General features: G+C 73.6%; 92 protein-coding genes and 1 riboswitch (2 of these 93 running past the window's edge). Of the genes, 52 read left to right on the forward strand and 40 right to left on the reverse strand.

Annotated features, from left to right (window positions below; all coding sequences use genetic code 11):
• A protein-coding gene (locus ACSMX9_RS00420) for an aldehyde dehydrogenase family protein (protein WP_445398926.1) crosses the window boundary here: on the forward strand, window positions 1-503 show its 3' portion. Its footprint begins 886 nt before the window's first position; only the last 503 of its 1,389 coding nucleotides appear in the window; its start codon lies off the left edge, out of view; the stop codon is at window positions 501-503.
• Window positions 504-590: 87 nt separating this feature from the next.
• Here ACSMX9_RS00420 and ACSMX9_RS00425 read toward each other — a convergent pair whose 3' ends face one another.
• Window positions 591-1,619 carry a methyltransferase gene (locus tag ACSMX9_RS00425; RefSeq protein ID WP_445398928.1) on the reverse strand — a complete coding sequence of 343 codons (1,029 nt, stop codon included), beginning with the start codon at window positions 1,617-1,619 and terminating at the stop codon, window positions 591-593.
• Window positions 1,620-1,715: 96 nt separating this feature from the next.
• Window positions 1,716-3,296 (reverse strand): aspartate aminotransferase family protein, encoded by a 1,581-nt coding sequence (locus tag ACSMX9_RS00430; protein ID WP_445398930.1) that lies wholly within the window; start codon window positions 3,294-3,296, stop codon window positions 1,716-1,718.
• A gap of 335 nt (window positions 3,297-3,631) precedes the next feature.
• Here ACSMX9_RS00430 and ACSMX9_RS00435 point away from each other — a divergent pair, with 335 nt between their 5' ends.
• Window positions 3,632-5,179: an FAD-binding oxidoreductase gene (locus ACSMX9_RS00435; protein ID WP_445398932.1), complete on the forward strand. Its 1,548-nt coding sequence runs from the start codon at window positions 3,632-3,634 to the stop codon at window positions 5,177-5,179.
• Window positions 5,180-5,340: 161 nt separating this feature from the next.
• Window positions 5,341-6,399 (forward strand): methyltransferase, encoded by a 1,059-nt coding sequence (locus ACSMX9_RS00440; protein WP_445398934.1) that lies wholly within the window; start codon window positions 5,341-5,343, stop codon window positions 6,397-6,399.
• Between the two features lie 68 nt (window positions 6,400-6,467).
• On the opposite strand, the gene ACSMX9_RS00445 is transcribed toward ACSMX9_RS00440, so the two are convergent.
• The 4 genes from ACSMX9_RS00445 to ACSMX9_RS00460 form a co-directional block, all read right to left on the reverse strand.
• A complete protein-coding gene (locus tag ACSMX9_RS00445; protein ID WP_366115974.1) occupies window positions 6,468-6,959 on the reverse strand; it encodes a helix-turn-helix transcriptional regulator in 492 nt (163 codons plus the stop codon).
• 916 nt (window positions 6,960-7,875) lie between these two features.
• Window positions 7,876-8,649 carry an ABC transporter ATP-binding protein gene (locus ACSMX9_RS00450; RefSeq protein ID WP_445398936.1) on the reverse strand — a complete coding sequence of 258 codons (774 nt, stop codon included), beginning with the start codon at window positions 8,647-8,649 and terminating at the stop codon, window positions 7,876-7,878.
• Between the two features lie 23 nt (window positions 8,650-8,672).
• Window positions 8,673-9,776 (reverse strand): FecCD family ABC transporter permease, encoded by a 1,104-nt coding sequence (locus tag ACSMX9_RS00455; protein ID WP_445398938.1) that lies wholly within the window; start codon window positions 9,774-9,776, stop codon window positions 8,673-8,675.
• An 8-nt stretch (window positions 9,777-9,784) separates the two neighbouring features.
• Complete coding sequence (locus tag ACSMX9_RS00460) at window positions 9,785-10,831, reverse strand: ABC transporter substrate-binding protein (protein ID WP_445398940.1); 1,047 nt, start codon at window positions 10,829-10,831, stop codon at window positions 9,785-9,787.
• A 153-nt stretch (window positions 10,832-10,984) separates the two neighbouring features.
• Here ACSMX9_RS00460 and ACSMX9_RS00465 point away from each other — a divergent pair, with 153 nt between their 5' ends.
• Complete coding sequence (locus ACSMX9_RS00465) at window positions 10,985-12,694, forward strand: ABC transporter ATP-binding protein (RefSeq protein WP_445398942.1); 1,710 nt, start codon at window positions 10,985-10,987, stop codon at window positions 12,692-12,694.
• The gene (locus ACSMX9_RS00470; RefSeq protein ID WP_445398944.1) at window positions 12,691-14,433 is read left to right on the forward strand and encodes an ABC transporter ATP-binding protein; all 1,743 of its coding nucleotides are present in this window, start codon (window positions 12,691-12,693) and stop codon (window positions 14,431-14,433) included. The genes ACSMX9_RS00465 and ACSMX9_RS00470 overlap by 4 nt, the downstream gene beginning before the upstream one ends.
• Before the next feature lie 49 nt (window positions 14,434-14,482).
• Here ACSMX9_RS00470 and ACSMX9_RS00475 read toward each other — a convergent pair whose 3' ends face one another.
• Window positions 14,483-15,109 (reverse strand): TetR/AcrR family transcriptional regulator, encoded by a 627-nt coding sequence (locus ACSMX9_RS00475; protein WP_445398946.1) that lies wholly within the window; start codon window positions 15,107-15,109, stop codon window positions 14,483-14,485.
• Window positions 15,110-15,480: 371 nt separating this feature from the next.
• A riboswitch (cobalamin riboswitch) is annotated at window positions 15,481-15,689 on the forward strand.
• A 226-nt stretch (window positions 15,690-15,915) separates the two neighbouring features.
• Here ACSMX9_RS00475 and ACSMX9_RS00480 point away from each other — a divergent pair.
• The 8 genes from ACSMX9_RS00480 to ACSMX9_RS00515 all read left to right on the forward strand — a co-directional run bounded on the left by ACSMX9_RS00480 (window position 15,916) and on the right by ACSMX9_RS00515 (window position 24,827).
• Window positions 15,916-16,797: a GHMP family kinase ATP-binding protein gene (locus tag ACSMX9_RS00480; RefSeq protein WP_445398948.1), complete on the forward strand. Its 882-nt coding sequence runs from the start codon at window positions 15,916-15,918 to the stop codon at window positions 16,795-16,797.
• Window positions 16,794-17,816: a cysteine synthase family protein gene (locus tag ACSMX9_RS00485; protein WP_445398950.1), complete on the forward strand. Its 1,023-nt coding sequence runs from the start codon at window positions 16,794-16,796 to the stop codon at window positions 17,814-17,816. The genes ACSMX9_RS00480 and ACSMX9_RS00485 overlap by 4 nt, the downstream gene beginning before the upstream one ends.
• Window positions 17,813-19,057: an ATP-grasp domain-containing protein gene (locus tag ACSMX9_RS00490; RefSeq protein WP_445398952.1), complete on the forward strand. Its 1,245-nt coding sequence runs from the start codon at window positions 17,813-17,815 to the stop codon at window positions 19,055-19,057. The genes ACSMX9_RS00485 and ACSMX9_RS00490 overlap by 4 nt, the downstream gene beginning before the upstream one ends.
• A complete protein-coding gene (locus ACSMX9_RS00495; protein WP_445398954.1) occupies window positions 19,050-20,318 on the forward strand; it encodes an MFS transporter in 1,269 nt (422 codons plus the stop codon). Before ACSMX9_RS00490 ends, ACSMX9_RS00495 begins: the two co-directional genes overlap by 8 nt.
• Entirely contained in the window at window positions 20,287-21,036 is a 750-nt protein-coding gene (locus tag ACSMX9_RS00500) for a class I SAM-dependent methyltransferase (protein ID WP_366115984.1), read from the forward strand. Before ACSMX9_RS00495 ends, ACSMX9_RS00500 begins: the two co-directional genes overlap by 32 nt.
• Window positions 21,033-22,031, forward strand: coding sequence for an ABC transporter substrate-binding protein (locus tag ACSMX9_RS00505; RefSeq protein ID WP_445398956.1), 999 nt, complete (start codon window positions 21,033-21,035; stop codon window positions 22,029-22,031). The genes ACSMX9_RS00500 and ACSMX9_RS00505 overlap by 4 nt, the downstream gene beginning before the upstream one ends.
• A gap of 301 nt (window positions 22,032-22,332) precedes the next feature.
• Window positions 22,333-23,103: a thioesterase II family protein gene (locus ACSMX9_RS00510; protein WP_445398958.1), complete on the forward strand. Its 771-nt coding sequence runs from the start codon at window positions 22,333-22,335 to the stop codon at window positions 23,101-23,103.
• Between the two features lie 506 nt (window positions 23,104-23,609).
• Entirely contained in the window at window positions 23,610-24,827 is a 1,218-nt protein-coding gene (locus ACSMX9_RS00515) for a glycosyltransferase (RefSeq protein ID WP_445398960.1), read from the forward strand.
• Between the two features lie 84 nt (window positions 24,828-24,911).
• Here ACSMX9_RS00515 and ACSMX9_RS00520 read toward each other — a convergent pair whose 3' ends face one another.
• Window positions 24,912-26,117 carry a S8 family peptidase gene (locus tag ACSMX9_RS00520; protein ID WP_445398962.1) on the reverse strand — a complete coding sequence of 402 codons (1,206 nt, stop codon included), beginning with the start codon at window positions 26,115-26,117 and terminating at the stop codon, window positions 24,912-24,914.
• 120 nt (window positions 26,118-26,237) lie between these two features.
• Window positions 26,238-26,864 (reverse strand): TetR/AcrR family transcriptional regulator, encoded by a 627-nt coding sequence (locus ACSMX9_RS00525; RefSeq protein ID WP_445398964.1) that lies wholly within the window; start codon window positions 26,862-26,864, stop codon window positions 26,238-26,240.
• Between the two features lie 96 nt (window positions 26,865-26,960).
• On the opposite strand from ACSMX9_RS00525, the gene ACSMX9_RS00530 reads away from it, so the two are divergent.
• Together ACSMX9_RS00530 and ACSMX9_RS00535 are read left to right on the forward strand one after the other, a co-directional pair.
• Window positions 26,961-28,001, forward strand: a complete 1,041-nt coding sequence (locus ACSMX9_RS00530) for a saccharopine dehydrogenase NADP-binding domain-containing protein (protein ID WP_445398966.1) — start codon at window positions 26,961-26,963, stop codon at window positions 27,999-28,001.
• Window positions 27,998-28,831 carry a class I SAM-dependent methyltransferase gene (locus ACSMX9_RS00535; RefSeq protein WP_445398968.1) on the forward strand — a complete coding sequence of 278 codons (834 nt, stop codon included), beginning with the start codon at window positions 27,998-28,000 and terminating at the stop codon, window positions 28,829-28,831. The genes ACSMX9_RS00530 and ACSMX9_RS00535 overlap by 4 nt, the downstream gene beginning before the upstream one ends.
• A gap of 49 nt (window positions 28,832-28,880) precedes the next feature.
• Here ACSMX9_RS00535 and ACSMX9_RS00540 read toward each other — a convergent pair whose 3' ends face one another.
• Window positions 28,881-30,791 (reverse strand): ABC transporter ATP-binding protein, encoded by a 1,911-nt coding sequence (locus tag ACSMX9_RS00540; protein ID WP_445398970.1) that lies wholly within the window; start codon window positions 30,789-30,791, stop codon window positions 28,881-28,883.
• Window positions 30,792-30,938: 147 nt separating this feature from the next.
• Between ACSMX9_RS00540 and ACSMX9_RS00545 the strand changes: the two genes are divergently transcribed.
• Window positions 30,939-31,958: a Gfo/Idh/MocA family protein gene (locus ACSMX9_RS00545; protein ID WP_445398972.1), complete on the forward strand. Its 1,020-nt coding sequence runs from the start codon at window positions 30,939-30,941 to the stop codon at window positions 31,956-31,958.
• 165 nt (window positions 31,959-32,123) lie between these two features.
• On the opposite strand, the gene ACSMX9_RS00550 is transcribed toward ACSMX9_RS00545, so the two are convergent.
• Window positions 32,124-33,056: a hypothetical protein gene (locus ACSMX9_RS00550; RefSeq protein ID WP_445398974.1), complete on the reverse strand. Its 933-nt coding sequence runs from the start codon at window positions 33,054-33,056 to the stop codon at window positions 32,124-32,126.
• A gap of 421 nt (window positions 33,057-33,477) precedes the next feature.
• Between ACSMX9_RS00550 and ACSMX9_RS00555 the strand changes: the two genes are divergently transcribed.
• Window positions 33,478-34,083 carry a GNAT family N-acetyltransferase gene (locus tag ACSMX9_RS00555; protein WP_445398976.1) on the forward strand — a complete coding sequence of 202 codons (606 nt, stop codon included), beginning with the start codon at window positions 33,478-33,480 and terminating at the stop codon, window positions 34,081-34,083.
• Window positions 34,084-34,194: 111 nt separating this feature from the next.
• Here ACSMX9_RS00555 and ACSMX9_RS00560 read toward each other — a convergent pair whose 3' ends face one another.
• A complete protein-coding gene (locus ACSMX9_RS00560; RefSeq protein ID WP_445398978.1) occupies window positions 34,195-35,445 on the reverse strand; it encodes an MFS transporter in 1,251 nt (416 codons plus the stop codon).
• 97 nt (window positions 35,446-35,542) lie between these two features.
• Between ACSMX9_RS00560 and ACSMX9_RS00565 the strand changes: the two genes are divergently transcribed.
• The 18 genes from ACSMX9_RS00565 to ACSMX9_RS00650 all read left to right on the forward strand — a co-directional run bounded on the left by ACSMX9_RS00565 (window position 35,543) and on the right by ACSMX9_RS00650 (window position 58,672).
• The gene (locus ACSMX9_RS00565; RefSeq protein ID WP_445398980.1) at window positions 35,543-36,466 is read left to right on the forward strand and encodes a LysR family transcriptional regulator; all 924 of its coding nucleotides are present in this window, start codon (window positions 35,543-35,545) and stop codon (window positions 36,464-36,466) included.
• Between the two features lie 714 nt (window positions 36,467-37,180).
• Window positions 37,181-39,037 (forward strand): asparagine synthase (glutamine-hydrolyzing), encoded by a 1,857-nt coding sequence (gene asnB, locus ACSMX9_RS00570; protein WP_445398982.1) that lies wholly within the window; start codon window positions 37,181-37,183, stop codon window positions 39,035-39,037.
• A 69-nt stretch (window positions 39,038-39,106) separates the two neighbouring features.
• Entirely contained in the window at window positions 39,107-40,477 is a 1,371-nt protein-coding gene (locus ACSMX9_RS00575; RefSeq protein ID WP_445398984.1) for an aspartate aminotransferase family protein, read from the forward strand.
• A 3-nt stretch (window positions 40,478-40,480) separates the two neighbouring features.
• Window positions 40,481-41,461 (forward strand): ABC transporter permease, encoded by a 981-nt coding sequence (locus ACSMX9_RS00580; RefSeq protein ID WP_445398986.1) that lies wholly within the window; start codon window positions 40,481-40,483, stop codon window positions 41,459-41,461.
• Entirely contained in the window at window positions 41,458-42,294 is an 837-nt protein-coding gene (locus tag ACSMX9_RS00585) for an ABC transporter permease (RefSeq protein WP_445398988.1), read from the forward strand. Before ACSMX9_RS00580 ends, ACSMX9_RS00585 begins: the two co-directional genes overlap by 4 nt.
• Window positions 42,291-44,027, forward strand: a complete 1,737-nt coding sequence (locus tag ACSMX9_RS00590) for a dipeptide ABC transporter ATP-binding protein (protein WP_445398990.1) — start codon at window positions 42,291-42,293, stop codon at window positions 44,025-44,027. Before ACSMX9_RS00585 ends, ACSMX9_RS00590 begins: the two co-directional genes overlap by 4 nt.
• On the forward strand, window positions 44,024-45,634 hold the full coding sequence (locus tag ACSMX9_RS00595) for an ABC transporter substrate-binding protein (protein WP_445398992.1): 1,611 nt from the start codon (window positions 44,024-44,026) through the stop codon (window positions 45,632-45,634). The genes ACSMX9_RS00590 and ACSMX9_RS00595 overlap by 4 nt, the downstream gene beginning before the upstream one ends.
• A gap of 69 nt (window positions 45,635-45,703) precedes the next feature.
• Window positions 45,704-47,071, forward strand: a complete 1,368-nt coding sequence (locus ACSMX9_RS00600; protein WP_445398994.1) for an LLM class flavin-dependent oxidoreductase — start codon at window positions 45,704-45,706, stop codon at window positions 47,069-47,071.
• A gap of 111 nt (window positions 47,072-47,182) precedes the next feature.
• Complete coding sequence (locus ACSMX9_RS00605; protein WP_445398996.1) at window positions 47,183-47,890, forward strand: hypothetical protein; 708 nt, start codon at window positions 47,183-47,185, stop codon at window positions 47,888-47,890.
• A 5-nt stretch (window positions 47,891-47,895) separates the two neighbouring features.
• Window positions 47,896-49,074, forward strand: coding sequence for a 3-deoxy-7-phosphoheptulonate synthase (locus ACSMX9_RS00610; protein ID WP_445398998.1), 1,179 nt, complete (start codon window positions 47,896-47,898; stop codon window positions 49,072-49,074).
• A 29-nt stretch (window positions 49,075-49,103) separates the two neighbouring features.
• Window positions 49,104-50,180, forward strand: a complete 1,077-nt coding sequence (locus ACSMX9_RS00615; protein ID WP_445399000.1) for an AMP-binding protein — start codon at window positions 49,104-49,106, stop codon at window positions 50,178-50,180.
• Window positions 50,180-51,577, forward strand: a complete 1,398-nt coding sequence (locus tag ACSMX9_RS00620; RefSeq protein WP_445399002.1) for an aldehyde dehydrogenase family protein — start codon at window positions 50,180-50,182, stop codon at window positions 51,575-51,577. Before ACSMX9_RS00615 ends, ACSMX9_RS00620 begins: the two co-directional genes overlap by 1 nt.
• A gap of 338 nt (window positions 51,578-51,915) precedes the next feature.
• Window positions 51,916-53,187 (forward strand): right-handed parallel beta-helix repeat-containing protein, encoded by a 1,272-nt coding sequence (locus tag ACSMX9_RS00625; protein ID WP_445399004.1) that lies wholly within the window; start codon window positions 51,916-51,918, stop codon window positions 53,185-53,187.
• A 143-nt stretch (window positions 53,188-53,330) separates the two neighbouring features.
• Window positions 53,331-54,359 carry a 3-oxoacyl-ACP synthase III family protein gene (locus tag ACSMX9_RS00630; RefSeq protein WP_445399006.1) on the forward strand — a complete coding sequence of 343 codons (1,029 nt, stop codon included), beginning with the start codon at window positions 53,331-53,333 and terminating at the stop codon, window positions 54,357-54,359.
• Window positions 54,356-55,096, forward strand: a complete 741-nt coding sequence (locus ACSMX9_RS00635; RefSeq protein ID WP_445399008.1) for a glycosyltransferase family 2 protein — start codon at window positions 54,356-54,358, stop codon at window positions 55,094-55,096. The genes ACSMX9_RS00630 and ACSMX9_RS00635 overlap by 4 nt, the downstream gene beginning before the upstream one ends.
• Window positions 55,096-56,565 carry a class I adenylate-forming enzyme family protein gene (locus tag ACSMX9_RS00640; protein ID WP_445399010.1) on the forward strand — a complete coding sequence of 490 codons (1,470 nt, stop codon included), beginning with the start codon at window positions 55,096-55,098 and terminating at the stop codon, window positions 56,563-56,565. Before ACSMX9_RS00635 ends, ACSMX9_RS00640 begins: the two co-directional genes overlap by 1 nt.
• Before the next feature lie 56 nt (window positions 56,566-56,621).
• The gene (locus ACSMX9_RS00645) at window positions 56,622-57,758 is read left to right on the forward strand and encodes a cytochrome P450 (protein ID WP_445399012.1); all 1,137 of its coding nucleotides are present in this window, start codon (window positions 56,622-56,624) and stop codon (window positions 57,756-57,758) included.
• Window positions 57,755-58,672 carry an NAD-dependent epimerase/dehydratase family protein gene (locus ACSMX9_RS00650; RefSeq protein WP_445399014.1) on the forward strand — a complete coding sequence of 306 codons (918 nt, stop codon included), beginning with the start codon at window positions 57,755-57,757 and terminating at the stop codon, window positions 58,670-58,672. Before ACSMX9_RS00645 ends, ACSMX9_RS00650 begins: the two co-directional genes overlap by 4 nt.
• On the opposite strand, the gene ACSMX9_RS00655 is transcribed toward ACSMX9_RS00650, so the two are convergent.
• The gene (locus ACSMX9_RS00655; protein ID WP_445399016.1) at window positions 58,645-61,404 is read right to left on the reverse strand and encodes a cation-translocating P-type ATPase; all 2,760 of its coding nucleotides are present in this window, start codon (window positions 61,402-61,404) and stop codon (window positions 58,645-58,647) included. The genes ACSMX9_RS00650 and ACSMX9_RS00655 overlap by 28 nt on opposite strands.
• A 4-nt stretch (window positions 61,405-61,408) precedes the next feature.
• Entirely contained in the window at window positions 61,409-62,353 is a 945-nt protein-coding gene (locus ACSMX9_RS00660; RefSeq protein WP_445399019.1) for a polyphosphate kinase 2 family protein, read from the reverse strand.
• Window positions 62,354-62,991: 638 nt separating this feature from the next.
• On the opposite strand from ACSMX9_RS00660, the gene ACSMX9_RS00665 reads away from it, so the two are divergent.
• Both ACSMX9_RS00665 and ACSMX9_RS00670 read left to right on the forward strand, forming a co-directional pair.
• A complete protein-coding gene (locus tag ACSMX9_RS00665) occupies window positions 62,992-64,869 on the forward strand; it encodes an ABC transporter ATP-binding protein (RefSeq protein WP_445399021.1) in 1,878 nt (625 codons plus the stop codon).
• Window positions 64,869-66,725, forward strand: a complete 1,857-nt coding sequence (locus tag ACSMX9_RS00670) for an ABC transporter ATP-binding protein (protein WP_445399023.1) — start codon at window positions 64,869-64,871, stop codon at window positions 66,723-66,725. The genes ACSMX9_RS00665 and ACSMX9_RS00670 overlap by 1 nt, the downstream gene beginning before the upstream one ends.
• Before the next feature lies 1 nt (window position 66,726).
• Here the strand turns inward: ACSMX9_RS00670 and ACSMX9_RS00675 are convergent, their stop codons facing one another.
• From ACSMX9_RS00675 to ACSMX9_RS00685, 3 genes are all read right to left on the reverse strand, one after another.
• Window positions 66,727-67,101 (reverse strand): peptidase inhibitor family I36 protein, encoded by a 375-nt coding sequence (locus ACSMX9_RS00675; protein WP_351249646.1) that lies wholly within the window; start codon window positions 67,099-67,101, stop codon window positions 66,727-66,729.
• Window positions 67,102-67,295: 194 nt separating this feature from the next.
• A complete protein-coding gene (locus tag ACSMX9_RS00680) occupies window positions 67,296-68,303 on the reverse strand; it encodes a hypothetical protein (protein ID WP_445399025.1) in 1,008 nt (335 codons plus the stop codon).
• A 198-nt stretch (window positions 68,304-68,501) separates the two neighbouring features.
• Window positions 68,502-68,936 (reverse strand): MmpS family transport accessory protein, encoded by a 435-nt coding sequence (locus ACSMX9_RS00685; protein ID WP_351249650.1) that lies wholly within the window; start codon window positions 68,934-68,936, stop codon window positions 68,502-68,504.
• 297 nt (window positions 68,937-69,233) lie between these two features.
• On the opposite strand from ACSMX9_RS00685, the gene ACSMX9_RS00690 reads away from it, so the two are divergent.
• Window positions 69,234-70,268: a methyltransferase gene (locus ACSMX9_RS00690; protein ID WP_445399027.1), complete on the forward strand. Its 1,035-nt coding sequence runs from the start codon at window positions 69,234-69,236 to the stop codon at window positions 70,266-70,268.
• Window positions 70,269-70,327: 59 nt separating this feature from the next.
• On the opposite strand, the gene ACSMX9_RS00695 is transcribed toward ACSMX9_RS00690, so the two are convergent.
• On the reverse strand, window positions 70,328-70,810 hold the full coding sequence (locus ACSMX9_RS00695) for a hypothetical protein (protein WP_445399029.1): 483 nt from the start codon (window positions 70,808-70,810) through the stop codon (window positions 70,328-70,330).
• 132 nt (window positions 70,811-70,942) lie between these two features.
• Window positions 70,943-71,566, reverse strand: coding sequence for a copper resistance CopC family protein (locus ACSMX9_RS00700; protein ID WP_445399031.1), 624 nt, complete (start codon window positions 71,564-71,566; stop codon window positions 70,943-70,945).
• A gap of 383 nt (window positions 71,567-71,949) precedes the next feature.
• Between ACSMX9_RS00700 and ACSMX9_RS00705 the strand changes: the two genes are divergently transcribed.
• The gene (locus tag ACSMX9_RS00705; protein WP_445399033.1) at window positions 71,950-72,564 is read left to right on the forward strand and encodes a LuxR C-terminal-related transcriptional regulator; all 615 of its coding nucleotides are present in this window, start codon (window positions 71,950-71,952) and stop codon (window positions 72,562-72,564) included.
• 15 nt (window positions 72,565-72,579) lie between these two features.
• Here the strand turns inward: ACSMX9_RS00705 and ACSMX9_RS00710 are convergent, their stop codons facing one another.
• The 11 genes from ACSMX9_RS00710 to ACSMX9_RS00760 form a co-directional block, all read right to left on the reverse strand.
• Window positions 72,580-74,352, reverse strand: coding sequence for an ATP-binding cassette domain-containing protein (locus tag ACSMX9_RS00710; protein ID WP_445399034.1), 1,773 nt, complete (start codon window positions 74,350-74,352; stop codon window positions 72,580-72,582).
• Entirely contained in the window at window positions 74,349-76,091 is a 1,743-nt protein-coding gene (locus tag ACSMX9_RS00715; protein ID WP_445399036.1) for an ABC transporter transmembrane domain-containing protein, read from the reverse strand. The genes ACSMX9_RS00710 and ACSMX9_RS00715 overlap by 4 nt, the downstream gene beginning before the upstream one ends.
• A 192-nt stretch (window positions 76,092-76,283) precedes the next feature.
• On the reverse strand, window positions 76,284-76,412 hold the full coding sequence (locus tag ACSMX9_RS00720; protein ID WP_351249616.1) for a SapB/AmfS family lanthipeptide: 129 nt from the start codon (window positions 76,410-76,412) through the stop codon (window positions 76,284-76,286).
• Between the two features lie 31 nt (window positions 76,413-76,443).
• Window positions 76,444-79,059, reverse strand: coding sequence for a class III lanthionine synthetase LanKC (gene lanKC / locus ACSMX9_RS00725; RefSeq protein ID WP_445399038.1), 2,616 nt, complete (start codon window positions 79,057-79,059; stop codon window positions 76,444-76,446).
• Between the two features lie 166 nt (window positions 79,060-79,225).
• Window positions 79,226-79,771: a hypothetical protein gene (locus ACSMX9_RS00730; protein WP_445399040.1), complete on the reverse strand. Its 546-nt coding sequence runs from the start codon at window positions 79,769-79,771 to the stop codon at window positions 79,226-79,228.
• Between the two features lie 41 nt (window positions 79,772-79,812).
• Window positions 79,813-80,055 (reverse strand): hypothetical protein, encoded by a 243-nt coding sequence (locus ACSMX9_RS00735; RefSeq protein WP_445399042.1) that lies wholly within the window; start codon window positions 80,053-80,055, stop codon window positions 79,813-79,815.
• A gap of 115 nt (window positions 80,056-80,170) precedes the next feature.
• Window positions 80,171-80,803 (reverse strand): isochorismatase family protein, encoded by a 633-nt coding sequence (locus tag ACSMX9_RS00740; RefSeq protein ID WP_445399044.1) that lies wholly within the window; start codon window positions 80,801-80,803, stop codon window positions 80,171-80,173.
• Window positions 80,804-80,936: 133 nt separating this feature from the next.
• Complete coding sequence (locus ACSMX9_RS00745; protein ID WP_445399046.1) at window positions 80,937-82,196, reverse strand: isochorismate synthase; 1,260 nt, start codon at window positions 82,194-82,196, stop codon at window positions 80,937-80,939.
• Between the two features lie 64 nt (window positions 82,197-82,260).
• Entirely contained in the window at window positions 82,261-83,085 is an 825-nt protein-coding gene (locus ACSMX9_RS00750; protein WP_445399048.1) for a 2,3-dihydro-2,3-dihydroxybenzoate dehydrogenase, read from the reverse strand.
• 179 nt (window positions 83,086-83,264) lie between these two features.
• The gene (locus ACSMX9_RS00755; RefSeq protein ID WP_445399050.1) at window positions 83,265-84,674 is read right to left on the reverse strand and encodes a condensation domain-containing protein; all 1,410 of its coding nucleotides are present in this window, start codon (window positions 84,672-84,674) and stop codon (window positions 83,265-83,267) included.
• A gap of 76 nt (window positions 84,675-84,750) precedes the next feature.
• Window positions 84,751-85,119 (reverse strand): SAM-dependent methyltransferase, encoded by a 369-nt coding sequence (locus ACSMX9_RS00760; protein ID WP_445399052.1) that lies wholly within the window; start codon window positions 85,117-85,119, stop codon window positions 84,751-84,753.
• On the opposite strand from ACSMX9_RS00760, the gene ACSMX9_RS00765 reads away from it, so the two are divergent.
• A complete protein-coding gene (locus ACSMX9_RS00765; protein WP_445399054.1) occupies window positions 85,099-85,542 on the forward strand; it encodes a hypothetical protein in 444 nt (147 codons plus the stop codon). The two genes, ACSMX9_RS00760 and ACSMX9_RS00765, sit on opposite strands and share 21 nt — an antisense overlap.
• Window positions 85,543-85,627: 85 nt before the next feature.
• Here ACSMX9_RS00765 and ACSMX9_RS00770 read toward each other — a convergent pair whose 3' ends face one another.
• Genes ACSMX9_RS00770 through ACSMX9_RS00785 form a run of 4 tightly spaced genes read right to left on the reverse strand, consistent with a single transcriptional unit; the run spans window position 85,628 to window position 90,331 of the window.
• Window positions 85,628-86,704, reverse strand: coding sequence for an ABC transporter permease (locus tag ACSMX9_RS00770; RefSeq protein WP_445399056.1), 1,077 nt, complete (start codon window positions 86,702-86,704; stop codon window positions 85,628-85,630).
• Entirely contained in the window at window positions 86,701-87,678 is a 978-nt protein-coding gene (locus ACSMX9_RS00775; protein WP_445399058.1) for an ABC transporter permease, read from the reverse strand. Before ACSMX9_RS00775 ends, ACSMX9_RS00770 begins: the two co-directional genes overlap by 4 nt.
• Window positions 87,675-89,216 (reverse strand): sugar ABC transporter ATP-binding protein, encoded by a 1,542-nt coding sequence (locus ACSMX9_RS00780; protein ID WP_445399060.1) that lies wholly within the window; start codon window positions 89,214-89,216, stop codon window positions 87,675-87,677. The genes ACSMX9_RS00775 and ACSMX9_RS00780 overlap by 4 nt, the downstream gene beginning before the upstream one ends.
• Window positions 89,216-90,331, reverse strand: a complete 1,116-nt coding sequence (locus ACSMX9_RS00785; RefSeq protein ID WP_445399062.1) for a sugar ABC transporter substrate-binding protein — start codon at window positions 90,329-90,331, stop codon at window positions 89,216-89,218. The genes ACSMX9_RS00780 and ACSMX9_RS00785 overlap by 1 nt, the downstream gene beginning before the upstream one ends.
• 155 nt (window positions 90,332-90,486) lie before the next feature.
• On the opposite strand from ACSMX9_RS00785, the gene ACSMX9_RS00790 reads away from it, so the two are divergent.
• Window positions 90,487-91,065 carry a VOC family protein gene (locus ACSMX9_RS00790; protein WP_445399064.1) on the forward strand — a complete coding sequence of 193 codons (579 nt, stop codon included), beginning with the start codon at window positions 90,487-90,489 and terminating at the stop codon, window positions 91,063-91,065.
• A 106-nt stretch (window positions 91,066-91,171) separates the two neighbouring features.
• On the opposite strand, the gene ACSMX9_RS00795 is transcribed toward ACSMX9_RS00790, so the two are convergent.
• A complete protein-coding gene (locus ACSMX9_RS00795) occupies window positions 91,172-92,464 on the reverse strand; it encodes a dihydrolipoamide acetyltransferase family protein (RefSeq protein ID WP_445399066.1) in 1,293 nt (430 codons plus the stop codon).
• Entirely contained in the window at window positions 92,464-94,611 is a 2,148-nt protein-coding gene (locus ACSMX9_RS00800) for an alpha-ketoacid dehydrogenase subunit alpha/beta (protein WP_445399068.1), read from the reverse strand. Before ACSMX9_RS00800 ends, ACSMX9_RS00795 begins: the two co-directional genes overlap by 1 nt.
• A gap of 305 nt (window positions 94,612-94,916) precedes the next feature.
• On the opposite strand from ACSMX9_RS00800, the gene ACSMX9_RS00805 reads away from it, so the two are divergent.
• Both ACSMX9_RS00805 and ACSMX9_RS00810 read left to right on the forward strand, forming a co-directional pair.
• On the forward strand, window positions 94,917-95,441 hold the full coding sequence (locus ACSMX9_RS00805) for a VOC family protein (protein ID WP_445399070.1): 525 nt from the start codon (window positions 94,917-94,919) through the stop codon (window positions 95,439-95,441).
• A gap of 13 nt (window positions 95,442-95,454) precedes the next feature.
• A complete protein-coding gene (locus tag ACSMX9_RS00810) occupies window positions 95,455-96,195 on the forward strand; it encodes a GntR family transcriptional regulator (protein WP_445399072.1) in 741 nt (246 codons plus the stop codon).
• Between the two features lie 283 nt (window positions 96,196-96,478).
• Here ACSMX9_RS00810 and ACSMX9_RS00815 read toward each other — a convergent pair whose 3' ends face one another.
• Entirely contained in the window at window positions 96,479-97,336 is an 858-nt protein-coding gene (locus tag ACSMX9_RS00815) for a (2Fe-2S)-binding protein (RefSeq protein ID WP_445399074.1), read from the reverse strand.
• A 208-nt stretch (window positions 97,337-97,544) separates the two neighbouring features.
• Between ACSMX9_RS00815 and ACSMX9_RS00820 the strand changes: the two genes are divergently transcribed.
• The 9 genes from ACSMX9_RS00820 (at window position 97,545) to ACSMX9_RS00860 (ending at window position 110,789) form a co-directional block, all read left to right on the forward strand.
• Entirely contained in the window at window positions 97,545-98,738 is a 1,194-nt protein-coding gene (locus ACSMX9_RS00820; protein ID WP_445402852.1) for an ATP-grasp domain-containing protein, read from the forward strand.
• Window positions 98,738-100,492: an IucA/IucC family protein gene (locus tag ACSMX9_RS00825; protein ID WP_445402853.1), complete on the forward strand. Its 1,755-nt coding sequence runs from the start codon at window positions 98,738-98,740 to the stop codon at window positions 100,490-100,492. The genes ACSMX9_RS00820 and ACSMX9_RS00825 overlap by 1 nt, the downstream gene beginning before the upstream one ends.
• Window positions 100,493-100,499: 7 nt before the next feature.
• Entirely contained in the window at window positions 100,500-102,275 is a 1,776-nt protein-coding gene (locus tag ACSMX9_RS00830) for an IucA/IucC family protein (protein ID WP_445399076.1), read from the forward strand.
• The gene (locus tag ACSMX9_RS00835) at window positions 102,272-103,501 is read left to right on the forward strand and encodes a type III PLP-dependent enzyme (RefSeq protein WP_445399077.1); all 1,230 of its coding nucleotides are present in this window, start codon (window positions 102,272-102,274) and stop codon (window positions 103,499-103,501) included. Before ACSMX9_RS00830 ends, ACSMX9_RS00835 begins: the two co-directional genes overlap by 4 nt.
• Window positions 103,502-103,596: 95 nt before the next feature.
• Complete coding sequence (locus ACSMX9_RS00840; RefSeq protein WP_445399079.1) at window positions 103,597-104,361, forward strand: HAD family hydrolase; 765 nt, start codon at window positions 103,597-103,599, stop codon at window positions 104,359-104,361.
• Complete coding sequence (locus ACSMX9_RS00845) at window positions 104,358-106,724, forward strand: glycoside hydrolase family 65 protein (RefSeq protein WP_445399082.1); 2,367 nt, start codon at window positions 104,358-104,360, stop codon at window positions 106,722-106,724. The genes ACSMX9_RS00840 and ACSMX9_RS00845 overlap by 4 nt, the downstream gene beginning before the upstream one ends.
• Window positions 106,725-106,917: 193 nt before the next feature.
• Complete coding sequence (locus ACSMX9_RS00850; protein ID WP_445399084.1) at window positions 106,918-108,108, forward strand: Cmx/CmrA family chloramphenicol efflux MFS transporter; 1,191 nt, start codon at window positions 106,918-106,920, stop codon at window positions 108,106-108,108.
• Between the two features lie 264 nt (window positions 108,109-108,372).
• Window positions 108,373-109,770 (forward strand): hemolysin family protein, encoded by a 1,398-nt coding sequence (locus ACSMX9_RS00855; protein ID WP_445399086.1) that lies wholly within the window; start codon window positions 108,373-108,375, stop codon window positions 109,768-109,770.
• A complete protein-coding gene (locus ACSMX9_RS00860; protein ID WP_445399088.1) occupies window positions 109,767-110,789 on the forward strand; it encodes a hemolysin family protein in 1,023 nt (340 codons plus the stop codon). Before ACSMX9_RS00855 ends, ACSMX9_RS00860 begins: the two co-directional genes overlap by 4 nt.
• 733 nt (window positions 110,790-111,522) lie before the next feature.
• Here the strand turns inward: ACSMX9_RS00860 and ACSMX9_RS00865 are convergent.
• From ACSMX9_RS00865 to ACSMX9_RS00875, 3 genes are all read right to left on the reverse strand, one after another.
• Entirely contained in the window at window positions 111,523-113,349 is a 1,827-nt protein-coding gene (locus tag ACSMX9_RS00865) for a glycoside hydrolase family 3 protein (protein WP_445399090.1), read from the reverse strand.
• A gap of 505 nt (window positions 113,350-113,854) precedes the next feature.
• Complete coding sequence (locus tag ACSMX9_RS00870; protein WP_445399093.1) at window positions 113,855-114,844, reverse strand: MASE1 domain-containing protein; 990 nt, start codon at window positions 114,842-114,844, stop codon at window positions 113,855-113,857.
• 221 nt (window positions 114,845-115,065) lie between these two features.
• Window positions 115,066-115,343, reverse strand: partial view of a PP2C family protein-serine/threonine phosphatase gene (locus tag ACSMX9_RS00875; RefSeq protein WP_445399095.1) — the end only. 574 nt of this gene lie beyond the right edge of the window; the window shows 278 of its 852 coding nt (coding positions 575-852); the start codon falls outside the window, past its right edge — the gene reads right to left on this strand; it ends in the stop codon at window positions 115,066-115,068.

Consider the following 115,343-nt stretch of genomic DNA (forward strand, 5'->3'; position numbering starts at 1 on the left):
CCGTCGCCGCGGCGATCGCCGAGCGGCTGGCCGTACTGCCCTCGCTCCCCCCGGGCGACGAGGCCGCCCGGTTGCCGGTCCGCCGCAGCGCCGTCGCGCACGCGGTGGACCAGCAGTTGCGGGCCCGGGCCGGCACCGCACGGCCGGTGCTGGGTGCGGACGGGATCGTCGAGGAACTCGGCGACGGTTCGGCGGTGCTGCGCCCGGCGGTGTTCCTGCTGGACCGTGCGGACGCTCCGCAGGCCCGCGTCGAGATGGGGTTCCCCTGTGTGTGGGTGGCGCCGTGGCGGCGCTCCGGCGACTGGTTGGCCCCCTTGCGCCACACCCTGTCGTTGACCGCCTTCACCGACGACGCGGAACTCATCGGTGCGCTGGTGGCCGAGCCGACCATCGACAAGGTGCACATCGGCGACCGCCCGACCACCTGGACCCGCCCCGGGCTCCCGCACCAGGGCTACCTCGGCGAGTTCCTGATGCGGACCAAGGCGGTCGTCGTCGACTGATCGCCCGCCGTCCCGCCCGGACGGACGGTGGCCGTGTTCCCGAGGGCCTCCCCGGGAGCACGGCCACCGTCCGTCCGGTTCCGGCTCCTACGGTGCGACGGCCTCGATCATGTGCAGGGAGGAGTCCACCGGCCGCACCCGCCGAACGGTCAGCCCGGCCCGCTCGACGATCTCCAACAGCCCCGCCCGGGTGTGCTTCTGGCCGCCGATGACCAGGAGCATCCGCAGGTCCATCGCCGAGGCGAGGGCCCGTCCCTCCCCGTCGCCGTCGACGAAGTCGTCCACGATGACCATCCGGGCCCCCGGCGGAGCCGATGCCACCGCGTTGCGCAGGATCCGCACCGAGGCGTCCGCGTCCACCCCCAGAATGTTCTTGAACAGGTAGACGTCGGCCCGGACGGAGACCTCCCGGAGGCAGTCGCCGGGGACCAGGTGCACCCGGTCGGCCAGCTCACCGCCCGGACGGAGCCGGGCGTCCGCGTCGGCCACCACCCCGGGCAGGTCCAGCAGGTACCCGAGCGCTCGGGGGTGACGCTCCAGGAGGGTGCGCAGAACCAGCCCCTGGCCGCCGCCGACGTCGGCGATCGTGTCGGTGCCGGCGAGGGGGATCATGTCGGCGAGGGTCATCGCGGACAGTCTGGCCTGCTGGGTCATGGCCCGGTCGAACACCCCGGCCGACTCCGGCCACTGCGTGTGCAGTTGCTCGTAGAACCGCCGCCCGTACGCGTCGCTGAACACCTCGCTCCCGGTGCGCACCGACTCGTCGAGCCGGCCCCAGAGCGACCACAGCCACGGCTCGGTGCACCACAGCACCAGGTGCTTCAGGCTGTTCGGGGAGTCCTCCCGCAGGGCGCGGGAGGACTCGGTGTGGACGAAGGAGCCCTTGCCGTCCTCGGCGAACACCCCGTGGGAGGTGAGCGCCCGCAGGAGCCGCCGCAGGGCCGTCGGGTGCGCGCCGACCGCCGACGCGAGGTCCTCGGCCGTCGCCGGCGCCTCGCCGAGGGCCTCGGGCAGGCCCAGGGTCACGGCCGCGCGCACGGCGGCCGCGCGGGCGGCGCCCAGCGCGTGCTCCAACAGTCCCCCCACCGGGGAACCGGTCGTTCCGGCACTGCTCATCGGAAGACACCTCTCTGTCCGTGCGGCCGTGGTGGGCGACCACCGGTTCGGGACCGGGCGCGCCGACCGTTCGATGGGTTCCGTTCCCCCGCGTCCTCAGCGGACGAGGCGGTGTCCCTCCTGGTGCCGGAGGATCGCGCAGACGTCGCGCAGGGCCGCTCCCGTCCGGGCGATGTCCTCGTCCGTCAGATGGACGGACGGTTCGAACCGCACCGAGTTCCCCGCGGGTCCGACCGGGAGCACCCGGATGCGGTGCTCGCGCAGGACGTAGCCCGCGATGACGTACCCGAGCGTGCCGGCCCGCGCCGGCTCCCCGATGGGGTCCGAGGACGCCTGTGACTGGTCGGTGAACTCCAGTCCGAGCATCAGGCCGATGCCCTCGACGGCGTCCACCACGTCCGGGAACTCCGCGCGGACGGATTCGAGGACCTCCCGCAGCCTGTCCCCCCGCTCGGCGGCCCTCGCGTACGCCCGGCCGCCCTCGGCCTCCAGCATGTCCAGCACCTTCCGGGCCAGGGCGCCGGAGAACCCGTCCTTGGCGAAGGTGGAACTGTGGATCACTTCGAACTCCGGGCGGAACCGGTCCCGGTGGAAGAGCGCCACCGAGTTCTTGGCGATGCCGCCGCCGAGGCTCTTGGCCAGTGTGTAGTAGTCGCCCCGCAGCCCCATGTGCGAACTGGCGAAGAAGGCGCCCGTCCGACCCATGCCGCTGTGGATCTCGTCCACGACCAAGGGGCATCCGACCTCGTCGCACACGGCCCTGATCGCGCGTGCGGACGCTTCGGTGAGGGGGCGCATGCCGTTGGCCCCCTGCACCGGCTCCACGAAGAAGGCGCCGATCACCGGGTAGTCCCGCGCCACCGCGTTCACCACGCCGTCGTCCAGCACGACGTCCCACAGGCTTTCGCGCACGCCCTCGACGGCGGCCTTCATGGCCTCCGGCCGGTCCGGGGGCAGGAAGACGGTCGACGGACCCAACGAAGCGAAGGGAACCCGCCACACGGGGTTCCGGGTGAGTTGCACACTGGCGACGAGCTTTCCGTGGAAGGCGTGCTCCAGGGCCAGGTAGACGGGACCCCTGGCGAGCAGGGCGGCATTGCGGCGCTCGACCTCCGCGATCAGTGCCTCCCCGGGGTCGAGGCCGTCGCCCGACTGCTCCGGACGCACCTGCGGGTCCTCGCCCACGGTCGCCCGGCCCTCGCGCAACGCCTGCCGCGCCGCCTCGATGTGGGCGTCGACCTCCTGGACGAGCTTCGCCACCCGGGCCTGACGCTCCAGTTCCGCGTGCTTCATGCAGATCTCGATGGCCTCGGCACCGCTGTTGGCGAAGATCGCCGCGTACCCCGGTCCGGTGTCCGGGACCTCCCGGCGCAGAATCGCGTTCAGCATCGCGGCGAGGTCCTGGGCGTGGGACTGCCGGGACAGTTGGGCGAACACCGGAATTTGCCGGTCCAGGACGCTCTTCGCATGCTCCACGATCTCCGGGTCGTGGTGACCGAATATCAGTGCCCCGAAGCCGCACACATGGTCGAGGACGGCGACCTCCTGCCCGTCCCCGTCCGTGAAGTACAGGGTGTTGCCTTCCGCCCGGGTGTATTCGATTCCGAGTCCCATTCCGTCGAGCCAGTCGTTCAGTACCCGGTCCGCAAAGACCTGCTCGTCCAACGGACGGCTCATGACTTCGCCCCTTTCGCGATCGCCGAAGCCCCGCGTCGAACACGCCAGCGTTCTTCCGTCGTGCGGGATGACGGACCCTACAGTCGCAACTCACTCAACGACAACGGCTTAGATCCACGGGTTTAGCCGGCCTCAAACCTTCGTCGATGTTTCATGCCCTCAATACCGTTCCACGGGTAGGCTGGTCCGACGATCAGGCCCGAAAGCAGGGATGGTCACCACTCCCGTGCGACGCCTCCAGTCGACCACATCATTTCCCTGAGGATATTGAAGAATGGACACCGAAAACGGGTCCGCTAGCCCTCCGGAGCAGATTGCAGACATGGCGGACAACCATGAGAAGTGACAGCCGTGACGAAAAGGCGGCCAGCATCCTCCGTGCCCTTCCCGACCCCGTCACGGTCCGGCCCGACGACATCCGCTACGAAAACCTGTGCCGCGCCTACAACTACCGCTTCGTCGCCAGGCCGGACTACTTCCAACTGGCGCACTCCCCGCAGCAGGTGGAATCCGCCGTCCGCGCCGCGGTGGCGGCGGGGAAGCGGATCGTCGCCCGCTCCCGCGGACACTGCGGCGAGGACTTCGTCGCCTCGCCCGACGTGGAGGTGGTCCTGGACCTCTCCCCCATGTCCCGCGTCGGATTCGACCCGGAGCGGGGTGCCTTCGTCGTCGAGGCCGGCGCCTCCGTGGGGCGGATGGTCCGCGAGCTCTTCCACGGCTGGGGGGTCACCGTCCCGTGCGGCTTCTGCATGGGCGTGGGCGCGGGCGGACACATCAGCGGCGGCGGCTACGGGCCCATGTCCCGGCGGATGGGGCTCAGCGTCGACCACCTGGACGCGGTCGAGGTGGTGGTCGTGGACGGGAACGGCACGGTGTCGACGGTCGTGGCGAGCCGTGCGGAGAACGACCCGAACCGGGACCTGTGGTGGGCGCACACCGGTGGCGGCGGCGGGAACTTCGGGGTGATCACCCGGTACTGGATGCGCTCACCGGGCGCCTCCGGCACCGACCCCGCCGGGTTGCTGCCCCGCCCGCCCGGCGCACTGCACATCGCCGAGGCGAGCTGGTCGTGGGAGGACCTGGCCGAGGCGGACTTCGTCCGGTTGACCGGCAACTTCCTGGACTGGCAGGCGCGGAACAGCGCACCCGACTCCCCCGATGTCGACCTGTACGCCACCCTCAACTGCCTGCACCGCTCGGCGGGGAACGTCGGCCTCCAGGCGCACCTGCCCGAGGACGCCCCGCACGCCTCTGCCCGCATGGACGCCTTCCTCCACGCGCTCCGGAGCGGAGTGCGCGCCGCTCCCGCGGTCTCCCGGCAGTCCCTGCCGTGGCTGGCGGCGACCCAGTACCTGGCGGTCCCCGACACCGGGCCCTCGGCGATCGCCCTCCGCTGCAAGGTCAAGTCGGCGGACCTGTGCGCCCCGCACACCCCGGAGCAACTGGCCACCGCCCACCGGCACCTCACCCGGGACGACTACCGGGGCGGCTACGCGTCGCTGGAGTACATCGCCTACGGAGGCGAGGTGAACGCCGTGCCCACCGGTGCGACCGCCGTTGCGAGGGGCGCCCTGACGAAGTCGTTCTACATGGTGACCTGGAAGGACCCGGCCGACGACGAGAGGCAAGTGCGGTGGATCCGTGAGTTCTACCGCGACATGCACGCGTCGACGGGCGGGGTGCCGGTACCGAACGACGTCACCACGGGTGCCTACATCAACTACGCGGACGTCGATCTGGCCGATCCCGAGTGGAACTCCTCCGAGGTCCCGTGGCACGCCCTGTACTACGGCGCGAACTACCCGAAGTTGCAGGAAGTGAAGGCGAAGTGGGATCCGTTGAACGTGTTCCACCACGCCTTGTCCGTCGTCGCCGAACCATGACCGGACCGGGGCGGGACGCGGCACCTCCCGCCACCCGGCCGCCCCCGGCACCGGGCACCCCCCGGGTCGTCGACGCGCCGGTGGGCACGGTCTCCGGGCCGACCGGGCGTCCCCGTCGACGCACTCCCCCCGTATCCCGACTTGGAAGGACGGACGCACACATGACCGTCGAGGCAGATGCGCGGCGCACCGTGATCACGGCGATCTTCGGGACGCTGGCGACCCAGGCCGTCGGCGCCGCGGCACGGCTGGAGCTGGCGGACCTCATCGGTGACACCGAGGCCGACACCGCCGATCTGGCCACGGCCTGCGGCCTGCCGGCGCACCAGCTGAACAGGCTGTTGCGCACCCTGGCCTCGCTCGGCCTCTGCGCCGAACCCAGGCCGGGCGTCTTCCGGCTCACCGCTGCCGGAGCGCTGCTGCGCCGTGACGATCCGGCGTCGCTGCTCGCCTTCGCCGAGCTGTTGACGCACGAGGTCTTCCAACGCAACTGGCTGAACGTCGAGAAGTCGCTGCGCTCCGGACGGGCCTCGTTCGACGAGGAGTACGGCAAGCCGGTGTACGACTACATGTCGGAACGGCCGGAGCTCGCCGCCCTGTTCCACGCGGCGATGAGCAAGCGCCACCTGCCCGCGGAGATGGCCTCGGCGATCTCCGCGGCCTACGACCTGGGCCGCTTCGACACGATCGTCGACGTCGGGGGCGGGGACGGCACGCTGCTCGCCGCGTGGTTGCACCGGCATCCGCATCTGACGGGCACGGTGTTCGAGACGGAGGCGGGGGCGGCTCGGGCCCGGGAGACCATCGCCGCCGCCGCGTTGGAGGGGCGCTGCCGGGCGGTCGCGGGAGACTTCTTCGTCGAGGTGCCGAAGGGCGCGGACCTGTACTTCATCAAGAACGTGGTGCTCAACTGGGACGACGAGCGCGCCTGGACGATCCTGCGCCGGGTGCGGGACGCCGTGCCCGCACACGGCAGGCTGCTCATCGCCGAGCCCGTCCTGCCGGACACGGCCGACGTGGACACGCTCAACCACGCGGCCATGGAGAACCCCTACCTGACCGACCTGCACATGCTGGTGACGATCGGCGGACGCCAGCGCACCCGGGCGGAGTACGTCGCGCTCTGCGCCCGGGCGGGGCTGCGCGTCACCGAGGTCGTCCCGTTGGCGCAGGAGATCAACGCCTCGCTCATCGAGGCCGTGCCCGACGGCAGGCTCTGACCCCGGGCGGCCAAGGGCCCCGGGAGGCCGGGGCCCTTGCCGCTGCCCGGTCCTTCGCCGGGGGACGGTCAGGAGGGCGTGCCCTCCCGGCGCTGGTCCGGCACCAGCCCCTGCCGCATCGCGATGACCACGGCTTCCGTACGGTCCGCGACACCGAGCTTGTGGTAGACCATGTGCAGGTGCGCCTTCACCGTCTGCTCGGTGATGTGCAGCGAACGGCCGATCCGGCGGTTCGACAGCCCCTGGGCCAGCAGGCTCAGCACCTCCTTCTGACGCCGGGTCAGGGGCAGGGGCTTGTGCCCGGTGCTCGAACAGTCCTCCGCCGCGGGGGCCACCCGGCCGGACTCGCCCGGGGGCTCCACCGGTGCTCTGGGCGCGCCGGCGACGGACGGCTGGTTCGGAGCGTCCCGCGGGACCCGGTCCCGATGACGCGGGGCGATGAGGTTCTTCCGGGCACGGCGGGCGATGTCACCGAGTTCCTGGAGGAGCGTCAGGACTTCGTCGATCTGGGTGATGGCCGCCTGGGCATCGTCCTCGCCCGGGCGTTCCGTCAAGGGCATGACGTTCGCACGATCAATCACCGAGTGATTCGCCTTTCGTTTGGTGGGGGTTCCTGACGAGCACTTCGGATGTTCGGGGGTCACTCCGCCATGCCGGTTCCGGTCAGGAATCCGACGGTGATCCGAAGGTCGGTACGGCGCGCTCTCGAAAGACGAGTCCGGGACCCTGGTACGACGGTCACCGCGGACGCGAGGGAGGGAAGACGTGGTTCTGGTGCTTTCGCCGACCGAGCCAGCACGAAGGACGGTCGCCTCACGCGCCCTTGCCACGTCCCGTCACCTCCGTCACCGATGCGGAAAGACGGCGTGGAATGCACATGTGCATGGGGTTTTCTCGGCGGTAGCCAGGGGGCATGCTGAGATCAGGGTTCCCTCGGTGGTGGTCTGTTCCCGCGAGAGAATCACCTCCGGTGAACCACTTCGCTGCCTTCTGCATGTGTGCATCAAAAAAATTTCCGATGCATATGCGGTTCTCCTTTCTCGGACGAGCTCATGACGACGACGACTTCGGGCGACCCGTGGGGACGTGCGGGGACGAGCCACTCGCACGTTCCACGTCTTCGCCGGGCCGGGCTGCCGCGACCAGCGGTACGGCGGGGCCCGTCCGACCGCCCGGCCGCCGGCTGGTTCCCGGCTCCGGGCGTGCAGCACGACCCCCGGGGCGATGCCGCGACCTGCCGGCCGCTTCGCGTGGCAACGCCGTTCCGCCCCGTCCCGGACGAGCAGCACGCGATGTCCCCGTCCGTCACCCGGGCCGTCGCGTCCAGCTTTCCTGCACCTGTTCGCGATGCATAGCCTTGCCCTATCAAAAGGCATGTAAACATTGAATCTTGCTACCATTTGATGAGCGGGCCCCGCTCCGGCCGGAGCGGGCGGGTGAGCTCCCCACGGGAGGGGCCCACCCGCCTTCCGGCGGCTACCTCCCGCGACCGAGCGCGGAGACCGGGGCGACGTGCCGGGGCGAGAACGCGAGGAGCAGGCCGCCCGTGGTCGGATGGGTGAGGTGGGTGCAGGTGACGCCGAAGACCGTGCGGACGAGCTCGGGACTCAGCACCTCCGCCGGTGGACCGCCCGCGACGATCCGCCCGCGGTGCAGGACGTACAGCCGGTCGCAGTAGGTGGCCGCGAGGTTCAGGTCGTGCAGGACGCACAGCGTGGCGCGCCCCAGATCGCGGACGAGTTCGAGCAGTTCCAGGCCGGCGTGCACATCGAGGTGGTTGGTCGGCTCGTCGAGCAGGAGCAGCGGGCTCTCCTGGGCGAGCGCCCGGGCCACCAGGACCCGCTGCCGTTCCCCGCCGGACAGGGTCGACAGTCGCCGGGTGCGGTGGTCCGTCAGCCGGACGCGTTCGAGCGCACGTCCGATCGTGTCGCCGTCGCGGCCGGACGTCGCCTCGAAGGCGCGGAGCCAGGGTCCGCGCCCCATGGCCACCACCTCCTCGACGGTGAAGTCGAAGTCGGGGTTGTTGTCCTGGGCGACGAGGGCGGCGCGGCGCGCGATCTCCCGCTGGCTGAGCGTCCGCACGTCGTCACCGGCCAGTGCGACGCTGCCGGCGAAGGGATCGATCGCCCGGTAGATGGTCCGCAGCAGTGAGGTCTTGCCGCTGCCGTTGGGGCCCACCAGGCCGACGCGCTCGCCGTCGTCCACCGTGAGGTCGCAGTCTGCGACGATCGGGACGGGGCCCAGTCGCACGCTCACATCGTGCAACGAGAGTCTCATGAAGCCTCCGAGCGTCGCAGCAGCCACAGGAAGACCGGTGCGCCGAGTAGTGCGGTGACGATGCCGATGGGGAGTTCCTCGGGACGGACGACGACCCGGCACAGCACGTCGACGGCGACGAGGTAGATCGCACCGACGAGCATGGCGATCGGGAGCAGCCGCCGGTGGTCGGGGCCGATGACCAGGCGCACCAGGTGCGGAACGATGAGGCCGACGAATCCGATGCCACCGGACACCGCGACGAGCACCCCGGTCAGGAGCGAGGCCACGACCAGGAGTTGGATGCGGGTGCGGTGCACGGCGACGCCGAGCGAGAGCGCCGCGTCGTCCCCCGCGGCCAGTGCGTTGAGGGAACGGGTCTGCACCGTCAGGTACAGGCCGGCGGCGAGCACGGCCACCGCGGGCAGCAGCAGGTTCGACCAGGAGGACTCGGAGAGCGAGCCCAGCAGCCAGAACAGCACCGAGTGCGCCGCGTCCGCGTTCCCGCTGCGGAAGATGACGAAGCTGGTGGCGCCGCTGAACAGGTAGGAGAGCGTCACCCCGGCGAGCACCAGACGGTTCGGGACGACCCGACCGGCGCGACGGGAGAGGGCGAGGACCGCGGTCGTGGCCATGAGCGCGCCGACGAAGGCCGCGGCCGAGGTCGACAGTCCGGCCACCGCGACCGATCCGAACGCGATGGTCATGGAGGCCAACAGGCCGGCACCGGCCGAGACGCCGAGCACGTAGGGATCGGCGAGCGGGTTGCGCACGGTCGCCTGGAGCGTGACGCCGACGGCCGCCAGGCCGGCGCCGACGACCACCGCCAGCAGGACGCGCGGGAGCCTCAGGTTCCACACGATCTGTTCGTCCATGGCGCTGGCCGTGGACTCGACGCCGACGAGGTGTTCGCCGATGACCATGATCACGGTCTTGAACGGCACGCCGACCGACCCGACCGCCACGGCCGCGCAGACCGTGACGAGGAGCAGCACGAGCAGCACCGGGGCGACGACGCCCAGGGAGGCGCGCCAGCCCTCGCGGCTCAGGTCCTTGCGGGAACCGTCGCGGGGGCGGGCTCCGTCGTCGGCGACCGCCGCGGTGGAGGGTTGCTTGGACATGGCGGTCCTCACTCGGCGGCGAAGGCGCTCGGGTGCAGGAAGCGCGCGGTCTCCGCGACGCCCTCCACCGGCCGGGTGCTGCCGCGCGCCCCCGACTTGGCCGCGTCCATCACGAGGACACGCCCTTCCTTCACGGCGTCGACCGTGGGGAAGGTCTTCTTCAGGAACTCGATCGACTCCTTGTGACCGGCCTCGGAGGCCGCGAAGTTGTCGACGATGATGGCGTGGGGGTTTCGCGCGACGATCTGTTCCGCGCTGATGGGGGCGAACTGCCCCGGAAGTTCGGCGAAGAGGTTCTTCCCGCCGGCCCGTTCGATGACGTCGTTGGAGAGCCCGCCGGAGGTGACGTAGAGCTGGCCGGCGACCCTCGATATCTTCGCCACGCTGCGCTTGGGCTGATCCGCCACGCGACGTCGCACGTCGTCGAGTTCCTCGCGCTTCTGGTCGGCCACCTTCTTCGCCCGGTCCTCCACGTCGAAGATCCGGCCGAGCTGCCGCAGGTCGCCGTCGAGCGCCTCCAGCCCGCTGGCGTCCGCGGCGAGGTCCTTGGCGCAACCGCCGCCCACCACGTAGGTGGCGATGCCCAGTCGCTTCAACTCCGCGACGGTGGGGCTGCCCTGCTTGCCGGAGACCTTCTCGACCTGGTCGGTGATCAGGAGGTCGAGCTTGGCCGCCATCATGGCCTCGGTGCTCGGGTTGCGGGCCCCGAGGCTGGGCAGGTCGGCCAGTCGGCCCCTCAACTCCGGTGCGGGAGCGGACTCGCCGCGCGTCTTGGCGACGATCCGCTTGCCGACCCCGAGGTCGAACAAGGTGTCGGCGATGGCGTCGGTGGTGATGGCCACGCGCCGCGGGGCGCGGTCGAGTTCGAGTCTCTCCCCGCAGGACTCGAAGGCGATCCGGCTTGGTTCGCCCTTCCCGCCCCCCGTGTCCTCGCTGCCTCCGCATCCGACGGCCGTGAGCGCGAGGATGGCGCCGAGTGCGACGGCCCGGAACCGTAGCGGAGCGAAGTGCGGTGCACGGCTGCGGGACGTGCGGTCGAAGTGCGGCTGGAGCATGAAGCGGTTTTCCCTTCACGGAATGGCACGAACAAGCCACTGAGGGTGATGTGCACATTATTGAATGAGCCTCAGTCGCCATGTTAGGTTACCCTAATGAAACCATCAACATCGTCGTCGCAGACACCAGGATTGGCAGGTCCGGGCGCACTCATGCGCCTCTTCGCCCCCATCCGCACCCACCTCGTCGTCTGCGCGGTCCTGTCCTCCCTGAGCGCGGCGGCGGGCATCCTGCCCTACATCGCCGTCGCCGAGATCGCCCGTCTGATGCTGGACGACCCCGGGGGTTCGCGGACGGCCATCTGGACCTGGGTCGGCATCGGTGCGGCCGGGGCCAGCCTGTGGTTGATCCTGTTCGTGCAGTCCGCCCGGGTCGGTCACTACGCGGACGCGAAGATCCTGCACGACGTACGGGTGCGGATCGTGCGCCACCTCGGCACCCTGCCGCTGGGCTGGTTCCGTGCCTCCGGCTCGGGCAAGGTCAAGCGGGCGATGACCGGTGACCTGGAGGAGATGCACGAGGTCATCGCGCACGCCCTGGGCCAACTGACCGGAGCGGTCACGGTGATGGCGGTCGCCACGGGCTACCTGCTCTCCGTGGACGTCACCATGGCCCTGGTCGTGTTGGGCGTCCTGGGCCTGATGGGGCTCTTCTACCGCATCTCGATGCGGTCCATGACGACCCACATGAACCGCCTGATCGCCGCCGACGCGCGGATCAGCGCCGCCAGCGTCGAGTACGCCGACGGCATCCAGGTCGTCAAGACCTTCGGCACCGGGGGGCGCGTCATGCGCCGCTTCGACGACGCCGTGGACGAGCACACCAATGCCTTCGGGGCCTGGGTCGCCGAGGTGCGCTACAGCTCCGCGGCCTCCCGGCTGTTCGGGTCGGAGATGGCCATCCTCACCGCGGTCACGGCCGCCGGGCTGGTGCTCGTCGACCGGGGATCGCTCGGGGTCGCCGACCTCGTGGCGTTCCTGGTCGTCGCCATCGGACTGCCCAACTCGATCCTGCCGGCCGTGAGCGCCGCCCAGGGGGTGCGCAAGGGCCGGATGGGCGCCGCCAACATCGAGGAACTGTTGTCCCGTTCCTCGCTGCCCGAGCCCGAGCGCCCGCAGTCCCCGCAGGGCCACGGCGTGGAGTTCGACCGCGTCTCGTTCTCCTACGACGGGACGAAGAACGCGATCGAGGAGGTCACCGCCGTGTGTCCGCCCGGGCAGGTGACCGCCCTGGTGGGGCCGTCCGGCGCCGGGAAGACCACGCTCACGAGCCTCCTGCCGCGCTTCTACGACGTGTCGGACGGGGCCGTCCGGATCGGCGGCGTCGACGTGCGGTCCGTTCCGTCCGCCGAGTTGCTGGCGTCGATGTCGCTGGTGTTCCAGGACGTGGCGCTGTTGCGCGACAGCGTGGCGGAGAACATCCGCATCGGCCGACCGGACGCCAGCGACGAGGAGGTGCGGCGGGCGGCGGAGGCCGCGCACGTCCACGAGGTGATCGAGCGGCTGCCCCAGGGGTACGACACCCCGTTGGACGCGGGCGGCGGCGGTCTGTCCGGTGGGGAGCGCCAGCGGCTGACGATCGCCCGGGCCATCCTGTCCGGAGCGCCGATCGTGGTCCTGGACGAGGCGACGGCCGCCCTGGACGCCGACAGCGAGTCGGCGGTCCAGGAAGCGTTGGCCACCCTGGCGGTCGGCAAGACGGTGATCGTGATCGCGCACCGGCTGCACACCATCGCCGGCGCCGACCAGATCCTCGTCCTCGACGGCGGACGCCTGGTCGAGCAGGGCCGGCACGCCGAACTACTCGCCCGTGACGGGCTGTACGCCCGCATGTGGGCGGCACAAGAAGGAGTGCTCGCATGATCCGTCGGTTGTACCGGCTCTGGCCGCAGCCGCAGGTGCTGGCCCGGTTGTGGCTGCTCACGGCGGCGCAGGCGGTACTACAGGGTCTGATGCTCGGCCTGCTCGTGCCGATCCTGGACGCCGTGGTGCGCCCCGATCCCGATCTGGGGGCGGCCACCCCGTGGTTGGTGCTGGGCGGCGTCTGCGCGCTCGCGTACGCCGTGCTGAGCATCGTCGCCACCCCGGTGGGCTTCAAGGCGTCGGGGGTCCTCGCGGCCCAACTGCGGCGGCGGTTGATGCGTCATGTGAGCACCTTGACCCTGGGCTGGTTCACCGCCGAGCACAAGGCGCGACTGGCCCGCGGGGTGACCGCGGACGTGGGCAACGCCGCGCACCTGGCCGTGACCGTCGCGGGACCGGCGATCACCTCCACCCTGCTGCCCGCCACGATCGTGACCATCACCTTCTTCGTCGACTGGCGGATGGCCCTGCTGCTGTGCCTGATCGCGCTCGTCGCCTGGTGGGCGCTCCAGCGCGCCGCCCGGATCGCCGAGATCACCGAGATCGAGTTGGAGCAGGCGGCGACCGGGGTCGCCAGCCGGGCGATCGAGCTGGGCCAGGCCCAGCCGGTGCTGCGGGCGGCCGGCCACGCCGACGGCACGCCCCGCATGCGTGCCGCCCTGGAGGACCACCGCGAGACCTACCGGGACGGCATGCGTCGTGCGCGCCGCCCGTTCTTCGTATACACCGCCGTGATCATGGGCGGCTTCGTCGCGGTGCTCGCGCTGGCCGCCGGGCTGATGCTCGGCGAGCGCATCGGGGTCGCCGAGGCGATCGCGCTGCTGGTGCTCTCCGCCCGCTTCCTGGAGCCGCTCGGCAACCTCATCGACCTCATCGGGGCGCTGCGGGCGATGCGGAACCAGATCGCGCGCATCGAGGACCTGCTGGCCGCGCCCGCCCTTCCGGTGCCGGCCGAGCCGGTGCGGACCATCGAGCAGGCCGACATCGAGTTCTCGCACGTCGACTTCACCTACCCGGGCGGTGACGCCCCCGCGTTGCGGGACGTCTCCCTGCGCTGCGCGGCGGGCACCACCACCGCGCTGGTGGGGCCGTCCGGTTCCGGGAAGACGACGGTCACCCGGCTCATCGCCCGCTTCTTCGACGTCCAGGAGGGGCAGGTGCGCGTCGGCGGCGTGGACGTGCGCGCACTCGATCCGAGCACCCTGCTGGACGAGATCGCGATCGTCTTCCAGGACGTCTACCTGTTCGACGACACCATCGAGGACAACCTGCGCCTGGCGCACCCCGAAGCGACCTGGGACGAGCTCCGGGAGGCGGCCACCGCGGCACGGCTCGACGAGGTGATCGACCGGCTGCCCGACGGCTGGAACACCCGGGTGGGCGAGGGCGGAGCGCAGCTGTCGGGGGGCGAGCGCCAGCGTGTCGCGATCGCCCGGGCCATGCTCAAGCGGGCGCGGGTCGTGCTGGTCGACGAGGCCAGCTCGGCGCTCGACCCGGAGAACGAGGCGGCGATCACGCAGGCCATCGCGAACCTGGGCAACGACCCGGGTCGCACGGTGATCGTGATCGCGCACCGTCCCGCCACGCTGGCGGCGGCCGATCACGTGGTCTCGCTCGACGAGGGCCGGGTCACCGAGACCGGCACGCCCGAAGAGCTGCTCCGTACCGGCGGGGCGTTCGCGCGCCTCAGCCAGCAGTACGAGCGGGCACGGCACTGGCGGATCGCCAACGCGGTCTGATCCGAGCGCTGCCGGGGGTCGTCACACGGGCCGCCGGCAGCCCGCCCCGTCAGGGTTCGATGCGCAGGTAGCGATGGGTGAGGTCGGTGATGGCGGCGATGAGTTCCGCGGCGAGCCGGTCGATCTCCTCGGCCTCGTGGTGCAGCAGTGCGTGGGTGGCCCCGTACCAGGCGCCGTAGATCAGGATCGCGGCCATGGCGGGGTCCGGGGCGTCCGCGGGCGGGTCCGGGCGCTCGGTGATGAGCCGCCGGAAGGCTTCGACGTGCGCGTTCTCGGGGCTGGCCTGGACCGTCGCCTTGGCGTTGATGGGGGTGTGGCCGTAGAGCACGTCGTGCAGTTCGGCGTGTTCCAGATAGGCGTGGACCGCGTCGCTGAGCCAGGCGTCCACGCGTCCGGCCCAGTCGTCGGCGGGCAACTGCCGCACCACGGCGTCCTGCCGCTCGACCAGCCGGTCGATGAAGCGGGTCTGGAGGGCGAGCATGAGATCGCGCTTCGAGCCGAAGTGCAGGTAGAAGGTGCCGATCGCGACGCCCGCGCGCTCCGTGATCTCATCGATCCGCGCGGCGTCGATGCCGCGTTCGGCGAAGACCCGCTCGGCGGCGTCGAGGAGGTCGGCGCGCCGCTCCTCAGCGGGTTTGGTACGCGGGCGGCCCGGTGCTGATCGGCGCTGACTCATTCCAGGAAGTCTACGCGTTCGGGGTCGGTGGTGCCGCCCCCGAGGGGCCCCGGCAGACGGCCGGTCGACGGGATCGGCGCGCACGTCAGCACGGGCGCGGGCTCATCGACTGAGGTTCATTCACGAACGTTCACGGCCGTTCTCCGCGCGGCGCGCGCCGGACCGTCCCGCGTTCCCCTCCGCATCGGCGGCAGGCGGGTGGCGGGGGAACGTTTCACGACAACTTCCTTCGCCGCCGGCAGCGAGGGGACCGTTCGAAGATCGCTTACGGGGGCCTGCCTGCGGACGCACGGCGTTCGAAACCCCTCCTCGACGATCACAACAGGCCAACCCGCACCACGGCCCCCTGTCGTCGTTCGGAGTGCGCGTCCTACGCTGCCACCGCAGTCGGTTCGTGCCGCCTCAGGCGTCACGTCGCAAGAGGGAACCCGGTGCGAGTCCGGGACTGTCCCGCAGCGGTGAGTGGGAACGAAGGCCGTCATCGGCACTGGCGCCACCAGCGCCGGGAAGCGACGGCCGGTAGGGAGCCCCCGGGCTCGTGCCCACGAGTCCGAAGACCTGCCGCTGCGCGCGTACGGAACCGTGCGCGCTGTTCACGGCGGCTCCGGGGACTGGGCCCGCGGTGCGGGCGTCCGTCGCTCATCGACGGCACGCGCCCTCCCCCACCCCCGTCCGCACGACCGTACGACCGTACGACCCGATTGCCCCTGCATGACCAAGGAGGAACGGTCCGTGACGAGTGGTCAGAGCGATCCGTCCGCCCGAGACGCCGTCCGGACGGCCCGGCCCCGGGAGGCACACCGCTGATGCCCTCCGGCGACGAGCGGGCCGCCCGGACCTTCGCGGGCGTCTGCCACGGCACACTCGGCGAGTTGTACCAGGGCCCCTTGCGTCCGGCCGCCCAGCCGGACATCGCCCTCGTCTCGTTCCCGGTGGGCCGCCACTCCTGGGTGTACTTCTCCCCGGGGCGCACGCCCCCGGGGCCGTCTCCGCTGGGCGCCAAGGCGACGGCCGCCGTCGACCTCTTCCTCGACCACCACGGTCTGACCCTGCCGCCGGGTCGCTGGACCACGCACTCCGAACTGCCCGTGGGCGTCGGCATGGCGAGTTCCACGGCGGACGTCGTCGCCACCCTGCGCTGTCTGTTCCGGACCTTCTCCCTGCCCTACGACCCCGCCCTCGTCACCCGGGTGCTGTCCCGGATCGAGCGGGCCGACAGCGTCTTCCTCGACGAGTTCGCGCTGTACCTCAGCGCCCGGCACCGGGTGGTCCGACAACTCGGCACCGACATCGGCTTCCACACCGCCTACGCGGTGGAGCCCGGCGGGGTGGACACCGCGGCCGTCACCCCTGCGCTGTTGGAGCAGTACCGGCGGCGGGCACGGGAGTACGAGCGCTGCCTGACCGACCTGCTCAAGGGATTCGCCGCCGGCGACCCGGCGGCCGTGGCCCGCGCCGCGACCACCAGCGCCCTGCTCTCCCAGGAGGTCCTGCCGAAACGGACCTTCGAAGCCGCCCTGGCCCACCGCGAGGAGTTCGGGGCCGACGGGGTCTTCGTCGCCCACACCGGGTCCCTGGTCGGATTCCTGTTCACCCGCCCGATCGGCTTCTCGACCCGGGACGAACTCTCCGCCTTCTTCCACTCGCACGGCCACCAATGCGCCTTCGCCCAAGGAGGATACGGGTGATCCACCCCCATATCGCGGACGCCCTCAAGACCCCCGACCTCGTCCGGCTGTCCCCGGACACGGTCCTGATCCGCTTCGAGTCGATGAAGGTCTACTCGGCGCTGGCCGCCGTACGGCACCTGCTCGACCGGGGCGCCGTACGGCCCGGACAGACCCTGGTCGACAGTTCCAGCGGCATCTACGCCTACGCACTCGCCCTCGCCTGCCACCGCCACGGCCTGCGCTGCCACATCGTGGCCTCCACCACCGTCGACGAGACCACCCGGGCCCAACTGGAGGTCCTCGGGGCGAGCGTCGAACAGGTCGCCCCCTCGACGAGCCTCAAGCTGGACCAGGAGTTAAGGGTCCGCCGGGTGCGGGAGATCCTCGCCGAACGACCGGACGTCCACTGGATGCGCCAGTACCACGACGACATCCACTACCTGGGCTACCAGGAGGTCGCCGACCAGCTGGTCAAGGCGCTGCCCGAGGCGGCGCTGACCGTCGTCGGCGGGGTGGGTTCCGGGGCGTCCACCGGCGGGCTGGTGGAGCGGCTGCGGCAGCGCGACCCGTCCGTGCGGCTCGTGGGCGTCCAGCCCTTCGGCAGCGTCACCTTCGGCAGTCAGGACCACCACGACCCCGAGGCCATCATCGCCGGCATCGGCTCCTCCATCCCCTTCGACAACGTCCGCCACCACCTCTACGACGCCGTCCACTGGATGGACTTCACCCACGCCATGTCCGGCACGGTCGCCCTCCTGCGCGAACACGCGGTGTTCGCCGGGCTGTCCACCGGCGCGGCCTACCTCACCGCCACCCACGAGGCCCGTCGCCATCCCGACCGGGTCCACCTGGTGGTCGGCGCCGACACCGGGCACCGGTACGTCAGCCGGGTGCACGCCCGGCACGCCGAGGCCCTCGACCCGGCCGGGCTCTCGCCGGTCGAGGTGGACTCGCCGCAACAGATGTCCATGCCCTGGTCGACGATGGCGTGGGACCGCACGCCCGGCCCGGACGAACGGAAGGAGGACGCCGCGTGACGGTCGTCTGCCTGGAATCCCTCACCTTCGGACTGGGCCACCTGGTCCGTGCCGCGGACGCGCTCGACGAGCGGCTGGTGCTGCTGACCCGTGACCCCGCCTACTACGGGTACGAACTGGAGCGCCTGCCGCCCGGCGCGCTGGAGGTCGTGGAGCTCGACACCTTCGACGTCGCCGCGGTCACCGCGGAACTCGCGCGCACGCCCGAACTGCACGGGCTGATCGGCTCCACCGACACCTGGATGCTGGTGAGCGCCGAACTGACGGCCGCCTTCGGCCTGCCCGGGCTGGATCCGCAGGTGCTGCGGCTGACCCGGGACAAGGCGCGGGTCCGTTCCCTGCTCCACGGGGCGGGCCTCACCCGGGGGGACGCCACCGAGGGCGCCGACCCGGCCCAGTTGCGCAAGGGGGTCCTCGCGGACACCGGTCTGCCCGCGATCCTCAAGGACACCGCGGGCACCGGGAGCCGCAACGTCTGGTTGGCGCGCGACGAGGCCGAACTGGACGCGGCCTTGGCCGAGGCGGGGCAGCGCGAGTTGATGGGCCGCCTGTTCGCGGAGCCCTTCTTCCCCGGCCCGGTGTACAGCGCCGAGACGCTGACCTGGGCGGGCCGCACCCGGCTGCTCGGGGTGTCCAGCAGGCTGATGTCCCCGGAACCGCTCTTCCGCGAGGAGATCACCGCGTTCCCCGTCGCCTTTCCCGAACCGCAGCGGGCGGAGCTGGAACGCTGGTTGGACCGGGTGTTGGCGGCGGTCGGCTACACCGACCGGTTCGCGCACGTCGAGTTCGTGCTGACCGCCGACGGGCCCGAGGTGGTGGAGATCAATCCCCGGATCGGCGGCGCCCTGGTCGGGGAGGGGCTGTGCCGGGCGCTGGGCGTCAACGTCTACGAGGCGATGGTGGAGGCCGCCCTCGGACGCAGGCCCCGGCTCATGGACACCATGCCGCCGGGCGGACCGGCCGTCGCCTTCGTCCTCGGCTATCCGCAACGGCCCGGAGTGTTCGAGGGCGTCGCCGGCTTGGAGCGGTTGGCCGACCTGCCCGGTGCACCCGTCTGGTACCCGATCAAACGGGCGGGCGACCCGATCGAGCACCTCGACGACAGCCGCGGCTACGCGGGCATCGTCTACGCCGAGGCCGAGACGGCGGAACTGGCCACCCACCGCGCGGTGGCGGCGGCCAACACGGTCCGGGTCCTGACCCGGCCGTTCCCCGGGACCCCACGAGGCGCCGGTGGCTGACCCGCCCGGACGGGTACCCCTGCGCGCCGCCCTGGCGACCCTGACCGGGCCCTTGCGGTTCCTGCTGCTCAGTTCGTTCCTGATCCCGCTCGGCAGCTTCATGGTGCTGCCGTTCATGTCGGTGTTCCTGCACGAACGGCTCGGGATGGGCCTCGGGACGGTGGGCGTGGTCCTCGCCGTCGCCTCGCTGGTGCAGTTCTCCGGCGGGGTGCTCGGCGGGGCGCTCACCGAGCGGATCGGGCTGCGGCGCACCATGCTCTGGGCCCTGGCGATCCGCACGGCGGGCTTCCTCGGGCTGCTCCTGGCGCTGCGCTGGCCACCGCTCGCGGTCGGCGCGCTGGTCCTCACCTGTGCCGGGGCCGCGCTCTACCTCCCGGCCAACAAGGGCTACCTGGTGCACCGGGTGGACGAGGAGCGCAGGCCCGCCTTCCTGTCCGCCGGGAACGCCGCCCTCAACGCGGGCATGGCCCTCGGGCCGTTGATCGCGGGCCCGTTCGTGCTGTCCTCGCCGGGGCCGGTGTTCCTGGCCTCCACGGTGCTCTTCCTCGTGGTCGCCGCCGGGCACGTGCGGCTGCCCGCGGCCGGGGAGGAGGCGCCGCGGACGCCGGACCCGGACGCCCGGCTGCTGACCGGGGTGGCGGTCCTCCCGTTCGCGGCCAACGCCCTGGCGTTCTACCTGTACTTCCACTTCCAGCACTACCTGGCCGTCTATGCGGTGGAGCGCGCGTCGAGCACCTTCTACAGCCTGGTGCTCCTGGTCTGCTTCCTGCTGGTGATCGTCGTCCAGCCGGTGGCCTCCGGGGCGATCGCGCGGATGTCCTACCCGTGGGCCTTGGGCACGGGCTTCGCGGGACTGGCCGCGGGGCTCGCGGTGTTGGCGATCGGCACCCGCCCGGCGCTGCTGGCGGGCGGGGTGTTGATCACCCTCGGCGACATCGTGCTGTTCCTCAAGAACGACCTGGAGGCGCTGCGCCGCAGCCCGCGCTCCGATGCGGTCGTCTTCGGCCAGCAGCGGTTGGCGGCCGGGGTCGGCGCCGGGGTCAGCGCACTGGTCGGCGGCGTGCTCTACGACCTCACCGACCGGACCGGTGGCACGGGCTGGTTCTGGCTGGCCGCCGCCGCACAGTGCCTGCTGCTCCCGCCGCTCCTCCTCGTTCCGCTGTTCCGGCGCACCCGACGCGCAGGGCACCACCTCCACCACGACGACCCCGAAGGGACACCCCAACCCCATGGCGAACACGGGCGGATTCCAGGACGATGACTTCTGGATCGAGTTCTACGACTTCCTGTTCTCCCGGCAGCGGTTCGCCCAGGGCGAGGAGTTGCTGAGCTCCTCCCCCCTGCTCGACCTCCCCGAGCGGTCGCGGGTGCTCGACCTGTGCTGCGGACCGGGGGTCTTCACGGTGCCGTTGGCCCGGCGCGGGCACCAGGTCACCGGGGTGGACCGCAGCCCCGCCCTGCTGGAACGGGCCCGGGAGCGGTCGGCCCGGGAGGGGGTGGCCGCGCGGTACGTGCGGTCCGACGTGCTGGAGTACTCCGCCCCCGGCGAGTTCGACGTGGTCCTCAACCTGTTCACGTCCTTCGGGTACTTCGAGGACCCCGAGGACAACGCCCGGGTCCTGCGCACCATGCACGCCTCCCTGACGCCCGGCGGAACGCTCCTCCTCGACCTCGCGGGCAAGGAGCTCCTGGCGCGCAGGGTCACCCCGCCCAAGGTCGTCCGGCAGGGCGAGGACCTCATGGTCCAGACCGACACGGTGCTGGACGACTGGGCCCGGCTGCGCAGCGACTGGGTGCTGGTGCGCGGGGAGCGGGTGACCCGGGCGGCCCTGGTGTGGTTCGTCTACAGCGCCGTGGAACTGCGCGCGATGGTGGCGGAGGCCGGGTTCGAGGAGATCGAGGTCTTCGGCGGGTTCGACGCCCGCCCCTACGACGAGAACGCGGAGCGGTTGGTCCTGCGGGCCGTGCGCCCGCGGTGACCGCCGCTTCCGTCCGCTTCCGTCGGGCGTCCGCCCTGGTCCTGGCCTCGGCCCTGCTCGCCGGCTGCGGTACCGGGGCCCCGGGGCGGCCCGGCGGCCGGGACGCCCCGCCCGCAGCCGGCTTCCCGGTCACCCTGGACAACTGCGGGGTGCGCACCACCTACGAGCGGCCGCCCGAGCGGGTCGTCACCATCCACCAGCACCCCACCGAGGTGATGCTGGCGCTCGGGCTCGGGGACCGGCTGGTGGGGACCGCCTTCCCGGATTCGGCTCCGCTGCCCGGGCACGCACGGGAGTTCCGCGGACTGCCGGTCCTGTCGGAGCGGGAGCCCTCGTTCGAAACGGTGCTCGCCGCCGAACCGGACTTCGTGTACGGCGGATTCGACAGCGCGTTCGCCGCGCAGGAGGGCCGCTCCCGCGAGGCGTTCGCCGAGGCGGGCATCGACACCCGGCTGAACCTTGAGTACTGCGGGCGGGGCCGGACGTCGATGGCCGACGCCTATGCGGAGATCCGCGCCGTCGGCAGCGTGTTCGGCGTGCGGGAGCGGGCCGACCGGCTGGTCGCGGAACTGCGGCGACGGGTCGAGGACGCCCACCGGGCCGTGCGGGGCGCCCGGGCGGTGCCGGTGCTGGTGTACGACAGCGGGCAGAAGACGGTGTACACGGCGGGCGGCAGGAGCCTGGCGACCGATGTCATCGCCCTGGCCGGGGGACGCAACGTCTTCGCCGACCTGGACGAGGTCTTCGGCGACGTCTCCTGGGAGCAGGTCGCCGAGCGTCGCCCCGAAGCCATCGTGATCCATGACTACGAGGGTGGGGGCAGCCTGGAGCGGAAGAAGGAGTTCCTGCGTTCCCATCCGGCGCTCGCCGAGGTGCCCGCGGTCCGCGAGGAGCGGTTCGTGACGCTTCCGCTGGCCGCCACGCTGGTCGGGGTCCGGCCGCCGCACGCGGTGGCGGAACTCGCGCGGGGCCTGCACCCCGAACGCTTCCGCTGAGCGCCGGCTCCGACCGGTGGCCGAGCGCCGCCGTGCCTCCCGGCAACGTGACGGGGCGGCACGGCGGGCGCCGTCGGCCCGGTCGGGAGGCGGGGAGGGGGCCCACGCCGGTTCCGGACGCGCCGTCGCCGGGTTCGTCCCGTTCGGGCGCGCGGGGCCGGGGGTCCCGCGGCGTCAACGAGAGCGGGAGCTCCCCCGTTCCTCGCCGGAAGTCCGCATGAGGAGCCCCCGATGCCGGGGATGATCCCTGCGGTGAGAAGTGGACCCCACCCGTCACCGATGACCGTCCCGAGGAGACCCCGTGCACCTGCCCGGTACCGAGAGGGAGCGTTGGCTGCGCCGCTTCCGACCCCGACCCCACGCCCGTGTCCGGCTCGTCTGCTTCCCGCACGCGGGCGGCTCCGCGAGCTTCTACCATCCCGTCGCCACCGCCCACGCCTCCGCCGACGTCGTGATCCTCCAGTACCCGGGCCGCCAGGACCGCAGACACGAACCGCTGGTGCGCAGCGTCTCGGAGTACGTCGATCGCATCGCCCCGGTCCTGGAAGGCGAAGAGCCCCTGCCGACCGTCCACTTCGGGCACAGCATGGGCGCGGTACTCGCGTTCGAGACGGCCCTCGCGCTCGCCGGCACGCGGGCCGCGCCCCGGGCCATCGTCGCCTCCGGCCGACGCGCACCCGTCACCTTCCGCGACGAACGGACGCACCTCGGCGACGACCGGAGTCTGCTCGACGAGATGCGGCGGCTCAACGGCACGCAGGCGGACGTCCTGGACGACGAGGAGATCCTGCGCATGGCCCTGCCCGCGGTGCGCGGCGACTACCGGGTCATCGAAACCTACCGGCCCGCGGCGCACCGCGGAGTCGACTGTCCGATCACGGTGCTGGTGGGAGAGGACGACCCGAAGACCACCGTGGCGGAGGCCGATCGGTGGCGCGAGCACTCCACCGCGGAGTTCCGCATCCGCACGTTTCCCGGCGGGCACTTCTACCTGACCACGCAACAGGCCGAGGTGAACGCCGAGTTGGCAGCCGCCTTGGCCGCGGCAGCCCAGGGGCGCGCCACCCGGTAGCCCCCGGGGGCGCTGCCGTGTCCGAGGAACGTCAGCGTCCCCGCCGCACCCATCCGGCCGCACGGCGGTCCGGGGAGGGCCGGTGCGCGCGGAGGGTCTTCTTTGCGCCGAGGTGGAGGGCAGGTGATCGTCGGGCCGACCCGGCGCACGGTCGGAGTGCGGACCGCGAAGGTGCGCTCTCCGAGGTGGCCTCGACGTGTTTCCCGGACGCTCGACCCCGCGGACGGGTCATGATCAGAAGTGGCCAGCGGGCCGCTCTCGACGTTGACCCGCACGGGGCCCGCTCCTACGGTCGGTGCCGGTGGTGGTCACGGCGGCAGGTGGACCACACCGCCCGAGGAACCGGCGGGGCCGCCGACGCAGGCTCGCCGGCCACCGCCCGGCGGACGCACCGGGCGCCCGTCGCCCCGCTCCCCTCCCCCTCGTCGCGGCGCACGCGTCAGAGCCGCGCGCCGCCCGACCGGGAGGGCGAGATCCGACAACACCCCAGGAGAAAGGCCCTCTTCGTGCGCGTACTGGTCACCACCCTCGGTAGTCCGTCCCACGGTCGCGCCCAGCTTCCGCTGGTACGGGCCCTGGCCGCAGGCGGACACACGGTGCAGGTGGTCACGACGCCGATCATCGCCTCGGTGTTCGCCCGGGAGGACGTCCGGGTGGCCGCCCTCCTGCCGGACGTCATGCCCGGGTACCGCGAGGTGCCCCGGCTCCAGGCCCTCGCCGCGCGCGAGGACCTCGACGAGGAACAACGCGCCCAGCAGATGAAGCAGTTGATGGTCTCGGGCCTGTCCCGGTCGATGGCGCTCGATCTGCAACAGGTGCTGCTGCCGGTCGTCGAGGACTTCGCCCCCGACCTGATCCTGCGCGACGGGATGGACCTGGGCAGCGTGCTGATCGGGGAGGCCCGCGGCATCCCCCAGTTGCCCACGCCCTCCGGGGCGAGCAACTCCCTCGACCCGGCGGACCTCCTGCCCGGGCTGAACGCCTCCCGCACCGAGCAGGGGTTGCCGGTCCGGGAGGACCCGCTGTCGATCATCCCGTTCGGACGGATCGACTGCGTGCCCGAGGCCTACTCCTTCGCCCAGTTCCTGCCCGGCGCCCGCACCTATCGGCAGGCGCTGGCCGTGGACCGGGCGCTGGCGCTGCCCGACTGGGTGACGGAACTCCCCACCGACCGGCCGCTGGTGTTCGCCTCGATCGGCACCGCGGCACCGCTGATGCTCCAGTGGGGACTGGAGACGGACAGCGGTGCGATGCCCCTGCCGATGCCCCACCCGGAGGAGAGCCTGCGGACGATCCTCCGGGCCGCGGCCCTGCTGGAGGAGTGCACCGTGCTGGTGACGTCCATGGGGTTGACGGTGGACGTGGCCGGCTTGCCCTCGCACGTCCGGGTGACCGAGCGCCTCCCGCAGCCGCTGCTGCTGGAGACCGTCGACCTCTTCCTCACCCACGGCGGGTTCAACAGCGTGCGGGAGTCGATGCGCACCGGCACGCCCATGGCGGTGCTCCCGCAGTTCGGCGACCAGCATCCGAACGCCCAGCGGGTGGAGGAGTTGGGCTTGGGCCGCCACGCCGCCGACGCCACCCCCCAGGGCATCGCCGACACCTGTCGTGCGGTCCTGGCCGACCGCACGATCGCCGCCGGGGTGCGCCGGGCGCACCTGGCGATGCTGGCGCTCCCGGACATCGAGCACGCCGTCGCCGACCTGGTGGAACTCGTGGGCTGAAGCGGCCCCGCCGCCGTGGGCCGTGCCGGCGACGGCACGGCCCACGCCCCGCGGTCCGGTACGGCTCCACGGGGGCGGCGGGGGTCACAGACCGCCGGTGTACAGCATCCGGTTGGGGGACGACTTGCTGACGGTCAGGGCGTCCCGGGTCGCCTGTCCGACGATCCAGGTGCCGACCTCTTCGGCGGTGGCCGAGGGGTGCACCGCCTTGTACAGCGCGGCGACGCCCGTGACGTGCGGGCTGGCCATCGAGGTGCCGTCCAGGGCGAGGCTGCCGCCGCCCGCCCGGGCCGAGACGACGTCCTTGCCGGGGGCGTAGAGGGTCAGGCAGGGGCCGAAGTTGCTGAAGTCGGTCTCCCGGTCCCGGTGGTCGGTGGCGCCGACGGTGAGCGCCCAGGCGGCGCTGGCCGGGGAGACGTCGCAGGCGTCCTTGGCGTCGTTGCCGGCGGCGATCACCGGGAGCACCCCGCGGGCGGCGACGTTGTCGACCGCCCGGTTGACCGCTTCGCTGCGTTCGCCGCCCAGGGAGCCGTTGAGGACCGCGGGTTGGCGGGCGTTGCGGGCGACCCAGTCGAAGCCGGCGATGATGCCCGACCAGGCGCCGCGGGCGGCGCAGTCCAGGACCCGCACGCTGACCAGGGAGCTCTGGCGGGCCACGCCGTAGGTCGCACCGCCGACGGTGCCCGCGACGTGGGTGCCGTGTCCGTTGCAGTCGGCGCCGCCCCTGCCGTCGCCGATCGCGTCGAACCCGGGGGTGGCCCGGCCGCCGAAGTCGGCGTGCCGGTAGTCGATGCCGGAGTCGACGATGTAGGCCGTCACCCCGGCGCCGGTGCCGTGCACGGTGAACTGTTGGTCGAGCGGCAGGTAGGGCTGGTCGATGCGGTCCAGTCCCCAGCTGGCGGCCGGGGCGGTGGCCTCGGCGGTGCCGTCCTCCTCGACGGACTCCACCCCCGGCAGGGCGCGCACCGCCGTCAGTTGGGCGGGGGTGAGCTTGGCGGCGAAGCCGTGCAGGGCCGCGGTGTAGGTGAAGAGCCGCCTCGCCGTCGGTGCCGCCTTCTTGAGCACGGCGTCCGGGGTCGTGTCCCTCTTGACCGTGACGATGTACTGCCCCGGGACGGGCACGGTGGCGCGGTGCAGGGGGGCGGGCTCGGCGCGGGTCCCGGTGGACGAGGGTCCGGCACCGGCCGGGGGCCCGGGGGGCGGGGCGGGGGCCGCGAGGGCGGGGGCCGCCAGTGAGGTGAGTGCGGTGACCAGGGCGGCGAGGACGAGCGGTCGGGTGTGCTTGGGCATGGCAGGGACCTAACAAATCCACCTCCGCGAATCCATCACCCCGGCGGGCCGATCGTCATATCGAGTGACCGGAAGCGGGGAGACGGAGCAGGGGCGGGGCGCCGCCGGGGTGCCCGGCCGTCAGGGCAGCAGTTGGCGCACCAGCGCGTCGGCGGCCCAGCGCTCCCAGCGGTCCGGGGACCAGCCGCGGACGGTCACCAGCAGGCCGTGGGTTTCGGGGCCGAGGACGGTGAAGGCGAGGTCGGCGGCGGAGGCGGCGTCGTGCCCGTCGCGCAGCCCCCCGTCGGTCTTGTCCACCAGGGCCCGGGCGAAGGCGAGTTGGACGGTGTGGCGCTGTTCCATGCTGGTGCGCCACAGCTCGGCGAGTTCGGGTTCGGAGGCGGCGGCCGCACGGACCACCTCCAGGACGGGCGCGGCCCTCTCCAGCACCCGGCGGGCGCCGGCGGCCTGGAGGGTCAGCTGTTCCGCGGGGTCGGGGGCGGCGAGGACCGCACGGGCCCAGGGGCGGTCCAGCGTGGCCGCGGGGTCGGTGTCCCCGGCGATGGCGGTGTCCAGCACCTCCTTCAGCAGGGCGCGCTTGTTGCCGAACGTGAAGTACACGGTCTGCACGCCGACCTCGGCGCGGCGGGCGATGTCCTCGACGGTGGCTCCGGTCCAGCCTCGTTCGACGAACAGCCCGGCGGCGGCGTCCAGCATGCGACGCCGGGTGCGCCGGGCCTTCTCGGCGCGGGTGACGGGGGCGGTCACGGCGGCTCCTTCGACGACGGGCGGGCCGGCCTCCCCGCGGGACGGGGTCGCGCACCCATTTTGCTGTAGTGACACTACAGTGTGGTTCACTGGAGTATGACTACAGCGAATTCTGGAGTCGCCGGGCGCATCCTCGTGCCCGGCGGCTACGGTGCGGTGGGCGAGGGGGTGACGGCGACGCTGGAGCGGTGGTTCCCCGGGCGCGTGGTGCCCGGCGGGCGCAGCGCCGAGCGGGCCCGGCGCCACGGCGGGGTGCAGGTGGACGTGACCGACCCGAGGGGCTTCGAGCGGGTGCTCGACCACCTCGGCGACGTGGCGGTGGTGGTGCTGTGCGTGGAGCCCCCGGACGCCACGGTGGCCCGGATCTGCCTGGAGCGCGGCATCCACCTGGTCGACGTGGGGGCCGACGCCGGCCTGCTCGCCGCCGTCGAGGGGCTCCGGGAGACGGCGGTGCGGACCCGGGCAACGGCCGTGCTCAGCGTGGGGGTGGCCCCGGGGCTGACCAACCTGCTCGCCCGCCGCGCCCACGAGGAGGTCGGCGGCGCCGAGCGGATCGACGTGACGGTGCTGCTCGGCTCGGGCGAACGGCACGGCGCCGACGCGGTGCGGTGGACCGTGGCGCACCTGGCCGCGCCGACCGCCGGGCGCCGGCTGCGCACCTCGCTGCCCGGCTTCGGACGGCGCACCGCCCACCCCTTCCCGTTCTCCGACCAGCACGCCGCGGCCCGCACCCTGGGCGTGCCCCGGGTGACCACCCGGTTGTGCCTCGACTCCCGGCTGCTGACGGCGCTGTTGTTCGGGGCCCGCGCGACGGGGCTGCTGCGGCTCGCGGCCCGGCCCGGACCAGGCCGGCTGCTGACCTCGTTGTTCGGCCGGGTGCACTCGGGCGGGGACGCCTTCGCGGTACGGGTCGACGCGCACCGCGGCGGGCGACGCGTCGGCTACGCCGTCCGGGGGCACCGGCAGAGCCGGTTCACCGCCCTGGTCGCCGCCCACACCGCCCGTCACCTGCTCCACGCCCCTTGGCCACTCGGGGTCGTCCACCTCGACGAGATCACCGAACTGTCCGATCTGCCGGCCCGGTTGGCCCCCGACGGGCTGACGCTGCACCGACTGGTGGACGGGGCGTCCCGATGAGCGGCTCGTGGTCGGGGGCGGGGCCCAACGGGTACGCGGCGGCGGGCGACGCCTGGGCGCACGCGGCGGACGAGGTGGTGGCCCGGGTACTGGACCGGGCCGCGTCGACGCGGCCGGCGACGGCCCTGAGGGTGCTGGACGTGGGGACCGGCACCGGGCCCGCGGCCCTCGCCGCCGCGCGGGCCGGCGCCCGGGCCGTGGGGCTCGATCCGGCGGCCGACCTGCTGGCCGTGGCCGCGGCGCGCGCCGCGGCGGCCGGCCTCGGCGGGCGGACCCGCTTCGTCGAGGGGGAGGCCGGGGAACTGCCGTTCCCGGACGGCTCCTTCGACGTGGTGGTGTCCACCTTCGGGGTGATGTTCGCCCCGCACCCGCGGCGCGCCGCGGCGGAACTCGTCCGGGTGTGCCGTCCCGGCGGCTGGCTGGCGCTCGCCGCGTGGACGCCCGAGGGGGTGTTCGGCCGGATCGCCCCGACCGTCACCGCCGCGTTGCCCGAACCGCCGCCCGCGGTGGACGCGCCCACCCGGTGGGGGGACGGGCACCGGGTCCGCCGCTGGTTCGCCCCGCTTCCGGTGGCCCTGGAGACCCCGGTGCGGGAGGTCCGCGTCGGCTACCCGTCCGTCGACCACGCGGTGCGGGCCTTCGCCGAGAAGCCCGGGCCGCTGCGCGGCCACCGCTCGGCGTTGGAGGCGGCGGGCCGTTGGGGCGCCGCTCAGGAGGCGCTGGCCGCGCTCTTCGCCGCGCACAACCGTGCCGAGGACGGGCGTCTGCTGATGGACGTCCCCTATCTGCTCGCCCTGGGCCCGGTACAGGGGGCCGGGTCCGGGGAGTGAGCGGCCTGGCGTCCGTGCGGACCCGGGGTCCGCACGGACGGAGGGCGGTTCAGGCCCGTTCCGAGGCCCGGACGGCGGCCGGCACCGGATCGGCAGCCCGGGCATCGGTCGCGAACTGGGTGCGGTGCAGTTCGGCGTAGCGCCCGTCGGCGGCCAACAGGCTCTCGTGGGTGCCGCGTTCGACGATCCGGCCGCCCTCCACCACCAGGATCTGGTCCGCGGACCGCACGGTCGACAGCCGGTGCGCGATGACCACGGCGGTCCGGTCGGCGAGCGCCTCCGCCAACGCCTGCTGCACGGCGGCCTCGGAGGTGTTGTCGAGGTGGGCGGTGGCCTCGTCCAGGATCACCACGCGCTGCCGGGCGAGCAGCAGTCGGGCGATGGTCATCCGCTGGCGCTCGCCGCCCGACAGCCGGTAGCCGCGTTCGCCGACCACGGTGTCGAGGCCGTCCGGCAGCGAGCGCACCAGGCCGTCGAGGCGGGAGCGGCGCAGGGCGTCCCACAGGTCGTCCTCGGTGGCGTCGGGCCGGGCGAGCGTCAGGTTGGCGCGGACCGACTCGTGGAAGAGGTGCCCGTCCTGGGTGACCATCCCGACCGTGGCGCGCAGCGAGTCGGCGGACAGGTCCCGCACGTCGACGCCGCCGACGCGCACCGTTCCGGCGTCGGTGTCGTACAGCCGGGGCACCAGCGCCGCGATCGTCGACTTGCCGGCGCCGGAGGAACCGACGAGGGCGACGGTCTCCCCCGGTTCGGCGCGGAAGCTCAGGCCCTTCAGCACCTCGCCGCCCTCCCGGGTGTCCAGGGCGGCGACCTCCTCCAGCGAGGCGAGGGACACCCGGTCGGCCGCGGGGTAGCCGAAGCGGACGTCGCTGAACTCGACCGCCACCGGGCCCTCGGGGACCTGCCGGGCGTCGGGCCGCTCGTCGATCAGCGGCTTGAGGTCGAGCACTTCGAAGACCCGCTCGAAGCTGACCAGGGCGCTCATCACCTCGACCCGGGCCCCGGCGAGGGCGGTGAGCGGGGCGTACAGCCGGGTGAGCAGCAGGGCCAGCGCGACCACCGCCCCGGGCTCCAGCGCACCGTGCAGGGCGAACCAGCCGCCCAGGCCGTACACCAGGGCGAGGGCGAGCGCGGAGACCAGGGTCAGCGCGGTCATGAAGGTGTACTGGGCCATGGCGGTGCGCACCCCGATGTCACGGACCCGGGCGGCCCGCGCGGCGAACTCGGCCGACTCCTCGCCGGGCCGCCCGAAGAGCTTGACGAGGGTGGCGCCGGGGGCGGAGAACCGTTCGGTCATCCGGGTGCCCATGGCGGCGTTGAGTTGGGTGGCCTCTCGTTGGAGGGAGGCCATCCGGGTCCCCATCCGTCGGGCGGGCACCACGAACACGGGGAGCAGCGCGAGGGCGAGCAGGGTGATCTCCCAGGAGAGGGCGAGCATCGCCACCAGGGTGAGCAGCAGGGTGACCACGTGTCCGACCACCCCGGACAGGGTGCTGCTGAAGGCGCGTTGGGCGCCGATGACGTCGTTGTTGAGCCGGCTGACGAGGGCGCCGGTGCGGGTGCGGGTGAAGAAGGCGACGGGCATCCGCTGCACGTGGTCGAAGACCGCGCGCCGCAGGTCCAGGATCAGGTCCTCGCCGAGCGCCGCGGACAACCGGCGCTCCAGCAGGCCGAGTCCGGCCTCGGCGACGGCGATCACCGCGATCAGCAGGGCGATGCGCACCACCGTGCCCGGTGGGCCGCCGCTGACGAGGGCGTCGACGATCCGGCCGGCGAGCAACGGGGTGACGACGGCGAGGAGCGAGGTGAGGGCGCTGAGGATCAGGAAGCGGATGATGGGCGTGCGGTGGGGGCGGGCGAACTCTCCGATGCGGCGCAGGGTGGCCCGGGTGAAGGGGCGGGCCTGCTGGGCGTGGACGAGTCCGTTGAGCTGGGTCCAGGCGGTGATCTCCATCGACATGCCTGGGACGGTAGGACCTCAATCAATCTTGAGGTCAAGTGCGCACGGTGTCCGGGACGGCCCGGTAGGGGAGGTTCCCCCCGGGCGGCCGGTGTGCCAGAGTCCTGATCACCCCCGGTCCGGGGGACGAGCGGGAGGGGCATGCGGGTGACGCGCGCACGGACGGCAACGGCGGGCCCCGGACTCGTGGTGGGGGTGATCGGTGCGGGGTCCATGGCCCGGACGCACCTGCCGGCTTGGCTGGCACTGGGCGCGCGGGTCACCGTGCTGTCGGCGCGGGACGGGGCGGCCGTGCTGGCGGACCGCTACCGCGCCGAAGGCGTCACGGTGGCCCGGGACCTGGACGACCTGCTGGACCGCAGCACCGTGATCGACGTCTGCACCCCGACGCCCGAGCACCGTCCCCTCGCGCTGGCCGCGATCCGGGCCGGCCGGCCGGTGGTGTGCGAGAAGCCGCTCGCGTTGACGGGCGCGGACGCCGCCGAGATCGCCCGCGCCGCCGAGGAGGCCGGGGTGTTGCTGTTCCCGGCGCACGTGGTGCGGTACTTCCCGGCGTACGCGGCGCTGGCCGGGGCCGTGGCCCGCGGCGAGCTCGGTCCTCCGTCCGCGCTGCGGTTCACGCGCAGCGGCGCCCACCCGGGGCGGGCTTCGTGGTTCGCCGATGCGGCGTCCTCCGGCGGCGTGCTGATGGACTTCATGATCCACGACATGGACTGCGCCCGGTGGGTGGCCGGTGAGGTGGTCCGGGTCCGGGCGGGGGTGCGCAGCCGGCCGCCCGGACCCGGAGGCGCCCCGCTGGTGCAGGGCGCGGCGGTGCTCACGCACGCGTCGGGCGCGGTCAGCCGGGTGTACGGCACCTGGGGGCGGGGCGACCTGCCGTTCCGCACGACGTTCCGGGTCACCGGCCCGGGCGGGGTGCGTGAGCACGACTCCGCGGCCGGCGGCCGACCGGCGCCGGGCCCCGCGGACGGCCCGTACCTCGCCCAGCTACGGGACTTCACCACCGCCCTCGCGGGCGGACCGCCGCCGCGGGTGAGCCCCGGGGACGGAGTGGCGGCGGTGCGGATCGCCGCCGCGGCCGTGCTGTCGTCCCGCACGGGCGAGAGCGTGGACCTGGTCGACGGGCACCCGGTGGCGCGGGGAGGCGGGGTCCGCCCGGCGGGCTGACCCCGGTGGGGTCGGGGGCCTCCCCTGAGCCGGGGCGGCGGGCCGCGGCCGCGGTCCCCGGGTCCCGGCCGGTGGAGCCGTCCGGAGTTCCGGAGGCCGGGCGGCACTTCGTCCGGGAGGGGGTGGACGTCCCGGGCCGCGCCGCGGGGGTGCGGCCCGGTCGGTTCAGAGCGGGCAGACCGTGGCGGCGCGCAGACGGCCGCCGGCGTTCTCGTCGTCCGTCCCGAGCACGCCCTGGGCCGCGGGGCCGCAGGCCAGGGCCTCGATCTTGTGGCCGGGGAAGACCGCGATCCGCAACGGGGCGTCCCGCAGCACCGTTCGGGGGCGGCCGAAGAGGTCGGACTCCACCCGGCCGACGTCGTACACCGCGGAGTCGAAGGGTCCGTCGTCCCCGGCGTCGGAGGCAGAGGTGACCGTCACCCGGCCCGTGGGCGACACCGTCAGATCGCTGACGTGCCGCACGCCGGCCGCCGGGTACGGCACCCGCACCGGGGCCGAGTCGCGCGCGCCGAAGGCGAGGGCCGTCCAGTCGAGAGCGGCGGCGTGCAGGACGGCCGGGTCCGCGTCCTGGCCCCGGTGGGCCCACACCGCGGTGAGCCGACCCGGGGTTCCGGCGAGGAAGAACGCCTCGTAGTTGTCGCGGTGGCCCGCCGGGTCGACCGCGTCCGCTCCGGGCACCGTGAACTCCCTGAGCACCTGCGCCGTCTCCCCGGTCAACCGCAGGTGGAAGCCGTGCCCGGAACTCTCCAGGGCGACGAGTTCCCCCGGGGCCCCGGGAACGGGGCTCAACGACTCCAGGTCCACCGGGTCCCGGTCGCCGCCCTGCCAGCGGAGGACCCGGACGACCGGCGCGGACCCGGGCACCAGCCCGATCCGGGAGATCCGCGGCTCCCCCGGCCGCTTGTTGTCGTGCACCACCACGGTGTCGACGCCGGCGGGGCCCCGGGCCACCACGGCGATGCCGCTGATCCCGGCGGTGATCCCCTCCCCCGTCCGCACCCACTCCTCCTGGGCGGGCGCGGCGAGGGCGGGGGTGACGAGGGCGAGTCCGCCGAGCACGGCGGCGGCGAGGCTACGGGTCACGCGCGGTCCGTTCACCGGCGCACCGTAGGACCGTCCCGCACCCGGAACCGGACCGCGCCCCCGGACGCTGCTCCGACCGGCCCCGCGATGTCACCCCCGGACGGACCCGACCGCCCGCCGTCGGGACGGGGCGGCGTCGCAGCGGGGGCCCGTCCCTTACGGGCCCCCGGACGGGCACGCACGAACACCCCCAAGGCAAGGCTTGCCTAAGTCGCTCCTTCCGGGGACGATCTAGAGCGCCCCATCCCACGACGGCCACGAGGAGTTCCCGATCGCCAGCCGTGCACCGACCCGGAGTCGGCTGTGGAGCACTGCCGATCGGAGCCCAACCGCCCCTCTCCGCCCTCGTGTTCACCGGCGCCCTCCGCCGACCCGCCCGCACGGCACCGTACCGCCCGTACCCGGTCAGGGCCGTGCATCCGAGAGAAGGGTTCCCATGCGCACGCGCGACCTCGACGACACCGCGGACACCGACCGCACCCCGACCCGGACGGCCGACCCAGCCGACTTCACCGTCCGCCACGTCGATCCGGCCACCGACTCCGCGCTCATCCACCGGTGGGTCACCCATCCCAAGTCGGCGTACTGGATGATGCAGGACGACTCGCTCCAGGACATCGAGGAGAAGTACGCGGCGATCGCCGTCGACGAGCACCACGACGCCCTGATCGGCCTGGTCGACGGCGTCCCCGCCTATCTGATCGAGCGCTACGACCCCCGTCACGTGGCCCTGGTGGGGCTCTATCCGCCGGAGCCGGGGGACGTGGGTCTGCACTTCCTCGTCGCGCCGACCACCGCCCCCGTGCACGGCTTCACCCGGGCGGCGATCACCAGCGCCGTGCACACCCTCTTCGCGGACCCCGCGACCCGCCGGGTGGTGATGGAGCCCGATGTGCGCAACACCGCGGCGCACGAGGTCTTCGCCCACGCCGGCTTCACGATCGTCGAGCGGATAGCGAAGCCGGAGAAGGACGCCTACCTGTGCGTCTGCACGCGCGAGGAGTTCGCCCGGAGCCCCGGCGGGCGGGCCCTGGCCAACTAACGACCGCGCGGGGAGGGGCGCCGGTGGACCGGCGCCCCTCCCCTGCGGACGCCTGCGCCCCGGAGCGCCGATCGTCCTGACGGCCCGGGCGCGGCAGCGCGCCGACCCGGCTCACCCGGGCAGGGCGCCCGTTCCGGTGGCGGGCACCGTCGCGGGGGCTCCACCAGGCTTCCCGGCGAACCCGACGGCCAGGGCCAGCGCGGCCAGTACCGCCGCGCTCCACAGCAGCGTGGTGATGCCGGCGCCCTCCACCACGGTGCCGCCGAGGAAGGCGCCCAGGGCGATGGCCGCGGTGAAGACGCCCACGTAGACGCCGGTCACGTGCTCGACGCGGTGCGGCGCCGCCTGGGTCATCCAGATCTGACCGGCCACCGACAGACCGCCGTAGGTCAGCCCCCACAGCGCGACACTGACTCCGGTCAGCAGCGCGGTGGTGCTGACCAGGGCGAGCAGGCCGATCGACAGGGCGATGCCGCCCGTCAGGCCGAGGACCGTGCCGCGGGCGCGCCGGGCGGCCAGGGAACCGGCGACGAAGTTCCCGATCAGCCCGAACAGGCCGTAGACCAACAGGACCAGGGCGATGGATCCCGGCGCCAGTGCGGTCCGCTCCTCCAGCACGGGCCGTACGTAGGTGTAGGCCGCGAAGTGGGCGGTGACGAGGAGGAGGACGAGGACCAGCCCGGAGACCACCGGCCGGCTGCGCAGCAGCCCCTCGTGGCCGGCGACGGCGTCCGCGCCCTGCGGGTCCTCGGGGCGCGGCAGTCGGGGCAGCGTCAGGAGCAGTCCGGCGGCCAGCAGCACCGAGCCCGCGGCGAGCGCGGCGAACGCGGCGCGCCAGCCGAAGCCGTTGCTGATCAGGGTGCCGAGGGGCACGCCGGCCACGGATGCCGCAGCCACCCCACTGACGGTGGCGGAGACCGCGAGGGCCGTGTTGCGGGGGGCCACCAACCGGGTGGCGACGGCGGCGGCCAGCCCCCACACGGCCCCCATGCCGATGCCCAGGACGATCCGGGAGACCACGAGCAGCCCGAAGCCCTGGGAGACCGCGGTGAGGGCGTTGCCCGCGGCCAGCACCACCATGGCCACGACGAGCACCAGGCGCCGGTCGTGCGCTCCCAGCAGTCGGGGGACCGCGGGAGCGGTGACGGCGGTGACGAGACCGGTGATGGTCAGGCTGAACCCGGCGGAGCCGGGGGCGATCCGCAAGCCGTCGGCCATCGGGGTGAGCACCCCGACGGGCAGCATCTCCGAGGTCACGACCACGAACGTGCTCAAGGAGAGCACCAGGACGGACACCCACTGCCAGGGCGTGGTGCGTTCCGTATCGGACCCGGTGTGCTGCACCGGCGCGTGAGAGACCATGCCGACCAGCCAAACACCGCGCCGGAACCGGAACAACGACGATCTCCTCAAGGTTCGATCAGTATGGGTAATCCATGAGGACGTCGAGGGGGACGCCATGAACCAGGTCCACGTCCAGGAGATCGAGTGCCTGTTGGTGCTGGCCGAGGAGTTGCACTTCGGTCGGACGGCCGAGCGGCTGGGGTGCTCGCAGAGCAGGGTGAGCCAGCTGGTCGCCGGTCTGGAGCGGCGGGTCGGGGTCCGGCTGGTCGACCGCACCAGCCGGCGGGTGGCGCTCAGTCGGTTCGGCGCCCAGTTCGTGCAGGACGTGCGTCCCGCCTTCGAGGCGCTGTCCACGGTGGTGGTCCGGGCGCGCGAGCGGGCGCGCAGCGGCACGTTGAGCCAGCTGCGGATCGGCTTCCACGGCAGCGTCTACGAGGAGGTGACCGAGGCGTTCCGCCGGCTGCGCGTGCACCACGAGGTGGCGCTGGTGCTGAGCGAGATCCCGCTCGGCTCGCCCTTCACCGCCGTGCTGGAGGGGAAGGCGGACGCCGTGGTGGTGGAGCTCCCGGTGAAGGAGCCGGCGCTCGCCGTCGGCTTCCGGTTCCCGCCGCAGGACCGGCTGTTGGCCGTGGCCTCCTGGCATCCGCTGGCCGGGGCCGAGCGGGTGCACGTCGAGGAGTTGGCCACCGTGGACGTCCTCCATCCGGTGGGGGACGCGCCGGACTACTGGAAGGCGGCACGGGTGCCGCCCACCACTCCGGGCGGGGTGCCGATCCGTTCCACCACCGGGATCTCCACCGTCCAGGAGGGGTTGGCGCTCGTCGCCGCCGGCGACCACGGGATGTTGGTCTGCCGCCCGTTGACCGAGCGCGCCGCCCGCAGTGACGTGCGCTACCTGGGCGTCGAGGGGCTCGACGAGCCGTCGCAGCTGGGGCTGGTCTGGCGCAGGGACCGCGAGTCCTGGCAACTCACCACCCTGGCCGGCCTCCTGGCGGAGGAGTTCGCCCGGACCGCCCACGGGGAGCGGGTCACCGCCTGAGCCCGGGCCGCCCGTCGTGCGCGGGCGGCCCGTCCGCCGTTCCGCCCCGGGTGCGACGGCCGCCGCGACGGTGCGGACGGGTCCTCCCGGTCTCCTTCGTGTTGCGCCCAGATGAACGATTCTCCGCCGCTCGGAGCGGCCCGCGCCCGCGTCCCTACCGCCCGCGCGCGAGGGGGCTGACAGGGCACGTCTCGGATGTTGGGACGGCCTGGGGAAGTCCTTGTGCCGCTCAGCCGGGCGCTGCGATGCTCACGGCATGAGCACTCCGGCCTACGTTGTTGACACGCCGCCCGGCAGGTGTCCCCGTACGGTCCCGGGTGCCTGTTGTCTGGCCTGATCCTTCCCACGGCCCGTCGCCCCGCCCCCGTCGTCCGCCCGCCCGGGCTCCGACGCTGACGCGCCGTCGAACGCCACCACCCACCCCACCGGGTGCGCGTGCCCCGGGGCATGACGGACGACACCCCGTACCGCACCCACCACGCCCCTGCCCACCGCGCCCCGTTCGGCGATCAGTGACGCCGTGACGGCGCGCTCCGCCCTTCCCCGAACCGGCACGTCCGCGGTCGCCCCACGACCGCCGGGACGGCGCCCTCCCCACCATCGCGCACCGACGACCGACCACGCCCACGGCGTCGTCCGTCGGTGCGGCGAACCGATGTGCCGGCGGCTGCCGGCCGCTCCCCACGGCCATGACGAAACGAGAGGACCCCCTCCATGTGCGGTATATCCGGATGGGTCGACTTGTCCGGACTCGGCCCGGACGCCCGGGCCGTCGCGACGAGGATGAACGACGAGCAGACACACCGCGGGCCGGACGGGTCCGGGGTGTGGACCTCCCGGTGCGCGGCGATCGCGCACACCAGGCTCTCGGTGATCGACATCGAGAACGGGGAGCAACCCATGCTCTTCCCCGCCGGATCGAGCACCGCTGCCTCGTACGTCCTCTCCTACAACGGCGAGTTGTACAACCACCGGGAGCTGCGGGCCGAACTCGCGTCCCGGGGGCACCGGTTCCACACGTCCAGCGACACCGAGGTCGTCCTCGCCGCCTGGGTCGCGTGGGGGCCCGGAGCCGTCGAACGGTTCAACGGCATCTTCGCCTTCGCCGTCTGGGACGAGCGCGCGCAGACCCTCTGGCTGGTCCGCGACCACCTCGGGGTGAAACCGCTCCACTACCACCACGAGGGCGACCGCCTGGTCTTCGGCTCCGAGGCCAAGTCCGTCCTCGCCCATCCGGACGTGCACACCGTCGTCGACGAGGACGGCCTGCGCCAACTGGTGCTCCCCCTGCTGAAGTTCCCGGGCGCCAACCCCTACCGGGGGATCTCCGAGGTGCTTCCGGGCCAGGTGCTGGAGTTCTCCCGGCGCGGGGTGCGCACCACCCGGTACTGGGACGTCCGGGAGTTCCTCAACGGGCCGGTCGAGGACGACCACGCCGGTGCCGTCGAGGAGTTGCGGGCGCTGCTCCACGACACCGTCGCCCGGCAGACCGTCGCGGACGTCCCCCTGTGCACCTTCCTCTCCGGCGGGCTCGACTCCTCGGCGGTCACCGCGATCGCGGGCCGTCTGCCCGGTGGCGGCGGGGTGCGCTCGTTCTCCGTGGACTTCACCGACGCGGCCGCTTCGGCCGACTCCCGCTCGGCCCTGGACCGCCACTACGCACGGGAGGCGGCGCGGCACATCGGTGCCCGGCACTCCAACGTCGTCCTGGACAGCGCCCTGTTGGCCGGCGGCGAGGTCCGCGACGCCACGGTGCGCGCCCGGGACCTCCCCAACGGCTTCGGCGACCTGGACACCAGTCTGCTGTTGCTCTGCCGGGAGGTGCGGCGCCACGCCACCGTCGCGCTGTCCGGCGAGGCGGCCGACGAGATCCTCGGCGGCTACCTGTGGTTCCACGAACCGCGCGCGGTGGAGGCGGACACCTTCCCCTGGATCGCCGACAGCCCGGCCCACGGCTACCTCCACCAGCGGGTCCTCGGCGCCGTCGACCCCCAACTGCTGCGGGCGCTGCGGGTGGAGGAGTACCTGCGCGACGAGTACGCCACGGCCCTCGGCGGGCTGGACCTCGATCCCGCGCTCAGCCCGCGGGAGCGACGGCACCGGGAGATCCTCCACCTCGGCATCACCTACTTCCTGCCGATGCTGCTGGACCGCAACGACCGGTTGAGCATGGCCAGCGGACTGGAGGTCCGGGTCCCCTTCTGCGACCACCGGATCGTCGAACTCGTGGTGCGCCTGGGTCGCGACGTCCACAACGCGGGCGGCCGGGAGAAGGGCGTCCTGCGGGACGCGGTGGGCGAACTGTTGCCCGAGGACGTGCGGGAGCGCCGGAAGTCGCCGTACCCGACCACCCCGGACCCGGACTACTCGCGACGGCTGGAGGAGCAACTCGCCGAGGTCCTCGCGGACCCGCCGGACGGGCTGGGGGACGTGTTCGCCCCGCACGTGCTGACGCCCGGCAGCGTCACCGGGGCGGCCCGGTCGCACGGGCTCGTCAGCAACTTCGAGGGCGAGGTGGTCCTGAACTTCGCCTCCTGGCTGCGCCAGTACGCCCCCAAGCTCACGCTCTGACCCATCCGCAGCCCCTTCCCCGTACGCCCCCCGCTCCGCCCGCGCGGCACAACCACCAGGAGTACCGACGTGTCCTCGTCAGACGTCCAGCAGAAGACCCGCGACCACCTCTGGCTGCACTTCACCAACCACGCCGGGCTGACCGCCGGCGAGGAAGTGCCCGTCATCACCCGGGCCGAAGGCGCCCACCTCTGGGACGACCGGGGGCGCCGCTACCTCGACGGGCTGTCCGGCCTGTTCGCCGTCAACGCCGGGCACGGCAGACCCGAGTTGGCGGAGGCCGCCGCACGCCAGATCCGGGAGCTCGACTACTTCCCGGTCTGGAACGCCGTGCACCCGCGCGCCGCCGAACTCGCCGAGGCCCTCGCCGAGCGGGCACCGGGCGACCTGAACCGGGTCTTCCTCACCAACAGCGGCAGCGAGAGCGTCGAGACGGCCTGGAAGTTGGTGAAGCAGTACTACAAGGCCATCGGCCAACCCGGCCGCCACAAGGTGATCAGCCGCACCATCGCCTACCACGGAACCACCCACGGCGCCCTGTCCATCACCGCCCTGCCGGGGCTGCGGGCCCCGTTCGAACCCCTGGTGCCGAGCGGCCACAAGGTGCCGACCACCGACCTGTACCGCGCCCCGGAGCACCTGCGGGACGACGCGGAGGCGTTCGGACGGTGGGCGGCCGACCGGATCGCCGAGGCCATCGAGTTCGAAGGCCCGGAGACCGTCGCCGCGATCTTCCTGGAACCGGTGCAGAACTCCGGGGCGGCGATCCCGCCGCCCCCGGGGTACCTGGAGCGGGTCCGGGAGATCGCCGACCGGTACGGCGTGGTCCTGGTGGCCGACGAGGTGATCACGGCCTTCGGCCGCATCGGGGACTTCTTCGCGGTCAACCGCTACGGGGTGGTGCCCGACATCATCACCGGCGCCAAGGGCATCACCTCCGGCTACGTACCGGCCGGGGCCACGATCGTGAGCGACCGAGTCTTCGCCCCGTTCACCAAGAAGGAGAACACCTTCGCCCACGGACTCACCTTCGGCGGGCACCCGGTCGCCGCCGCCGTGGGACTGGCCAACATCGCCGTCTTCGAACGCGAGAAGCTCAACGAGAACGTCCGCGCCAACGAGGACCTGTTCCGCACCACCCTGGACCGGCTGCGCGACCTGCCGATCGTGGGGGACGTGCGCGGCGCCGGCTACTTCTGGGGCATCGTCCTCGTCAGGGACCGGCACACCCGGGAGCCGTTCCCGGCCGTGGAACGACGCCGGTTGATCGACGAGCTGCTGGGTCCGGCGCTGCGCGCCGGCGGACTGCACGCGCGGCTCGACGAACGGGGCGACCCCGCGATCCTACTGGCCCCGCCCACCACCGTGGGCCGGGCCGAGTTCGACCTCATCGAGGAGATCGTCCGCGCCGCCCTCACCGAAGCCTCGCAGAGGCTCTGAGCCATGGCCCGGTTCCCTCGCCCGGCCCTCGCCCGGTACCTCGCGCGGCGCTGCGGCGCCTTCATCGTCGTGCTGCTCTCCGTCCACGCACTGGCGTTCCTCCTGCTCTACGCGCTGCCGAGCGATCCGGTGGCCCTGATGCTCGAACGGCGGTCCGCCGGTGCCGGCGGCGGCACCCCGGAGCAGGTCGAGGCGCTGCGCGCCGCACACGGGCTCGACCGCTCCCTCCCGGTCCGCTACGTCGAATCGCTCGGCCACCTCCTCCGGGGCGACCTGGGAACCTCGTTCCAGTCGGGCCGGCCCGTGCCGGAGGTACTGGCCTCGGTGGCGCCGAACACGGTCGCCCTGGCCGGGGCGGGGCTCGCCGTCGCGGTGCCGTTCTCCCTGGCACTGGCACTGCTCACCTCCTGGCGACGGGACGGGGCCCTGCACCGGGCCCTGGTGAACCTCCCCCCGCTGATCGCCTCGGTCCCCGCGTTCTGGCTCGGTCTGCTGCTGGTGCAGGTGTTCTCGTTCGCCCTCGGATGGCTGCCCTCCACCGGCGGCAGCGGTCCGGCGGCGCTGGTGCTGCCGGCCCTCACGCTGGCGCTGCCCGTGTCCGCCTCCCTGACCGCGGTCCTGGTGCGTTCCCTGGACGACGTGCAGGACGCGCCCTTCGTGGCCCTGCTGCGGGCCCGCGGGCTGCCCTGGTGGCGGGTCTACCTCCGCCACGTGGTCCGCAACGCGCTGCTGCCCTTCGTGACGCTCGCCGGGCTCACCGTGGGCGGGGTGCTGGTCGGGACGGTGGTCACCGAGACGGTGTTCGCCCGAGCGGGCCTCGGCCGGCTCCTCGCCTCGTCCGTGGAGGCCCAGGACGCCCCCGTGGTGCTGGCCATCGCCCTGGCCGCCGCCCTCGTGTTCGCCGTCGTCAACCTCACCGTCGACCTCCTGTACCCGGTCCTCGACCCGAGGACCCGCAGACAGGACAGTGGAGCAACCGCATGACCCTCGTCCTCCCCTCCGCCGCCCGGCACCGCACCCGGGCCGGCACGCCCCGGATCGCCCTCGCGGTGCTCGGCCTCGCCGCCGCGGCGGCCCTGCTGCCCCGGGTCGTGGCGCCCCGGGACCCGTACGCCCAGGACGTGTCCGCACGGCTGCGACCGCCGTCGACCGCCCACCCCTTCGGCACCGACGAACTGGGCCGCGACCTGTTCAGCCGGGTGGTCCTCGGCACCCAGGCCAGCCTGGGCGTGGCACTGCTGGCGCTGGCGTTCGCCTGTTCCCTGAGCGTCCTCGTCGGCCTGGTGGCCGGCTACTTCGGCGGACCGCTGGACCGGGCGCTGATGGCCGCCGTGGACGTGCTGTTGGCGTTGCCGTCGTTGCTGGTCTCCCTGCTGGTCGTCTCCGGGCTGGGCACCGGGCCGGTCCAGCTCGCCCTCGCCGTCGGGATCGCCTCGGTCCCCGCGCTCACCCGGGTGACCCGCGCCGAAGTGCTGCGGGTGAGCGGACGGACCTTCGTCGAGGCGGCGCACGGCTTCGGGCTCTCCCGGCCCCGGGTGCTGGTGAGGCACGTGTGGCCCCACGCGCGCGGACCGGTCACCGCACTGGCCGCGCTGGAGCTGGCGTCGATCGTGCTGTCCGTGTCGGCCCTGAGCTTCCTCGGCTACGGCACCCAGCCGCCCGCCCCCGAGTGGGGCAACCTCATCGCGGGCGGACGGGACCACTTCGCCACCGCGTGGTGGCTGACCGCCCTGCCCGGCGCGGTGCTCGCCCTCGTGGTCCTGGCGCTGCACCGGGTGGGACGCGTGCTCGGAGCGTCGAAGGCGGGGACACGATGACGGCCACCGACCCCCTGGTGAACCACCATCACGACGTACTGCTGCGTCTGGAGGGACTGCGGGTGCACTACCCGGGCGGCCCCGGCCGGGATCCGGTCGTCGCCGTCGACGACCTCTCCCTCACGGTGGCCTCCGGCAGCACGGTCGCCGTCGTGGGCGAGTCCGGTTCGGGCAAGTCGACCACCTTGAAGGCCCTGTTGGGGCTGGTCCCGCGCACCGCCCGGGTCGGTCTGCGGCGACTGGAGTTCCGCGACGGGCACGGCGCGCTGCGGGCCGTGCCCGACGTCCGGGCGCTGCGCGGCCGGTCGGTGGGCCTGGTCCCGCAGGACCCGGGGGACGCACTGGACCCGCTGATGCGCATCGGCGCCCAGTTCGCCGAACTGCACCGGCACTTCCTGGCCGTGACCGACCGCGAGGAGAGCCGTGCCCTGACCGCCGCCGCCCTCGACGCCGTCGGCGTGGACCGGCCCCTGCTGCGCCTGCGCCAGTACCCCCACGAACTGTCCGGGGGCCAACGGCAGCGCGTCCTGATCGCCCTGGCGCTCGTCGGCACGCCGCGGCTGCTGCTGGCCGACGAGCCGACCTCCCAACTGGACGCCACGGTCCAGCGCAGGGTGTTGGACCTGATCGACGGGGTGCGGGCCCGGCACGGGCTGGCGGTCCTGATGGTCACCCACGACATCGCCGTGGCGGCCGGGCGCGCGGAGCACCTGCTGGTGATGCGGGCCGGGCGGGTCGTGGAGTCCGGCCCCACCGCGCGCGTCCTGGACGCACCGGAGCACCCGTACACCCGTCAACTGCTGGGGGCGCGGCCGGACGCCCTCCCGGCCCGGCCCGTGTTCCGGCCCGAGGCGCCGGCCCGGGTGGTGCTGGAGGCACGGGGGTTGGTCAAGTCCTTCCGCGCGGGGCGCGGAGGCGCGCCGATCGAGGCGGTGCGGGACGTGAGCCTGACCGTGCAGCGCGGACAGACGGTCGCGGTGGTCGGCGAGTCCGGGGCGGGGAAGTCGACGCTGCTGCGGCTGCTGACCGGACAGGAGCGCGCGGACGCCGGTGCGGTGCTCCTGGACGGCGAGGAGCTGTTTCCCACCCGCCGCAGGCACGAGCCGTTCGCCCGGCGGGTGCAACTCGTGTACCAGAACCCGGCGCGCAGCCTGGACCCGCTGCTGACGCTCGGCCGGGCGGTGGCCGAGCCCTTGGAGGCGCACCGGGTCGGGGACGCCCGATGGCGCGCCGAACGGTCCCGGGAGCTCCTCGAACAGGTGGGGCTGCCCGGCGCCTTCGCCGAGCGACGGCCCCCGGAGCTGTCCGGCGGGCAACTGCAACGCGCGGCGATCGCCCGGGCACTCGCCCTGGAGCCGGACGTGGTCGTGCTCGACGAACCGGTCTCGGCCCTCGACCAGGCCGTGCAGTTCGCCCTGCTGGAACTCCTCGACGCGCTCCAGCAGCGGCACGGCATCGCCTACCTGCTCGTCTCGCACGACCTCTCGGTGGTGCGGGCCGTGGCGGACGAGGTCCTCGTGATGCGGCACGGCCGGATCGAGGAACGGGGACCCGCAGCGGACGTGTTCGCCCGGCCCGAGCACCCCTTCACCCGCGAGCTGTTGGCGGCCGTACCGACCCTGCCGCACCCCGGTCCGCCCGCCCCGAAGGACTCCCCCTCCGCACCCGCCCTGCTACCCGCCCCCCACGCCACCCCGCACCCGCACCCTGCCGACAGGACACCTTCGCCATGACCCGCGCGCCCCTGACGCGTCTGCTCGCCACCGCCTCGGCGACCGCACTGCTGCTCACCGGCTGCTCCGGCACGGCCGGCACCACCGCCGCCGACACCGACACGAGCCACCTGCGGGTCGCCTACGGCTGGTACCCGACCTGCTTCGACTACGCCCAGTCCAATCCGTTCGCGCTCTTCGGCAGGCAGGTGCTGGACACCCTGCTCAGCGAGGACCCCTCGACGGGCCGGCTGGCACCGTACCTGGCCGAGTCCTGGAAAAGCCTGGACGGTGGACGCGCCTACGAGTTCACCCTCCGTGAGGGGGTGACGTTCAGCAACGGCGAGAAGCTGACCGCGCAGGTCGTCGCCGACAACTTCGAGACGCTGTGGCGGATGGCGAAGCAGGGCGTGTCCCCGACCCCCGGCGCCTACCTGCGCGGCTACCACCGGGCCCGGGCCCTGGACGGGCGCCGGGTGCGGGTCGAGTTCACCGCACCCAACGCCGGCTTCCTCCAGGCCAACAGCGAGGGCCAGTTCGGCATCGTGGCTCCGGAGAGCCTGGCGAGGACGCCGGAGGAGCGGTGCGCCGAGGGCACCATCGGCTCGGGTCCCTTCGTGCTGCGCGAGGCGGTGCAGGACGAACGCGTCGGCTACCAGCGGCGCACGGGCTACTCCTGGGCGCCCGCGGCGTTCGCCCGGACGGGCGGGGGGTCCGCCCTGGAACGGGTGACGGTGCAGATCGTGCCGGAGGAGAGCCTGCGGGCCGCGGGGGTGGTGGCGGGCGAGTACGACCTGGCGTACTCCATGACCGAGACCGGGCTCGCGCAAGCCCGCGGACGGGGCGGGACGCGGACCGTCCTCGCCCCCAACCGGGGGGTGGTGAACACCTTCGTGGCCAACACCTCGGACCCGGTGGTCGCGGACCCCGCGGTGCGCCGGGCCCTCCAGCACGGCATCGACCGGGCCGAGTTCGTGGACACCTTCTACGGCGAGGGCGTCGAGCCCGCCACCGACGTGGTCTCCCGCGGCCACCCCTCCCACCGGGACAGGAGCGCGTTGCTGCGGCACGACCCGGCGCTCAGTCGCACGATCCTGGACCGTGCGGGCTGGGCGAGCGGGGCCGACGGCGTCCGGGTCAAGGACGGGCAACGGCTGCGTCTGGCGCTGACGTTCGCGAGTTCGGACATCGGCGCCGACGAGGCGGGCTGGGAGTACGTCAAGGACGCCCTCGCCGACATCGGGGTGGAGATCACGCTGAACCGGGTCTCCGAGGCCCAGCAGGCCGACCTGCGCAAGACCGGGAAGTGGCAACTCGCGGTCTACCAGGGGGCGAGCCGCGGGGACGCCGACGGCATCGCCGCCTTCTACCACACCGCGCTCGCGCCCTGGGACGGCCAGGCGCCCCGACCCGCCGTCGACCGTGCCCTCACCGAGCAGGCCACCACCGTCGACCCGCGCCGGCGGGCCGCCCTCGTCGACCGGGCGGTGACCGCGATCCTCCGGGAGGGCTACGGCATCCCGCTCTTCGACTCGGCCCAGGTCCTGCTCGCCCGGAAGGGCGTCGAGGACCTCACCTTCCCCGTCAACGCGTGGGAGCCGGTCTTCCACCGCGTCACCAAGCGCTGATCGCGGGGGCGCGGGCAACCCTCCTCCGTCCCGCGCCCGCCGACACCCCCGCACCCGTGAGAGGAAACGATGCCCCCCTCGTCCCCCAGGACCCCCGTCGAACCCGCACCGCCCGGCGCCGGCACCCGCGGCGGCGGTCCCCTCCTCCTGCTCAACGCCCAGTACCTGCCGTCCAGTCGGGACTGGCGCGACCCCCGGGCCCAGGCCGACTCCCCGTTCCTGGTGGACACCTTCGTCCGGGCGGCCCGCCGGGCCGAGACCGCCGGGTTCGACGTGCTGTTCCAGGCCGACTTCTCGGGGGTGAACCGCGCCGGGCTGCGGGCCGGGCCGCCGCTGACGGTCTTCGAGCCGTTCCAGGCCGCGGCGCTGATCGCCAGCGCCACCTCGCGGATCGCGGTCATGCCGACCGTGTCCACGCTCCACACCCATCCCTCGTCCTTCGCCCGCTCCCTGGCCAGCCTCGACCGGATCTCCGCCGGCCGGGCCCGGATCAACGTGGTGTCCTCCTTCCGGCCGGGCACCGCGATCGGGGTCCGGCGGGAGGTCCCCCGGGACCGGCGGCACGCACAGACCGAAGAGTTCGTCGAGGTGGCGAAGCGGCTGTGGGCGAGTTGGCCGCCGGCCGCGAACGTCCCGGACCGGGTGACCGACCGCTACGTGCGGGAGGACCTGATCCTGGACGTGGACCACCGCGGCGAGTTCTACGACCAGTCGGGCCCGATCGACATGGCGCCCCACTCGGCAGACTTCCCCTTCGTCCTCCAGGCCACCTCCTCCCTGGCCGGGCTGCGACTCGCGGCCCGCACCGCCGACGGGGTCTTCGCGGGGACGCCGACCCTGGGCGCGGCCCGGGAGCTGCGCCGCGCGCTGCGCGCCCGGACCCGGGAGGCGGGCCGCGCCGCCGGTGCGGTGGCCCTGCTGCCGGGCTGCTACGTCCACCTGGTCGACACCCCCGCCGAGGCCGAGCGGCTGCGCCGCGCCCAGCGCGAGGTCCTGCCGGCGGGGCGGGCCGCGCTGCTCGCCCTGCGCGCCCGGTTCCCGGACCTCCGGCTGGACGGGCTCGACCTCGCCGACCGGCTGCCCGGCGGCCTCCTGCCCGAGGACCCCGAGCAGGTGCTGGCGGCCCACGGCTCCCGCTACCTCCCGCTGTGGGACCTGGCCCGCGCTCCCGGCGGGACGGTCGGGGAGTTCGCCGCGGAGGTGCTCGCGCTGAACGAGCACGCGCGGTTCGTGGGCACTGCGGAGCAGATCGCCGACGCGTTGCGGCGGTGGTACGAGGAGGAGGGCGTCGACGGGTTCCAGATCATCCTCGGCAACGACTTCGACGCCCTGTGCGAGCGGCTGGTCCCCCGGCTGCGGGAGCTCACCGCGTCCTTCCCGCCCGGGTCGCCGCGGCCGGCCGGGCCTGCGGTCCCCCGGGTCGCCGCGGGCTCCTGACCCGCGCCGGGTTCCGGTCCGCTCCGGGCGACCCGCCCGCGGACCGTCGGGGCCGCCGACACCGGCGGCCCCTCGGCCCACGCCCCCACCGACAGGAGAGGTAGTCCCGCAATGACCGAGCACCATCCGACGTCGACCTCCGACGCGGGGACGGACGTCGCCACGCCCCCCGGCCCCCCGACCGGCGCGGCGCGCCGCTCCGCCCTGTGGAAGCGGCGGCTGTTCGAAGCCGAGGCGGGGCTGACCCGCTATGTGGTCGAGGCCCGGGCGGGCATGCACATGCAGGAATTGCTGCACGTCAAGCAGGCCATCTTCGAGTCGCTGCCCCAGGGCGAGGAGGAACAGGACTGGAAGGCCGCGTTCTTCCGCGGCCAAGCCCTGATGGAACGTTTCGTCGTGGCGCACTTCGGCCTCGGCGAACTGGCCGGCTGGGCCCGCTCCAACAGCACCGTCTACGCGGCCGTCGACCCCGCCCCCAAGCACGACGCCCGGGTGCCCCTCGAACGCCTCCACGCCCAGGCCGACCTCTACGGCTCGGACACCGAGTGGGTGGAGCACGGCACCGACCGCGCGGTGCTCCGCATCCGCCGCTGCGCCATCTGGGAGTACCGCGAGCAGGCCCGCCGAAGGGGCGTGCCGCTGACCCTCGGGTCCCCCTGCGAGTACTGCGTCCCGGCGACCTCCGGGATGGCCACCCACAAGGGCCTGTCCGCCGCCCACGAACTCACCGACGACCAGGGCACGCGGGGCTGTGTGTGGACCGCCTCGCGCGGCCCGGCCCACCCCGCCCCGCACCACTCCCCCACCTCCGAAGGATGACCGCCATGCCGGGACGCACCGGACTCGCCCGCCACGCCCCTGTCGACCGCATCCGCCGGCTGCCCGCCCTCCAGCAACCGGAGTGGCCCGACCGGGACGCACTCGACGAGGTGCTCCGCGCACTGCCCCCCGAGGACCTGGTGGGCCCGGAGTCGGTGGCCGAACTCAGAACCGAGCTCGCCCGACTCGACGCGGGCGGCGGGCTGGTCCTCCAACTCGGCCACTGCGTGGAGGACATCGACACCGACATGGGCGCCTACACCCGCTGCATGCTCGCCTTCCTCACCCACTTCCGGTCCCACCTGCGGGCCCGCACCGGACGCCACGTGGTGGGCGTCGGGCGGCTCGCCGGGCAGTACGCGAAACCGCGGTCGCAGGACCACGAACTCGTGGACGGGGTGCGGCTGCCCAGCTACCGGGGCCCCATCGTCAACGCCCCGGGCGCGACGCCCCGGGCCCGCCTCCCCCGGCCGGAGCGGATCGCCGAGGCGCACAGCGCCTCGCTCGCCTCCTACGCCACGATCGCGGACCACCACCGGGCCACCGCGTACCTCGATCCGGTGTGGACGAGCCACGAGATGCTGCTGCTCGACTACGAACTGCGGTTCGTGCGACAGGGCGCGGCCGGCCTCCACCTGGGCACCACGCACTGGCCGTGGATCGGCGCCCGGACCCGTCAACCCGGCGGCGCCCACGTGGCCCTGGCCGCGGCGCTGGCGAACCCGGTGAGCGTGAAGGTCGGCCCGGACACCTCCCCCGAGGAGGCGGCGGAGCTGGCCGCCGTGCTCAACCCCCGCGACGAGCCCGGGAAGCTCACGTTCATCGTCCGCATGGGCCACACCGCCATCGACCGGCTGGGGCCGGTCGTCCGCGCCGTCCGGCGCCGGGTCGAGCACGTGCACTGGATCAGCGACCCCATGCACGGCAACACGGTGACCGGCGCGCACGGGTTCAAGACCCGTCACCTCGAACACATCGTCGCGGAGCTCACCGGATTCCAGCAGGTCCTCGTCGAGGCCGGCGGCCGTCCGGCGGGACTTCACCTGGAAGCGACGCCCGAGGACGTGTTCGAGTGCGCCGAGGGCGGCCGTGAACCCCGCGACCCGGCCCGCTACCGGTCGCTGCTCGACCCCCGACTGAACCCCGAGCAGACCGCACAGGTGCTCGGCCACTGGTGGGCGTGACCCTCCGCGAGCCCCGGAAAGGGAGATCCATGACCCGTTCGTTCCTCGACCTCGAAGACGACCCCACCACCACCCCCGACGCCTATCTGCGGGCCGCGCTCCGTTGGCACTTCTCCCCCGACACCGGATCACGACTGTGGCTGGAGCGCGCCAAGGAACTGGACTTCGACCCCGTCCATGACGTCCGCGGCTACGCCGACCTCGCCAGATTCCCCGACATCGCCGCGGACCTGCGCGAACGCCCCGTCGAGGACCTCGTTCCGCGGGGACTGGAGCACGAGCCGGCACCCTCGGTGTTCGAGACGGGAGGCACCACCGGGTCGCCCAAGCGGCTCGTCTACACCGAACGCTGGGTGCGGCGCGCGCTCGGGTGGAAGACGGCCGAGCTGCGCGCGGCGGGCTTCCCGGTCGGCGCCCCCTGGCTGGTGGCGATGCCCTCCGGCCCGCACGCCTTCGGCCACACCACCCGGCTCCAGGCCAGGGCCCTGGGCTCGGTCCTGCACACCGTCGACCTGGACCCGCGCTGGGTGAAGAAGCAGATCGCCGCCGGCCGGGACCCGGCCCCCTACCTCGCCCACCTGGTCGACCAGATCGGGGAGGTGGTCCGCAGTCAGCACGTGGCCGCACTCACCACGACCCCGCCGATCCTCTCCGAACTCCTGCTGCACGAGGACCTCGGCGACCGGCTGCGGCGGTCCCTGCGGTACCTGGCGCTCGCCGGCGCCCACCTCGACGAGGACACCCGCGACCTGATCACGGAGGCCCTGCCCGACACGGTGGTCCAGAACGTCTACGGCAGCACCATGGTGCTGACCACCGCCCGGCTGCGTCCCGGCACCCAGGGGGCGCGGACCGTGTACGACGGCTACTCCCCCCATGTCGTGTTCGCCGTCGTGGACCCCGAGTCGCACCGTCCGGTGGCCTACGGCGAACGGGGGCAGGTGCGGATGACCCACGTGAGCAGCGGGGTCTTCATCCCCAACAACCTGGAACGGGACTCCGCGATCCGGGTGCCCGCGCCCGAGGGCTCGGTGGGCGACTCCCTGCGCGCGCCGGAGCCGCTGGCCGCCTTCGACGGCGAACCCGTCGTCCAGGGGGTGTACTGATGAGCGCACCCGCCCCGGCCGCCCCCGCCCGGCCCGCGGTCCTCGACCTGCCCCTGCTGACCCACCGGGGCAGCCGGAACACCCGGACCACGGAGACGGTGCACGGGGTCGACGGGCAGCCACTCGCCACCCTGGCCCTCGCCCCCGACCTGCTGGTGGCCCAGAGCCTGCGCGCCCTGGCGGGGGCGGCGCCGCCGTCCGCCCCGGAGCGGGCCGCGCTCCTCTCGGAAGCGGCGGAGCGCTTCCTCGACGACGTGCTGGGCGGGCTCTCCTTCACCGAGCACAACGCCTACGTGTCCCGGGTCTCCGGACACAACGCCGGGCTCACCGAGGAGTTGGGCCGGGCCGTCGCCCTCGCCCTGGCCGAGGCCCCGAGCAGGGCGGACCGGGCGCGGCCGGTCGGCTCGGTCCGCTCGTGGCGGGAGGTCGGGCGGGGCGGCGGCAGCGGGGTGTGGACCCGCAGCGGAGAAACCCTGGCCGCCGTGCTCTCGGGCAACACGCCCACGATCCAGAACGGCTGGCTCCAGGCGTTCGCCCTGGGCTACCGGGTGGTGGTGCGGCCCTCGCGGCGGGAGCCGTTCACCGCCTTCCGCACCCTGCTCGCGCTGCGCGCGGCCGGTGCGCCCGACCACGCCGCCGTGTACCTCCCCACCGGGCACGCCGGGGTGGCGCCCCTGTTGCGCCGGGCGGACCTCGCCCTGGTGTACGGGGGCGACGAGGTGGCGGCCCGCTACCGGGGCGCCCCGGACGTCAAGGTCGCCGGCCCGGGGCGCTCCAAGACACTGGTCACCGCGGGGCGGGCCACCGACCCCCGCACCGTGGCACGGGCCGCGGACTCGGTGGCCGCGCTCTCGGGGGCGGCGTGCGTGAACACCACCGCGATCCTGGTCGAGGGGGACCACCGGCGCTTCGCCCGGGACCTCGCCGAGGTGCTCCGGGCCCGGGCGGAGGGCCGGCAGACCACGGCGGACCACCTGGGGCCCCGGGTGTCCGGTGAGGCCGCCGAGGCGCTGCTGGACCGGCTGGCACGGGTCGGGGCCCGTCCGGTGATCCCGCTGGGGGACGTGGCCACGCCCCATCCGGAGGGCGGGGTGGTGCTGGGGCCCGCGGTGTTCACCGTGGACGATCCCGGCGACGGACTCCTCGCCGCCGAACTGCCCTTCCCCTGCGTCTGGGTCGCTCCCTGGACGCCGGCCGACGGCGTGCGTCCCCTGCGGGGGTCCCTGGTGGTCAACGCGGTCACCGACGACCCGGCGTGGGTCGACGCCCTGTTGCACGAGCCCGGTGTGGGGAACGTCCACGTCGACGTGCCCACCGTGCACGGCGACGGCCATCTGCCCCACGAGGGCTATCTCGGGGACTTCCTGATGCGGAACAGGGCCGTGGTCCGGGCCTGAGCCGCGCCTCCGGGTCGGGGGCAGCAGCGGGTCGACGCCCCCGACCCGGACACCGCCGCGCAGGCGCCGGGCCCGCCGCGCCGCCGGGTCGGAGATGTCGACGGATTCCGTGCGGTCGCCCGCATGTTCCGAAGGTCCGGAACCCCCAGACATGGGATGACCGAATCAGCCAACTGTTGCCCCTCTCTGGTCATTCCTTGTTAGCTAGTTGTCATCCTCGTTCCCTCCCTCGAATCTGTGCGGAAGACCGGCCGTTCGACTCGTGCCGCCCCTCGCGGGCCCGCCCCGGCCGCCCCGCGAGGCCGATCCCGCAGCGCGATCGCAGAAGGAGTCCCGCCATGTTCCGCAATGCCCAGATGCCGTCCACGGGGTGGTTCGCCGCAGTGGGAGCCACCGCACTGCTCGCCGTGCTGATGACCCCTCCATCGGCGCACGCCTCGGTCGTCACCTGTGGTCAGACGCTCACCACCAGCGTCGTCCTCCAGGCAGACCTGCTCAACTGTCCCGGCGACGGCCTGGTCGTCGGGGCCAACGACCTCACCATCGACCTCAACGGACACACCGTCGACGGGGTCGGCCTGGGCGTCGGTATCCGCACCGGCGGATTCGCCCGCACCACGCTCACCAACAGCGCGGTCACCGCCGCCCGGGTGCAGGAGTTCGACCACGGGGTGCAGTTGGCCCCGGGCACCTCGGGAACCGTCGTCGAAAAACTCACCCTCCGCGGCAACGAGTTCACCGGCGTCGACGTCAACGGCGCCACCCACAGCCGCATACGGAGCAACGTCATCGACCGGCAGTCGCACCGAGGCGTCCTCGTCACCGGCGGGGCGCACGACAACGTGATCGCCGACAACGCGCTCACCGGGAACCAGGGCGGGGGCCTGCTGATGCAGAACTCCCGTGCCAACCGGATCGAGGGCAACCGGATCACCGACAGCGGGAACGCCGGTCTGGTCCTGGAGGGCTCCAGCGGGAACACCCTGCTGACCAACACCGTCGGCGGCAGCGGCGACGGCTCGTTCATCCTGCAACTCGGGTCGAACGACAACCTCGTCCAGGGCAACTCGACCGGCAGGAGCGCGGACGCCGCCCTGATCGTCTCCGACTCCACCGGGAACCGCATCCTGTCCAACACCTTCCGCGACAGCGGCGACAGCGGCATCTCCCTCCAGTCCGCCCACCGCACCACGGTCGTCGGCAACGACGTCAGCGCGAACCCGGGCGGCATCGACCTGAGCCGCTCCGACGGCAACACCATCAGGTCCAACACCGCGAACGACTCCAAGGGCGACGGGATCAGCCTGGAACTCTCCTCCAACAACCTGGTGGAGCTCAACCAGGTCAACCGGAGCGGCTCACGGGGCATCTACGTGGTCGGGGAAGCCACCGCGGCCACCGGCAACCGACTGATCGGCAACACCGTGAACGACAACAAGGGCGGCGGCCTGTCCGTCTCCAAGGCCGTGCACCTCGTCCAGGGCAACACCGCGCGCGGCAACGGAGGTTGGGGGATCAGCGCGGACCCGGGCAACACCGACGGCGGATCCAACCTGGCCAGCGGCAACGGTCAGGCCGGCCAGTGCTCCGGGGTCGTCTGCGCCCCCTGACCGCACCCCCGTCCTCCCTCGCGCGCCACGCGGGGGAGGACGGGATCGGGGAACACCCCGAGGGTTCCCCGGGGAATCGCCCAGGCCCCATCTGAGTACGCGCACTCACGCGGCCCGCCCGTGCGCTCCGTAGCGTCCCCGGCATGACCAGTCAGAACGTCAGCCGCGCCGGGGCGCCGCGGGTGGGCATCACCTCCGTGGGCGCCGCCCTGCCCGAACGGATCGTGACCTCCGAGCGATTGGGCCGCGAGGTGACGGCGGCCAGCGGGCTGCCGTTGCCCGAGGGGCTCGTCGAGCGGACCACCGGCATCGTGAGCCGCCGGGTCGCCGCACCCGGGGAGTACGCCTCCACCCTCGCGGTGCGGGCCGCCCGGGCTGCCCTCGGCCGGGCCGCCCTCGACCCGGCCGACCTCGACCTGTTGCTGTTCGCCTCCGCCTCGCGGGACGTGGTGGAGCCCGCGACCGCGCACATCGTCCAGGCCGAACTCGGCTCCCGCGCCCACGCCTTCGACCTGACCAACGCCTGCAACAGCTTCGTCAACGGCATCGACACCGCCCGGGCGATGATCCTCGCCGGACGGGCCCACAGGGCCCTGGTGGTGACCGGGGAGACCCCGAGCCGGGCGGCGCGGTACGCACCGGCCGACCTGGAGCAGTTCCGCGCCTCCTTCGCCGGCTACACCTTCGGGGACGCCGGGGCCGCGGTCGTCCTGGAGGCCGTGCCGAACGGCGGGATCCTCGACGTGGACACCGTCACCCACTCCGCCCACTGGCGGGTCGGCGGCATACCCGGCGGCGGCTCGCGGCTGCCCCGGGGCGACGACCACACCTACTTCCACGGCGACGGGAACGCGCTGCGGGAGGTGTTCGAGAAGGTCGGCACCGAGGTGCTGGACCGGATGCGCACCCGGACCGGTCTCGACTGGACGGACTTCCGGCACGTCCTGGTCCACCAGGTGACCCTGCCCTACCTGGAGCGCTTCGTGGCGGTGACCGGAGTGCCCCGCGAGCGGCTGGTGGTCACCGTGGACGCACTGGGCAACCTGGCCAGCGCCACCCTCGGGGTGCAGTTGGACCGGGTGTACGACGACCTGGCGCCCGGTGACCGGGTGCTGTTCGTGGGGCTCGGCGGCGGCGTCAGCATGACGACCACGGTCTGGGAACGGACGTGAGCGCGCTGTGGGTGGTGGTGCCCGCCCACCGCGAGGCCGCGCGGATCGGCACCACCCTGGACGCCCTCGCCGCCCAACGCGACCGCGACTTCACCCTGGTCGTGGTGGACAACGCCTCCGACGACGACACCGCGGGGATCGCCCGGTCCTTCGCCCGCCGGGCGCCCTTCCCCGTGCACGTCCTGCACGAACCCGACAAGGGCGTGGGGTGCGCCGTCGACACCGGCTTCCGGTTCGCCATCGGACACGGGGCCCGGCTGCTGGCCCGCACCGACGCGGACTGCCTGCCGCGCCCCGGCTGGACGGCCGCCGCGCGGGCCGCGGCGGACCGCGGCGCCGCCCTGGTCTGCGGCCGGATCGAAGCCCGGCGCGACGAACACGGCCCCCTCGGCCGGGCCGTCTTCCGCGCCCTGGTGGCGACCGCCGCCCTCTTCGGCCGGGTGCGTCCCGCCCACCACCGCCGGCACGGCTACCTCACCCCGTACCGGATGCACGCGGGCAACAACATGGCCGTCACCGCCGCCCTGTACGAGACGGTGGGCGGGATGCCGCGCCGCCCCTCGCCCACCGACCGGCTCTTCCTGAACCGGGTGCGCCGGCACACCACCGCCGTCGTGCGGGCCCCGGACATGGTGGTGGAGAACTCCACCCGCCGGCTGCGCGCCTACGGTCTCCTGGGCACCGCCCGCTGGTACCTCGACCGGGGTCCGGGCCGACACGGGGAGGACCCGCGCTGATGCTCGACCGTCTCGACCGGGCGCTGCGGGCCGCGCCCCATCTGCCCGCCGTCCTCGGCACCGGCCCCGGCGGAGCCGTCCGCACCCGGGCCACCCGCGGTGACCTGGCCGACCTCGCCGACCGGTACGCCGCGGGCCTGCTGGGCCGCGGGGTGCACCGCGGCGGCACCGTGGGCGTCGCCGTCCGGCCCGGCCCCCGGGCCCTGGCCGTGCTGCTCGCCGCCGACCGGATCGGGGCGCGGGTCTCGGTCCTCGATCCGGCCGCCGGCCCCGAGGTGCTGCGGGCCCGACTCGCCCTGGCCCGGCCGGACCTGGTGGTGGCCGACGCCCTCGCCCAGGCCGCGGCCGGTCGGGGCCGGGCCCTCGCCGAGCGCGCCGGGATCGTCCTGCCGGACCTCGCGGACCTGGGGACGGTGGCCACGGTCGGCCCCCGGTGGCCGGGGTGCGCGCCGGCCTTGGCCGCCGGGCACGCACCGCTCCCCCGACGCGAGGAGGGGGACGGCGACGCGGTCATCGTGTTCACCTCCGGCACCACCGCCCGACCCCGGGCCGTGGTGCACACCCGGTCCTCGCTGGCCGCCGGCATGACCGCGGTGGCCGACCTGGTGCGTCCGACGCCCGAAGTGCCCGTCCTCGGGGGCACCCTCTTCGTCCTGGTGCCCTCGCTGACCGCGGGCGCCCCGGTCGCCCTGCCCGCCCGTTCCTCCCGGGCCCTGGCCCGACAGCTGCGCCGGCTCGCACCGCAGGCGACCTATCTGACGCCTCCTCAGCTACGGGCGGCGCTGGCCCGGGGCGCCCGCTTCACCGGGCGGGTGTGGACCGGATCGGCGCCCGCCAGCGCGGAGTTGCTGACCCGGGTCCGCGCGGCCGGAGCCGTCGAGGCGTGGGGGGTGTACGCGCTCACCGAACTGTTCCCCGCAGCCGCCGTCGAACAGGCCGACAAAGCGGCCTTCGGGGGCACCGGCGATCTGGTCGGCCATCCGCTGCCGGGCGTCTCGGCGACCGTCTCCGCCGAGGGGGAACTCGTGCTGTCGGGGCCCGCCGCCCGCCACCGCTACCTGGGCGCGGCGCCCGACCCCCGGGTGGCCACCGGGGACCGTGCCGCACTCGACCGGGGCCGCATCGTGCTGGCCGGGCGCCTGAAGGACATGGTGCTGCGACGGGCCGAGAACATCTACCCGGGGCTGTACGAACCCGCCCTGCACGTACCCGGTGTCGAACTCGCCCTGCTGGTGGGCGTTCCGGCCGCGGACGGCGACGAACGCCTGGTGGCCGTCGTCCAGCCGGCCCGGGGCGTGGGCCCCGCCACGGTGCGCGCCGCGCTCGGCGGGGTGCTGGAGCGGATGGGGTCCGCCCGTCCGGACGCGGTGCTCCTCGGCGACATCCCGCTCTCCGGCCGCTCCCGCAAGCCCGACCGGGCGGCCACCGCCGAACTCGCCGCCGCCCACCGGCCACGGTCCGCCCGGTGAACCGCCGCGCCCGTGCCGTACGCCCGCCCGCCCGCACACCCGAGACGGACCTCCCCTTGACCCCGCTCCCGCCGCCGCCCCCCGTCCGCACCGCCCGCCGTCGTGACCGGCGCGTCTACACCCGCGCCCGCCCCCTGCTGTTCGCCCTGCTCGCACTCACCCGGACCCGTCCGGTCCTGCGCTGCGGTCGCTCGGTGCTGGTGCAGGACGAGAGCGCCTACCGGGAGGCGCTCCTGCACGTCCCGCTGGACCGGACCGCTCCCGGCACCACCGGAGGCGCCGTCCGACGGCTCACCGACGGGGGCTCGCTGTTCGACCAGTCGGACGGCGAGCACCGGGCGGCCCGCAGGGCCGTCGCCCAACTCCTGGGCACCGCCGGGGTGGAACGAGTGCGGCCGGTGTGGCGGCGGACACTCACCGAGGCGCTGACCCCGCTGGAGGCCCACGGAACCGTGGACCTCGTGGACCTGGCCCGGCTGCTCTCCGGGGTCACCGTGTGCGCGCTGCTGGACAGTCCGGCCGACCCCCGGGCCGTGGCGGCGGCCGCGGCCCGCGCGGCGGCCGCGGCGGTGCGGGAGCACCTGCCGGGACCGCGGCTGCCGCACACCGGACGCCGGGCCGCCGCTGCCTCCGCCCGGCTGGAGGGCCTGCTGGATCCGGACCGGAGCGGACCGGACACCGCACTGCGGGCGATGCTCGCCGTGGCCGCCGTCAACACCACGGTCGCCGCACTGCCCCGGGCCGCGGCCTGGTGTGCGGACGCCGGGCTCTGGGAGCAGGCCGCCGACGACCGGCTGCGCCCCGCTCTGGTCAGCGAACTCCTCCGGGTGACCGCCGCCTCCCCGTTGCTGCCGCGCGCCGTCGCCGCGGACACGGTGCTGGCCGGTCACGCCCTGCGCGCCGGTGACCGGCTGGTGCTGGTGGCGCGGCACGCCGCGCGGGCCCACAGCGACCCGCCCGACGCCCTGCACCCGGCCCCGCCCGCCCGGTCCCGGTTGGTGTTCGGCGCCGGCCCGCACGCCTGCCCGGGCGCCGGGCTGGCTCGGGCCCAACTCGACGACGTGCTGCGGCTGCTGGCCGCGCACCGGCCCCGGGTGGTCACCGCCCGGGTGGACCGGCGGGCCGCGCTGCCGGGTTGGCGGACGCTGATCGTGCGCGCCGGGGTCCGACCGACCGCGACGGAGGCGGCATGACCGTGATCGCGGTGACCGGTGCCAGCGGCTTCTGCGGCTCCCGGGTGGCCCGGGCCGCGGCGGCACGCGGTCTGGAGGTGCGGTGCCTGGGGCGGCGCCCGGGGCCGGTGGGGCGTCATGTGCCCTGGGACGCCACGGTCGGACCCCCCGACCTGGACGGCGTCGACGTCGTGGTGCACTGCGCGGCGGCGGTCGGCGACCCGGTGCCGGGGGCCGCCGCGGAGCGCACGATGCGGGCGGTGAACGTCGACGGCACCGCGCGGCTGCTGGAGGCGGCGGCGGCGGGGCGGAGGGTGGTCTGGGTGAGCAGCGCCAGTGTCTACGCCCCGTCGACCGACCGGCGTCCGCTCGCCGAGGACCACCCGGTGCGCCACCAGCTCAACGCCTACGGCCGGACGAAGGCGGCGGGCGAGGCCCTGGCACTGGCCGCCGGAGCGGTGGTCCTGCGCCCGCGTGCCGTGTACGGGGCGGGCGACCCGCACCTGGTGCCCCGCTTGCTGGCCCGGGTCCGGCGCGGTCTGCTGCTGCTCCCCGGCCCCGACGCGCCGCTGAGCCTGACCGCGGTGGAGAACCTCGCCGGGGCCTGCCTGCTGGCCGCCGAGTGGCCGCCGGGTGCCTACAACATCGCCGATCCCCTGCCCTACGGGCGCGATGCCGTGGTCGCCGCGGTGCTGCGGGCCCACGGGGTCCGGGCCCGCATCCGCCACGTGCCGTTGCCGGTGGCGGAGGCGGCGGCGGGGGCCGCCGAGGCGCTGGCCCGGCTGCGCCCCCGGTCGACGCCCCCGTTGACCCGGTACGCCGTCGCCCAACTCGGTCGCCCGGTGGTGCTGGACGTCACCCGGGCGCAACGGCAGGGGTGGTGCGCCCGGCGCACGCTCGCCGACCTCTACGGTCCGGTGGCGGCTGCCGGTTGAGCGGAGGACGGGCGGAGCCCGTCGGCGGTGTCCTCGCCGGTGTGCCGGCCGCGGGCCAGGAGCTTGCCCGCCTCCCAGACCACCAGCAGGGCGAGGGGGGCCAGCAGCGCCCAGCCGAACTGGCGCAGGTCGAGCTGGGTGGTACCGAGGACCCGGCGGAACCCGTCCACCTGGGTGACCAGCACGGCGAGGACCAACTCGGCCAGTGCCGCCCGGTTCATCTGCTTGCTGTCGAAGGTGGTGGTGCGCAGCACCGACTCCGTTTCGCTGCGGCATTCGAACGCGGCCACGATCAGGCAGAGGGCGAAGGCCGTGAACGCCATCGAGCTGCCGACCTCCACGCTGCCGAAACGGTGTTCGCCCAGGGTGATCAGGGCCAGCAGCAGGGCGGTGATCGCGAGTCCGGTGAGGCCGACAGTCACCAGCAGCCGGCCGGTGAGCACCGACTCGCCGCGGGGGCGGGGCAGTCGGCGCATCAGTCCGGGGCTCTCGCGGTCGAAGCCGAGCGCGAAGCCGAAGGGGGCGTTGACGACGAAGTGGATCCACAGCACCTGGGCGGGGGTGAAGGGCTGGCCGGCGGCGATGTTGAGGACGGTCGCCCCGAGGAAGGTGAGCACGAACGCGACGAGGAGCAGCAGGACGAAGCGGATGTACTTGGTGAGGTTGTCGTAGAGCTTGCGGCCCTCCTCCACGGCGAAGACGATGGTGGCGAAGTTGTCGTCGGAGAGGATCATGCGGCCGGCGTTCTTCGCCACGTCGGTGCCGCTGCCCATGGCGACCCCGATGTCCGCGGCCTTGATCGCGGGTGCGTCGTTGACGCCGTCGCCGGTCATGGCCACGACGTCGCCCTTCTTCTTGAGGGTCTCGGCGAGCAGCACCTTGTGCTCGGGGGCGACCCGTCCCACCACCCCGATGGTGTCGATCCGGGAGAGTTGTTCGGCCTCGGTGAGGGCGGCGAAGTCGGCGCCGAGCACGGCCTCGCCGGGGATGCCGAGTTGGCGGGCGATGGCGGCGCCCGTGGTGACGTCGTCGCCGGTCACCATGCGGACCCGGATGTGGGCGTCCTGGGCACTGGCGACGGCGGCCCGGGACTCGGCCCGCGGCGGGTCGACCATGCCGACCAGGGCGGTGAGGGTCAGTGCGGTCACCTGGGCGAGGAGGTCGCCCTCCGGGTCGAAGTCCACGGGGTCGAGGTCCCGGGTGGCGGCGGCCATCACCCGGTAGCCCTCGCCGCCCATCCGACGGATCTCCCGGTCCGCCCGCTCGCGCTGCTCGCCGTCCCAGGCGGCGGCGCGTCCGTCCACGAGCACGGTACCGGTCCGGGAGGTGACCGCGGGGGCGGCCCCCTTGACGAAGCAGCGCACCACCGTGCGGCCGGTGTCGTCGGTGACGCGGTGGAAGGTGGCCATCAGCTTGTAGTCGGGGTCGAACGGCAGGGTGGCAAGCCGGGGGAACCGTTCCCGGGTGGCGTCGACGGCGAGCCCCGCCTTGTGTCCGAGGACGAGCAGGGCGCCTTCGGTGGGGTCGCCGACCACGGTGCCGTCGACGAGCCGGGCGTCGCTGGCGACCAGGAAGGGCAGGATCGCCTCGTCGATGCGCGCGGCGGAGCCCACGGCGTGGTGGACCGCGCCGGTGAGCCCGTACCCGGTGCCCGAGACCGTGTAGCCGTCGGTGGGGGTGATCACCTCGACGGCGGTCATCTGGTTCATGGTGAGGGTGCCGGTCTTGTCCGAGTTGATCGCCGAGGTGAACCCCAGTGTCTGCACGGACGGCAGTTCCTTGACGATGGCGTGGTGCTTGGCCAGGTTGAGGCTGCCGACGGAGAGGATCACCTGGGTGACGGTGGGCAGGGCCTCGGGGATGGCGGCGATGGCGAGGGACACGGCGCTGACGAACAGGGTGTCCCACGCCTGGCCGCGGGTGCGGCCGAGGGCGAACATCACCACCATGGTGAGTCCGGCGGCGCCGGCGATCCACAGGGTCAGGTTGTCGAGTTGTCGGGTGAGGGGGGACTGTTCGACCCGGGTCGAGGACAGCATCCCGGAGATCCTGCCGAGTTCGGTGTCCGTGCCGGTGCCGGTGACGAGGAGCACCCCGCTGCCGTGGGTGACCGGGGTGTTCATGAACGCCATGTTGGTCTGTTCCCCGGGCCCCGGGGCCTCGTCCGGGAGGGGCGCGGAGTCCTTGGCGACCGGCACGCTCTCGCCGGTGAGTGCGGACTCGTCGATCTGGAGGGCGTTCGCGGTGATGATCCGGCCGTCCGCCGGCACCTGGTCCCCGGCGGAGACCAGCACGACGTCACCGACGACGAGCCGTTCGGCCGGGACCTCCGACTCGGTGCCCTCGCGCCGGACGCGTGCCGTCGTCTTCATCATCGACTTGAGGGCGTTCATGGCGCTCTCGGCCTTGCCCTCCTGCCGCAGGCCGACGACGGCGTTGAGCAGGGTGAGCAGGACCAGCAGGACGGCGGTGCTCCACTGGGCGATCGCGAAGGACACGGCGGCCGCCACCACCAGGATGATCTGCATGTAGCTGCGGTACTGCGCCAGGAACCGGCGCCAGGCCGGGGGCGGTTGCTCCTCGGGCAGGGCGTTGGGGCCGTTCGCCGCCAGCAGTTCGGCCGCCCGCGCCGCGGTCAGTCCGGTCGCCGGGTCGACCGCGAAGGCGGCGGCGACGTCCTCGGGGGTGCGGGCGTACCAGTGCGCCCGGCCGGGTTCGGGATCGACGGCCATCGGGTCACCCCTCCGTCCGGGAACGCGGTGGCGGGTCGTCCGGGGTCCCTTCGGGGGTCTGTTCCTCCAGTTCGCGCCGGGCGGTGAGGAGGTCCTCGCGGGCGCGCTCGCCGATGGTGGGGTACTGGGGGTCCAGTTCCATCAGGGTGTGCACCAGCACCGCGGAGGCGCAGATCCGCGCGAACCACTTGCGGTCGGCCGGGATGACGTACCAGGGCGCCCACGGGGTGCTGGTCTCCGACAGCATCCGGGAGAAGGCCCGCTGGTAGTCGTCCCAGAAGCGGCGTTCGCGGACGTCGGCGGCGGAGAACTTCCAGTTCTTCTCCGGGCGGTCGATGCGTTGGAGGAAGCGGGTGCGCTGCTCGTCCTTGGACAGGTTGAGGAAGAGTTTCACCACCGTGATGCCGTTCTCGGTGAGGTAGCGCTCCCAGTCGTTGATCTGTCGGAAGCGTCGCTTCCAGAGCTTCTTGCCCCGGGTTTCGGGGGGCAGCCGTTGGCGGTCCAGGACGTCGGGGTGCACCCGGACGACCAGCACCTCCTCGTAGTGCGAGCGGTTGAACACCGCGATGTCGCCCCGGGCCGGCAGGTGGTGGGCGTACCGCCACAGGTAGTCGTGGTCGAGTTCCTCGACGGAGGGCACCTTGAAGCTGCTGACCTGCACGCCCTGCGGGTTCATCCCGCTCATCACGTGCCGGATGGTGCCGTCCTTGCCACCGGCGTCGAGCGCCTGGAGGCAGAACAGCACGCCGTAGGTGTTCTGGGCGGCCAGTCGCGCCTGGTACTCGGCGAGGAGCTCCACCCCGGTGCGCAGCAGTTCCCTGCCCTGCCGCTTCTTGAGGTGCGCCTTGTAGCGGGGGTCGAAGTCCCGGGCCAGGTCCACCCGGGTGCCCGGTGGTACGCGCAGGGGTGCGATGAGTTCCGCGATGCGCTCGGCTCGCTTGTCCGCCATGGCCGACCAGCCCTTCCGCCCGTGCAGGGGGCACTGGTCACGATCCTTGCGGGTGGAGGAGCCGTCAACGGCGGTGAGCCGTTCGGGTGAGCGTCCGGGGGGCTGCGGGTCGGCCCCCCGGGGCTGGACCCGCAGCGCCCGTCGCCATCCCGGCGCGTTGTCCGCCGGAATGCGATCCGACCGGTTTTTGCATCTCGGCCCAAGAATTCACCGAGCACTCCCGGACGCGATTAATTCAATATTCACCCAATATCGATGGGGCCCTGTCCAGGCAGGCTTTCGTTTTTCGCTGAAAACAAGTACTTTCCCTTCCGCGGCACTCTCCACCATCATGCACGCCAGGGGAATTCACCTGCGCGCACCCCTGCAACCACCCAGGAGGACACCCCTTTCCCCGCCGAAAGAACGGTGACTCGGACCCTTTCCCCGCCACCCGTCGGACCTATCCGCTCGCCCGCTCCGGCGGGAATTCCCATCCGCGCCCTTCCTTTTTTCCGCCAACCACCGGCACCTCGGCGGTCGCACGGTCGAGCATTCCGCTGATTCGCGTACGCACCGCTCACCGAATTCGCCGCCCACCCTTTCATCCGCTACGACACGCACGAAAGCACCCACCGGACCGGAACCGAAGGAGACCCATGACCACCGAGACCGGCCGCGCCTGCGTGCCGGACCCCGCCGACCGGGCCGCGCACCCCCGCGCCGGACGCGGGCGCGCCGGTGCGCTCCGCTGGCTGCTCGCCCAGGCGAGGCCGTTCCGCCGCTTCCTGCTGGTGCACCTGGGGGGCAGCCTGGTGTGGCAGGGCATCACCGCGGCGATCCCGCTGACCATCGGACTCGCCTTCGACGCGGTGCTGGCGCCCGAGGGCGGCGGACTCGCCTCGCTGCACCGGGTCGTCTGGGTGCTGTGGGCCCTCGTCCTGGTCCGCGGCATCGCCGGCATCGCCTCCACCTACGCGCTGGAGTCCTTCGCCAGCGGGTTGGAACGCCGCGCCCGCGCCCAGGTCTTCGCCAACCTGCTCCGCAAGGGCCAGGGCTACTTCGACCGGCGGCGGATCGGGGACCTGTCCGCCCGCGCCACCGGTGACGCCGAATCGCTCAACCTGATGGTGTCCCCCGGGTTCGACATGGCCGTGGACCTCACGCTCAACCTCCTCCTGCCGATCGTCTTCATCGCCCTGGTCGACCCCCGACTCCTGCTCTCCCCCGTGGTGTTCGTGGTGCTGTTCGTCCTGGCCCTGGTCGAGCACGGTCGGCGGCTGGAACCCGTCTCCGAGTTGACCCGCGAGTCCTTCGGGGCGATGACCGCACAGGCCACCGAGAGCATCGCCGGCATCGAGGTGGTCGAGTCGACCGGAGGAGTCGACCGGGAGCGGGCCCGGTTCGTCGCCCGCGCGGCCGACCACCGCGCGGCGACCGTCCGCCGGGCCCGCGCCCAGGCGCTGTCCCTGCCGCCCCTGTTGCTCACCCTCGCCACCGCCGGCGCCCTGGTGCACTCCGTGGTCCTGCTGCGCGAGGGCTCCCTGACCACCGGCGAACTCGTCGCCGTCCTCGGGCTGATGGCCACCCTGCGGGCGCCCACCCAGCTGGCCTCGTTCAGTCTGGGACTGATCCACCTCGGGGCAGCGGGCGCCCGGCGCATCCTGGAGGTCGTCGACGACCCCGAGGACCAGGACGAGCGGGGCGGCCGGCACACCGCGCCGATCACCGGCGAGGTCGCGATGGAGCACGTCGGCTTCGGCTACGCCGCGGACCGTCCGGTGCTGCACGACGTGTCCTTCCGGGTGCCCGCCGGGTCGACGGTGGCGGTCGTCGGCGCCACCGGCAGCGGCAAGTCCACCCTGCTGCACCTCCTCAACCGCACCCACGCACCGGACCGGGGGCGGGTGCTGATCGACGGGGTGAGCACCACCACGTGGGACACCGACTCGCTCCGCTCCCAGATCTCCCTCGTCGAGCAGGACGTGGTCCTCTTCTCCCGCTCCATCGCCGAGAACCTCGGCGCCGACACCGACACCCCGGCCGGCCGGACCCGGATGGAAGCCGCCGCCCGCACCGCACTCGCCCACGACTTCGTCACGGGCACCGACCGCGGGTACGACACCGTCATCGGCGAACGCGGGGTCGCCCTCTCCGGCGGCCAGCGCCAACGCCTGGCCCTCGCACGGGCCCTGCTGTCCGATCCGCGGATCCTCGTCCTGGACGACGCCACCAGCGCCCTGGACGGCGCCACCGAACACGAGCTCCACCGCGCCCTCGGCCGCACCTCGGCAGGGCGCACCACCTTCCTCGTCACCTCGCGGCTGGCCCGCATCCGCAGCGCCGACCACGTCCTCGTCCTCGATGCGGGACGTCTCGTCGGCCAGGGCACCCATGACGCACTCCTGCGCGACTGCCCGCTCTACCGCCGGATCTTCGCCGCCCACCTCGACCCCGACCACCGGCATCCGCGCCCCCGCCGCGGTGCGGCACCCCCCGGCCCGCCGGCCCCGCGCACGGAGGAGGAGACCCCCTGATGGCACAGTTGCTCGACGGCATCGACGACCTCGCGGACCCCGTGGACGCCCCCGGCGACGGGACCGACCGCCGCTACGGCGACCGGGAACTCGTCCGACGCATCACCCCGTACTTCCGCGGCGAGGGGACCTCGGTGGTGTGGGTGACCCTGGCGGTGGTGGCCGCATCGGTCACCGGCAGCGCGGTGCCCGTCCTGTTGGCACGCACCGTGGACTCGGTGCTGGCAGCCGAGGGCGACCGCCGCTGGGCGCTGTGGGTGGCGGCCGTCCTGGTCTTCGGGACGGCGTCCTGGGCGTGCACGCTCCTCCAGGAGCGGCGGACCGCCGCGGTGGTCGGCGACGTGGTCCTGCGACTGCGCGAGCGCGTGTTCGACGCCGCGGTGCGCCAGGACCTGGCCTTCCACGACACCCGCCCCAGCGGCACGGTGGTCAGCCGCGTCACCCAGGACACCCAGGCCTTCGCCGCCCTGACCGCTCTGGTGCTCTCGCTGCTCGGTCAGGTGCTGATGGTCCTGCTCCTGCTGACCGCGCTGTTCCTGATCGACGTGGTGCTCGCCCTGGTCACCGTCCTGGTGGCCGCGGTGATCGTCCTGGTGAGCCTCGGCTTCCGGCGGGCCGCCCGGGAGGCCTCCCGGCATCAGCAGCGGGCCCTGGCCGACGTCAACGGCCATGTGCAGGAGACCCTGCGGGGCATCGCGGTGATCCGGAGCCACCGGCGCCAGCAGGCCGCCCAGGCGGAACTGCACGCGGCCGACGAACGCTGGTTCGCCGCGAGCGTCCGCCTCAACCGCATGTTCAGCGGCGTCTTCCCGCTGCTCATCACGCTCACCGGGCTGGGTACGGTGGCCGTGGTGCTGCTCGGCGGGCGGCTCGTCTCCGAGGGCCGCCTCTCCCCGGGCGAGTGGGTGCTGTTCCTGGAAGCGCTGGCGCTGTTCTGGTCACCGCTCAGCGGCATCGCGTCCTTCTGGAGCCAACTCCAGCAAGGACTGGCCGCGGGCGAACGGGTGTTCGCGCTGATCGACCGGGCACCCTCGCTACGACAGGACGCCCGGCAGTCGGTGCCCCGGCTGCGCGGCGACATCGTGCTGCGCGACGTCCACTTCGGCTACGGCCGCGACCGTCCGGTGCTCCGGGGCGTCGACCTGACGGTTCGGGCCGGGGAGACGGTGGCACTGGTCGGCCGGACCGGGGCCGGGAAGTCCAGCCTGGTCCGGTTGGTCGCCCGGTCGTACGAGTTCTCGCACGGGGAGCTCACGGTGGACGGCCAAGACGTGCGCACCCTCGACGTCGAGGAGTACCGGCGCCGGCTGGGCATCGTCCCCCAGAACCCGTTCCTGTTCTCCGGCACCGTCGCCGAGAACATCGCCCGCGGCAGGCCGGGGGCGGGGCCGGACGAGGTCGCCGCCGCCGCCCGGGCGGTGGCGGGGGGCGACTGGCTGGCGCGGCTCCCCCGGGGGCTCGACACCCCCACCGACGAGGGCGGCGGCAACCTCTCGACCGGTCAACGCCAACTGGTGGCGCTGGCACGGGTGTTCCTCCAGGACGCATCGGTGCTGATCCTCGACGAGGCCACGGCCAGCGTGGACCCCCTGACCGAGGCACAGCTCCAGGAGGGCTTGGACGCCCTCGCCGCCACCCGGACGGCCCTGGTGGTCGCGCACCGGTTGCCCACGGTCCGCCGGGCGGACCGCGTCCTGGTCGTCGAGGACGGTCGGATCGTCGAGGAGGGCGACCACACCGCCCTGTTGGCCCGCGACGGCGCCTACCGTCGGCTGTACGAGCACCACTTCCGGTACCAGTCGCCCCACGGGGAGCCCGCCGCCGGAGCGGAACCCGCCCGACCGCAGGAGGCGTGACTCAGCAGCGGACGGAGGAGGCGGTGTCGTTCTCGCTCGGCAGGACGTTGACCCGGTAGGCGCTGTACATCGAGTGGGCGGCGCCGCCCTGGTGGGCGTCCGACCACCAGGTGCAGATGGTGCCGGTGTCGTTGGACCAGGAGGACATCTGGTCGTTGACGCCGTAGTCGCCGAGGAAGCCGATGTAGTCCCCCGCCCGGACGGCGACGCCACCGCCGCCGAAGTGGTGGTCGCGGTACAGGCAGAGGCTGTCCGGGGGACAGTGGGAGCCGGAGAAGTGGCGGAGGGCCGCGGGCGCGGCGGACGCGGGGGCAGACGCGACGGCCGGGCCGGTGGTGAGCGCGGCAGCGGCGACGAGGAGCGCGACACGGCGCATGGGGGGGCCTCCTGGGGAGCGGGGGACCGGGTTCCCGGTTCGGGGACACCATGTCCCACCCCCCGTCCCACCGACCGCAGGCGCGCCCGAACCCCCGTGCGCGCGTCACCGGGCCGTGCGAACGCCCGCGGGCCCGCACCGAGGCGGAAGCCTCCGGTGCGGGCCCGCGGCGGAGCGGGAACGGCGGGCGCCGATCAGCTCATCTCGGTCGGCGCCTCTCCGGGCCCGAAGCCGCCGCCCATCAGGCCGTCCAGCTTCAGCTCGGTGGCGTTGGCGGGGGCCGTCGGGGCCTCCCCGTCGACCACGCGCAGCGCGATGCCCAGCTTCTTGCCCTTGAGCTTCTTGTCGAGCTGGGTGAGGTCGAAGGACAGCTCGGACAGGTCGCCGTTCTTCAGGGTGAACTCGGCGGAACCCTTCTTCGCGGGGACCTCCTTGAGCTCCTTGGCCGTGGGGAGCTTGGCGTCCGCGGGGAGCTTCAGGTCCTTGAAGAACGGGCGCACCTCGTCGACCAGCGCGGTGGCGAGGTCGCGGAGGGAGGCGGTGGCGGTGATGCGCTCGGTGTCCCCGTCCTCCTTCGTGGTCTCGAATTCGACCTGGTCGGTGAGGACGTTGCGCACCGCCGTGACGAGCTTCTTCTGCGTCGCGGCGCTGAAGTCCGGCATGCCGGCGCCGCCGGGAACGGGCGCCTCCTGGCCGATCTCCTCCAGTTCCTTGGTGGAGACCTTGACCCACTCGCCCTTGAAGAGCTTCTCCATCGGCTTGAGCTCGGGGGGCACCTCGCCGCCGCCGGTCAGCTCGTCCAGGGACGGCGCGGGGGTGCCGGCCAGGGCGGAGATCGCCTCGACGTCGACCCGACCGTAGGCGTGGTCGCCGACCGTCCGGAACTCGATCAGGTCGCCGTCCGCGGTGCTGATCTTCACGGCCTGGCCGGTGAAGTCCTTCTCCTTGGATTCGGCGAAGGGCTTCTTCGACGCCAGGGAGACCGTGATGCGACCGCTGGTCAGCGCGTCGACGGCCTCGTCGGGGATCTTCTCGCCGGGCGCGGCGTCCGCGTCCAGGGCCCGCAGCGAGGCGGCGTCGGTGTCCAGCCCGAGCTCGAAGGAGAGGCTCTTCTCCTTGCCCAACTCGTCGAAGGCCCGGTCGAGCTTCTGCGCCGCCGACAGGTTCTCCATCGTGCCGCAGGCGGCGGACCCGGTGAGCACGAGGGTGACGACGGCGGTGGCGGTGAGGGTTTTGCGTATGGCGGTGATGACGGTCTCCTAGTCAGCGTGATCATCTGCTAGACCGTTGACCCCCGCAAAGGGTTGTACGGGGGGACGTGGCATGCGCCACGCCGGGCCCTGGCCCGGCGCCGGACGCCGCCCGCGGGCGGCGTCCGACCCGGTGACGACGGGTGCGGGTCAGACGATGGGCGAGACCGCGGTGCAGCCGGTGGCGGTGGCCACGCCCTCGCCGGACTCCTCCGCGATGGTCTTGCCCTTGTAGACGATCTTGCAGCTGACGCTGGCCGCACCGGCGTCGACGGCCACCGGCACCACCGAGGGGGGCATGATCCCGCGCAGGGTGACGGTCTTCTTCCACGGCAGGGTGGGCTTGTCCTCGGTGGTCAGCTTCGGCTCGGTCGCGGTGCCGCCGCCGGAGGCGTAGGTGATGGAGTCGACGCTCTCGCCGGTGATCTCGTAGGTGACCTCGTACTCCTCGTTCACCTTCTTGTCGACCTCTTCGACCGCCTTGTCCTTGACCGCTTCCGTCGCCTCCGAACAGGCGGTGAGCCCGAACGTCAGGCCGGCGACGGTGACGGCGGCCAGGGCCGTGGAGCGGATGGAGCGACGCATGGTGGAACCCCCGGGGTCGTGATCGTGAGATCCGCAGACAATCGTAAAGGCACAGTAAAGTCAAACCCGTTGCCCCTCGTGAGCAGCGACGACGTCACCCCCTCGGGACGCCCCCCGCGCACGCGGGCACCCGCCGGGCGCAGCCGCGATCGGCGCCCACGGCCCGCCCCCGGGCGCGCGAGCTCCCCGAATGCACCAGGGACGGCCGTCCGGTGCGCCTGGCCCGACCGGCGACCGGGTAGGCAAGGGCGTGTGCACCGATGTGGCACACACCACACCCCTCACGAGGAGTCACCCGTGCCCCACGCCCCGGCCGATCCCGCGGACGCCCCTCCGATCGACCACCTCATGGAACTCGCCTCCGGGTTCATGGCCTCCAAGGTGTTGCTCGTCGCCGCCCGCATCGACCTCTTCACCGAACTGCGCGCAGGACCGCTGGACGGCGAGGCGTTGCGGGACCGGCTGGGCCTGCACCCGCGGTCTGCACGGGACTTCTTCGACGCCCTGGTCGCGCTCGGCGCCCTGGACCGCGGTCCGGAGGGCTACCGCAACACCCCGGCCGCCGACTACTACCTGGTCCGCGGCAGACCCGCCTTCGCGGGGGGATTCCTGGAGATGAACGACCGTCGGATGTACGGACTGTGGGCGGACCTCGAAACGGCGCTGCGCACCGGAGCGCCCCAGAACGGGAGCGCCGAGGACGACGACGGCATGTACGCCGACCTCTACGCGGACCCCGAACGGCTGACGGTCTTCCAGGAGGCCATGACCGGGCTGTCCATGGGCTCCGCGCACGCCCTCGCCGAAGCCTTCGACTGGTCGGGGTACCGCACGGTGGCCGACGTCGGATGCGCGGAGGGCGCGGTGCTCACCCATCTGCTGCACCGCCATCCGCATCTGCACGGCACCGGCTTCGACCTGCCCGCGGTGGGTCCCTGCTTCCAGCGCCGGCTCGACGGGTCGGGGCTGGCCGGACGGCTCGCCTTCCGGGCCGGTGACTTCTTCGCCGACCCCCTGCCCCCGGCGGACGTGCTGATCATGGGTCACATCATCAGCGGGTTCTCCCGTTCGCGGGCCCGCACCCTGCTGGACAAGGCGTACGAGGCGCTGCCGGAGGGGGGCAGCCTCATCGTCTACGAGTCCCTGCTCGACGACGAACGGCGGGAGAACGTCAGCGGACTGCTGATGAGCCTGACCATGCTGCTGGAGACCCCGGGCGGCTTCGAGTACACCGGCCCGGAGTGTCAGCAGTGGCTGACCGCCACCGGCTTCGCCCGCAGCAGCGTGCACCCCCTGTCCGGGCCCGAATCGATGATCGTCGCCGTCAAGTAGCCCCCGTCCCGGGCGGGTCGGCCCCGGCGGCGTTCGGGCACCGGGGCCGGGGCGCACGGTCAGATGCCGGCGGAGGCCATCTCGATGATGGACCGGTAGTACGCGGCCGTCGACACGACGCAGGCGCGGTAGGTGCGGTTGTCCTTGACGACCAGGAAGTAGTCCCGGAGGTTCTTCCAGTACTGCACCAGGTAGCCGAGCCCCGGAATGAACCCCGGCGGCCTCGGCACCAGGGCGAACGCCTCGGAACAGGCGAGGATGCGCTCGGTCGCCTGCGAGAGCACGCCCGCGACCTCGGCGTTCATGTTCCACCCCGCCGCCAGGTGGGGCGTCCAGATGGCGCCCGCTATCTCGCGCAGCCGCTGCTGTTCCTCCGGCGTCGGATCGCTCTGCTGGACGACCACGACCGCGCGGGGATCGGTGGCCCCCACAGTGCGGGAGTCGACGGCCTGCGCCGCGGAACCCAGCGCGCCGACGGCGAGGGTCGCGACGGAGGCGAGCATCGCCACCGCCGGAATCCACCCGGACCTGCGTGTCCTCATCGAGTCTCCTCCCGGGAGCGGAACGCCACGGCGGCGCTCCGCGCTCGGTGCGACGCTGGCAGGCGGGTGAGGAGAGGTCAACGGGGCCTCGTCGGCCGGCTGTTGTCGGACAGCCCGGGCCGCGGCTCGCGCTCAGCGCAGCGGCGGGCCGGACGTCCGGGGCCTGCGTCGCAGCACCGCCCGGGCGACCATCGCCGCCCCGGCCACCAGCCCCGCGCCCGCGACCGCCAGGGAGACGTGGTGGGCGGGGCCGGGCCCCCCGCTCCGCGCCTCGACCCGCACGGACGCCCGCACCGCCCGGGTCGCCGGGCCGCCGGGCGTGGTGGCCCCGGGACCGGGGCGGGCGGCGCGCACGGTGAAGGCGTAGGAACCCGAGACCGGACGGCCGTCGACGGTCAACACACGGTAGCCGACCCGGTAGCGCCCGGCCGGGGCCTCGCCCACCAGGGCCACCGTCACCCGCCGGCCGTGCACGTGCGGGGTGCTGGTGGCCAGGGTGCCGCCCTGCCGGGTGGAGACGGCGAGTTGGGCGTACTCCCGACTCAGGGGGGTGGTGAAGGTCAGGGTCACCCGGTCCGGAGGCGTGCCGAGGACCTCGCCCCCGCCGGGGGCACCGCTGTCGAGCACCGGTTGCGCGGCGGCGGGCGGGACGTTGACGGTCAGGGCGACGAGGGCGGTGGACGCGGCGAGGCACCGGAGCACGTAGGGCGGGCGACACCCCCGCACCCGCCCCGGAAGGGGTGTGTCGATGATCATCTCCTCGATCGTATCCGAGAGTTGGCGCGGTACCGGGCTGCACCCCGGCGCCGCACGGGCCGGCACCGCCCGGGCGCACCCTCCGAACCGCCCCCCCTCGACGCACGACGAGCGCACCGAGCACGCGCTCCCGATGACGAGTTCGCGCCAAATACGCCCGCCCGGGGCGCACCCCCCGGCAGGTGGGGCAGGCGATGGGCCGTAGGGGCGCACACATAGCAGAGCACGCCCTTTGTTCGCGCCCTTGTGCATCCAGTCGTCCGCCCGCTCACCACGAACGGGGAATGTCCGGTGTACGCCGCTGATGTGCTGGATGCGGTTGATCCAAGAGCGCGGCCACGCTGCCGCGGTGTTCGACGGGAATTGGCGTTGAGGAGCAGCTCATGACGAAGGTTCTGCTGGTGCACGCGGTCTCCCTGTGGCGTGCCTCCTTGGTTTCCCTGCTCGGCAAGGACGACGGACTGCACGTCCGGGCCGAGGAGCCGGCCGGAGTGGCCACGGCCCTGGAGGAATCGGCGCAGGACATCCTGGTGACGGATCTGGACTGTCCGGATTCCCGGGAGGTCCTCAGAGTGGTGGAAACCCTGCGCGCCCCCTCCGGTCGGGGCGGGGCGGTGATCGCCCTGGCCGTCCTCGCCCAGCGCAACCGCACCGGTGACCTGCGCCGGGCGTACGAGGCGGGTGCGACCGGCTACATCGACAAGTGCGGTCCGGTCGACCACCTCTGCGAGGTGGTGCACAAGGTGGCGGCCGGCGGCCGGCACATCGACGAGTCCCTGGCCTTCAGCCTCCTCCAGGCGACCGACGTACCGCTCTCGGCCAGGGAGTTACGCGTCCTCTCGCTGGCCGCGGACGGGGAGTCGGTGGCCTCCATCGCACGGTCGCTCTGTCTGGCCAGCGGCACGGTGCGCAACTACCTCGCCGCGGCGATCCGCAAGACCGGGGCGCGCAACCGGCTGGACGCGATACGGCTGTCCCGGGAGTTCGGCTGGTTGTGAGCCCGCCCGACGCCCTCACCCGTCGGCGGGGCCCGTGGCCGTCCAGTGTCCGGCCAGCTCCCGGTAGAGGGGGGAACGGGCGAACGCCTCCCCCGGGGTGCCGCAGAGGGTCGTTCCGCCGCCCACCACCAGGACCCGGTCGGCGCGCTCGGCGGAGTCCAGGCGGTGGGCGACCACGACCAGGGTGCCCGGGCGGCGGGCCAGGGCCTCCTCCGCCCGGGCCTCGGCCGCCGGGTCCAGTTGGCTGGTGGCCTCGTCCAGGACCAGCAGCGGAGCCGGTGTCAGATGGGCCCGCACCAATGCCAGCAACTGGGCTTCCCCCCGGGAGAGTCGGGCCGGGTCGAGGGTGGCGTCCAGTCCGCCCAGCCGGGCCAGGAGCCCTTCGGCGCCCAGGTCGGCCACCGCCCGGTCCAGTGCGCGGTCGGTGGCGTCGGGGCGCAGGTAGCGCAGGTTGTCCCGGACCGTGCCGCCGAACACCCACCCCCGCTGCGGCACCAGGGTGCGTACGGCCGTGGGTTCGGGGCCGCCCGCCTCCGCGACGGGGCGGCCGAGCCAGCGCACCTCGCCGGCGACGGGATCGAGGGTGCCGGTGAGGAGGGCGGCCAGCGTCGACTTGCCGCTGCCGCTGGGGCCGACCACGGCCAGCCGCTCCCCCGGGCGCAGGGTGAGGTCGAGCCGGTCGACGACCGGGCGGGCGGCCGGGCCGTAGGCGAAGGTGACGGAGCACAGTTGCGCGGTGGCCCGGGCGGTGGGCAGCGGGCGACCGTGGGCGGGGTGACGGCTCGGCGGTGCCGGTAGCCGACCGGGGGTGCTGAAGCGGTCGAGGACCACGACGAGGCGTCCGCCCGCGGTGCCGACGGCGGTGAGCAGCGCGTGCACGGTCGGCGCCAGCGACTGGGTGAGGTAGGTGAACGCTCCCAACAGGCCGCCGGTGGTGAGTCCGTGGCGCAGCAGCCAGGGGCCGGCGGCCAGGAGGAGGAGGGGCGGGAGGGCCCCGCACACGCCCAGCGCGGCGATGCGCACGGCGGTCCAGCGGGCGAGGGAGCGGGCCGCCCCCGCCTGTCGGCGGGTGAGGTGCGCGGCGGTGGCGAGGACGGAGTCGGCACCGCCGGCCGCCGCGATGTCGGTCACCGACGCGGCGGTCGTGCCGGTGTGCGCGGCGAACGCCTCGTCGGTGTCGAGGTAGCCGCGTTGGCGGGCCGCCATGGGTGTGAGGGTGGCGAGGAAGAGCCCCAGTCCGATCAGGATCGGCGGGAGCACCACGAGCAGGAGCCGGGGGGAGAGCACGGCGAGGCCGGCGAGGGCGCCGACCGCGGTGAACACGAACGACCGCAGGGACAGCACGAGTCCGGCCCAGCCGTCGCGGGCGATCTCGCTCTGGTGCGTCAGCCGGGAGACGGCCCTGGTGGCGGTCGTGCCGCTGGGTGCGCTGAGGGCCTCGGCGAGGCCGTGGGTCACGGCGCGTCGGACGAGTCCGTCGCGCAGCGGCTCGACCAGGTCGGCGAGGGAGCCGAAGACTCCGCGGGCGGCGAACACCGCGGGCAGGACGGCGAGCGCGCCGACGAGGAGCCAGCAGAGTCCCGTGGTGGGGGCGGCGGCGAGGAAGCCGTCGTCGAGCGCCCGGGCGACCGCGTAGCCGCCGAGGAAGGTCTGCCCGAACTCCAGCAGGGACCAGGCGGCCAGGCGTCCGGCGGCCGGGCGCCGGGCGCGGAGGAACGGCCGTGCCTGACGGCGCACCCGGGCGAACTCCCCGGTGGTGTCGCCGCCGGACGGGCCCCGGCCGCTCATCGGCGGTGCTCGGGTTCCCCCGGGCGGGCGGACCCGGTGGCGGGAACGGTGCGGAAGACGGCCCGGTAGTCGGGGTCGTGCCACAGGTCCGGGTGGCGGCCGTGGGCGCGCACCCGGCCGCCCTCCAGCCAGACCACGCTGTCCGCGGCGGCGGCCGAGGAGACCCGGTGGGCCACCACGATCCGGGTGCCGTGGTGCCGGCCGCGGGCGAGTGCCCGTTGGACGAGGCGCTCGGTGGCGGTGTCCAGGCTGGAGGTGGCGTCGTCCAGGATCAGCAGCCGACCGGGGTGGGCGAAGGCCCGGGCCAGTCCGAGGCGTTGGCGTTCGCCGCCGGAGAGGGGGGCGCGGTCGAGGGGGGTGTGGTAGCCCTGCGGGAGGAGGGTGATGAAGTCGTCGGCCGCGGCGGCCCGGGCGGCATCGCTGATCTCCCGGGGGCCCGGCGCGGGGCCGGCTCCGAAGGCGATGGCGTCGGAGACGGTCGGTCCGAGCAGGGCGGGCCTCGCGAAGGCGAAGGTGACCTCGGTGCGCAGGGCGGACGGGTCGATGCCGTCGAGGGGGACCCCGTCGAGGGTGACGGTGCCGTGGTCGGGGTCGCGCAGCCGGCCGGCGACGGCGGCCAGCAGGGACTTGCCGGCACCGGAGGGGCCGACGACGGCGACCGTGGTGCCGCCGGGCACGGTGAGGTCGACGTGGTCGAGGAGGGGGGCGCCGTCCTCGCTCCGGACGCACACGTTCCGCATCCGCAGTTCGCCCGGTCCGCCGGGCGGCGGGGTCAGACCGCGGTGGGTACGGGCGGGCAGTCGGCGCAGGGGGGCGAGACGGGCGGCGGCGGCCCGCCCCCGGGACACGGCGGCCAGCGCCCCGGTGAGCGCGCCGAGTCCGACCGCCAGCACGGCGTAGCGGGCGACGGCGAGCACCTCCCCGGCGGTGAGCGCGCCCCGGGACAGCCGCACCCCGGCCACGGCGAGCACCAGCAGGGTGAGCAGCGGCAGCAGCGCGGCGGACGCGGCGGCGGCGCGGCCCTGGACGCGCCAGGTGCGGTGGCCGTGCGCGGCGAGCCGGCCCAGGGGTTCGAGGGCGCGGGCGCGTTCGTGGTGGGCGGTCCCGGCGGCCCGCACGGTGTCGATGCCGTCGACGGCCTCGGTGAGCCGGGTGGCGATGACGGCCTGCTCCCGCTGGTAGTCGGTGGCGGCGCGGGCGGTGTCCCGGACGAGGGCGCGCAGGACGAGGGCGAACAGCGGCACCCCGACGAGCAGGGCCAGCCCGGTCCACGGGTCGACGAGGAACAGGCACAGGATTCCGCCGAGCGGGAGCAACACCGTGCCGGCCGCGGTGGCGAGGGCCACCGGGACCGCGGCGGCCTCGGCGGCGTTGGCGGTGAGCCGGGTGGTGAGGTCCCCGGCCGGGAAGGCACGGGCCCGGTGCGGGGCGGTGTGCAGCACCCGGTGCAGGGTGTCGGTGCGCAGCCGGGCCGTGTACCGGGCGGTGGCGGTGCCGCCCACCACGGCGACCGTCGCGTCGAGGACGGTCTCCGCCACGGCGAGGGCGGCCGCCCCGAGGAGGGCGGGCCAGGGCACCCGGCGGTCGGCGAGCAGGGTGTCGAGGGTGTGCCCGAGGACGGCGGGCAGGGCGAGCGCGGCCAGGGCGGCGCCCACCGAGCAGAGCAGGACCACGGCGAGCGGCGCCGTGGCGGGGGCGGGGAGCGGTCGGTCGGAGCGGGGAGCGGATCGGCCGGGCACCGGGCTCCTTTCGACGGCGGGGGCTCCCGATGGGGGCGCCTCCGTCCGGCAGCGGGGCGCGCTGCCGGACGGAGGCACCGGTCCGGTCCCGGGCCCGGGGGCCCGGACCCGTGGTTCACGGCCGGGAGTGATGCGGCGCCGGGCCGGGCGGGCCGGTGCGGCGGCTCATCGAGCGGTCTCCCGGACCGGGTGTCACGGGGTGCAGAGGACGACGCTCAGGGAGCTGTACTCGCAGACGAGCAGGCTCACCTGGCTGCCCGAGGCCGGGCCCTCGAACTCCTCTTCGGGGGTGTCCAGGGCCTGGAGGTCGAGAAGTGCCATGGTGGTGATCCTTTCTGGGGACGGATGGATCTCATTGGGGTACGACCCCTGGCCGGGGCCGGTCGGTGGGCCGCGTGAGCGGCGGGAGGAAGGGCAGTGCGGCAGGGAGGCCCCCGAAGGCGCTGCCGAGGGCGAGCAGGCAGCCGGCGGTGCCGGTCGCCAGGTCCATGGAGCGGCGCAGCATCTGTTCGCCGGGGAAGGCCAGGCCGCCCGCGTGGGGCACGGCGTGCAGGCCGAGGAGGCGGGCGTGCCGGGTCAGGGTGCGACGGCGTTCCTCCGGGTCGCCGTACGGGGTGCGGGCCAGGTGCAGCAGCAGTCCTGCGGCGCCGCGCAGGAGGCCGGGCTGGATGTAGAAGGACGACCGCAGTCCCGGCTCGATGCGGGCGCGGGCGGCGCGCAGTTCCCCGTCCTCGCGGTGGCCGAGGTAGTCGTCGAGGACCATGGCGAGTCCGGCGCTGCCGCCGCCGAGGTAGGGCAGGGTGCGCTTGCCGTCCAGGACGAGGAGGGCGTCGTCGGTGCCGGTGCGGCAGCGGGCGAGGTCCCGGCGCAGTGCGGTGGCGGCCAGGTCGAGGTGGGCGGGGTCCCCGGTGGCTTCGTAGCGGCGCACGAAGAGCAGGGCCAGCCCGGTGGCGCCGTGCAGCAGCCCGGTGCGTCGGGTGGGCGCGCCGTCGAGGACGGCCCGGGCGGCGTGGGCGGTGCAGCGTTCGGCCGTGGTGCGCAGGGCGGCGGCCTCCGCGCCTTCGGCGGCGCCGGCGAGTTCGTCGAGGGCGAGGGCGAGCCCGGCGTGGCCGCTGTGGAGGTCGCTGGGACGGCCGTCGAGCGGTTCGCGGACGATCAGGCGGGCCAGGGCCAGGGCCTGGGCGCGGTGGCCGAGCAGGTTCAGGGTCCAGGCGATGCCGGCGAGGCCGTCGTAGAAGCCGGTGGGGGTGCCGGAGGCGGGGTCCTTCGTCCGGTCCAGGAGCCAGGCGGTCGTCCGGGGGCAGGGCTCGGCACCGGTTTCGTGCAGGGCGTAGAGGATCCCGGCGGCCCCGTAGCCGAAGCTCTGGCCACCGGCCGGGGAGTGGAACTGGGCGATGTCACCGGGGTGGCTGCGGTCCTCGCGCTCGGGGGTGCAGGAGGCGGCGAGGGCGCGGACCATCGAGTCGCGGCTGCGCGGCCAGTCGGCCGGGTCGGGCACCGGTTCCCGGTCGGGTTCGCGGGTCGGCCGGCCGGTGGGGGCGGGTTCCCCGGTGGTCCGGAGGATCTCGGCGAGGGCGGGGGCGAGTTCGTCCTCGGTGACGGGGTACAGCCGGGTGATCTCCTGGACCAGGTGCCGGGCCTTGGCGCGGTCGATGCCGAGCAGCACCGTCAGCGGCAGCAGCAGGCACAGCCGCAGGCAGGCGAGGGCGTAGTGGTCGATGTCGGTGCCGCGCCGGTCGGGCGGGGCGACGAAGGAGGGGTTCGCCACGGTCTGGCGTTGCCGTTCGGCGGCGGGCGTGGCCGTTTCGAAGTCGATCAGGGCGACCCGCGAGCCGTCCTCGGAGACCATGACGTTGCTCAGGTGCAGGTCGTTGACGACCAGCCCGCGGCGGTGCACGGCGTGCACCGCATCGGTGACCCGGGCATGCATCTCGCGGGCCCAGGCGGCGTGTTCGGCCAGTGCGGCGGCGGTGGGCGCGGCGTGCGCCAGGGGGAAGCGGCGGGCCAGGACCGTGTTGAGGGTGGTGCCCGGGAGGTGTTCCAGGGCGAGGAAGCGGTGTCCGTCGACGTCGAAGGAGTCGAGCACCCGGGGCACGCAGTCCAGGCCGGCGAGTCGTTCGAGGGCGGCGCGCTCCCGGTCGAGGCGCTGCACCGCGTCGGCCCCGTCCGCGGCGAGTCCGGCGTGCGGGCGGCCCTCCTTGAGGACGACCCGACTGCCGGTGCGGGGGTCGCGGGCCCGGTACACGCCGCCGCCGTTGGAGAAGTGCAGCGCCCCCTCCACGGTGTAGGGCAGTGCGCCGGACGCGGTGCGTGCTTCGAGGTGCGGGGCCAGGAAGGACGGGGGCGTCACCCACGGGGGGAGCCGGAAGGCGGGTCCGCGGAGGTCCGGGACGAGGGCGCCGTCGGGATCGGCGACGGCGGGCACCGGGCGCCCCTCGGCGTCGAGGCAGAACCTGCGGGCGAAGGCCCCGTAGCGGACGTGGACGGGGCCGGCGCCCAGGCGCAGGTCGCTGAGGACGTAGGGGCCGTGTTCGCCGGCGAGGAGGTGGGCCAGTGCGGTGGCCACCGCGGGGAACTGTTCCTCGGAGTGCGGGTAGACGGTGATGAACTTGCCGCTGCCGGCGCGGTCCGCGTACTTGGCGTTGCGCAGGAACAGCAGTCCCGGGCCGGGCACGAACTTCAGGGGGAGCCGGCGTTCGACGCAGAGCGCGAGGACGCGTTCGAGGACGCGTTCGGCGTTGTCGGCAGCGGCGGAGACGTGGATCTTCCAGCCCTGCGCGGGCAGGTGCACCCCGGGCGGGTGGAAGGAGAGCCAGTCCCCGTGCCGTTCGCTCCGCCATCCCCCGGGGGCTCCCCCACGGGCGGCGGCGAACAGCTCCGACCCGGTGGCGGTCTTCTCGGCGCCGCGGTGGGGGGCGTCGTAGAAGTCGGGGTCCGCTTGGCAGTACGCGGCGTACTCCGGGTTCACACACGCTCCTCGCGGCTCCGGCGGCAGGGACGGAAGAAACGTTTCACGGCGGCATCGGGGCGGAACAGTCGCCGTTGTCACCACTGTGTGTCCCCCGAGGTCGTGCGGAGTGCACATGCGGACCGCGTACGGGTCCGGGACGCCCCGCCGGGTGCCGGGGGGACGGTCAGCGCCGGCCTCTGCGGTCGACCACCTCGACACCGGGCGCCACCAGCCGGACCACCCCCCGCAACCGGTCGGGGTCGATGCGCCACAGGTGCACCGGCCGTGACACCAGGGCGACATCGGCGGAGGCACCGGACACCAGGGAACCGATGACCGCCCGCCCCACGGGCCCCGTCGCGGGGGTGGAGTCCGACCCGAGCAGGAGGCCCACCCGACCCGTCCGCGGGCCCACCGCGTGGTCGAAGAGCACCACGGCCCGCACGTCCCGCCACGGCACCCGGCGGGTCGTCGTGCGGTACCGCAGGGGGTGTCCCCCGAGCAGCACCCCGGCGGCGTCGACCCGGAAGGCCGTTCGACGGGACCCGGCCATCACGGTCAGGAGCACGGCCGGGAGCGTGAAGCAGAGGAGGCCGGTCCACCGCACGAGCGCGGTGAGTCCGGGGAGGAGGAGGCCCAGACTGAAGAGCACGCAGCCGATCACCAGCACCGCCGTGCGGCGGTCCCAGCCGAAGGGCTCCTCGTACACCGGACTTCCGTCGATCACCATCCCCCGATCATGCCCTCCGGTGCGCGGAGGTGTCGGGCGGGTCAGGAAGCGTGCGGGCCGCGCTGCGCCCCGCTCGCGTGGCGGGACCGTTCCCGGGCCGGAGCCGGGCGGCGCGGGGCCTGCCGGGCGGCCGACCACTCCATGACCAGGCACTGGTACTGCTGCCGCTGCTCAGTGGTGAGTCTGCCGCCCGCCCGGGCCCAGAGGGCGCGGATGTCCTCGTTGACTTCGTCGGCGGTGCGTGCGGCCGGCACGGGCCGGGCGGGGTCGGAGGGCGTGGACATACCATGAATCATACGGTTATGGGGGTGAGGATCTCGTCAGCTTTTCCTGTGGGCGCACGGCGCCCGGCCCGAGGGCGTGCGGGGTGCCCGAACCGGTTCGGGCACCCCGCACGGTTCACTTCCCCTCGATGACGGCGGCGGTGGTGGTGACCACCGCGCACTTGCCGGCCGCCCAGCGCAGGGCCATCGCGTGGTCGTCGGCGGAGAAGTCGGCCACCGCGTCGCCGACCACGAACGCCTGTACGTCCTGCATCCACGCGTCGCAGGCGGTCATCATGACGCCGATGTGGGCGTAGATCCCGGTGATCACCAACTGGTCCCGGCCCTGCGCGCGCAGCCGCTCCAGGAGGTCGGTGCGGACGAAGCCGCTGTACTTCCACTTGGTGAGGACCGTGTCGCCGGGACCGGGGGCCACCTCCTCCGCGATGGCGGCGGCCCGGGGGTCGGCGGGCAGCCCCGGGCCCCAGAAGTCCTGTTGGAGTCCGCGCTCGGCAGCGCTCTGGCCACCGGGCTGGGCGGTGTACACGACGGGTACGCCCGCCCCGCCGGCCCACCGGCGCAGCCGGGAGGTGTGGGCGAGGAGCTCGGTGACGGGAGGGGCCGAGGTGTCGAACGCGGACAGGAAGTAGTTCTGGAGGTCGTGCACGAGCAGCACCGCACGGGCCGGGTCGACCGTCCAGTCGACCCGATTGGCGGGGAGGTCCCGGGCGGTGGGCATCGGGTAGGGGGCGACGCTGGGCAGGGCCATGGTTCGGGGGTTCCGTTCGGGTGGGCGGACGGGGTGCGGGGTACGGGGGACGGACTGCGGGTTCAGCGGATCCGGCCCGGCGTCGGGCCGTGGGTCTCGAACCCCCTGGGGAGCGAGCACGGGTGACGGGCCGTCACCACTCGGCCCCCACCGCGTTCAGGAAGGTGCGGAACTTCGCCCCGGTCTCGTCAGTTTCGGCCTGCGGCCTGGAGGCGGAGACCACGCCGGCTCCCGCGTACAGCCGCAGCCGACTGTCCTCCGCCTCGGCGCAACGGATGGTCACGACCCACTCGCCGTCGCCCTCCGCGTCCTGCCATCCCACCATGCCGGTGAAGTACCCGCGGTCGAACGGCTCGGTTTCACGGATCACTTGACGGGCCAGGTCGGTGGGGGTGCCGCAGACGGCGGGCGTCGGGTGCAGGGCGCAGGCGAGGTCGAGCGCCGAGGTCGCGGGGTCGGGCAGGGCGGCGGTGATGGTGCTGGACAGGTGCCACATGGTGGCGGTCCGCACCAGGGTGGGGCGCGACGGGACGGTGAGGTCCCGGCAGAAGGGCGCGAGGGCGGTGTGCACGGCGTCGACGACGACGGCGTGTTCGTGCAGGTCCTTGACGGACTCCAGGAGGGCCGCCGCCCGGCGGACGTCCTCCGCGAGGTCGGCGCCGCGCGGGGTGGAGCCGGCCAGCGGATTGGCGACGATCCGTGCGCCCCGGCGGGCGACCAGCAGTTCGGGGCTGGCGCCGAGCAGGGTGCGGCCCTCGCCCACGGGCAGCGCGAAGGTGTAGCCACCGGGATCGCGGCGGGCCAGCCGGTCCACCATGCCGGGCAGGTCCAGCGGGCCGGGTGCGGTGAGTTCGAGGGTGCGGGCGAGGACGACCTTGCTGAACTCGCCCTGCCACATGCGGTCCACCGCGTCGGCGACCCCGGCCGCGTACTCCTCGGGGGCCGGGACCTGCCGTATCCCCCAGTCCACCGGGGCGGGCCGTTCGGCGGGCAACGCGATCATCGGGTCCGAGGGGAGGGAGGGGCCGGTGCGCAGTTCGGCGGAGACCGCGAGGGCCGCCGGCGCCTGGGGGTCGAAGGGGACGGCACCGATCAACAGGGGCGTTCGTCGGCCGCGTTCGCGGGCCGCGGCCAGTGCGCCGGCGACCCTCGTGGACAGGGGTCTCTCGTCGTGCGGAACTTCCTCCCGGGTCCCCCGGCCCAGGAGGGTGCGGGTCGGGGTGGCGAGGAACCGGTCACCGGGACGGTAGGCGCGCAGCAGCGCGGTCGCCGCGCCGAGCCCGGGGTACCCGGGCTCGGGCGAGGCGGCGTCGCGTCCTGCGGGCTCGTCGGTCGAGGGGCTGGCCGGTGCGGCCGTGGGGACGTGCGTGGCGACTTCGGATGCCGTCGACACGGGGACTCCGTTTCTCGGTGTTCCGTGGGTGCACGGAGGCGGTGGGTGGGGGAGGCGGCGCGGCTCACCGAAGGGTGGCGCCGCCGTCGACGTACAGCTCCTGCATGGTGATGTGGCGTGCGCGGTCGGAAGCGAGGAAGACCACCGCGTCGGCGACGTCCTGGGGTTCGGCGATCCGACCGAGCGGTATGCCCGTGCGGTAGGCGTCCAGGTCTCCGGCGACGACCCGCGCGGAGCCCTCGTCGTCGGCCCACAGTGCGCGTTGCATGGCGGTGTCCGTGGAACCGGGGGCGACCACGTTGCAGCGCACGCCGTTGCGGGCGACTTCCAGACCGAGGCACTTGGTGAACATGGTGGCGGCGGCCTTGGAGGCGGCGTAGGCGGCCATGCCGGTGCGGGGGACGCCGGCGGCGTTGGAGCCGACGGTGACGATGCAGCCCTCGCCGCGGGCGACCATGGGGCGGACCGCCGCCCGGGAGGCGTGGAAGACCCCGGTGGTGTTGACGGAGAAGGTGCGGGCCCAGTCCTCGTCGGCGAGGTCGACCACGAAGCCGGGGTGCAGCACTCCGGCGACGTTGACCAGGAGGCCGAGCGGACCGTGTGCGTTCTCGATGCGTTCGACCTCCCGGTCCACGGCGGAACGGTTCGTCACGTCGAGGGTCCGGGGGTGGATCGCGCCCCCCTGCGCCGGGTCGTCGCCGTGGTGGCGGGCGGCCCAGGCGACGGCGAGTTCCTCGACGCCCCGGGCGACGCGGTCGGTGGCGATGACCTCGGCTCCACGCGCGGCCAGCGAGACCGCGACGACCGCCCCGATCCCCTGTCCTGCGCCGGTGACGAGGGCGATGCGCCCCAGGAAGTCCTCGTGGCCGTCGGGCCGGTGTTCAGGCATGAACGAATTCCCCCCTCGCTTAGGTCAGCCTAACCTAACTTCATCGAGGTGCAACCCACAATCGGAACCGCGGAAAGCGCTCAACCCGCCACGTACGAGGGCACCTTGTCCACCCGCACGCCTCCCGTCCCGCGTCGACGCCCGGGAGGACGCCGGCGCAGCGAGGGCCCCGGGCACCCTCAAGCCGCGGGCTGCGGGCTCCGGTTCGGCGCGGGCGAGGGGGGCGCGAGCGCGCTGGACGCGGAACCCGCTCGCGAGGGGACCGCACCGCGAGCCGGGTCGAGGCTGCCCACCGGGCGCTGCGCATCGGTCAGGAGCAACTCGACGTAGCCGTCCAGGAGATGGGCCAGCCCCGCGCGGTGCCGAGCGGTGGCCGCCGCGTCGTAACGGTCGGCCCGGGTGTCGACGGAGAGCCGCAACCCTCCGGCGGGGGCGGAGGACACCCCGATCGTCATGTCCTGGACCGGGCCGGCGGCGAGGGTGCGGACCGTGCCGGCGAACGGGCCGAAGTCGAGGTCCGCGCCGAAGGGTTTGACGTCGACCACGGGCCCGGCGAGGGGGCCGGCGGCGCGGGTCGGCCCGAGGTCGCGGCGCAGGTGCGCCCGGGGGTAGCGCTGGTGACGGCGGACGGACCGGACCTCCAGTGCGACCCGGTGCAGGAGTTCGGCGCCGGCGTCCTGCGGACGGACCGTCAGCCGCAACGGGAGGACGTTCTCCGCCGAGATCGGGGTGTGGAGGGCCGCGGGCCGGCGCCGGTTGGTGAGCGGGAGGCCGAGGACGAGGTCCCGGGCGCCGGTGGCGCGGTGGACGTGCAGGGCGGTGGCGGCGACCACGAGTTCGACCCAGGTGGCCCTGCCGGCCGCCGCCGCGACCGCGAGCCGGTCGAAGGTGACGGGCGGGAGGTCGAGGTGGTCGTGCAGGGTCGTCGCGGAGTTCCCGGTCGGCGCACCCCCGCCGAGGTTGACCGGCAGGGGCGAGCCGACCGTCCGCGCGGCCCAGAACTCCTGGTCGGCGACGTACTGCCGGCCGGCCAGGTAGCGGGCCTCCTCCTCGACGACCTCGCGCAGCGGCGCGAAACGGGTGCGCGGCGGCTCCGCCCCGGCGGCCAGCGCGGCGTGCACCTCGGCGGTGCGCCGGCCGAGGAGGTGCAGGCCGTAGGCGTCGACCGCGATGCGGTCGACCCGCTGGTACCACCAGTAGCGGTCGTCGGCGAGCCGGACCAGGGCCCGGGTCGCCGGCGGGGCACCGCCGGGGGCGCCCGCCCCCTCCAGGTCGGCACGGGTCCAGGTACCGGCGGCGGCGAGCGGATCGGGGTGGTCGCGGAGGTCGAGCAGGTGCAGCGGGACGGTGGACGCGGCGGCGACCCGTTGGCGGGGCGTCCCGTCCCGGTCGGCGACGCGGATGCGCAGGGCGTCGGCCTCCGCGGCCACGCGGTCGAGGGCGGCACGGAGCACCCGTTCCTCCGGTCGGCCGTGGATCTCGACCACCTGGGCCGCCCGGGACACCGCGGAACCGGGGGCGAGTCGGGCCGCGCGGTGCACCTCCGCCTGGGCGGCCAGCAGCGCGAACTCGTCCGGGTCCTGATGCATGTGTCGACTCCCCAAGGGCGCGGCTACGCGAGCACGGGCCGCCGGGACGGACCGCATGAACTTAGGCAAGCCTAAGTTAACCCCTCGGGGCTCGTGCGACGGGGCCGTGGTCGGGTCCCGTCAGGGCTTGCGGGCCAGGGCCGCGTAGGTGGAGGCTTCGGCGTCGGTGACGCGGGTCCGGCCGCCAGGCACGGGTGGCCACCACCCCGGGTTCGACCAGGTCCCAGCCGGCGAAGAAGGCCGCGATCTCGCCCTGGGTGCGGAGGCGGATCGGACTGCCTGCTTCGGCGTAGATGCGGGCCACCCGGGCCAGACCTTCAGGGTCGAAGTCCGGGGTTCCGTGGCTGATGGCCAGGGTGCTGCCGACCGGAAGGGCCGCCTTGAGGCGGTCGACGAGCGCATGGGCGTCGTCGTCGATGAGGAAGTGGAGGGCGGTCTGCTCCACGAGGGCCGGGCCGAGTTCCGTACGGCCCGGCACTGGCGTCGCCAGAACCTCGCTCTGGGCCGCGGCGACCGGGAGGGCCGCGGGCCGCGCAGACGCATCGTCAGGGCCCTCTTCCGCAGGGGTGCGCCCCGCATCCTGTCCGACGACGTCCGGCACGACCTCATCGCACGCTGTCACCAGGGGGACAAGCCCGCGCTTCCGGCGGCCGTCGAGGCGGTCGTGCACGGGCTCGGCGTCGACGGCGACGACGGCGACTTCGGCGAGGTGCCGCGCCCGGACGCCAGCCTGATCTCCCTGAACCACCGGCCGGCCCCGCGCCGTTGGTCCGCCCGCGGCACCGTCCGGCGGGCCTGGGCCACCTTCGTCATCCGCCGCCGGACCCGTGCCTCGCCCACCAGGAGACCGACCGCGGTCCGGGTCTGAGTCCGGCCGCCCGGGCCAGGACGTGGTGCTGCCCGGATCCGGGGCGGGCCGTGCCGCTCCGGATCCGGGCAGGTCCGGGGTCCGGTCACCCCTCCTTGCGGGGACCGGACGGCGGCGCGCCGCCCGCGGCCGGGGCGGGACTCTCCCGGCCGCCCGCTCCGGCCAGCAGTGCGGCGGCGTGACGGGAGCGGGCGGCGTTGATCCGGCGCGCGGCGACCGTGCGGTCCAGGACGAACTCCAGGGTGACCACCAGCATCAGCAGCGCCCCGGCCACCAGGCCGGTGACGTAGGTGGGCGCGCCCGCGGCGGTCGCTCCGGCGATGACCAGGCAGAGGATCAGCACGCCGAGCAGCACGTTGACGGCGTTGCCGCGACCGCCGTACAGGCTGATGCCTCCGATCAGGCACGCGGAGACGGCGCTGAGCATCAGCGAGGTGAAGCCGCGCGGGTCGGCGGACGCGCCCTGCATGCAGGCGATGGAGCCGGCGAGCGCCGCGCACCCCCCGGAGATCCCGAACGCCGTCGTCAACGAGGCGTTGACCGGTACGCCGGCCGCCCGGGCCTCCCGGCGGGCGCCGCCCACCGCGTAGATCTCGCGCCCCCAGCGGGTGAGGCCGAGGAAGAGGCCGAGCAGGACGATGACGCCGATCCCGATGAGGGTCGCGGGGGTCATCGACAGCCACTCCACCAGCAGGGGGTCCGTGGTGGTCAACTCGTCCAGACCGATGGGCCGGTCGTCGGCGAGCACCAGCGCGAACCCGCTGAACCCGATCCAGGTCCCCACGGTGACGACGAGCGAGCTGATCTGCAGGCGGGCGATCAGCAGGCCCTGGGCCAGCCCGAGGACGATTCCGCTTCCGGTGCCGATGAGCAGGGCCGGGACGAGCCCGAGTTCGCCGACGCGGATCGCTATCACGCCGGCCAGGGCGGCCATCGAGCCGACCGACATGTCCAGCTCTCCGGCGATCATGGTGACCGCGAGTCCGGCGGCCGTGATCCCGATGAGTGCGACGCCGTCGAGGGTGCCGAAGACCGCGGCCCCCACGGTGAACTCGGACACCACGACGAACAGGGTCACGATCAGCGCGAGCAGCACGCCGGCTTGGACTCCGTAGACGCGGGTGGCTCTGCCCACGCCCCGCCCGAGGGTCGATTCGTTCATCTCATTGCCTTCCGACGGGCCACGTGCAGGACGGAGACCACGGCGACCAGGAGGATCCCCTCGGTGAGCATGCGCACGCCGGTGGTCAGTCCGTGCAACAGCAGGACGTTCTGGAGCACGACGATCACCAGGGCCCCGACCGCGGACCGGACCGCGGATCCCTCGCCGCCGCTGACCGCCGTTCCGCCGACGAGGACGGCGGCGACGGCGTCGACTGTGAGTTCCGTGAGGTTGTTGGCGGTGACCTGGCCGAGTTGGCTCGCGGAGAAGATGCCCGCGACGGCGAGGCCGATCGAGGTGATGGCGAACGCCCAGGCGGTGGCGGCCCGTACGGAGATGCCGCTCATGACCGCGGTCTCGCGGTTGGAGCCGACCAACAGCAGCCGCCGGCCGGAGGAGGTGCGCTCGACGAAGAGCCAGACCGCCCCGGTGAAGCCGGCGAACACCCAGACCGGCAGCGGGATGCCCAGGACGTCGAAGGCGGCCAGCTCGCCGACCGAGGAGGTCGGCGCCGACACCACGGCGCCACCGGTGAAGCCGGCGACCGCGCCGTAGATCAGTGCGCCGGCGGCGATCGTCGTGACGACCGGGTTCAGCCCGGCCGCCACGGCGAGGCTCTGCAACAGGCCGATCGCGATCAGGACCACGATCGCCAGGGCCGCGCCGAGGACCAGTGAGCCGCCGGTGGAGGCGACCCACATGAACAGGATCGACGCCAGCATCGCGGACTGGCCGGCGCCGAGGGAGAAGAGGTTGCCGGACAGGGTGATGGTGGTCATGCCGACCGCGGCGATACCGGTCACCGCCGTGTTGATCAGCACGCCCCGCAGGTTGTCGAGGGTGAGGAAGTCCGACGTGGTGAGCGCCGCGACGGCGACCAGGAGGGCGAACCCGGTGGGCATGGCCCAGCGGGTCAGCCGCCGGGCGGCCTCCTGTCTGCGCGCGACCAGCGCGCCGGCTGTCGTTTCGGTCATGACGGACCCCCTTCACTCGATGTCCGGGACTGTCCGCTCCCGCTGTGCATGACCTCGCGGACGAGGGTTTCCTCGGTCCACTCCCCCTTGGGGCGGAGCGAGGTGAGCACGCCCCTGTGGAACGTGCCGATGACGTCGCACAGGCCGTAGACCTCGCTGGTGTCCGAGGAGCAGACGACGACCGCCATGCCGTCGTCGGCCAGGGACCGCAGCTGCTTGTAGATCTCCGCCCGGGCGCCGACGTCCACGCCCCGGGTCGGCTCGTCGACGAGCAGCAGGCGGGGCTCGCAGCCCAGCCACTTGCCCACCGCGACCTTCTGCTGGTTCCCGCCGGAGAGGGTGCCCACGGAGGAGGCGAGCCGTCGGGTGTCCAGGGCGAAACTGCTCGCGGACCGGGCGGCGACGGCGCGTTCCTCCCGCCGGGACAGCACGCCGAACCGGGAGACGCGTTCCAGCCAGGGCGAGGAGAGGTTCTTCTCGATCGACAGGCCGTCGAAGATGCCGTCCCGTTTGCGGTCGGGGGAGCAGTAGGCCACCCCCGCGGCGATGCCGCCGCGCCGGTGGCCGAGGTCGACGGGTCGGCCGTCGAGTTCCACGCCGCCCGAGAGCACGGGCACGAAGCCGGCCAGCGCCTTCAGCAACGCCGAGCCTCCGGCGCCGAGTTGTCCGGTCAGGCCGATGATCTGGCCGCGTCGGACGGACAGGTCCACCGGGGCCTCGACACCGGGGGCCGTGAGTCCGTCGATCGCCAGTCGGACCGGGGCCGTGTCGTCGGTGCGGCCGGGCTCGGGGAACATGTCGCCGAGTTCGCGCCCCAGCATGCGCCGGACGATCTGCGGGGTGTCCAGGTCCGCGGTCTCCTCGGGCGGGGAGCTGCGGCCGTTGCGGAAGATGGTGACCCGGTCGCTGACCGCGAACACCTCTTCGAGGCGGTGGGTGATGTACATGATGCTGGTGCCCTGGTCGGCCAGGGAGCGGACGGTGCGCAGCACCAGCCCGGCTTCGGCCTGGGAGAGGGCGGCGGTCGGCTCGTCCAGGATCACCAGCGTGGCCGAACGGGCCAGTACGCGGGCGATCTCCAGCAGTTGCATCTCCGCGACCGAGAGTTCCTCGACGGGGGTGCGCGCGTCCAGGTGCCCCAGGCCGACCCGCGCCAGGAGTTCTTCGGCGTTGCGGCTGAGGAAGCGCCGGTTCCACCACAGCCGCGTACCGCGTTGGCCGAGCAGGAGGTTCTCGGCGACGCTCAGCGCCCCCACGGTGCTGTACTCCTGCTGCACCACGGCGATGCCCGCGGCCTGGGACGCCGTCGAGCTCGACAGGTCGACCCGGTTGCCGTGCATGCGGATGGTGCCGGTGTCGGGGCGGACGAGTCCGGAGAGCACCTTGACGACGGTGCTCTTGCCGGCGCCGTTCTCGCCGAGCAGGGCCATGACCTCGCCCGGACGGACTTCCAGGCCGACTTCGGAGAGGGCCTGCACGGCGCCGTAGCGCTTCGATACGCCCTCGACCTGCAAGCGCAGGTTGGTGTCTGTGGACATCAGAACTGCAACTCCCGGATGGAGCGGCCCCACACCCGCAGCGACGCGTAGTTCTGCGGGGTGATCGCCGGGTGCGGCATGTAGGTGAAGCGGCTCGGCGGGGTGTCGGTGACCGCGGGCTGGGTCTTCGCCTCGGGCAGGTTGACGACCTCGTCGACGACCTCGCCTGTGGCACGGAGGCGGGCCACCGTCTGGACCGCGAGGATGCCCTCGATCACGGGGGACTGGAGCACCGCCGAGTAGATCTCGCCCTTGATCAGCGGCTGTTGGTCGCCGGAGAAGTCGCCCACCACGACGGTGACGTCCTTGCCCGGCCGCAGGCCGTACTGCTGGAGCGCCTTGACGACTCCGGTGCCGATGTTGTTGGAGCCGGCGACGACGATGTCGATGCCCCGGCTCTTGTACTTGGACAGGACCTGGCTGGCCGCGGTGAAACCGCCCTGCGCGTCGGGGGTCTTGGCGTTCTCGGTGGAGAGCAGGTGGAAGGCGTCGCCGACCCGCTCGAAGAAGGCGTCGTGGCGGACGACGCCCGCCTCGTACCCGGAGGGGTAGGTGATCTCCAGCAGGTTGGGCCTCTCCTTGCCGTGGAACTCCTTTCCTGCGGCGCGGGCCTCGTCCACCGCCTTGAGGGCCATCGTGCCCATCGTGGTGCCGATGGCCTCGTTGTCCTGCCCGGGGCGGGCGGTAATGTACGGCTCGGCCTGCGGGAGGACCCTTCCGCTGAGCTGGACCACGGGCGCCCTGGCCGCCAGGAGGCGGGCCGAGTTGATCCCGGTGTCGTTGTTGGCGGGCCAGTAGACGAAGGCCGCGGCCGGCTTGCCGGACGCGAGGAACTGCCGGACCTGCTGGTTCTGCTCGGTCTGGTCGAACTTGTTGTCGATCACTTCGAGTCGGTAGTCCAGTCGCTCCGCCTCGTCGCGCATGGCCTCGACCTCGGCCCCCACGTAGTGGTTCGCCGTCGATACCACGAACGCGACGATCGTCGCGCGTTCTCCGTTCAGGCTTCCCGTCTTCGTGATCTTCGCCGGTGCGACGGACAGGTCTGCGCATCCCGTCAGCAGCAGTGCCATCGCACCGGCGAACACCGTGACCACGGCTCGGTAGAAACGGGTCATCGTCGATCCTTCCCTCACCAGGCGGTATCGCGGCCCGAACGTAACATTGGATACATTCGGCGACAATATCTCGCACTTACTTCGCCTAAGCGGCATTATTTTCGGTGATCGGATACATTTGACTGCTCATCATGACGACAGCGAGGAGTCACCCCATGCCGAACCCTCCGACCGCGGCCCTGACCGTCAACCACATCGGGGTGACCGTCCCCGACGTCCACGCGGCGATCGACTGGTACGGGGAGGTCTTCGGCTTCCGCTGCATCATGGGGCCGCGGGAACTCGCCCCCGGCGCGCACGCCGAGGCGGGTGCGGTGTTGGGGAGCCGTTTCCGCCGGGCGTGGCAGGCGCACCTGCTCACCGCGAACGGCGTGGGCGTGGAACTGTTCCAGTTCATCGACCCGCCGACCCGCGGGCCCCGCCCCCCGCAGGAGCGGGTGCCCTATCTCGACCGCGGCCCGTGGCACCTGTGCCTGACCTACGAGGACGTGGAAGCGATGGTCGACCGCATCGTCGCAGCGGGGGGCGCACTGGTCTCGGCGCCGCACGCCTTCGTCCCCGGCCGCCCCTGGACGCTCGCCTACACCACGGATCCGTGGGGGACCGTCCTGGAGATCATGAGCCACAGCTATGCGGAGGTGTTCGCCAACTGGCCGCAGCCCGGGCAGTTGACCCCGCACACCGTGGTACCGCGCCCCGACCCCGGACACCGGGACGGTGCGCCGACCGACTGAGCGGCGCGCACGGGCCCGTGTCCGTCGGGTCGATCCGGTGCGGTGCGGTGCGGGGGTCGGGGCGGGGAGGCCACGGAGGTACCGGGCGGCCCCGCCCCGTCGCCGCCTACAGCAGGATCCTCATCGGGTTCTCGATGATCTGCTGGAAGGCGCGCAGCCAACGGGCCGCGAGGGCCCCGTCAAGCGCGCGGTGGTCACCGGAGAGGGTGACCGTCATCATGGTCGCCGCCCGGATCGTGCCGTCCTCGTCGACCACCGCCCGCCGGGACGCCGCCCCGACGGCCAGGATTCCCGAGTGCGGCGGGGAGATGATCGCGGAGAAGCTCTCGATCCCGTACATCCCGAGGTTCGAGATGGCGAACGAGCCGCCTTCGAGCTCGGCCTGCTTGAGCCGTCCCTCCCGGGCGCGCGCCACCAGATCGGCGGCGGCGGTGCTGACGTCGCTCAGGGACCGCCGGTCCACGTCCCGGATCACCGGGGTGACCAGGCCGTCGTCGAGCGCCACGGCCATCGCGACGGACACCGAGTCGAACCGGCGGACGGCGTCCTCGGTCCAGATCACGTTCGCCTCCGGCACCTCGCGGAAGGCCGCCGCGACCGCCTTGACGACGAAGTCGTTGACCGAGGGCACGACCGCGACCGCACCGTCCTCCTTGAGGGAGCGGCGCAGTTCCAGCAGTGCGTCCACCCGGCACTCCGCCACCAGGTAGAAGTGCGGCACCGTGTTCTTGCTCTCGGTGAGCCGGCGCGCGATGGCGCGCCGCATCCCGGTGTGGGGGACGTCGGTGAACCCGGTCTGCGCCGGCGGCGCCGGAGCCTGCGCCGCCGGCGCGGGCCCGGGACGTTCGGCCGCACGGTCCGCGGGCGCGGCGGGCGGGAGTTGCGCGGCGACCTCCGCGGCCGCTCCGTGGCGGTCCAGGTCCCGTCGCACGACCCGCCCCCCGGGGCCGGTTCCGGTCACCGTGTCGAGGTCGATCCCCCGCTCACGGGCCAGTCGGCGCACCAGGGGGGTCACGAAGCGGCGTTCCTGGACCTGCGGCGCCGGGGCCGGGGCCACGGGCACCGGCGCCGGCTCGGGGGCTCCGGACTCCACCGGGGCCGGGGCCGGGGCCGCCGCGGGTTCCCCGCCGGCGGCTGCCAGTGCCTCCGCCACCGTCTCGCCGGGGCCGGCGAGGACGAGGATCGGGGTCCCGACGCCGATGGCGACGCCCGGCTCGACGAGCAGGCCCGCGGCGACGCCCTCCTGGTCGGCTTCGAGGTCGACGGTCGCCTTCTCCGTCTCGACCTCGGCGATCGCCTGCCCCACCGTGACCGCGTCCCCGGGGGAGACGTGCCAGCCGAGCAGGATGGCTTCGCTCATGCCGGTGAGCACTTCCGGCATGCGGATGACCACGGCCATCAGACACCTCCGAGCGCGGTCTTGCAGCGCTCCAGCGCCGCCACGATGTCGTCGGTCTGCGCGATGGCGACCGCTTCCAGGACCCGGGAGATGCTGGGACTGGACTCGGCTCCGGTGACCCGCTCGACCGGCATGTCCAGCCAGTCGAAGTACCGGCGCTGGATCTCGTCCGCGAGCCATCCGCCGTAGGACGTGCCCCGGGCTCCCTGCTCCACGATCAGCACCGCGTTGGTCTTGCGGATGCTGGCCCCGATGGTGTCCCAGTCGAGGGAGGCCCGGTCCAGCCAGCGCAGGTCGATCAGATCGGCGTCGGTGCCGGTCCGCTCGATCGCCTCGGCCGCCCGGTGGACCATGTTCAGGTAGCTGATCACCGTCAGGTCGGAGCCGGTGCGGCGCAGGGCGGCCCGCCCGGGCGGCAGGACGTAGTCGAGGTCGTCCTCGGGAACCTCCTGCCGCTCCCCGTACAGGTCGACGTGCTCGATCACGAGGACCGGGTCGTCCAGCGTCGCGGCAGCGTTGAACAGGCCGATGTAGTCGGCGGCGGTGGACGGGGCGACGATCCGCCAGCCGGGGCTGGTGGCGAAGATCCCGGCGGGGTCCATGAGGTGCTGGGAGCCGTACCCGGTTCCCATCGCGACCTTGGTGCGCAGCACGAGCGGGACGGTGTTGTGCCCGCCGAACATGTGACGGGCCTTGCCTATCTGGTTGAACACCTGGTCCGCGGCGACCCAGAGGAAGTCCGGGTACATGAACTCGATCACCGGCCGGACGCGGCCGTCGAGCGCGGCCCCCGCGCCCAGGCCGGCGAACGCGTTCTCGCTGATCGGGGTGCCCAGCACCCGCTCGGGCGCGACCTGCAACGCCTTCTTGGTGACGCCGTTGGTCCCGCCGCCGAGCCGGTGGACGTCCTCGCCGATCACCACGACCCGGGAGTCCTCGGCCATCCGCCGCCCGAGGACCTGGGAGGCCGCGTCGACGAAGCGGAGCGACCGGGTCGGGCCGTCGTGGTCGACCGGGTCCAGGACCCGGGCCTCGGCGAGTTCGCCGGCGTCGCCGCGCAGTCCCTCGTCGACGGTCGCCGGGTCGGGCCACAGCGCGGGCCTGATCCGTCGCTTGCCCGGCGCCTCGGGGTCGGGCTCGACCAGTTCGGCGACGATCCGGCGCATGGCCTCCTGGGCCTGCTCGCGCACCCCGGCCGCGGTCGGCTCGTCGAGCAGGTCGAGGCGGTGCATCTCGCGTTCGGTCCTGGCGATGGGGTCGCGCAGGCGCCACTCGGCCTCTTCGTCCTTCGTGCGGTAGCCGAAGGCGCTGCCGGCGTAGGCGCCGTTCTGGTGGAAGTAGCGGTAGACCTCGGCTTCGATGAGGGTGGGACCGTCACCGGCCCGCATGACCTCCTCGGCCTGCTGGGTGGCCAGGTGGACGGCGAGCGGGTCCATGCCGTCGACCCGCCACGAGGGGATGCCGAAGGCGGGCCCGCGCACGGCGAGCCGGTCCTCGCGGGTGACCTCGGCGACCGTGGTGGAGACCGCGTAGAGGTTGTTCTCGATGAAGAAGCAGAGCGGGAGGTCCCAGGCCGCGGCCAGGTTCATCGATTCGAGGACCGAGCCGATGTTCACGGCGCCGTCCCCGAAGTAGGAGAAGCTGACGTCGTCGGTGCCGGCCAGCCGCTGGGCCCAGGCGTTGCCCGCCGCGAGCGGCACTCCCCCGCCGACGATGGCGTTGCTGCCGAGCGCGCCCGCCTCCAGCCACTGGAGGTGGATCGATCCGCCCCGGCCGCGGCCGAAGCCCTGGGCGAGGCCCAGGATCTCGGCCAGCGTGCGGCGCAGCACCATGAGCACGCCGTCGTCGACCAGGGCACCGAGGTCGGACCGGCCGCCCGTCAGGTGGGTCAGGCACTTGGCGAGGAACTGGTGGTGGCTGCGGTGCGAACCGTTGATCGCGTCCGAGGTGCGCAGTCCGATGACGGAGCCGACGGCGCCGCCCTCCTGGCCGATGCTGGAGTGCGCCGGCCCGTGCACCAGCCCCTCGGAGGCGAGCTCCAGCACGGTCTCTTCAAAGGCACGGATCAGGTGCAGTTGGCCCAGCATGCCGGCCAACAGGGCCGGGTCGGCGTGCCGCCAGTCTGAGCTGGTGGTGCTGAGCTGCACGCAAGGCCGGATCGGATCCAAACGTCGCTGTCGTGGCATGGGCTTCCTCGCCGCCGTCGATGTATCGCAGACGCGTCGCATCCTGCGTCTGGTGCCGCACGCTACCTCCAGATCGTATCCAAAGGTAAGAGAGCTTTACAGAAATGTTCGATTGACACCCCAAAGCGGGTCGGTAATGTATCCAATGCTTGCCAGCCCTGGTCCGCGCTGGTCAGCGCTCGTCGGACCGCCGTCGCCCTCGCGCAGGACGATTCCGAGCGGGGCACGGGCTCGCACGGGACCCCTGAGAGACGTGAGGAGAAGCCATGGCGCTGCCCGGTCTGCGCGGCACCGAGCACATCGGGTTCACCGTGCCCGACCTGGAGGAGGCGGACGCGTTCCTCGTCGACGTGCTCGGCTGCCAGCGGATCTACCAGCTGGGCCCCTTCGTCCGCGACGACGACTGGATGCGGGAGCAGCTCGACGTCCACCCCCGGTCGGTCATGCGCAAGCTGTACTTCTACCGCTGCGGTTTCGGCCCCAACTTCGAGGTCTTCCAGTGGGAGCCGGCGGACGGCCAGCGGGAACAGCCGCGCAACAGCGATCTGGGAGGGCACCACCTCGCGTTCTACGTGGACGACCTGGACACCGCCGTCGACTATCTCAGGGCCCGCGGCGTGCGGGTCCTGGGCGAACCCGTCGCCAGCAGCAACGCCAGCGAGGGCCAGCGGTGGGTCTACTTCCTGTCGCCCTGGGGCATGCAGTTCGAGCTGGTCAGCTTCCCCCGCGGCAAGGCGTACGAGGCAGATGCGGAGGTGATGCTCTGGCACCCGGCCCACCCCGCGCGTTAGGCATCATGTCCCCATGACCGACGTTCCTTCATCCAGCACCCGCGCGGGCACGGCGACCCCGGGCCCGGGCGCACCGCACCACACCGACAAGGCACGGTACGGGGACACCAGCCAGCGCATCGCGGACGGCCTGCGCACGGCGATCCTCGCCGGCGAGCTCCCCCCGGGCAGCAGGATCCGACAGGAGGAGGTCGCGGCGCAGTACGGCGCCAGCCGCATCCCGGTGCGCGGGGCCCTGCGCATCCTGGAGTCGGACGGTCTGGTGAAGCTCGTCGCGAACTCCGGCGCCTGGGTGTCGCAGTTCGACCTCGGGGAGTGCGAGGAGTTCTACCGGATCCGCGAGGCGGTGGAACCGCTGCTGCTGAGCGCCAGCGTGCCCGGGCTGACGAGCCAGGCACTGGACCGGATGGACGAACTCGCCGAGGAGATGGCGCGCACCACGGAGGTCGAGCGCTTCCTCCACCTGGACCGCGAGTTCCACGGCCTGTCGTACACCGGTGCGAAGACGGTCGTCCTCGACGAGATCGTCCGGCGCATGTGGAACATGACCCACCACTACCGGCTGATGTTCGCCCAGGTCTTCCTCGAACAGGGCGACACGGTCGTCCACGACGAGCACCGCATGCTGGTCAGGGCGCTGCGCGAGCAGGACGCGGACCAGGCGGGCCTGGTCGCGTGCAGTCACATCCGACGGACGCGGCGGCAACTCGCCCGGCACCCGGAGCTGTTCAGTTCTTCCCCGGCGAGGAACTGAGCCGTCCTCCCGGAGGTCGCCGGCGGGGCCCTCGTCCCCGTCCGCCACCGCCGGTGACCGACCTCGCGGGGGCGGGACGGCGGGGGCGAACGCTCGTACGGGGGCTGCGGTGGAGCGTTCCGTTCAGGGGCCGGACGGGGAACGCCCCACCGCAGGTCAGGTGGTCGCGCCGAACGGAGTCCGGCCCGACCGCCCCCGAGCACGCACCAGCGGGCCGGGGGCAGACCTCAGCGAGCTGAGGTGGCGTCAGGACGTGTTCGGGGTGAGGGACTCGGGAACCCGGTCAGCACCCCTCCTCGATCCGGCGCACCCGCTCGGTGTCGTCGGTGCGCGGACAGGTGGCACAGGCCTCGGCGGGCCGGATCGCGTAGTACAGGCAGCAGCCCAGCCGGGTGCGCGTCGGATGCTCCCGGCCGTCGCGGGTGACGAGCCGCCGGAAGGCGGCACCGCCCGGATAGGGGGCCAGGGCGCGGGGCAACACGGCTTCTGCCTCCTGCACCCCCCGGGCCTCGTCCCCGTGCATCCGCCCCAGGTACCACAGGGCAGACACCAGGTCGTCCCCGACCATCCCCCACAGCGCACGGGGGCCACGGCGCAGGCGCGGACCCATGGCCGCGAGCAGGGGGCGCACGTGGTCGGCGACGGCGGCGCGCAGTTCGGCCCGCAGCGCCTCGACGCCGGGCAGGGCCCGCACGCCCGGGCGACCCGCCGCGGGGTCGTCGGGCAGACAGGCGAAGGCCGCGGGCACGACCTGGTACGCCTCGCCCGTCCGGCTCAACCGCAGGTCCCGCGGGCGCAGCCGGGGCACCCGCCGTTGGAGGTACCAGGGGCCGGCGTGGAGCACGGCCGCGGTCCACAGGTAGCCGTGCAGCGCCCGGGAGGCGACCACGTCGGGCCGGGGCTCGTGGGTCTCACGGACCCGGATCTGTCGGACGTGCCGTTCCAGCCAGGCGTTCAGGAAGTCCTCCCGGCAGGCGAGTTCGGCACCGTCGAACCACCCTTGACCGGGCACGGTCGACGGTTCGACGGGGGTGACGTCCAGGGCGGGACACGCCGCGTCCAACCGCCGGTACGCGGCGGCGAGCAGGACGGAAGGGCCGGCAGCGGGAAGGGCCGGGGCCGACGCCAGAGCCAGGAACACGGGCACTCCTCGGGCACCGTACGGCGGTGCGTACGGGGTGGGGGCATGAGTGAGCCAGCACGGGCGGCGGCGGACCCGCAGGGGCTTGAAGGAAGCCTCACCTTACTCACACCGGTGGGGTGGCGCGCCAATCGACATGGCGCCCCCACGAATTGACACCCTTAGGCATGCCTAACCTAAGCTCTCGGCCGTGTTCCCCACCAAGCGGATGTACCTGCTCGCGCTGAATCCCACCGACTCCGTGTCCGAGGGGTTCCTGCCCGCCGCCCGCTCCCTGGGACTGGCCGTCACCCTCCTCACCGACCAGCCCGCGTCGCACCGCGCCCGCCATCCGGAGCTGGAGGTCGTGGCGTGCGACGTGCGGGACTTCCGGGAGGTGATCGCCGTCGTCTCCGCCCGGGAGCGCCCCGACGCCGTCTTCACCAACAGCGACCACCTCCAGACCCAGGCCGCCCTCGCCGCCGACTACTTCGGGCTCCCCGGCAAGGACTGGCGCGCGACCCTGCGCACCAAGGACAAGGCCCTGCTGCGCCGCCACCTGGCCGCGGCGGGGACCGACCGGGTGCGCGCACTGGAGATCCCCGCGGGAACGGACCCCGCGGACGCGCTCGGCGCCCTCCACGCCCTGCCCTACCCGTGCGTGGTCAAGCCCCGCGAGGGGGTGGCCAGCGAGGACGTGGTCCGGGTCGACACCCCCGCCCAGCTCCTGGCGCGCTGCGCCTGCATCCGGGCCCGCCGCCCCGGTGACGCCCTGGTGGTGGAGGAGTACCTCGCCGGTGAGCTGCACACCCTGGAGACGCTGGGCGACCACGACGTGCGCCATGTGCTCGGCGGGTTCCGCACCCGGCTCTCCGCCGCCCCGTACTTCGTCGAGGAACGCCTCACCTACCTCGCCGCCCTCCCACCGGCGGTGCTGGACCAGGTGCTCACCGCGCTGGACGCGCTGGGCGTCGGCTTCGGCGCCTGCCACACCGAGTTCGTCGTGGACGGGGCGGGACGGGTCCGCATCATCGAGGTCAACTACCGCGCCATCGGGGACCAGTGCGACCTGCTGCTCGCGGAACTGCTGGACGTTCCCCTCTTCGCGCACGTGCTCCGCACCCATCTGGGGGAACCGCTCCCGCTCGACCTGGGCGCCCGCACCGACGGCGCCGCCCGTCTGGACTACCCGTGCGCCCGCCGCGACGGCACGCTCACCGCGGCACCCGACCGCACCGACCTGGTCGTGGACGGGGTCCGGCTGGCCTACCGACCGCTGCACGCCGTCGGGGAGCGGCTCCGGGTGACCCACACCAACCGCGACCTGCTCGGGGTGGTCCGGGCCACCGGACGCGACCGGGCGGCCGTGGACCGGGCGGTGGAGGGGTTCCTCGCCGACCGGTGCTGGGAGATCACTCCGTGATCGGGCCCGACCCCGGACCGGGGGGCCGGCACCTGGTGCGGGTGCTCAGCGCGCTGCTCCGCGAGGACGTGGTGGGACTGCGGACGCGCAGCCTGCGGGAGGACCGCCCGGACGGCGGATGGCTCCGGCTGGCCCACCCCCGGGGGGCACTGCTGCTCCCGGTGGAGCCGGACGGGTTCCAGTGCGAGCTCGGCGCCCGACTCCCCCTGGTGCGCCGGGAGGACGCCGGCGGCCGCACCACCACGGACCTCACCACCGCGGAGGCCGTCCTGGCCGCCCTCGGGGAGCTCGCCGACCCGGCGGACCGCCCCGGCTTCGCCGCGTTCGCCGAGGAGTGCCGGCAGAGCCTGGCGACCGAACGGTTGCACCGGGACACCGGCGGGGCCCTCCTCGCCCGGCTGGCCGACGCCTACGGGCCCGACCCCGCCCGGTGGACGGACCCGTTGCCCTTCGACGCCCTCGCCGCCCGGCTCGACCACCCGGTCTATCCGACCGGCCGGGTCCGCAACGGCCTGACGTCTCATCAACTCCGATCCTACGCACCCGAGTTCCACCCGACGTTTCGGCTGCGATGGCTCGCCCTGCCCCGGAGCGAGGTCCGGGACGAGGGACTCTCCACCACCGGGGACTGGCCCGTCCCGTCCGCGCTCGGGCTGCCCCCGTCGCTGGACGACGACCACCTGCTCCTCCCCGTCCATCCCCTCACCGCGGGGGGACCCCTGGACGGGGCCCTCACCGAGACCGGGCTGCACGGCCGGGCGGTGCTCGCCCCCCGGTCGTACGCCGAGGTCTCCCCCACCCTCTCGCTGCGCACGGTGGCCCTCGCCGCGGACCCCCGCACCCACCTCAAGGTGCCCCTCGCCACCGCGAGCCTGGGCCGCCTCAACCGCCGGACCATCAAGCCGGGCACCCTGCGCGACGGCGCCGCCTGCGGGCGGCTGTTGGCCGCCGTGATCGACCGCGAGCCCCGCTTCCGCGGCACCGTCCTCCAGGCCGACGAGACCCGGTACGCCCACGCCGACCACGAGCTCCTGGCCGTCCTGCGACGCCGCTGGCCGGAGGGGCTCGACGGGAGCGTGGTGGTGTCGATGGCCTCGCTCACCGCGCCCGCCCCGGGCGGCGGCCTGGTCGTCGACCGGCTCGCCGACCGCTTCCACGGCGGCGACCCGGTCGCCCTCCTCGACGCCGTGCTGACCCTCCTGTTCGACTGGCAGACCACCCTCTTCGGCTACGGGGTGGCGCTGGAGTCGCACCAGCAGAACGTCTCCCTCGTCCTCGACGACCGCCCCGACCGGCCCCCGCTCCGCCTGCTGTTCAAGGACAACGACGGCCCCCGCATCCACGCCGGACGGCTCCGGTCCGCCCTGGGCGGCCGTGCCGACGGTCTCCTCCGCGGCTTCCACGACCCCCGCATCACCGGGAACGACGACCGCCCGGTGCTCGACCTCTTCGCCACCGTCACCGTCCACCTGTGCGCGGGCGCACCGGCGTTCGCGCTGGCCCGGCAGGGCCGGGCCCCGCTCCGGGAACTGCTGGCGCTGGTGCACGACCGGCTGGACGCCGCCGTCGAGCGGCTCGGCACCGGCGCCACGGCACCGGGCACCGCCCTGCGCGCCCATGTGCTCGGCTCCCCGCGCCTGCCGGTGAAGGCGATGGTGACCGCGGGAACCCTGCTCAGCAAGCAGCGGTCGGGCGCGCAGGACATCAACAAGCACTACACCACCGGTCCCAACTACCTTCTGCAAGGGGCGTAATCCGCTGATGCCCAGCACCCTCTCCGGCCCTCCGTGCGCTCCGGCGCCCGTTCCGGACCTGCCCGGCGCGGACCTGGCCGTGGCACACACCCTCCTCAACTGCCTGCTCCGCGAGGTGTCCGGGCCCGAACGGCAGGCCGCCGTGATCGGTGGCCACCTCCTCCTGCGGCTGCCCCGCCGGGGCGTCCTGCTCCGGGTCGCCCTGCGGCGCACCTCGCTCCTCGGGGCGCACCGGTTCACCGGCCCGGTCACCGAACGCCTGGCCCCCGGCGACGGGGTGCCGCACGAGGGCTGGGCCGAGGTCGACTGGCTGCGGCTGGCCGAGTACACCCGTGCCGAGCTCTCCCTGCGCACCGGCAGCCACAACGACGAGTTCCTGACCCAGATCGCCGCCAGCCACCGCGGGACCAGCACCGCGCTGGCCGCGGCCCGCCCCGGGCCGCACCCGCTCGGCGGCGAACCCATGGCCGTGTACCTCACCTCCGAGCAGTCCCTGGTCCTCGGCCACCGCTTCCACCCCACCCCCAAGGCGCACAGCGGGGACCCGGCCCGTTGGGCGGCGTACGCGCCCGAGGCCGGTGCGGCCTTCCGGCTGCGGATGCTGGCCGTGCGCTCCGCGCTGGTCGCCGAGGAGAGCACCGAGCCCGCCGCCACCGTCCCGCTGGACCGGCTGCACCGCGTCCCGGAGGGCTTCCGGCTGCTGCCCGCCCACCCGTGGCAGTACGAGATGCTCGGCGAACACCCCGGGCTGCGGGCCGCCCTCGACCGGGGCGAGGTCCTCGACCTCGGGCCGGGCTCCGAGGACGTGCGGCCCACCGCATCGGTGCGCACCGTCCACACCGGCGACGGGTTCCTGAAGTTCAGCCTCAACGTCCGGATCACCAACTGCCTCCGCAAGAACGCCGCGTACGAACTCACCGGAGCGGTGGCCCTGACCCGGCTGCTGGAGCCCGTGCTGGCCGATCTCGCCGCCCGCTTCCCCGACGTCGCGGTGTTGCGGGAACCCGCGTACCGCTCGCTCGCCCTGCCCGGGCCCGACGGACGGCCCGACCGGTCGCTGCTGGAGGGGTTCGGGGTGATCGTCCGCGAAGGACTGGCGCGCCACCTGCGCCCCGGGGCGACGCCGCTGCTGGCCGCGGCCGTCGCGGACGAGTACCCGACCGGCCCCGCGCAGGCGTCCCGGCTGCTGGCCGGGGCCACCCCCGCCGAGGCGCTCTCCTGGTGGTCGGCGTACCTGCGGCTGCTGGTGCCCCCGGTGCTGGCCGCGTACTTCGACCACGGGGTGGTCCTGGAGCCGCACCTCCAGAACGTGGTGGTCTGCGTGGCCGAGGACGGCACGCCGGTACAGCTCCTCTTCCGCGACCTGGAGGGCACCAAGCTGGTCCCCGACCGGCACGCCGGGGCCCTGGCGGAACTGCCCCCCGAGGTGGCCGGGCCGCTGACCTACGACGCCCGGCGCGGCTGGGACCGGGTCGCGTACTGCCTGTTCGTCAACCACGCCGCCGAGGTGCTGGCCGTGCTCGCCGACCTCCACCCCGGACTGGAGCGGGAGTTGTGGGCGCGGCTGCGCACCACCGTGCAGGAGTACGGTCGCGTCCACGGCTGCCCGCCCCGGTTGCGGGCGCTGCTGGCCGGAGTGCCCCTGCCCGCCAAGGCCAACCTGCTGACCCGCTGGGACCGTTCGGCGGACCGGGACGCGGGGTACGTGTGGTTGCCCTCCCCCTTGGCCGAGGACGTGCTGTCCGGGGCGAGACGCACCGACACCGACTGGAGCACGCGGTGAGCGCCCCCACTCCCCCGGTCCGGGAGCGGCTGCTCGCCCTGACCGGCGACGAGTTGCCCGCCTACCTCTACGACCTGGACGCGCTGCGCGCCCATGCGGCGGCCGTGCGCGCCGCGCTGCCCCGCGGGGTGGAGCTGTACTACGCGGCCAAGGCCAACCCGGAACCGGCGCTGCTGGCCGCGCTGTCCCCCGCCGTCGACGGGTACGAGGTCGCCTCCGGCGGGGAACTCGCCCATGTCGCGGCTGCGGTGCCGGGGCGTCCGCTGGCCTTCGGCGGGCCCGGCAAGACCCCGGCGGAGCTGACGGCCGCGCTGGAGGGGGTCGCCGCGGGGGCCCCGCTCCCCCGCTTCCACGCGGAGAGCGTCCACGAGCTGCGGATGCTCGCCGCGCTCGCCGCCCGGCTGCCGACCGGAGTGCGGGTTCCGGTGCTGACCCGGTTCAACCTGGTGCCCGGCCCGGGGGCGCTGGCCGGGGGGTCGCTCACCATGGGCGGCGGGCCGGGGCCCTTCGGCATCGACCCCGCCGAGGCCGACGCGGTGCTGCGCGCCCTCGGCGACGGCACGTTCCCCCGGTTGGAGTGGTACGGGACGCACGCGCACCTGGCGAGCGGGCTGGAGGCGCCCGCGCTGGCCGCGGTCGCGGACGGGGTGGTGCGCTGGTCGGCGGCGCTGGCCGCACGCCACCGGGTGCCGCTGCGCGAGGTGAACGTGGGCGGGGGCATGGCCGTCGACTACGCACGGCCCGCGGCGCGGTTCGACTGGACCGGGTACGGTGCGGCGCTCGCCGCCCTGCTGGCCGCCCGCCCCGGACTGACCCTGCGGGTGGAGCCCGGCCGGGCCCTCACCGCGTACTGCGGCTGGTACGGGACCGAGGTGCTGGACGTCAAGCACAGCCACGGCGAGGAGTTCGCGGTGGTCCGCGGCGGCACCCACCACCTGCGCACCCCGGCCACCAGGGGGCACGACCAGCCGTGCGCGGTGGTGTCCGTCGACGGCTGGCCGCACCCGTGGCCGCGGCCCTTCGCACGGGGGCCGCGGACCACCCTGGTGGGGCAGCTGTGCACGCCGAAGGACGTCCTGGCCCGGGGGGCCCGGACGCCGGGACTGCGGGCCGGGGACCGGGTGGCGTTCGCCCTGGCGGGCGCGTACGCCTGGAACATCTCGCACCACGAGTTCCTGATGCACCCGCGGCCGGGCTTCCACTTCCTGGACTCCGCCGTCGGGTAGCGGGGCCGGTCCCCGACGGGTGGTGCGGCGGTCCCCGTCCTACGATGGCGGCGACCGTGGCACCGCCCCTGCGGTGCGGACCCGGAGGGTTCTCGATGGGAGAGAGCGACGCACCCGGCGGGCTGGGCCTGCCGCCCACCGTCACCGCCTGCCTGTTCGACCTGGACGGTGTGATCACCAAGACCGCCGTGGTGCACGCCGCGGCCTGGCGGGAGACCTTCGACGCCTTCCTCCGGGAGCGGGAGGGGCCCGGATTCCGGCCCTTCTCCCCGCACGACTACGACGCCTACGTGGACGGCCGGCCCCGCTCCGACGGGGTGCGGGCCTTCCTGGCCTCGCGGGGGATCACCCTGCCGGAGCGCCCGGCGGGCGGCAACGCCGACCCACCGGGCACGCTCACGGTGCAGGGCCTCGGAGACCGCAAGAACGCGCTGCTGCTGGCGAAGATCCGGGCGGGCGGGGTCGAGGCGTACCCGGGCTCGTTGCGCTATCTGGCGGCGGTGCGGGCGGCGGGGCTCGGCACGGCCGTGGTCTCGTCCAGCACCAACTGCCTCGACGTCCTGCGTGCGGTGGGCGCCGAGGACCGGTTCGACGTGCGGATCGACGGGGTGGTCGCGGCGCGGCGGGGGCTGCCGGGAAAACCGCACCCGGACACCTTCCTCGCCGCGGCGGCGGAGTTGGGCGTGGCGCCGGAGCGGGCCGCGGTCTTCGAGGACGCGCTCGCCGGAATGGACGCGGGCCGTTCGGGGGGATTCGGCTACGTGGTGGGCGTGGACCGGGTCGGCCAGGCCGCGGCGCTGCGGGCGCACGGGGCGGACACGGTGGTGCGCGACCTCGCCGAGCTGGAGCGGTCCGCATGATCACCCACTCCTCGTACACCGTGGAGCCCTGGTCGCTGTGCGAGCGGTCGCTGAACCTCGACGTGCTGCCGCAGAGCGAGTCCGTCTTCGCCCTCTCCAACGGGCACGTGGGATGGCGGGGCAACCTCGACGAGGGCGAGCCGCACGGCCTGCCCGGCTCGTACCTGAACGGGGTGTACGAACTCCACCCCCTGCCGTACGCGGAGGCGGGCTACGGCTACCCGGAGTCCGGGCAGACGGTCATCAACGTCACCAACGGCAAGATCATCCGCCTGCTGGTGGACGACGAGCCGTTCGACCTGCGGTACGGACGGCTGGTGGCGCACGAGCGGACCCTGGACCTGCGCACCGGGTTGCTGACCCGGGTGTGCGAATGGGTGTCCCCCGCGGGCTGCGCGGTGCGGGTGCGCTCCGTCCGGTTGGTGTCGTTCACCCAGCGGGCGATCGCCGCGGTGCGCTACGAGGTGGAGGCCCTCGACTCCGAGGTGCGCATCGTCATCCAGTCGGAACTGGTGGCCAACGAGCAGTTGCCCGGGACGAACGGCGACCCCCGGGCCTCGGTGGCGCTGGAGTCCCCGTTGGAGTCGGAGTCCCACTTCGCCGCGGACGGACGGCTGGCGCTGGTGCACCGCACCCGCACCAGCGAACTGCGGGTGGGGGCCGCGGCCGACCACGTGGTGACGGGGCCGCGGCCGACCACCACCGGCTGCGAGAGCCGCGCCGACGTCGCCCGGCTGACCATCGCCTCGGCCCTCGCCCCCGGGGACGCCCTGCGGCTCGACAAGGTGGTGGCCTACGGCTGGTCGTCCACCCGGTCGCTGCCGGCGGTCAGCGACCAGGTGGACGCGGCCCTGGCGGCGGCGATGAGCATCGGCTGGGAGGGGCTGGTCGACGAACAGCGCGCCTACCTCGACGCGTTCTGGGCGCGCGCCGACGTGGAGGTGGACGGGGACGAGGAGATCCAGCAGGCGGTGCGGTTCGCCCTGTTCCACGTGCTCCAGGCGGGTGCCCGGGCCGAGCAGCGGGCCATCCCGGCGAAGGGGTTGACCGGGTCCGGCTACGACGGCCACGCCTTCTGGGACACCGAGGTCTTCGTGCTGCCGCTGCTCAGCTACACCTCGCCGTTCGCGGTGGCCGAGGCGCTCAGGTGGCGGCAGAACACCCTGTCGGCCGCGAAGGAGCGGGCCGCCCAACTGGGCCTCCAGGGGGCCGCGTTCCCCTGGCGGACCATCGACGGCTCGGAGGGCTCGGCGTACTGGCCGGCCGGGACGGCGGCCTTCCACGTGAACGCCGACATCGCCGATGCCGTCATCCGGTACGTGGCGGTGACCGGCGACGGGCGCTTCGAGCGGGACACCGGGGTGGAACTCCTGGTGGAGACGGCCCGGTTGTGGCGCTCGCTGGGCCACCACGACCACCACGGGGCGTTCCACATCGACGGGGTGACCGGCCCCGACGAGTACAGCGCGGTCCAGGACGACAACGCGTACACCAACCTGATGGCCCGGGCCAATCTGCTGGCCGCCGCCGAGGTCGTCGAGCGGCACGCCAAGACGGCGGCGGCGCTCGGGGTGGACGACGAGGAGAGCGCCGCCTGGCGGGACGCGGCCGAGGCGATGCACGTGCCGTACAACGACGAGCTCGGCGTGCACGAGCAGTCCTCCGGGTTCACCCAGCACCAGGTGTGGGACTTCACGGGGACCCGGGCGGACCAGTACCCGCTGATGCTGCACTTCCCCTACTTCGACATCTACCGCAAGCAGGTCGTCAAGCAGGCCGATCTGGTGCTGGCGATGTACAAGTGCAGCGAGCACTTCGACGAGGAGCACACGGCCCGCAACTTCGCCTACTACGAGCCGCTGACCGTGCGGGACTCCTCGCTCTCCGCCAGCTGTCAGGCGGTGATCGCCGCGCAGGCCGGCCATCTCGCGCTCGCCTACGCCTACGTCGCCGAGTCGGCGTTGATGGACCTGGAGGACCTGGAGAACAACACGCGCGACGGACTGCACATCGCCTCGCTGGCGGGCACCTGGATGGCGCTGGTGGCCGGCTTCGGGGGCCTGCGGTTGCTGGGCAGCACCCCGAACTTCACGCCCCGGCTGCCCGAGCGGTTCAGCCGGCTGGCGTTCACCCTGGAGATGGTGGGCCGACGGCTGCACGTCGAGATCACCGCCGAGGCCGCCGTCTACACCCTGGTGTCGGGCGAGCCGCTGACCGTGCGGCACTACGGACGGCCGGTGCTGGTGACGTCCGACGCACCGGAGCGTCGGGGCATCCGGCCCGTGCCCGTGCGGCCGGCGCCCGAACAGCCGCCGCACCGGGCGCCCGCGCGGGGCGGCCCGCACACCCGTGCCCGTCGTTGAAAAGCGGTGGACGGGGTGCGCCGTCCCTCCTACCCTGGCCGACGTGAACAGTCCCGAGGCCTCCAGAGGCTAGCCACCGGCCTCCCCGGTGGCTTCCCGTCGCAGCCCCGTGCCGTCGGCTCCGGGGCGCGTCGCCATCCGTGGACGCCGGATCGGATTCCTGTTGGATCTCGAACGGCTGTGGAGTTCTGCGGTGCCTTTCACCCTGTACCTCCTCGGACTGGCCATCTTCGCCATGGGCACGTCCGAGTTCATGTTGTCCGGCCTCCTCACGGGCATGGCCCGTGACCTCTCCGTGTCCGTGCCCGCTGCCGGGTCCCTGACCTCGGCGTTCGCCGTGGGCATGGTGGTCGGAGCACCCCTGATGGCGGTGACGGCACGGCGTTGGTCCCGGCGCGACGCGCTGCTGGCCTTCCTGCTGGTCTTCCTCCTCGCGCACGCGGTGAGCGCGCTGACCGACAGCTTCCCCCTGCTGCTGGCAATGCGGGTGGTGTCGGCCCTGGCCAACGCGGGATTCCTGGCGGTGGCCTTCTCCGCCGCCGCCCTGATGGTCGGCCCGCAGGCCAAGGGCCGGGCGACCGCCGTGTTGCTGGGCGGAGTGACCCTCGCCTGTGTGGCCGGGGTGCCCGGCGGGGCGCTCCTGGGCCAGTACGGGGGGTGGCGCGCGGCGTTCTGGGCGATCGTCGTGCTCTGCGTCCCCGCCCTGTGGGCCGTGTGGCGGGCCGTACCGAACGGCCGCACCCCGGACGAGGCCGCCGAGGCCGCCGTCCCCGCCGGAGCGGGGACGGTCCGTGCCGAACTGCGGGTGCTGGGCCGGCCCCGGCCGCTGCTGATCCTGGTGCTGTGCGCACTGGTGAACGGGGCCACGTTCTGCGCCTTCACCTATCTGGCGCCCCTGGTGACGGAGGTGTCCGGGCTGTCCCCGCGCTGGGTGCCCGCGGTGCTGGTGCTGTTCGGCGCGGGTTCCTTCCTCGGGGTGAGCGCCGCGGGGCGCTTCGCCGACGCCCGGCCCCTGCCCCTGCTGATCGGGGGGTCGGTGATCCACCTGGCCGGCTGGGCGCTGCTCGCCGGCGGCGGCGACCGGCCCGCAGTGCTGCTGGTGCTGGTGCCGGTCCAGGGCGCGCTCGCCTTCGCGATCGGATCCACCCTGGTCAGCCAGGTGCTGTACGCCGGCGCCGGAGCGCCCGTGCTGGCCGGGGCGAGCGCCACCGCCGCGTTCAACGTGGGCGCCGCCCTCGGACCCTGGCTCGGGGGCGCGACGATCACCGCGGGGCTGGGCTACCGCTCCCCCGTCCTGGTGAGCGCGGCCCTGCTGGCCGTGGCGGTGGGGGTCGGGGCCGCGGCCCTGCTGGCCCCGCGCGCTCGGGTGGCCCGGACGGGTTGATCCCGCCGGCAACGCACCCGGCGGGAGGACGAAGCAGCAGGTCGATCGGCGCCACCGGAACTCGACCGGGGGCGCCGGTCTCTTTTTCGGCCGATGGGGAACAATGATCGGAAGGTGTTCGTTGTAGCGAGCACCTGGAACGCGACCACCTACAAGGAGTGGCCACTTGTCCGCCCAGACGACGGACCCCGATCCTCCGGGACACAGTCCCGAACCATCCCGCCTCTTCACGCATGATCGCGGCACCCGGCGGGGTGGTGTTCGATGAATGCCGCACTCGGCCTGTTGGCGGTACTCCTGCTCACCGCCGGAACGGGCTATTTCGTCCTTCAGGAGTTCACCTACGTCTCCGCCGACCGGCTGGCCCTGGCCCGTGCGGCCGAGGCGGGTGACCGGCGCGCCGCGCGCGCCCTGAAGGTCACGGGGCAGCTCTCCTTCATGCTCTCCGGCGCCCAGCTCGGCATCACCGTGACCGGTCTGATCGTCGGCTTCCTCACCGGCCCGTCCGTCTCGGCCGTCATCCGGCCGTTGGTGTCGGGCGTGGGCATCCCCGACGCCGCGGTGGACGGGATCTCGGTGGCCTTGGCCTTCGTGGTCGCCACCGTCGTCCAGATGGTGCTCGGCGAGCTCGCCCCCAAGAACCTGGCGATCGCCGTGCCGGAACGGCTGGCGAGGTCGCTGGCCCCCTCCACCCTGGCCTATCTGAAGGTCGTGGGCCCGATCATCCGGGTCTTCGACGGTGCTGCCGCCCGGCTGCTGCGCCGCATCGGGATCGAACCGGTGGAGGAGCTGCACCACGGCGCGACCCTGGAGGAGCTGGGTCAGCTGATCGGCGAGTCCCACGAGCGGGGCGCCCTGTCCCGGGACACCGCCGAGCTGCTGGACCACGCCCTGGAGTTCTCCGAGCGCACCATGGGCGAGGTGATGGTGCCGCGCGCGGACACCGTCTTCCTCCGCAGGGACGCCTCGGCCGCCGACGCGGTGGAGCTGATCGCCCGGCACGGGCACTCCACGTACCCCGTGCTCGGCGACCACCCCGACGACATCACGGGGGTCCTCGGCGTGCGGGAGCTGTCCCGGGTGCCCGCCGAGCTGCTGGCCGGGAGCACGGCCGGGGAGCTGGCACGTCGCCCGCTGCTGCTGCCGGACACCCTGCCGCTGCCGGGCGCGGTCGCCCGGATGCGGGAGGTCGACGACGAGTTCGCGGTGGTGCTGGACGAGCACGGCGGGGTGGCGGGCATCGTCACCTACGAGGACATCGCCGAGGAACTGGTCGGCGACATCGCCGACGAGACGGACCGGGTCACCGCGCTCGCGGTGCCCGACGGATCCGGTTGGCTGGTGGACGCGGGTCGACGCATCGACGAGGTCGCGCCGGCCATCGGGGTGCCGCTGCCCGAGGAGGACGACTTCGACACGGTCGGCGGACTCGTGGTGGACCGGCTGGGCCGTTTCCCCGCGATCGGCGACCGGGTGGCGGTGGAGTTGCCGGACGGCAGCACCGCGCTGATCGACGTGTGCACCCTCAACCGGCACGTGCCGGAGCGGGTGCGGATCGAGCACCGGCCGGCCCCCGAGGTGTCCGAGGGCACCGAGGCCGCCGTGCGGGGCGGTGAGGCCGGTGCGCACGCGCACCGCGCGGACGAGGAGGTGACGGCATGAGCTTTCCCCTCGCCCTGTTCCTGACCGTCCTGTTGCTGATCGGAAGCGGCTTCTTCGTGGCGGCGGAGTTCGCCCTGGTCGCGGCGAAGCGCCACCGGATGGAGAAGGCCGCCGCCGAGGGGCGGCGCGGTGCCCGGGCCGCCTTGGACGGCATGCGCGAGCTGTCGTTGATGTTGGCGGGTGCCCAGTTGGGCATCACGGTGACGACGCTGGGGCTGGGGTCGATCTCCAAGCCCGCCGTGTCGCACGCCCTCGACCCGTTGTTGCAGGACCTGGGCCTGCCGACCGGTCTGAGCTACGGCGTGTCGTTCACCATCGCGATCGTGGTGGTGGTCTTCCTCCACATGGTCGTGGGCGAGATGGCCCCGAAGTCCTGGGCCATCGCCCGTCCCGAGCGCTCGGCGATGCTGCTGTCGCCGCTGTTCCGGGCGGTGGTGAAGGTGGTGCGTCCGCTGATCCGGGTGCTCAACGCGGTCAGCAACGCCCTGGTGCGGTTGTGCCGGGTCACCCCGCGGGACGAGTTGGTCGCGGTCCACGACCGGGAGCAGCTGACCGATCTCGTGGCGGAGTCCCGGCGCACCGGGCTGATCAGTGCGGCCGACTCCGAGCTGATCACCCGCTCGCTCGTCGAGCCGCTGACGCCGGTGGCGGAGCTCCTGGTGCCCGCGGCGGACATCACCTGGGTCGACGCGAGCGCCACGCCCTCGACGATCCTCGGGGTGGCCTCGACGGCGGACCGGACGCGTCTGCTGGTCCGGGACGCCGGTCGGGTCGTGGGGTCGGTGCACAGCCGCGACGCCCTGGTCGCCCGGGCGCGTGAGCGCACGACGACCGCGCGGGAGCTGGCCCGTCCGCTGCCGGAACTGACGGCGGACGACACCGTGGCGCACGCCGTGGAGCAGCTGCGCAGGCGGCGGGCCTCGCTGGCCGTGGTCCGCGACGGTTCGGGAGCGATCGCCGGACTGGTCAGTCTGGACGACCTGCTGGCCCGCTACCTCCAGCCGACCGCGGTCGGCTGACGCCCGCCCGGTCGGTCGCGTTCGGATCGACCGGGCTGCACGGACGTGGTTCCCCCACCGGGGCCGTCCGCCGCGCGCATCGCTGCGCAGGCGGACGGCCCCGGCTGCTTCCCGCCCGGGACGGCGGTGCGCCGGAGACCGGGCCCGCTCGGGCCATCGCGGTACGGACCTGCTCCCCCGCCCGTCGCCCCCGGACCGCCGGCGTCCGCACCGTGTGACGGCTGGCTCACGGTGCGGACCGGCTCCGACGGCCGACCGTGTCCACCGGCGGGTCCGAGGGCCGGCACCGGATCAGAGCGGCACCGTACGCGATCGTCCGAACCACCCAGAGCGCCCAACCGGCGAGGCCCCGACAGTCCCACTCCCGTGGCCCCGGCGACGACCGGGAGGGCGAGGGCGAGGAAGGCGCCGTTCAGAGCGAACAGCGCGCCGTGCAGGGCCCAGAGCACGGCTGCCTCGGCGTCCCGACGGTCTGCCACGGACGTCTCTGCCGCGCTGTGCACCGTCGACGTCCACACCACCCTGACGGCCGAGCGCGGTTGGTCACCCGGCCGGGTCGAACGCTGGTGGAGCGACGCCCTGGCACGCGAACTCCTGGATCGGTAGGCGCGCTCGCAACCGGCCCGCACGACACCCCTGCCGGCGGGACGGTTGCGGGACCGGGGGCCACGGCGGTCGGCCCCGGTCCCCCTGCTCAGGTACCGGGGCCGACCGCCGTGCGGGGGCGGGCGGCTCAGTCGTCGTACGACAGGCCGTGTCCGGAGCGGAAGAGGACCTTGGTCGGGTCGTCGGCCCGCTGGATCGGCACGGGCAGCTTGCCGCGCGGCTCGACCCGTCCGGCGATCACCCGGGCGGCGGCGCGCAGTTCGACCTCGGTCCAGCAGTAGGAGACCAGGGAGGCCGGGACGTCGCCGAGGTGGGCGATGTCGTAGGGGTTGCGGACCGCGAGGTGGACGACGGGGACGCCCGTCGCGAGCAGCCGGGACACCAGGGTGCGCTGGGCGCTGGTGGCCCCGACGTTGTCGGTGGTCACCACCACCGCGTCCCGGCCCTGCGCGGCGGCCACGGCCTCGTCGATCTTCGCCGCGTCGGGCGCCCGGCCGGTGGCGAGCTGGGTGGTGCTGTAGCCCAGTTCGTCGAAGGCCTTGGCCAGCTCGGGCACCGTGGTGCGGGTGGCGTCGGTCGGGAAGGCCGGGCTGGCGCCGACCACGAGCAGCTTCTTCTGCCGGCGGCGCAGCGGGAGCGCCTCGTCCTCGTTGACCAGCAGGGTGGTGGTGCGCTCGGCGATCCGGGCCGCGGCGAGCTGGTGCTTGCGGGCGCCGACGACCCGGTCGACCTCCTTCGGGGAGATGTAGGGGCTGCCGCTGAGCAGGCCGACCTTGTCCTTGACCCGCAGGATGCGCAGCACCGACTCGTCGAGCCTGGCCTCGGTGATCTCTCCGGTGCGGACTGCGGCCAGGACGCCGTTGTAGGCGACGTCGATGTCCGGCGGGAACAGCAGTTGGTCGACGCCGGCCTTGAGGGCGAGGACGGGCACGCGGTCGTCGCCGTACTTGGTGCGCACCCCGCGCATGTTGAGGGCGTCGGTGACGATCACGCCGTCGAAGCCGAGTTCCTCGCGGAGGACGCCCTGGAGGATCGTGGGCGAGAGGGTGGCCGGCTCGTTGCTGGGGTCGAGCGCGGGGACCTGGAGGTGGGCGGTCATGATCGAGTCCACGCCCGCGGCGATCGCCGCCTTGAAGGGCGGGGCGTCGATGCGGTCCCACTCCTCGCGGGTGTGGGTGATCACGGGCAGCCCGGTGTGGCTGTCCTCGCCGGTGTCCCCGTGGCCGGGGAAGTGCTTGGCGCAGGCCACCACGCCGGCCTGCTGATACCCCGTCACCTGGGCCGCCACCATGCGGCCGACCTCGCGGGCGTCGGCGCCGAAGGAGCGGACGTTGATGATGGGGTTGGCCGGATTGACGTTGACGTCGGCGACCGGGGCGAAGTTCTGGTGGATGCCCAGGGCGGCCAGTTCGGTGCCCGAGATCCGTCCGGCGGTGCGCGCGTCGGAGAGCGAGCGGCCCGCTCCGAGCGCCATCGCGCCCGGCAGTTGGGTGGCACCGCTGCCGATGCGGACGTTGGCCCCGTGCTCCTGGTCGATGGAGATCAGGGACGGGATGGGGGTGGGCAGGGCGAGCGACGCGCGCTGCACGCCGTTGGTCAAGTCCGCCACCTGGCGGGGGTCCTGGATGTTGTTCGCCCAACCGGAGAAGTAGATGACACCGCCGAGGTGGTACTTGGCGATGAGCTCGGCGACGGTGCGGACGCCGATTTCCCTGAGGTTGCGGTCCTGGTCGAACTGGCTGGGAGAAGTCGCCGAAGTGCCGTAGAAATACGGCACGAACAGCTGGCCGATCTTCGCCTCGATGCTCATCCTGGAAATGATCTTCTTGAGGCGGCTGTCGCGCTTGTGCGCGACTGCGGGGGTGACCGTCACCCCCACGACACCCGTTGCGCTCGCCGCGACCACGGTCGCGGAAGCGAGAACGGTTCGTCTGGACAAACTCCGGTCCTGCATGCGGACATGCTCCTTCCAGCCTTGCCCGTCAAGGGAATTGAAGGAAACTTGAAGTACTCCGAACAGCGGGAAACGTAGCCCGCAGATCATGGGCAGGGCAAGAGGTCTAGACAAAATAGGTCTAGACAAAATGGGGAGCCAGATTCGGCCACTCCGCGGACGGGGATCGCCGCCGCAGCGCGTGTCCGACATGGCCGGATCACGCCCCCCGGAGGAACGGGTGCCAAGGCGGACGAGCCCACCGAGATCCGGCGCCGCCCCGAGGAGCCGGGCAGGGGAGAGCCCCGACTGGACGGGGGGAGACCAGCCGGGGCGTACCGAGGGGATGCGGAGGGCGGTCGCCTCTCGGCGAAAGGCACCACGAGGCTTCAGCCGAACGATCGTCCTCGTGGGCGGAGAAGTGAGCCCGGGGACTCGTTCCCCCCGCATCCACATCAGGTGAACGACGAACCACCGCCCCTTGTTCCCCGCACCCGGTGAGCCGGGCCACGGCGCCCGTCGCCGGCTACCCCCCGTCGGGCGGTCGACGCTGCCCCGCGCTCCCCCCGGGGGCCAGCCGCTCGACGACCTCCGCCAGCTCGGCCACGGCCTGCTCCACCCGCAGTCGCATCGCGCGCTGCTCGGCGACCAGCGCGCCCAGCAGCAGCGCCGTCAGGGCGACCGAGCCGTTGAACGCCTGGAGGTTGATCATCACGCCGAACTGACTGTGCCCCCGGAACGGTCCCACGCCGTCCGCCGCCGCGATCGCGGTCGCCACCGAGACGAACAGGGCGCACAGGGCGGCGCCGGTGAGCTGGAAGCGCACGGCGGCCCAGATCAGCAGGGGGTAGGCGAGGAAGAGCAGACTGAGGTCGCTGGTGGCGGCGAAGGGCGCCACCAGGGCCGTGCAGGCGGCCAGGGCCAGTGCCTCCGGCCAGCGGCCCCAGCCGAACGGCCGGTGCGCGTACCACAGGATCAACAGGACCGGGGTGACCACCAGCACCCCGAGGGCGTCCCCCGCCCACCAGGAGGACCACACCGCCCAGAAGTCGGAGGCGTGGATCTGGCGGCGCGCCAGAAGCTGCCCCACGCCCGCGGTGGCGCTCACCAGCATGCCGCCCAGCGCCCCGAGGAACACCAACGCCATGCCGTCCCGCACCCGGTCCAACTCGTTGCGGAAGCGGACCGCCCGCAGCAGTGCGTAGGCACACAGGGGGGCGATGGTGTTGCCGACCAGGATGCCGATGGCACTGGGCTGGAGGGGGTGGCTGATGTGCTCCACGATCAGCAGGGCCCCGAGCGCGATCCCGGGCCAGATCTGCGGCCCCAGGAGCAGCAGGGCCGCGAGGGCGATCCCGGTGGGCGGCCAGATGGGGCTCACCACCGCCCCCTCGACCGCCAGCGCCTTGAGCAGCCCCAGCCGGCCGCCCGCGTAGTAGCAGGCCGCGACGGCCAGGTTCTGGAGCACCAGCCCGCCGGCCCGGCGGGCCGCGGGCCGCTCCACGAGCGAGGTCACGACACCCCTGGTCGAGCGTCCGGCAGGCGGATCCGCACCGCCCGGCGCATCAGCAACGGCACCGAGGTCAGCTCCCCTCTTCTCGCGGGACGGACCGCCGCAGGAGCGTGCTCCGGTCGCCCAGGAGCACGGCTACCACACCGTCGGGACGCTCGGTGACGGCACGGTCACCCGGTCGGCGAGTCTCACCCGACAGGCCGTGACCGGCGGGCGCGGCGCGGTCAGCCACCGGGCTCGCCTGGCGCGGCCCCGGGCGGCGGGGCGTCATGGCCGATGACCAGCACCGCGGCGTCGTCGTCGTGGCCGATCGAATCGGCGATGCGCATCACCGAGGTGGCCAGCGAGGCGGCGCCGAGCGCGGCGCCGACCCCCACTCCGGCGAGGGTGGCCACCTGTTCCAGTCCTTCGTCGACGGAGAGCGAAGGCCCTTCCACGACCCCGTCGGTGACCAGGACGAAGGCGCCGCGTTCGGTCAGCCGATGGCGGGTGACCGGGTACT

It is taken from the genome of Streptomyces sp. LE64, assembly GCF_052606915.1.

Coding starts and splice junctions, on each gene's coding strand:
- ACSMX9_RS00520 (WP_445398962.1), bottom strand. CDS start 26,117: ATGCCCAAGCACACCCGACCGCTCGTCCTCGCCGCCCTGGTCACCGCA.
- ACSMX9_RS00650 (WP_445399014.1), top strand. CDS start 57,755: ATGACCGTGATCGCGGTGACCGGTGCCAGCGGCTTCTGCGGCTCCCGG.
- ACSMX9_RS00605 (WP_445398996.1), top strand. CDS start 47,183: ATGACCGAGCACCATCCGACGTCGACCTCCGACGCGGGGACGGACGTC.
- ACSMX9_RS00445 (WP_366115974.1), bottom strand. CDS start 6,959: ATGCCCTTGACGGAACGCCCGGGCGAGGACGATGCCCAGGCGGCCATC.
- ACSMX9_RS00660 (WP_445399019.1), bottom strand. CDS start 62,353: ATGGCGGACAAGCGAGCCGAGCGCATCGCGGAACTCATCGCACCCCTG.
- ACSMX9_RS00600 (WP_445398994.1), top strand. CDS start 45,704: ATGCCCCCCTCGTCCCCCAGGACCCCCGTCGAACCCGCACCGCCCGGC.
- ACSMX9_RS00540 (WP_445398970.1), bottom strand. CDS start 30,791: ATGTCGATGGAGATCACCGCCTGGACCCAGCTCAACGGACTCGTCCAC.
- ACSMX9_RS00625 (WP_445399004.1), top strand. CDS start 51,916: ATGTTCCGCAATGCCCAGATGCCGTCCACGGGGTGGTTCGCCGCAGTG.
- ACSMX9_RS00565 (WP_445398980.1), top strand. CDS start 35,543: ATGAACCAGGTCCACGTCCAGGAGATCGAGTGCCTGTTGGTGCTGGCC.
- ACSMX9_RS00455 (WP_445398938.1), bottom strand. CDS start 9,776: ATGTCCAAGCAACCCTCCACCGCGGCGGTCGCCGACGACGGAGCCCGC.
- ACSMX9_RS00860 (WP_445399088.1), top strand. CDS start 109,767: ATGAGCTTTCCCCTCGCCCTGTTCCTGACCGTCCTGTTGCTGATCGGA.
- ACSMX9_RS00655 (WP_445399016.1), bottom strand. CDS start 61,404: ATGGCCGTCGATCCCGAACCCGGCCGGGCGCACTGGTACGCCCGCACC.
- ACSMX9_RS00805 (WP_445399070.1), top strand. CDS start 94,917: ATGGCGCTGCCCGGTCTGCGCGGCACCGAGCACATCGGGTTCACCGTG.
- ACSMX9_RS00590 (WP_445398990.1), top strand. CDS start 42,291: ATGACGGCCACCGACCCCCTGGTGAACCACCATCACGACGTACTGCTG.
- ACSMX9_RS00425 (WP_445398928.1), bottom strand. CDS start 1,619: ATGAGCAGTGCCGGAACGACCGGTTCCCCGGTGGGGGGACTGTTGGAG.
- ACSMX9_RS00820 (WP_445402852.1), top strand. CDS start 97,545: ATGTACCTGCTCGCGCTGAATCCCACCGACTCCGTGTCCGAGGGGTTC.
- ACSMX9_RS00460 (WP_445398940.1), bottom strand. CDS start 10,831: ATGCTCCAGCCGCACTTCGACCGCACGTCCCGCAGCCGTGCACCGCAC.
- ACSMX9_RS00790 (WP_445399064.1), top strand. CDS start 90,487: ATGCCGAACCCTCCGACCGCGGCCCTGACCGTCAACCACATCGGGGTG.
- ACSMX9_RS00720 (WP_351249616.1), bottom strand. CDS start 76,412: ATGGCACTTCTCGACCTCCAGGCCCTGGACACCCCCGAAGAGGAGTTC.
- ACSMX9_RS00665 (WP_445399021.1), top strand. CDS start 62,992: ATGACCACCGAGACCGGCCGCGCCTGCGTGCCGGACCCCGCCGACCGG.
- ACSMX9_RS00755 (WP_445399050.1), bottom strand. CDS start 84,674: ATGCATCAGGACCCGGACGAGTTCGCGCTGCTGGCCGCCCAGGCGGAG.
- ACSMX9_RS00750 (WP_445399048.1), bottom strand. CDS start 83,085: ATGCCTGAACACCGGCCCGACGGCCACGAGGACTTCCTGGGGCGCATC.
- ACSMX9_RS00465 (WP_445398942.1), top strand. CDS start 10,985: ATGCGCCTCTTCGCCCCCATCCGCACCCACCTCGTCGTCTGCGCGGTC.
- ACSMX9_RS00740 (WP_445399044.1), bottom strand. CDS start 80,803: ATGGCCCTGCCCAGCGTCGCCCCCTACCCGATGCCCACCGCCCGGGAC.
- ACSMX9_RS00640 (WP_445399010.1), top strand. CDS start 55,096: ATGCTCGACCGTCTCGACCGGGCGCTGCGGGCCGCGCCCCATCTGCCC.
- ACSMX9_RS00595 (WP_445398992.1), top strand. CDS start 44,024: ATGACCCGCGCGCCCCTGACGCGTCTGCTCGCCACCGCCTCGGCGACC.
- ACSMX9_RS00705 (WP_445399033.1), top strand. CDS start 71,950: ATGACGAAGGTTCTGCTGGTGCACGCGGTCTCCCTGTGGCGTGCCTCC.
- ACSMX9_RS00695 (WP_445399029.1), bottom strand. CDS start 70,810: ATGAGGACACGCAGGTCCGGGTGGATTCCGGCGGTGGCGATGCTCGCC.
- ACSMX9_RS00845 (WP_445399082.1), top strand. CDS start 104,358: ATGATCACCCACTCCTCGTACACCGTGGAGCCCTGGTCGCTGTGCGAG.
- ACSMX9_RS00830 (WP_445399076.1), top strand. CDS start 100,500: ATGCCCAGCACCCTCTCCGGCCCTCCGTGCGCTCCGGCGCCCGTTCCG.
- ACSMX9_RS00735 (WP_445399042.1), bottom strand. CDS start 80,055: ATGTCCACGCCCTCCGACCCCGCCCGGCCCGTGCCGGCCGCACGCACC.
- ACSMX9_RS00435 (WP_445398932.1), top strand. CDS start 3,632: ATGAGAAGTGACAGCCGTGACGAAAAGGCGGCCAGCATCCTCCGTGCC.
- ACSMX9_RS00440 (WP_445398934.1), top strand. CDS start 5,341: ATGACCGTCGAGGCAGATGCGCGGCGCACCGTGATCACGGCGATCTTC.
- ACSMX9_RS00585 (WP_445398988.1), top strand. CDS start 41,458: ATGACCCTCGTCCTCCCCTCCGCCGCCCGGCACCGCACCCGGGCCGGC.
- ACSMX9_RS00780 (WP_445399060.1), bottom strand. CDS start 89,216: ATGTCCACAGACACCAACCTGCGCTTGCAGGTCGAGGGCGTATCGAAG.
- ACSMX9_RS00840 (WP_445399079.1), top strand. CDS start 103,597: ATGGGAGAGAGCGACGCACCCGGCGGGCTGGGCCTGCCGCCCACCGTC.
- ACSMX9_RS00630 (WP_445399006.1), top strand. CDS start 53,331: ATGACCAGTCAGAACGTCAGCCGCGCCGGGGCGCCGCGGGTGGGCATC.
- ACSMX9_RS00615 (WP_445399000.1), top strand. CDS start 49,104: ATGACCCGTTCGTTCCTCGACCTCGAAGACGACCCCACCACCACCCCC.
- ACSMX9_RS00810 (WP_445399072.1), top strand. CDS start 95,455: ATGACCGACGTTCCTTCATCCAGCACCCGCGCGGGCACGGCGACCCCG.
- ACSMX9_RS00430 (WP_445398930.1), bottom strand. CDS start 3,296: ATGAGCCGTCCGTTGGACGAGCAGGTCTTTGCGGACCGGGTACTGAAC.
- ACSMX9_RS00770 (WP_445399056.1), bottom strand. CDS start 86,704: ATGAACGAATCGACCCTCGGGCGGGGCGTGGGCAGAGCCACCCGCGTC.
- ACSMX9_RS00675 (WP_351249646.1), bottom strand. CDS start 67,101: ATGCGCCGTGTCGCGCTCCTCGTCGCCGCTGCCGCGCTCACCACCGGC.
- ACSMX9_RS00500 (WP_366115984.1), top strand. CDS start 20,287: ATGGCGAACACGGGCGGATTCCAGGACGATGACTTCTGGATCGAGTTC.
- ACSMX9_RS00580 (WP_445398986.1), top strand. CDS start 40,481: ATGGCCCGGTTCCCTCGCCCGGCCCTCGCCCGGTACCTCGCGCGGCGC.
- ACSMX9_RS00470 (WP_445398944.1), top strand. CDS start 12,691: ATGATCCGTCGGTTGTACCGGCTCTGGCCGCAGCCGCAGGTGCTGGCC.
- ACSMX9_RS00855 (WP_445399086.1), top strand. CDS start 108,373: ATGAATGCCGCACTCGGCCTGTTGGCGGTACTCCTGCTCACCGCCGGA.
- ACSMX9_RS00475 (WP_445398946.1), bottom strand. CDS start 15,109: ATGAGTCAGCGCCGATCAGCACCGGGCCGCCCGCGTACCAAACCCGCT.
- ACSMX9_RS00530 (WP_445398966.1), top strand. CDS start 26,961: ATGACTACAGCGAATTCTGGAGTCGCCGGGCGCATCCTCGTGCCCGGC.
- ACSMX9_RS00795 (WP_445399066.1), bottom strand. CDS start 92,464: ATGGCCGTGGTCATCCGCATGCCGGAAGTGCTCACCGGCATGAGCGAA.
- ACSMX9_RS00555 (WP_445398976.1), top strand. CDS start 33,478: ATGCGCACGCGCGACCTCGACGACACCGCGGACACCGACCGCACCCCG.
- ACSMX9_RS00785 (WP_445399062.1), bottom strand. CDS start 90,331: ATGACCCGTTTCTACCGAGCCGTGGTCACGGTGTTCGCCGGTGCGATG.
- ACSMX9_RS00610 (WP_445398998.1), top strand. CDS start 47,896: ATGCCGGGACGCACCGGACTCGCCCGCCACGCCCCTGTCGACCGCATC.
- asnB (WP_445398982.1), top strand. CDS start 37,181: ATGTGCGGTATATCCGGATGGGTCGACTTGTCCGGACTCGGCCCGGAC.
- ACSMX9_RS00480 (WP_445398948.1), top strand. CDS start 15,916: ATGCCCTCCGGCGACGAGCGGGCCGCCCGGACCTTCGCGGGCGTCTGC.
- ACSMX9_RS00710 (WP_445399034.1), bottom strand. CDS start 74,352: ATGAGCGGCCGGGGCCCGTCCGGCGGCGACACCACCGGGGAGTTCGCC.
- ACSMX9_RS00730 (WP_445399040.1), bottom strand. CDS start 79,771: ATGGTGATCGACGGAAGTCCGGTGTACGAGGAGCCCTTCGGCTGGGAC.
- ACSMX9_RS00775 (WP_445399058.1), bottom strand. CDS start 87,678: ATGACCGAAACGACAGCCGGCGCGCTGGTCGCGCGCAGACAGGAGGCC.
- ACSMX9_RS00685 (WP_351249650.1), bottom strand. CDS start 68,936: ATGCGTCGCTCCATCCGCTCCACGGCCCTGGCCGCCGTCACCGTCGCC.
- ACSMX9_RS00560 (WP_445398978.1), bottom strand. CDS start 35,445: ATGGTCTCTCACGCGCCGGTGCAGCACACCGGGTCCGATACGGAACGC.
- ACSMX9_RS00620 (WP_445399002.1), top strand. CDS start 50,180: ATGAGCGCACCCGCCCCGGCCGCCCCCGCCCGGCCCGCGGTCCTCGAC.
- ACSMX9_RS00700 (WP_445399031.1), bottom strand. CDS start 71,566: ATGATCATCGACACACCCCTTCCGGGGCGGGTGCGGGGGTGTCGCCCG.
- ACSMX9_RS00865 (WP_445399090.1), bottom strand. CDS start 113,349: ATGCAGGACCGGAGTTTGTCCAGACGAACCGTTCTCGCTTCCGCGACC.
- ACSMX9_RS00670 (WP_445399023.1), top strand. CDS start 64,869: ATGGCACAGTTGCTCGACGGCATCGACGACCTCGCGGACCCCGTGGAC.
- ACSMX9_RS00535 (WP_445398968.1), top strand. CDS start 27,998: ATGAGCGGCTCGTGGTCGGGGGCGGGGCCCAACGGGTACGCGGCGGCG.